This is a genomic window from Bacillus sp. CH140a_4T (genome assembly GCF_008923725.1).
Lineage (GTDB): Bacteria > Bacillota > Bacilli > Bacillales > Bacillaceae_G > Bacillus_A.
In genome coordinates this window covers 1-115,343 of record NZ_WBPF01000005.1, presented here as the reverse complement: position 1 = coordinate 115,343, position 115,343 = coordinate 1, and the positions used below count along the sequence as shown (strand labels likewise).

At 32.8% G+C, this 115,343-nt stretch carries 115 protein-coding genes, 11 pseudogenes, 1 riboswitch and 1 other annotated feature (1 of these 128 running past the window's edge); of the genes and pseudogenes, 38 read left to right on the top strand and 88 right to left on the bottom strand.

The genetic code is table 11. The features are described 5' to 3' along the window. From F8162_RS01570 to F8162_RS01555, 4 genes are all read right to left on the bottom strand, one after another. Positions 1 to 10: the 5' portion of a hypothetical protein gene (locus F8162_RS01570; protein ID WP_000273229.1), read on the bottom strand. Its footprint begins 173 nt before the window's first position; only the first 10 of its 183 coding nucleotides appear in the window; the start codon lies at positions 8 to 10; its stop codon lies beyond the left edge, outside the window. Between the two features lie 184 nt (positions 11 to 194). Continuing rightward, complete coding sequence (locus F8162_RS01565; RefSeq protein WP_151582896.1) at positions 195 to 731, bottom strand: DinB family protein; 537 nt, start codon at positions 729 to 731, stop codon at positions 195 to 197. A 327-nt stretch (positions 732 to 1,058) separates the two neighbouring features. Continuing rightward, positions 1,059 to 2,531, bottom strand: coding sequence for a sensor histidine kinase (locus tag F8162_RS01560; RefSeq protein WP_151582894.1), 1,473 nt, complete (start codon positions 2,529 to 2,531; stop codon positions 1,059 to 1,061). Beyond that, positions 2,524 to 3,189, bottom strand: a complete 666-nt coding sequence (locus F8162_RS01555; RefSeq protein WP_151582892.1) for a response regulator transcription factor — start codon at positions 3,187 to 3,189, stop codon at positions 2,524 to 2,526. Before F8162_RS01555 ends, F8162_RS01560 begins: the two co-directional genes overlap by 8 nt. A gap of 441 nt (positions 3,190 to 3,630) precedes the next feature. Here F8162_RS01555 and F8162_RS01550 point away from each other — a divergent pair, with 441 nt between their 5' ends. The 8 genes from F8162_RS01550 to F8162_RS01515 all read left to right on the top strand — a co-directional run bounded on the left by F8162_RS01550 (position 3,631) and on the right by F8162_RS01515 (position 9,960). Then, positions 3,631 to 4,323 carry an HAD family hydrolase gene (locus tag F8162_RS01550; protein ID WP_151582890.1) on the top strand — a complete coding sequence of 231 codons (693 nt, stop codon included), beginning with the start codon at positions 3,631 to 3,633 and terminating at the stop codon, positions 4,321 to 4,323. A gap of 202 nt (positions 4,324 to 4,525) precedes the next feature. Next, entirely contained in the window at positions 4,526 to 4,894 is a 369-nt protein-coding gene (locus F8162_RS01545) for a DUF4180 domain-containing protein (protein WP_151582888.1), read from the top strand. 82 nt (positions 4,895 to 4,976) lie between these two features. Beyond that, entirely contained in the window at positions 4,977 to 5,501 is a 525-nt protein-coding gene (locus F8162_RS01540; protein ID WP_151582886.1) for a MepB family protein, read from the top strand. A gap of 138 nt (positions 5,502 to 5,639) precedes the next feature. After that, a complete protein-coding gene (locus tag F8162_RS01535; protein ID WP_151582884.1) occupies positions 5,640 to 6,407 on the top strand; it encodes an arylamine N-acetyltransferase family protein in 768 nt (255 codons plus the stop codon). 158 nt (positions 6,408 to 6,565) lie between these two features. Next, positions 6,566 to 7,219, top strand: coding sequence for a YdeI/OmpD-associated family protein (locus tag F8162_RS01530; protein WP_151582882.1), 654 nt, complete (start codon positions 6,566 to 6,568; stop codon positions 7,217 to 7,219). Positions 7,220 to 7,345: 126 nt separating this feature from the next. After that, positions 7,346 to 8,461 carry an NAD(P)/FAD-dependent oxidoreductase gene (locus tag F8162_RS01525; RefSeq protein WP_151582880.1) on the top strand — a complete coding sequence of 372 codons (1,116 nt, stop codon included), beginning with the start codon at positions 7,346 to 7,348 and terminating at the stop codon, positions 8,459 to 8,461. 465 nt (positions 8,462 to 8,926) lie between these two features. After that, on the top strand, positions 8,927 to 9,595 hold the full coding sequence (locus F8162_RS01520) for a DNA alkylation repair protein (protein ID WP_151582878.1): 669 nt from the start codon (positions 8,927 to 8,929) through the stop codon (positions 9,593 to 9,595). 176 nt (positions 9,596 to 9,771) lie between these two features. Beyond that, entirely contained in the window at positions 9,772 to 9,960 is a 189-nt protein-coding gene (locus F8162_RS01515) for a hypothetical protein (protein WP_151582876.1), read from the top strand. Between the two features lie 404 nt (positions 9,961 to 10,364). Here the strand turns inward: F8162_RS01515 and F8162_RS01510 are convergent, their stop codons facing one another. Continuing rightward, positions 10,365 to 10,814 (bottom strand): NUDIX hydrolase, encoded by a 450-nt coding sequence (locus F8162_RS01510; protein WP_151582874.1) that lies wholly within the window; start codon positions 10,812 to 10,814, stop codon positions 10,365 to 10,367. Between the two features lie 138 nt (positions 10,815 to 10,952). Then, positions 10,953 to 11,210 carry a hypothetical protein gene (locus F8162_RS01505; protein ID WP_151582872.1) on the bottom strand — a complete coding sequence of 86 codons (258 nt, stop codon included), beginning with the start codon at positions 11,208 to 11,210 and terminating at the stop codon, positions 10,953 to 10,955. A 136-nt stretch (positions 11,211 to 11,346) separates the two neighbouring features. Between F8162_RS01505 and F8162_RS01500 the strand changes: the two genes are divergently transcribed. The 4 genes from F8162_RS01500 (at position 11,347) to F8162_RS01485 (ending at position 14,485) form a co-directional block, all read left to right on the top strand. Continuing rightward, a complete protein-coding gene (locus F8162_RS01500) occupies positions 11,347 to 12,777 on the top strand; it encodes a PQQ-dependent sugar dehydrogenase (protein ID WP_151582870.1) in 1,431 nt (476 codons plus the stop codon). Positions 12,778 to 12,851: 74 nt separating this feature from the next. After that, positions 12,852 to 13,424 (top strand): hypothetical protein, encoded by a 573-nt coding sequence (locus F8162_RS01495; protein ID WP_151582868.1) that lies wholly within the window; start codon positions 12,852 to 12,854, stop codon positions 13,422 to 13,424. Between the two features lie 39 nt (positions 13,425 to 13,463). Then, on the top strand, positions 13,464 to 14,027 hold the full coding sequence (locus F8162_RS01490) for a GNAT family N-acetyltransferase (protein ID WP_151582866.1): 564 nt from the start codon (positions 13,464 to 13,466) through the stop codon (positions 14,025 to 14,027). 77 nt (positions 14,028 to 14,104) lie between these two features. Continuing rightward, positions 14,105 to 14,485 (top strand): nucleotide excision repair endonuclease, encoded by a 381-nt coding sequence (locus F8162_RS01485; RefSeq protein ID WP_076538045.1) that lies wholly within the window; start codon positions 14,105 to 14,107, stop codon positions 14,483 to 14,485. Positions 14,486 to 14,536: 51 nt separating this feature from the next. Here the strand turns inward: F8162_RS01485 and F8162_RS01480 are convergent, their stop codons facing one another. Further along, the gene (locus F8162_RS01480; RefSeq protein ID WP_151582864.1) at positions 14,537 to 14,743 is read right to left on the bottom strand and encodes a hypothetical protein; all 207 of its coding nucleotides are present in this window, start codon (positions 14,741 to 14,743) and stop codon (positions 14,537 to 14,539) included. Positions 14,744 to 14,875: 132 nt separating this feature from the next. Here F8162_RS01480 and F8162_RS01475 point away from each other — a divergent pair, with 132 nt between their 5' ends. The 5 genes and pseudogenes from F8162_RS01475 to F8162_RS01455 form a co-directional block, all read left to right on the top strand. After that, positions 14,876 to 15,655, top strand: a complete 780-nt coding sequence (locus F8162_RS01475) for an undecaprenyl-diphosphate phosphatase (RefSeq protein WP_151582862.1) — start codon at positions 14,876 to 14,878, stop codon at positions 15,653 to 15,655. A gap of 62 nt (positions 15,656 to 15,717) precedes the next feature. Then, a complete protein-coding gene (locus tag F8162_RS01470; protein WP_151582860.1) occupies positions 15,718 to 17,040 on the top strand; it encodes an FAD-dependent oxidoreductase in 1,323 nt (440 codons plus the stop codon). Between the two features lie 62 nt (positions 17,041 to 17,102). Beyond that, positions 17,103 to 17,630, top strand: a complete 528-nt coding sequence (locus tag F8162_RS01465) for a GNAT family N-acetyltransferase (protein WP_151582858.1) — start codon at positions 17,103 to 17,105, stop codon at positions 17,628 to 17,630. Positions 17,631 to 17,646: 16 nt separating this feature from the next. Continuing rightward, positions 17,647 to 18,168 carry a YfiT family bacillithiol transferase gene (locus F8162_RS01460; protein ID WP_151582856.1) on the top strand — a complete coding sequence of 174 codons (522 nt, stop codon included), beginning with the start codon at positions 17,647 to 17,649 and terminating at the stop codon, positions 18,166 to 18,168. A gap of 1 nt (position 18,169) precedes the next feature. Next, positions 18,170 to 18,643 (top strand): annotated as a pseudogene (locus tag F8162_RS01455) (GNAT family N-acetyltransferase); the annotation flags it as partial. 121 nt (positions 18,644 to 18,764) lie between these two features. Here the strand turns inward: F8162_RS01455 and F8162_RS01450 are convergent. Beyond that, positions 18,765 to 19,142 (bottom strand): PH domain-containing protein, encoded by a 378-nt coding sequence (locus tag F8162_RS01450; protein WP_000522465.1) that lies wholly within the window; start codon positions 19,140 to 19,142, stop codon positions 18,765 to 18,767. 179 nt (positions 19,143 to 19,321) lie between these two features. On the opposite strand from F8162_RS01450, the gene F8162_RS01445 reads away from it, so the two are divergent. The 5 genes and pseudogenes from F8162_RS01445 to F8162_RS01420 all read left to right on the top strand — a co-directional run bounded on the left by F8162_RS01445 (position 19,322) and on the right by F8162_RS01420 (position 23,416). Then, entirely contained in the window at positions 19,322 to 20,173 is an 852-nt protein-coding gene (locus F8162_RS01445; RefSeq protein ID WP_151582852.1) for a patatin family protein, read from the top strand. Between the two features lie 12 nt (positions 20,174 to 20,185). Then, positions 20,186 to 20,557: a YxiJ-like family protein gene (locus F8162_RS01440; protein WP_151582850.1), complete on the top strand. Its 372-nt coding sequence runs from the start codon at positions 20,186 to 20,188 to the stop codon at positions 20,555 to 20,557. A 249-nt stretch (positions 20,558 to 20,806) separates the two neighbouring features. Beyond that, positions 20,807 to 21,172 carry a hypothetical protein gene (locus F8162_RS01435; RefSeq protein WP_151582848.1) on the top strand — a complete coding sequence of 122 codons (366 nt, stop codon included), beginning with the start codon at positions 20,807 to 20,809 and terminating at the stop codon, positions 21,170 to 21,172. Between the two features lie 79 nt (positions 21,173 to 21,251). Next, positions 21,252 to 22,388, top strand: a pseudogene (locus tag F8162_RS01430) (alpha/beta hydrolase). Between the two features lie 212 nt (positions 22,389 to 22,600). Then, positions 22,601 to 23,416 carry a YwqG family protein gene (locus F8162_RS01420; RefSeq protein WP_151582846.1) on the top strand — a complete coding sequence of 272 codons (816 nt, stop codon included), beginning with the start codon at positions 22,601 to 22,603 and terminating at the stop codon, positions 23,414 to 23,416. Positions 23,417 to 24,136: 720 nt separating this feature from the next. On the opposite strand, the gene F8162_RS01415 is transcribed toward F8162_RS01420, so the two are convergent. The 4 genes and pseudogenes from F8162_RS01415 to F8162_RS01400 form a co-directional block, all read right to left on the bottom strand. Continuing rightward, positions 24,137 to 24,475 (bottom strand): RidA family protein, encoded by a 339-nt coding sequence (locus tag F8162_RS01415; protein ID WP_151582844.1) that lies wholly within the window; start codon positions 24,473 to 24,475, stop codon positions 24,137 to 24,139. 44 nt (positions 24,476 to 24,519) lie between these two features. Beyond that, positions 24,520 to 25,013: pseudogene (locus tag F8162_RS01410) on the bottom strand (histidine phosphatase family protein). A gap of 50 nt (positions 25,014 to 25,063) precedes the next feature. Next, positions 25,064 to 26,043 (bottom strand): annotated as a pseudogene (locus tag F8162_RS01405) (hypothetical protein). A gap of 153 nt (positions 26,044 to 26,196) precedes the next feature. Then, positions 26,197 to 27,031, bottom strand: a pseudogene (locus F8162_RS01400) (LAGLIDADG family homing endonuclease). 296 nt (positions 27,032 to 27,327) lie between these two features. Here F8162_RS01400 and F8162_RS01395 point away from each other — a divergent pair. Then, complete coding sequence (locus F8162_RS01395) at positions 27,328 to 28,290, top strand: MBL fold metallo-hydrolase (RefSeq protein WP_151582842.1); 963 nt, start codon at positions 27,328 to 27,330, stop codon at positions 28,288 to 28,290. 125 nt (positions 28,291 to 28,415) lie between these two features. Here the strand turns inward: F8162_RS01395 and F8162_RS01390 are convergent, their stop codons facing one another. The 10 genes and pseudogenes from F8162_RS01390 to F8162_RS01350 form a co-directional block, all read right to left on the bottom strand. Then, positions 28,416 to 28,928 carry an NUDIX hydrolase gene (locus F8162_RS01390; protein ID WP_151582840.1) on the bottom strand — a complete coding sequence of 171 codons (513 nt, stop codon included), beginning with the start codon at positions 28,926 to 28,928 and terminating at the stop codon, positions 28,416 to 28,418. Positions 28,929 to 28,950: 22 nt separating this feature from the next. After that, positions 28,951 to 30,081 carry a DNA polymerase III subunit beta gene (dnaN, locus tag F8162_RS01385; RefSeq protein WP_151582838.1) on the bottom strand — a complete coding sequence of 377 codons (1,131 nt, stop codon included), beginning with the start codon at positions 30,079 to 30,081 and terminating at the stop codon, positions 28,951 to 28,953. 30 nt (positions 30,082 to 30,111) lie between these two features. Then, a complete protein-coding gene (locus tag F8162_RS01380) occupies positions 30,112 to 30,555 on the bottom strand; it encodes an NUDIX hydrolase (protein WP_151582836.1) in 444 nt (147 codons plus the stop codon). A gap of 177 nt (positions 30,556 to 30,732) precedes the next feature. After that, positions 30,733 to 31,941 carry an OFA family MFS transporter gene (locus F8162_RS01375; RefSeq protein WP_151582834.1) on the bottom strand — a complete coding sequence of 403 codons (1,209 nt, stop codon included), beginning with the start codon at positions 31,939 to 31,941 and terminating at the stop codon, positions 30,733 to 30,735. A 289-nt stretch (positions 31,942 to 32,230) separates the two neighbouring features. Next, entirely contained in the window at positions 32,231 to 32,374 is a 144-nt protein-coding gene (locus F8162_RS28600) for a hypothetical protein (RefSeq protein ID WP_000653324.1), read from the bottom strand. 31 nt (positions 32,375 to 32,405) lie between these two features. Then, positions 32,406 to 32,934 (bottom strand): annotated as a pseudogene (locus F8162_RS01370) (serine hydrolase). A gap of 102 nt (positions 32,935 to 33,036) precedes the next feature. Then, on the bottom strand, positions 33,037 to 33,309 hold the full coding sequence (locus F8162_RS01365) for a heterocycloanthracin/sonorensin family bacteriocin (protein ID WP_151582831.1): 273 nt from the start codon (positions 33,307 to 33,309) through the stop codon (positions 33,037 to 33,039). A 198-nt stretch (positions 33,310 to 33,507) separates the two neighbouring features. Further along, positions 33,508 to 33,954 (bottom strand): NUDIX domain-containing protein, encoded by a 447-nt coding sequence (locus F8162_RS01360; protein WP_151582829.1) that lies wholly within the window; start codon positions 33,952 to 33,954, stop codon positions 33,508 to 33,510. Positions 33,955 to 33,979: 25 nt separating this feature from the next. Continuing rightward, positions 33,980 to 34,447 (bottom strand): GNAT family N-acetyltransferase, encoded by a 468-nt coding sequence (locus F8162_RS01355; protein ID WP_151582827.1) that lies wholly within the window; start codon positions 34,445 to 34,447, stop codon positions 33,980 to 33,982. A 133-nt stretch (positions 34,448 to 34,580) separates the two neighbouring features. Beyond that, positions 34,581 to 35,436, bottom strand: a pseudogene (locus tag F8162_RS01350) (DMT family transporter). A 151-nt stretch (positions 35,437 to 35,587) separates the two neighbouring features. Here F8162_RS01350 and F8162_RS01345 point away from each other — a divergent pair. Next, positions 35,588 to 37,021, top strand: a complete 1,434-nt coding sequence (locus F8162_RS01345) for a PLP-dependent aminotransferase family protein (protein WP_151582825.1) — start codon at positions 35,588 to 35,590, stop codon at positions 37,019 to 37,021. Between the two features lie 45 nt (positions 37,022 to 37,066). Here F8162_RS01345 and F8162_RS01340 read toward each other — a convergent pair whose 3' ends face one another. Next, positions 37,067 to 37,597, bottom strand: coding sequence for a DUF4269 domain-containing protein (locus F8162_RS01340; protein WP_151582823.1), 531 nt, complete (start codon positions 37,595 to 37,597; stop codon positions 37,067 to 37,069). Between the two features lie 174 nt (positions 37,598 to 37,771). Here F8162_RS01340 and F8162_RS01335 point away from each other — a divergent pair, with 174 nt between their 5' ends. Next, positions 37,772 to 38,233 (top strand): DUF2306 domain-containing protein, encoded by a 462-nt coding sequence (locus tag F8162_RS01335; protein ID WP_151582821.1) that lies wholly within the window; start codon positions 37,772 to 37,774, stop codon positions 38,231 to 38,233. A gap of 264 nt (positions 38,234 to 38,497) precedes the next feature. On the opposite strand, the pseudogene F8162_RS01330 reads toward F8162_RS01335, so the two are convergent. Both F8162_RS01330 and F8162_RS01325 read right to left on the bottom strand, forming a co-directional pair. Continuing rightward, positions 38,498 to 39,360 (bottom strand): annotated as a pseudogene (locus F8162_RS01330) (glycerophosphodiester phosphodiesterase). A gap of 45 nt (positions 39,361 to 39,405) precedes the next feature. After that, entirely contained in the window at positions 39,406 to 40,206 is an 801-nt protein-coding gene (locus F8162_RS01325) for a GNAT family N-acetyltransferase (protein ID WP_151582819.1), read from the bottom strand. 508 nt (positions 40,207 to 40,714) lie between these two features. Here F8162_RS01325 and F8162_RS01320 point away from each other — a divergent pair. Then, positions 40,715 to 41,413 (top strand): hypothetical protein, encoded by a 699-nt coding sequence (locus F8162_RS01320; protein WP_151582817.1) that lies wholly within the window; start codon positions 40,715 to 40,717, stop codon positions 41,411 to 41,413. A gap of 40 nt (positions 41,414 to 41,453) precedes the next feature. Here the strand turns inward: F8162_RS01320 and F8162_RS01315 are convergent, their stop codons facing one another. Further along, a complete protein-coding gene (locus F8162_RS01315) occupies positions 41,454 to 42,758 on the bottom strand; it encodes an MFS transporter (protein WP_151582815.1) in 1,305 nt (434 codons plus the stop codon). A 112-nt stretch (positions 42,759 to 42,870) separates the two neighbouring features. Beyond that, positions 42,871 to 44,082: a methyltransferase domain-containing protein gene (locus F8162_RS01310; protein ID WP_151582813.1), complete on the bottom strand. Its 1,212-nt coding sequence runs from the start codon at positions 44,080 to 44,082 to the stop codon at positions 42,871 to 42,873. A 512-nt stretch (positions 44,083 to 44,594) separates the two neighbouring features. Between F8162_RS01310 and F8162_RS01305 the strand changes: the two genes are divergently transcribed. Beyond that, positions 44,595 to 46,397 (top strand): ABC transporter ATP-binding protein, encoded by a 1,803-nt coding sequence (locus F8162_RS01305; RefSeq protein ID WP_151582812.1) that lies wholly within the window; start codon positions 44,595 to 44,597, stop codon positions 46,395 to 46,397. After that, complete coding sequence (locus tag F8162_RS01300) at positions 46,390 to 48,138, top strand: ABC transporter ATP-binding protein (RefSeq protein ID WP_151582810.1); 1,749 nt, start codon at positions 46,390 to 46,392, stop codon at positions 48,136 to 48,138. The genes F8162_RS01305 and F8162_RS01300 overlap by 8 nt, the downstream gene beginning before the upstream one ends. 87 nt (positions 48,139 to 48,225) lie before the next feature. On the opposite strand, the gene F8162_RS01295 is transcribed toward F8162_RS01300, so the two are convergent. From F8162_RS01295 to F8162_RS01250, 10 genes are all read right to left on the bottom strand, one after another. Next, positions 48,226 to 48,639: a DUF6892 domain-containing protein gene (locus tag F8162_RS01295; protein ID WP_151582808.1), complete on the bottom strand. Its 414-nt coding sequence runs from the start codon at positions 48,637 to 48,639 to the stop codon at positions 48,226 to 48,228. A 300-nt stretch (positions 48,640 to 48,939) separates the two neighbouring features. Then, positions 48,940 to 49,746, bottom strand: a complete 807-nt coding sequence (locus F8162_RS01290) for a DegV family protein (protein WP_151582806.1) — start codon at positions 49,744 to 49,746, stop codon at positions 48,940 to 48,942. A gap of 200 nt (positions 49,747 to 49,946) precedes the next feature. Next, positions 49,947 to 50,453: a DUF3189 family protein gene (locus tag F8162_RS01285; protein WP_151582804.1), complete on the bottom strand. Its 507-nt coding sequence runs from the start codon at positions 50,451 to 50,453 to the stop codon at positions 49,947 to 49,949. Between the two features lie 79 nt (positions 50,454 to 50,532). Continuing rightward, positions 50,533 to 51,000, bottom strand: coding sequence for a DUF1453 family protein (locus F8162_RS01280; RefSeq protein WP_151582802.1), 468 nt, complete (start codon positions 50,998 to 51,000; stop codon positions 50,533 to 50,535). 206 nt (positions 51,001 to 51,206) lie between these two features. Continuing rightward, on the bottom strand, positions 51,207 to 52,232 hold the full coding sequence (locus F8162_RS01275; RefSeq protein ID WP_151582800.1) for a serine hydrolase domain-containing protein: 1,026 nt from the start codon (positions 52,230 to 52,232) through the stop codon (positions 51,207 to 51,209). Positions 52,233 to 52,337: 105 nt separating this feature from the next. Further along, complete coding sequence (locus tag F8162_RS01270; protein WP_151582798.1) at positions 52,338 to 53,576, bottom strand: MFS transporter; 1,239 nt, start codon at positions 53,574 to 53,576, stop codon at positions 52,338 to 52,340. Between the two features lie 65 nt (positions 53,577 to 53,641). Beyond that, positions 53,642 to 53,900 (bottom strand) — a binding site (T-box leader). 177 nt (positions 53,901 to 54,077) lie between these two features. After that, the gene (locus tag F8162_RS01265; RefSeq protein ID WP_151582796.1) at positions 54,078 to 56,216 is read right to left on the bottom strand and encodes a penicillin-binding protein; all 2,139 of its coding nucleotides are present in this window, start codon (positions 56,214 to 56,216) and stop codon (positions 54,078 to 54,080) included. 294 nt (positions 56,217 to 56,510) lie between these two features. Continuing rightward, positions 56,511 to 57,110, bottom strand: a complete 600-nt coding sequence (locus tag F8162_RS01260; RefSeq protein ID WP_151582794.1) for an undecaprenyl-diphosphatase — start codon at positions 57,108 to 57,110, stop codon at positions 56,511 to 56,513. Positions 57,111 to 57,371: 261 nt separating this feature from the next. Next, a complete protein-coding gene (locus F8162_RS01255; protein ID WP_151582792.1) occupies positions 57,372 to 58,361 on the bottom strand; it encodes a zinc-binding dehydrogenase in 990 nt (329 codons plus the stop codon). Between the two features lie 171 nt (positions 58,362 to 58,532). Continuing rightward, positions 58,533 to 59,045: a GrpB family protein gene (locus tag F8162_RS01250; RefSeq protein WP_151582790.1), complete on the bottom strand. Its 513-nt coding sequence runs from the start codon at positions 59,043 to 59,045 to the stop codon at positions 58,533 to 58,535. Positions 59,046 to 59,172: 127 nt separating this feature from the next. Between F8162_RS01250 and F8162_RS01245 the strand changes: the two genes are divergently transcribed. Together F8162_RS01245 and F8162_RS01240 are read left to right on the top strand one after the other, a co-directional pair. Then, positions 59,173 to 60,054: a protein kinase domain-containing protein gene (locus tag F8162_RS01245; RefSeq protein ID WP_151582788.1), complete on the top strand. Its 882-nt coding sequence runs from the start codon at positions 59,173 to 59,175 to the stop codon at positions 60,052 to 60,054. An 86-nt stretch (positions 60,055 to 60,140) separates the two neighbouring features. Further along, positions 60,141 to 61,409 (top strand): sensor histidine kinase, encoded by a 1,269-nt coding sequence (locus F8162_RS01240; protein WP_151635383.1) that lies wholly within the window; start codon positions 60,141 to 60,143, stop codon positions 61,407 to 61,409. Positions 61,410 to 61,502: 93 nt separating this feature from the next. On the opposite strand, the gene F8162_RS01235 is transcribed toward F8162_RS01240, so the two are convergent. From F8162_RS01235 to F8162_RS01220, 4 genes are all read right to left on the bottom strand, one after another. Beyond that, on the bottom strand, positions 61,503 to 61,610 hold the full coding sequence (locus tag F8162_RS01235; RefSeq protein WP_000120182.1) for a YjcZ family sporulation protein: 108 nt from the start codon (positions 61,608 to 61,610) through the stop codon (positions 61,503 to 61,505). 135 nt (positions 61,611 to 61,745) lie between these two features. Further along, positions 61,746 to 62,546: an energy-coupling factor transporter transmembrane component T family protein gene (locus F8162_RS01230; protein WP_151582786.1), complete on the bottom strand. Its 801-nt coding sequence runs from the start codon at positions 62,544 to 62,546 to the stop codon at positions 61,746 to 61,748. Beyond that, a complete protein-coding gene (locus F8162_RS01225) occupies positions 62,539 to 64,239 on the bottom strand; it encodes an ABC transporter ATP-binding protein (protein ID WP_151582784.1) in 1,701 nt (566 codons plus the stop codon). The genes F8162_RS01230 and F8162_RS01225 overlap by 8 nt, the downstream gene beginning before the upstream one ends. Positions 64,240 to 64,249: 10 nt before the next feature. Next, complete coding sequence (locus tag F8162_RS01220) at positions 64,250 to 64,798, bottom strand: ECF-type riboflavin transporter substrate-binding protein (protein ID WP_151582782.1); 549 nt, start codon at positions 64,796 to 64,798, stop codon at positions 64,250 to 64,252. 139 nt (positions 64,799 to 64,937) lie between these two features. Continuing rightward, a riboswitch (SAM riboswitch) is annotated at positions 64,938 to 65,053 on the bottom strand. Positions 65,054 to 65,206: 153 nt separating this feature from the next. On the opposite strand from F8162_RS01220, the gene F8162_RS01215 reads away from it, so the two are divergent. Continuing rightward, positions 65,207 to 65,887: an aspartate/glutamate racemase family protein gene (locus F8162_RS01215; protein WP_151582780.1), complete on the top strand. Its 681-nt coding sequence runs from the start codon at positions 65,207 to 65,209 to the stop codon at positions 65,885 to 65,887. Between the two features lie 49 nt (positions 65,888 to 65,936). Here the strand turns inward: F8162_RS01215 and F8162_RS01210 are convergent. From F8162_RS01210 to F8162_RS01180, 7 genes and pseudogenes are all read right to left on the bottom strand, one after another. Continuing rightward, positions 65,937 to 67,117: pseudogene (locus F8162_RS01210) on the bottom strand (macrolide family glycosyltransferase). Positions 67,118 to 67,454: 337 nt separating this feature from the next. After that, positions 67,455 to 69,581, bottom strand: a complete 2,127-nt coding sequence (locus tag F8162_RS01205; RefSeq protein ID WP_151582778.1) for a peptidoglycan D,D-transpeptidase FtsI family protein — start codon at positions 69,579 to 69,581, stop codon at positions 67,455 to 67,457. A gap of 222 nt (positions 69,582 to 69,803) precedes the next feature. Beyond that, positions 69,804 to 71,591: a PAS domain-containing sensor histidine kinase gene (locus F8162_RS01200; RefSeq protein WP_151582776.1), complete on the bottom strand. Its 1,788-nt coding sequence runs from the start codon at positions 71,589 to 71,591 to the stop codon at positions 69,804 to 69,806. Between the two features lie 456 nt (positions 71,592 to 72,047). After that, complete coding sequence (locus F8162_RS01195) at positions 72,048 to 72,899, bottom strand: Cof-type HAD-IIB family hydrolase (RefSeq protein WP_151582774.1); 852 nt, start codon at positions 72,897 to 72,899, stop codon at positions 72,048 to 72,050. 177 nt (positions 72,900 to 73,076) lie between these two features. Further along, positions 73,077 to 73,655, bottom strand: a complete 579-nt coding sequence (locus tag F8162_RS01190) for a cysteine dioxygenase family protein (protein ID WP_098274306.1) — start codon at positions 73,653 to 73,655, stop codon at positions 73,077 to 73,079. 113 nt (positions 73,656 to 73,768) lie between these two features. Beyond that, positions 73,769 to 74,635, bottom strand: a pseudogene (locus F8162_RS01185) (cytochrome P450); the annotation flags it as partial. Between the two features lie 93 nt (positions 74,636 to 74,728). After that, the gene (locus F8162_RS01180) at positions 74,729 to 75,031 is read right to left on the bottom strand and encodes a hypothetical protein (protein ID WP_000717614.1); all 303 of its coding nucleotides are present in this window, start codon (positions 75,029 to 75,031) and stop codon (positions 74,729 to 74,731) included. Positions 75,032 to 75,288: 257 nt separating this feature from the next. Here F8162_RS01180 and F8162_RS01175 point away from each other — a divergent pair, with 257 nt between their 5' ends. Further along, positions 75,289 to 75,810, top strand: a complete 522-nt coding sequence (locus F8162_RS01175) for a DinB family protein (protein ID WP_000568385.1) — start codon at positions 75,289 to 75,291, stop codon at positions 75,808 to 75,810. 218 nt (positions 75,811 to 76,028) lie between these two features. Continuing rightward, entirely contained in the window at positions 76,029 to 76,433 is a 405-nt protein-coding gene (locus F8162_RS01170; protein WP_151582772.1) for a PadR family transcriptional regulator, read from the top strand. A gap of 103 nt (positions 76,434 to 76,536) precedes the next feature. Here F8162_RS01170 and F8162_RS01165 read toward each other — a convergent pair whose 3' ends face one another. From F8162_RS01165 to F8162_RS01135, 6 genes are all read right to left on the bottom strand, one after another. Beyond that, a complete protein-coding gene (locus F8162_RS01165) occupies positions 76,537 to 76,692 on the bottom strand; it encodes a DUF1540 domain-containing protein (RefSeq protein ID WP_000046094.1) in 156 nt (51 codons plus the stop codon). Between the two features lie 73 nt (positions 76,693 to 76,765). Next, positions 76,766 to 77,395, bottom strand: coding sequence for a Vat family streptogramin A O-acetyltransferase (locus F8162_RS01160; RefSeq protein WP_151582770.1), 630 nt, complete (start codon positions 77,393 to 77,395; stop codon positions 76,766 to 76,768). Next, positions 77,385 to 78,668 (bottom strand): MFS transporter, encoded by a 1,284-nt coding sequence (locus tag F8162_RS01155; protein WP_151582768.1) that lies wholly within the window; start codon positions 78,666 to 78,668, stop codon positions 77,385 to 77,387. The genes F8162_RS01160 and F8162_RS01155 overlap by 11 nt, the downstream gene beginning before the upstream one ends. 267 nt (positions 78,669 to 78,935) lie before the next feature. After that, on the bottom strand, positions 78,936 to 80,171 hold the full coding sequence (gene cypA / locus F8162_RS01145) for a cytochrome P450 (protein WP_151582766.1): 1,236 nt from the start codon (positions 80,169 to 80,171) through the stop codon (positions 78,936 to 78,938). Positions 80,172 to 80,329: 158 nt separating this feature from the next. Continuing rightward, entirely contained in the window at positions 80,330 to 80,734 is a 405-nt protein-coding gene (locus F8162_RS01140) for a hypothetical protein (RefSeq protein WP_151582764.1), read from the bottom strand. Between the two features lie 149 nt (positions 80,735 to 80,883). Next, positions 80,884 to 81,888 carry a DUF1835 domain-containing protein gene (locus F8162_RS01135; protein ID WP_151582762.1) on the bottom strand — a complete coding sequence of 335 codons (1,005 nt, stop codon included), beginning with the start codon at positions 81,886 to 81,888 and terminating at the stop codon, positions 80,884 to 80,886. Positions 81,889 to 82,097: 209 nt separating this feature from the next. Between F8162_RS01135 and F8162_RS01130 the strand changes: the two genes are divergently transcribed. Next, a complete protein-coding gene (locus F8162_RS01130) occupies positions 82,098 to 82,310 on the top strand; it encodes a hypothetical protein (RefSeq protein ID WP_151582760.1) in 213 nt (70 codons plus the stop codon). Positions 82,311 to 82,539: 229 nt separating this feature from the next. Here the strand turns inward: F8162_RS01130 and F8162_RS01125 are convergent, their stop codons facing one another. From F8162_RS01125 to F8162_RS01095, 7 genes and pseudogenes are all read right to left on the bottom strand, one after another. After that, positions 82,540 to 82,743, bottom strand: coding sequence for a hypothetical protein (locus F8162_RS01125; RefSeq protein ID WP_151582758.1), 204 nt, complete (start codon positions 82,741 to 82,743; stop codon positions 82,540 to 82,542). A gap of 141 nt (positions 82,744 to 82,884) precedes the next feature. Continuing rightward, a complete protein-coding gene (locus F8162_RS01120) occupies positions 82,885 to 83,301 on the bottom strand; it encodes a DUF3995 domain-containing protein (RefSeq protein WP_151582756.1) in 417 nt (138 codons plus the stop codon). A gap of 142 nt (positions 83,302 to 83,443) precedes the next feature. Next, the gene (locus F8162_RS01115) at positions 83,444 to 84,214 is read right to left on the bottom strand and encodes a DUF3959 family protein (protein ID WP_151582754.1); all 771 of its coding nucleotides are present in this window, start codon (positions 84,212 to 84,214) and stop codon (positions 83,444 to 83,446) included. A gap of 209 nt (positions 84,215 to 84,423) precedes the next feature. After that, positions 84,424 to 86,166: pseudogene (locus F8162_RS01110) on the bottom strand (RNaseH domain-containing protein); the annotation flags it as partial. A 201-nt stretch (positions 86,167 to 86,367) separates the two neighbouring features. Further along, positions 86,368 to 87,159 carry a sulfotransferase family 2 domain-containing protein gene (locus F8162_RS01105; RefSeq protein WP_151582752.1) on the bottom strand — a complete coding sequence of 264 codons (792 nt, stop codon included), beginning with the start codon at positions 87,157 to 87,159 and terminating at the stop codon, positions 86,368 to 86,370. Positions 87,160 to 87,200: 41 nt separating this feature from the next. After that, complete coding sequence (locus tag F8162_RS01100; protein WP_151582750.1) at positions 87,201 to 87,974, bottom strand: sulfite exporter TauE/SafE family protein; 774 nt, start codon at positions 87,972 to 87,974, stop codon at positions 87,201 to 87,203. Between the two features lie 86 nt (positions 87,975 to 88,060). Next, positions 88,061 to 88,849 (bottom strand): sulfotransferase family 2 domain-containing protein, encoded by a 789-nt coding sequence (locus F8162_RS01095; RefSeq protein WP_151582748.1) that lies wholly within the window; start codon positions 88,847 to 88,849, stop codon positions 88,061 to 88,063. A 297-nt stretch (positions 88,850 to 89,146) separates the two neighbouring features. On the opposite strand from F8162_RS01095, the gene F8162_RS01090 reads away from it, so the two are divergent. Further along, positions 89,147 to 89,455 carry a YolD-like family protein gene (locus F8162_RS01090; protein ID WP_225990130.1) on the top strand — a complete coding sequence of 103 codons (309 nt, stop codon included), beginning with the start codon at positions 89,147 to 89,149 and terminating at the stop codon, positions 89,453 to 89,455. 28 nt (positions 89,456 to 89,483) lie between these two features. On the opposite strand, the gene F8162_RS01085 is transcribed toward F8162_RS01090, so the two are convergent. From F8162_RS01085 to F8162_RS00970, 27 genes are all read right to left on the bottom strand, one after another. Beyond that, positions 89,484 to 90,548 carry an N-acetylmuramoyl-L-alanine amidase gene (locus F8162_RS01085; protein ID WP_151582744.1) on the bottom strand — a complete coding sequence of 355 codons (1,065 nt, stop codon included), beginning with the start codon at positions 90,546 to 90,548 and terminating at the stop codon, positions 89,484 to 89,486. Beyond that, positions 90,545 to 90,784 carry a holin gene (locus F8162_RS01080; RefSeq protein WP_151582742.1) on the bottom strand — a complete coding sequence of 80 codons (240 nt, stop codon included), beginning with the start codon at positions 90,782 to 90,784 and terminating at the stop codon, positions 90,545 to 90,547. Before F8162_RS01080 ends, F8162_RS01085 begins: the two co-directional genes overlap by 4 nt. Beyond that, positions 90,784 to 91,020 carry a hemolysin XhlA family protein gene (locus F8162_RS01075; RefSeq protein WP_060748893.1) on the bottom strand — a complete coding sequence of 79 codons (237 nt, stop codon included), beginning with the start codon at positions 91,018 to 91,020 and terminating at the stop codon, positions 90,784 to 90,786. The genes F8162_RS01080 and F8162_RS01075 overlap by 1 nt, the downstream gene beginning before the upstream one ends. A gap of 93 nt (positions 91,021 to 91,113) precedes the next feature. Further along, positions 91,114 to 95,508: a phage tail spike protein gene (locus F8162_RS01070; RefSeq protein ID WP_151582740.1), complete on the bottom strand. Its 4,395-nt coding sequence runs from the start codon at positions 95,506 to 95,508 to the stop codon at positions 91,114 to 91,116. After that, on the bottom strand, positions 95,505 to 96,995 hold the full coding sequence (locus F8162_RS01065) for a distal tail protein Dit (RefSeq protein ID WP_151582738.1): 1,491 nt from the start codon (positions 96,993 to 96,995) through the stop codon (positions 95,505 to 95,507). The genes F8162_RS01070 and F8162_RS01065 overlap by 4 nt, the downstream gene beginning before the upstream one ends. Positions 96,996 to 97,009: 14 nt before the next feature. After that, positions 97,010 to 100,861, bottom strand: a complete 3,852-nt coding sequence (locus F8162_RS01060) for a phage tail tape measure protein (protein ID WP_151582736.1) — start codon at positions 100,859 to 100,861, stop codon at positions 97,010 to 97,012. Between the two features lie 15 nt (positions 100,862 to 100,876). Further along, positions 100,877 to 101,053 (bottom strand): hypothetical protein, encoded by a 177-nt coding sequence (locus F8162_RS28595; protein ID WP_192797586.1) that lies wholly within the window; start codon positions 101,051 to 101,053, stop codon positions 100,877 to 100,879. A gap of 29 nt (positions 101,054 to 101,082) precedes the next feature. Further along, positions 101,083 to 101,400 (bottom strand): phage tail assembly chaperone G, encoded by a 318-nt coding sequence (gene gpG / locus F8162_RS01055; RefSeq protein WP_078206881.1) that lies wholly within the window; start codon positions 101,398 to 101,400, stop codon positions 101,083 to 101,085. A 50-nt stretch (positions 101,401 to 101,450) separates the two neighbouring features. Next, the gene (locus tag F8162_RS01050) at positions 101,451 to 102,059 is read right to left on the bottom strand and encodes a major tail protein (RefSeq protein ID WP_060749513.1); all 609 of its coding nucleotides are present in this window, start codon (positions 102,057 to 102,059) and stop codon (positions 101,451 to 101,453) included. Further along, a complete protein-coding gene (locus F8162_RS01045; RefSeq protein ID WP_147740089.1) occupies positions 102,060 to 102,419 on the bottom strand; it encodes a DUF3168 domain-containing protein in 360 nt (119 codons plus the stop codon). After that, positions 102,416 to 102,850, bottom strand: coding sequence for an HK97-gp10 family putative phage morphogenesis protein (locus F8162_RS01040; protein WP_078206878.1), 435 nt, complete (start codon positions 102,848 to 102,850; stop codon positions 102,416 to 102,418). Before F8162_RS01040 ends, F8162_RS01045 begins: the two co-directional genes overlap by 4 nt. Further along, entirely contained in the window at positions 102,843 to 103,166 is a 324-nt protein-coding gene (locus F8162_RS01035; protein ID WP_151582734.1) for a phage head closure protein, read from the bottom strand. The genes F8162_RS01040 and F8162_RS01035 overlap by 8 nt, the downstream gene beginning before the upstream one ends. Then, positions 103,163 to 103,441, bottom strand: coding sequence for a head-tail connector protein (locus F8162_RS01030; RefSeq protein ID WP_078206876.1), 279 nt, complete (start codon positions 103,439 to 103,441; stop codon positions 103,163 to 103,165). The genes F8162_RS01035 and F8162_RS01030 overlap by 4 nt, the downstream gene beginning before the upstream one ends. 20 nt (positions 103,442 to 103,461) lie before the next feature. Beyond that, positions 103,462 to 104,634, bottom strand: coding sequence for a phage major capsid protein (locus F8162_RS01025; RefSeq protein ID WP_078206875.1), 1,173 nt, complete (start codon positions 104,632 to 104,634; stop codon positions 103,462 to 103,464). A 38-nt stretch (positions 104,635 to 104,672) separates the two neighbouring features. Next, the gene (locus tag F8162_RS01020) at positions 104,673 to 105,374 is read right to left on the bottom strand and encodes a head maturation protease, ClpP-related (RefSeq protein WP_151582732.1); all 702 of its coding nucleotides are present in this window, start codon (positions 105,372 to 105,374) and stop codon (positions 104,673 to 104,675) included. Continuing rightward, positions 105,361 to 106,614 (bottom strand): phage portal protein, encoded by a 1,254-nt coding sequence (locus F8162_RS01015; protein ID WP_151582730.1) that lies wholly within the window; start codon positions 106,612 to 106,614, stop codon positions 105,361 to 105,363. Before F8162_RS01015 ends, F8162_RS01020 begins: the two co-directional genes overlap by 14 nt. 188 nt (positions 106,615 to 106,802) lie before the next feature. Continuing rightward, positions 106,803 to 108,497 carry a terminase large subunit gene (locus tag F8162_RS01010; protein WP_151582728.1) on the bottom strand — a complete coding sequence of 565 codons (1,695 nt, stop codon included), beginning with the start codon at positions 108,495 to 108,497 and terminating at the stop codon, positions 106,803 to 106,805. A gap of 1 nt (position 108,498) precedes the next feature. After that, positions 108,499 to 109,002: a phage terminase small subunit P27 family gene (locus tag F8162_RS01005; RefSeq protein ID WP_061675010.1), complete on the bottom strand. Its 504-nt coding sequence runs from the start codon at positions 109,000 to 109,002 to the stop codon at positions 108,499 to 108,501. A 129-nt stretch (positions 109,003 to 109,131) separates the two neighbouring features. Next, positions 109,132 to 109,509, bottom strand: coding sequence for an HNH endonuclease (locus tag F8162_RS01000; RefSeq protein WP_151582726.1), 378 nt, complete (start codon positions 109,507 to 109,509; stop codon positions 109,132 to 109,134). Beyond that, a complete protein-coding gene (locus tag F8162_RS00995; RefSeq protein ID WP_151582724.1) occupies positions 109,499 to 109,753 on the bottom strand; it encodes a hypothetical protein in 255 nt (84 codons plus the stop codon). The genes F8162_RS01000 and F8162_RS00995 overlap by 11 nt, the downstream gene beginning before the upstream one ends. A 134-nt stretch (positions 109,754 to 109,887) precedes the next feature. Further along, entirely contained in the window at positions 109,888 to 110,100 is a 213-nt protein-coding gene (locus F8162_RS00990; RefSeq protein WP_151582722.1) for a hypothetical protein, read from the bottom strand. A 23-nt stretch (positions 110,101 to 110,123) separates the two neighbouring features. Then, positions 110,124 to 110,378, bottom strand: coding sequence for a hypothetical protein (locus tag F8162_RS00985; RefSeq protein WP_151582720.1), 255 nt, complete (start codon positions 110,376 to 110,378; stop codon positions 110,124 to 110,126). Continuing rightward, positions 110,371 to 110,532: a hypothetical protein gene (locus tag F8162_RS28590; protein ID WP_225990129.1), complete on the bottom strand. Its 162-nt coding sequence runs from the start codon at positions 110,530 to 110,532 to the stop codon at positions 110,371 to 110,373. Before F8162_RS28590 ends, F8162_RS00985 begins: the two co-directional genes overlap by 8 nt. A 574-nt stretch (positions 110,533 to 111,106) precedes the next feature. After that, on the bottom strand, positions 111,107 to 111,649 hold the full coding sequence (locus F8162_RS00980; RefSeq protein ID WP_151582719.1) for a site-specific integrase: 543 nt from the start codon (positions 111,647 to 111,649) through the stop codon (positions 111,107 to 111,109). Next, positions 111,649 to 112,131 carry an ArpU family phage packaging/lysis transcriptional regulator gene (locus F8162_RS00975; RefSeq protein ID WP_151582717.1) on the bottom strand — a complete coding sequence of 161 codons (483 nt, stop codon included), beginning with the start codon at positions 112,129 to 112,131 and terminating at the stop codon, positions 111,649 to 111,651. Before F8162_RS00975 ends, F8162_RS00980 begins: the two co-directional genes overlap by 1 nt. 27 nt (positions 112,132 to 112,158) lie before the next feature. After that, positions 112,159 to 112,329: a hypothetical protein gene (locus tag F8162_RS28585; protein ID WP_016109818.1), complete on the bottom strand. Its 171-nt coding sequence runs from the start codon at positions 112,327 to 112,329 to the stop codon at positions 112,159 to 112,161. 116 nt (positions 112,330 to 112,445) lie between these two features. After that, positions 112,446 to 112,568, bottom strand: a complete 123-nt coding sequence (locus F8162_RS00970; protein WP_076875652.1) for a DUF3983 domain-containing protein — start codon at positions 112,566 to 112,568, stop codon at positions 112,446 to 112,448. 46 nt (positions 112,569 to 112,614) lie between these two features. Here F8162_RS00970 and F8162_RS00965 point away from each other — a divergent pair, with 46 nt between their 5' ends. The 3 genes from F8162_RS00965 to F8162_RS00955 form a co-directional block, all read left to right on the top strand. Then, positions 112,615 to 112,917 carry a hypothetical protein gene (locus F8162_RS00965; protein ID WP_098849978.1) on the top strand — a complete coding sequence of 101 codons (303 nt, stop codon included), beginning with the start codon at positions 112,615 to 112,617 and terminating at the stop codon, positions 112,915 to 112,917. A gap of 1,333 nt (positions 112,918 to 114,250) precedes the next feature. Continuing rightward, on the top strand, positions 114,251 to 114,718 hold the full coding sequence (locus F8162_RS00960) for an epimerase (RefSeq protein WP_151582715.1): 468 nt from the start codon (positions 114,251 to 114,253) through the stop codon (positions 114,716 to 114,718). 422 nt (positions 114,719 to 115,140) lie between these two features. Continuing rightward, positions 115,141 to 115,343, top strand: a 203-nt coding sequence (locus tag F8162_RS00955; protein ID WP_413226570.1) for an exosporium leader peptide-containing protein, incomplete at its 3' end; no start/stop codon positions are given.

Here is a 115,343-nt window from a genome sequence, read left to right as displayed (position 1 = left end):
GTTCATACATAATATCATCACCTTTCCAGAACTATTGTGTTTATAGTATATCAGCCTGAAGAAAATTATGTACTGATAAAGGGGGTAACTTAAATATTCTGTGGTGAATTTTAATTGTCCATGGCTTTAAGTGCTAATTCTTTATATATACTGAAAAAGAGTCCTATATAAATAGGATTCTTTTTCTTCAAATATTAACTTGCTGGATATGCATCAGAACCAAGGTAACGTTCTTTTATAATTTGAAGATGATGAAGCTCATGACCAGCAATGATGTATGCTAATGCACGAACTGTAACTTCAGAATTATTCGCATTTCCTCTTTGTGACCAAGCTTCTTTATCTAAGCTCCTAAGTAAATACAGGGTAGATTGGCGAACAACTATTAAATTCTCAAGAAGATCTTGCATAGATTGCTTATCAAAAGCAGCTCTAAGAACATACATATCATCATTATAGCCTGGAAGTTCTGCTGTCTCGCCTCGAGCGATAGATAGCAATCGATACGCCATAATACGTTCTGTATCTGCTATATGACCGATTACTTCTTTTATGCTCCATTTAGTAGGAGCATACCGGAAAAGTCCCTCACTATCAGAAATTCTCTTTAATAATAGATTCGTTTCCTTCATTTGTTGTTCTAGAATATGTATGATATTTCCGTCTGATACCAATTTGGTATACGTTGCATAATAGGGGTTATATTCACTTATCTTTGGTCTTATTTGCATACGAATCATCCTTTATGTTTTATGTTTAATCTTTACATATAGCTTATCATAAAAGAATTCCAAATTAATCTGAAAAATGGAGGCAAATATGCATTTTTCATCTTCCTTTTCAGTTTCATAGATGAAATGCATCTCAAATAAGAGAATCTAATTTGTTGCTAAGCGGAATTTCCTTTTTTTGCTGTTATAGTAGAAGGTGAATATTTAAGTTGAATACAGTTTGTCACTACTTATGACAATCGTAATTTAAGAAGTAGCATATATCATTAAATGAAAAGCCTGTTAATCAGTTTATACTTACTACAAAAACAAACAAACTCGTCCTATTTAAAGGAGAGTTTGTTTGTTTTTGTATTTAGATAATGGAATACTCATGCTAAATTGCACACTATGTTCCATATTTTTTATAGAATACTTTATATCTATTCTTTCAAGAATTTGTTTAACAATATATAGCCCCAAACCACTTCCTCCGGTATTTCGATTCCTAGATTTTTCAATTCGATAAAATGGTTTGAAAATTTGTTGTATATCATCATCTTTAATATTGATACCTGTATTTATAATTTGCATTTTAATTTGACCTTGTTTAGGATCCTTACTTAACTTTATATAGACTTTTTCATTATGTGGTGAATACATAACTGCATTATGGATAATATTTTTACATGCTTTTTCAAAAAGGACACGATCTGTATAAACAGAAAGGTCAGAGTCAATTTCTTTTATTATTTGGATGTTTTTTTGAGAAGCGAAAAATTCGAGATCTTTTGTGATTGTACCTATTAACTTTGAAAGATTAACTTCTTCTATTTTTAGTTTAAAAGTGTGTTGTTCTAACTTTGACATACTTAAAATTTCACGAACTAGTTGTTCCATACTTTCAATAATTTGATGATTTTTCTTTAAATATTGATCACGATTTTGATAAGGGCCAATATTGTATATCATCCCTTCTAAGTATCCTTTCATTACAGTAAGAGGGGACTTTAATTCATGTGCTACAATGGCAAAAAACTCTCTGCGTTTTGTTTCTATTTCTCTTTCTTTTTCAATATCATTTTTTAATTGTTCATTTGCTTTTTTCAAATCAAACATAGCTTGTTGTAAGTTAATAGACATGTCATTCAAACTATTAGATAATTCTCCTAACTCATCTGTAGAGCGAACCTCAATTTTTTCGGAGAAATCTAAATTTGCCATCTTTTGTGCACCCTCATTAATATAAATAAGTGGCTTTGTAATAAATCTGGAATAGAAATAAGCACTCCCTATACCAATTACGAGCACGATGATACTAATATAGGGGAGAAAGCGCACTAATACCTGCGAAGCTTCATCAATCGGTTGAAATGTTGCGAACACCACAAGCGTTAAACTACCATCTTGGAATTGAATTGGTTCCGTAACATTATATGAATTGCTAATGGTACCTGCATTCTCAAATCGTGTGGCTTTAGTAACTACTGTTGTTTGTGTACCACTTTGAATAAAAGAAAATGAAGGCGAGTAAATAATTACTCCTTCTTTATTTTGAAGCGAAAGCATCGCGTTATTTTTTTTTGCGTATTCATCAAAAAGTGGTATCGCATCTTGAAACGTAAGATCTTTGGACTTATCAATTATATCTTTTATCCCTGTTTGCAGTTGATCTGTTTTGTATTGCTCATAAAACGTAGGGAGAAAGAAATATAAAGTCAAATAAATTAACACTGCAAAGGATAACAAAATGAGAGATGTAGTCATAAAGAGTTTATAAGTAATTTGCTTCATCTTCATGACTTTTAAAATTTTATTCATCAACTTTATAACCAATACCCTTAATTGTTTTAATATAGGGGATAGCTAGTTTTTTACGTAGGTTTTTAATATGTGTATCTATTATTCGTGTTTCCCCAAAATAATCGTATCCCCAAACTTTTTCTACGATATTTTCTCTTGTCAGTACTTTTCTCTCATTTTGAAATAGTAGTTGTAGAATTTCGAACTCTTTTGTCGTTAACAAAATTTCAACATCATTTACATATACTCTATATGCATCAACATCAATGCGCACTTCTTTAAATACCAAATGATTATTTACATTTTTATCATAACTTCTTCTAAGTACAGCTTCGACTCGTCTAATTAAAACATGAAACGAAAAGGGTTTTGTTATATAATCATCAATCCCAAGATCGAACCCTTTCATTTGATCTTCCTCTTCTTCTAACGCAGTTAGCATAATAATTGGTATGTTTGACTGATTTCGAATCATTTTAGCAACTTCAAATCCATTAAGATTGGGCATCATTACATCTAGAAGAACTAAATCAAAGGATTGCTTATTAAATTGTGTCATACCCTCTAGTCCATCTGAAGCAACTACCACTGTATATTGTTGTGTCATTAAAAATTGTTTAATTAATTCCTGAATTTCTTGATCGTCCTCAACCACGAGGATATGATAGTTTTTCATAATATCACCTCTGGTAGTCATTATAGCCGTACTATCTGTAGTTTATGTGGAGATACAGTAGGAAACTTCATAGGACGTTTAACGTATTAACTCGATTTTTAAGATTTTGTATTCTCCATAAAAAAGTACTATTACCCATATTCCTTTTTTATGGAGAAATATTTGTGTGCTTGAAAAAACTTATCATATAAAATGCTGAACGATTAATATTTACGAAAAAATAATGTATAATAATGTAAAATGTGTGAATTTTTTTAATTTTTTCCGAAAATACACTTTCGAAATTTTAATAGAAGGGAGATGAATTTAAATATAAAAGAAGCCAGCGAAATTCTAGAGCGTACGCCACAAACTTTGGAGTTTTTTTGCTAATTTACTAAAGGCCTAAGGTGCGAACTACGGATTATTTAAATCATGTGAGAAAGGTTGTGAAATTATTTGATGGGTTATAAAGCGATGCTGTTTGATTTAGATGATACGTTACTTGATAGAGATAAGGCAGTAGATAATCTGTTTTTATTAGTTTTAGAAAAGTGTTATGAGGATGTTAGTGATACAGTCAAAAACAATATGTTACAGAAATTCAAAGAATATGATAAAAGAGAATACGGCATTAGTGATAAAACAATAGTTATAGAATCTTTATTTGATGAATTCGCGCCGAAATATAGATTGCCACGCAATTATATCCAAGATTTTTGGAATGAACATTTCCCTAAATGTTTTTCAATAGACCAAAATACTATTCATTTCTTAAATCATATAAAGAGGCACATTAAAGTTGGAATTATTACAAATGGCTCAACTCAAAGGCAAAAGGCTAAAATAATTAATACGAATTTAAACAATTACTTTGATACAATCATTATTTCTGAAGAAGTGGGATTGAGTAAACCTGATAACCGTATATTCGAACTAGCATTAAATAAGCTAAATGTACAGCCGGAAAATACCTTATTTGTTGGGGATGATTTAGAAAAGGATATTGCTGGTCCTCAAAACGCAAATATAAAAGGCGTGTGGTTTAACCCTCAGAAAATCAAGAATACTACCAAAATACAACCATATGCCGAGATTCATACTTTGGATAGTTTGTTAAGTTATGTTACACCACAATATTTTTATAACAAGTAAAAGTAATTTCATATATATATTCGAAAATATAAAAAAGAGAAACTATCATTAATTTCATTGACCGTATTAGTAATAAAAAATATATATTTACAATAAAAAATAGAGGCGATTTTAATAGCTGCGGCTAATTTAATCTATGATTAATACGAAGTTTTGTAAAACAATTTTACTCATACTGTGTAAATTATAAAGGGGTGGGACTATGGAAATAAAGAAAGTAGTAATCGATGGAATCAATATTGCGGTCATAAGAAATGAGAAGGTACTAATATCCGATGTTCAAACGGCATTGGATATTATGGCAACAGTTCAATATGAGGTGGATGCGAAACATATTATTATTGACAAATCATTAATAAGCGAAAGTTTTTTTGATCTAAAAACATGCCTTGCTGGTGATATTCTTCAAAAGTTTATAAACTACAAGGTAAAGATTGCTATCATTGGAGATTTCTCTATGTATACTAGTAAAAGCTTACAGGATTTTATTTATGAGTGCAATAAAGGGAAAGACATTTTTTACTTAGCAACTGAACAACAAGCAATTGAAAAACTAAGTACATTAAAGTAATAATCTCAGTAAAATATCCCTCTTTTTCACATAGCAAATTATTTACAACATATAAGAACTAATGTTTGTGGTAAACTAAGAAATGAATAAAGGGGGAGTTTTCTTGTACAATTTTAATGATACAATCCGAAATTTAAACAATTTAGTTTACAAACCTAACAATTTAATAATCACGAATCTAAAAGAAGAACAGCAAAACGCAGAATATGCGGGTTGTTTATTTCACTTAAATAACAAAACTATCCGTTTTAGAGTATCAAAAATGACCCCTAATAAAATTGGGCAATTTGTTTCTTTTTGGGAGAAAGATGACAATATGCAAAATCAAGCATTTTCTTATGACGCTGCTCCTGACTTATTAGTTATCACTTGTATTGATGATAATAAACTAGGACAATTTATTTTTCCTAAAGGAATTCTACTTAAAGAAAAAATATTGAAAACGCAAAGTCAAAAAGGAAAGATGGCTATGAGAATTTATCCAATTTGGGATACCCCTGTTAGCAACCAAGCTAAAAAGAGCCAAATGTGGCAACTTCAATATTTTGTTGATTTAAGCGATCATAATCATTTACCGATAGATAAACTATTAAATTTGTATTCGTAGCTTCTTTTCTTATGTAATCTTGTGAGTTAGACTTTTTGTACCGGTACAGTTAAACGAAATGTACATTGTTTCAGTACTCCATCAAATTTACAATCAACATATACTATTTTAACTTATACATGTTAAGGGGTGCTGACTATGACAAGTTTACAACATAAGCTTTTTACAAGATTGAATATTGCAAACCGTACTGAAGTTAAGTTTGAAGAATTAAATACAATTCTCTTTGCATTTGCACACACTATACCATTTGAGAATTTAGATGTTATAGCACGTAATACGAATACAATTACTATGGAAAATTTACAGAATAAAATTTTAAATACATCCCGCGGCGGACTTTGTTATGAATTAAATACTCTTTTTTACTACTTTTTACAAGATTGTGGTTATGATGTACAACTTGCACTTGGTACCGTATATAAAAATGATATAAACGCATGGGCACTTGAGGATGGACATATAACAATTATTTTAAATCATGATAACGTACGTTACTTAATGGATGTAGGTATTGCTTCCTTAGTACCTCTAGTCCCTGTACCTTTTACTGGTGAGTCTGTCTCCTCTAAAAACGGTACGTATCGAGTGAGACGAAAAGATACGAGTAAAGGAAATTTCGTTCTAGAAAGAAAAGATGCGAACGGAGAGTGGAAAGTTTGTCATGCATTTTATAATTGTATCATTAATGAGGCAGTAGTGAATGATGTTCAAAAAAGAGTAATAGAAGATGAGAAATCTATTTTCAATAAAGGACCAATTGCAGTTAAATTGTCGGACGCTGGCCATGTCTCTTTAACGAATACGAGTTTAACTGAAATGATACACGAGAAAAAAATGAAACGAGCAATTACAGAAGATCAATATAGAGAGCTATTAAATACTTTATTTGCTATTGAGTTGTGATGAAACAAATAGCTAGCCGATTCTTATGTAGAATCGGCTATTTTATTAACTTTAATTTGAAACTAACTATTAAAGTTTGATTTTCTAATTAGATATAATACACTAGAACAGTATGAAAAATTATAAGCAATGAATTTTGAATGTAAAGGAAGATTTTTATGTCAATTATTGATAAATTGAAACTTAATAAGTATACAAATATGGTAGTAATTCATGAACCTAGTGATTATGACATTTTTACAGGGAAAGAAACTGCATTTTCAAAAGAACACGATGCTATTTTTGTTTTTGTAGAAACACTTGATGAAATGGTGAAACAAACGAATTATATTATTAGTAATGAAGAATTACTAATTGAAAAAGGCTATATATTCTTCGCGTATCCGAAAAAAGGTAATTCTCGTTACAGTACGTTTATTCACCGTGATGAAATGTTTCCAGCATTAAACGTTGGCGAAGATGGGTATGTAGGACAGAGTGATATTAAGTTTGCACGAATGGTAAGTATGGACGATGTCTTTACTGTTGTAGGCTTAAAGCGTGAAAAGAAAAAAGAGAATAAAACGCCTGCTATGAGTCAATGTGTTGCTGATTATGCAGATCGTATTAAAGATGTAGAAGCATTATTGGCTAATCATCCAAATGAACTTACGTTTTATCAAAGTTTAACACCTGGATATCAAAAAGATTGGGCACGTAATTTATTTTCTGTAAAACAAGAAAAAACACGTGATAAACGTCTTGAGAAAATGATTGAAATCCTTTCGCAAGGCTATAAAACAATTGAATTATTCCGTAAGAAGAAAAGATAATGGTTAGGAAAGTCACAATGATGCAACAATTAATTACACTTAGCACATTGAAAAAACGATTCCTTTCAGTATACTAAAGTATGTTCTTATATTTAAATAATTAGCAAAAGAGAAAAGGTGTTTGAAATGAAATCGTATATTGTAGTTGGATCTGGAATTTTAGGGGCGTCTACTGCTTATCATCTTGCTAAAGCAGGTGCGAATGTTACTATCGTGGATCGCCAACAATTAGGTCAAGCAACTGATGCAGCAGCAGGTATTGTCTGTCCTTGGCTTTCACAGCGTCGTAATAAAGCGTGGTATAAAATCGTTAAAGGCGGTGCACGTTACTATTCTTCGTTAATTCAACAATTAGAAGAAGACGGTGAATCGGATACAGGTTACAACCGTGTAGGTGCAATTAGTTTACATACTGACGAGAAAAAACTAGATCAAATGGAAGAGCGAGCTTATAAACGACGTGAAGATGCACCAGAGATTGGTGAAATTACGCGTTTATCAGCTGAAGAAACGAAAAAGTTGTTCCCAGCATTATCAGAAGAATACAGTTCTGTTCATATTAGTGGCGCTGCACGAGTAAATGGAAGATCATTACGTAACGCATTAATAAGTGCTGCGAAAAAACATGGTGCTATTTTTATAAAAGGAGATGCTGTATTAGTTCGTGAAGGTAATTGTATTACTGGAGTTACAGTAAACGATGAAACAATTTTAGCAGAAAAGGTAATTATAACAGCAGGCGCATGGGCAAATGAAATCTTGAATCCGTTAGGAATTAAATTCTTAGTTACATTCCAAAAAGGACAAATTGTTCATTTGCAAATTAAAAATACAGCAACAGAAAATATGCCAGTTGTTATGCCGCCAAACGATCAATATATTTTAACATTTGACAATGGTCACGTCGTAATTGGTGCAACACATGAGAATGACACTGGTTTCGATCACCGTGTAACAGCAGGTGGTTTACATGAAGTATTCCATAAAGCATTAGCAGTTGCGCCTGGTTTAGAAGATAGTACTATGCTTGAAACGAGAGTTGGGTTTAGACCATTTACACCAGGATTCTTACCTGTTATTGGGCCACTACCTAACTTTGAAGGTATTCTCGTTGCAAACGGATTAGGCGCTTCTGGTTTAACTGCTGGCCCATATTTAGGATCAGAATTAGCTAAACTAGCACTCGGCCAAACAATAGAATTAGATTTAAACGATTATGACGTTGCGGGTGCAATTGAATAATAAAAAAGATTAGGATTCGCTCCTAATCTTTTTTATTTTGGGTAGCACGACATACCCATCAAGTTAATATTTTTAATTACTCCCATAAAAAATATGCATCGTTGACTACAGATAAGATGGTTATGTTAATTGAAGACAATTGATTTAAATCACGAAATTTATATAAAATAGATAAAACGGAAGAGTGTTTGAAATATTTAGATGAAAAGGTGGGCGAGATAATATAATTGGGGTACAGCCGAGATACGTGTAAAAATAAGTCATAGACTTATTTTTATTTCCATCTATAAAATCAGCTTTTTCTTAATTATTAGGGGTCACCATACATCGCAATCAAGTTAAGGAGACGAATTTCCCTCAAAATGAAAAAACGTTTGCAATAAGACTTATAATGAAATTAAGTTCATGATATATCCCATCAAGGATATACCATGAAACAGTGCTTTAATAAAGGAGTTGTATAAAATGAATGAAAAAAAAGATACAGAAATAAAACGCTCTTCAAAAGCAGAAAACATTCTATCTCAGATCAATGGTAAAACAAAGCTAGGCGACTTACGAAAAATCGCGAAGGACATTAAAAAAGATCACGAACTAGCTATGGAACTTTGGTCAACCGAAGAGTTTTTGCCCAGCCTATTAGCAATCTTAATTATGGACAAAAAACTTCTTTCACAAGATGTGCTAAATAAGCTTGATAAGGATATGCAGACCCACACTTTTGATGAGCGAAATAACTTAATGGATTGGTTAATGGCTAATCAGCTCACCAAAGATAAGAAGAAAATTGCATTGATGGAGTCATGGGAAAATAGTCCTTCGGCTCTTCAAAGGCGAGCTTTTTGGTATTATCAAGGGCGATTGAGATGGACTGGACAAACACCGCCTGATAACACCGCAGACTTGCTATCTGCAATAGAAGCTAATATTGCGCAGGAAGAACCGGAAGTTCAATGGGCTATGAACTTCGCCGCAGGCTGGATAGGCGTTTATGATAAAAAGAATCGTGCACGTTGTATTAAACTTGGTGAGAAAACGGGTCTTTACAAAGATGAAAAAGTAGCAAAAGGATGTACTCCCAGCTATTTGCCGGAGTTCATTACGATTGAAGTTAACAAACGACATAATGATTAAGTTACCTTTAAATAATTTATTAGGGTTTAATGCAAAAAATAAAGGAATTTAATGCCTCAATAATTGTATTATTTCTATAATACTATGCATCTCAATAATGTATAGTATTATAGAAATAAGTAATATAAAAAGAGATTAAATGACACATATTAATTACTAAGAAAGGGACGATTACAATGACGAAAGTATCTTATAGTGGTTTAAAATATGGGAAAAGTGATGTAGAAATAAAATTATTGGTGGATATACAAAATGATTGGTTTGAGGTAACACATACCAAGGAAGTGTCTCAAGTAATGAATAAATCAACAGGTAAATATATTATAGTAAATCGAAATAGCTTGAAATGTGAGTTTGTTTCATAATACAAATAAACTGTGAAATAACTAAATTTTATACAACTGACTATATCAGTCTCTTTATAGTCTGATCAGATAACAATATTCTATATGAAAATAGCGAAATTAAAAGAATATAAATAAAACCCTTGATTTAAAAAACGTCTTAGAATATAGCCTTCGCAAAATACTGGTAAGGTGATTTTTATGCATATTAGAGTAAGGGGAACTGTCATACAATGTAGATAGCATATTAAATTACAGAGGGGATGAAAATGAAAAAATTTATAGTTAGTTATTTAGTATGTCTCATATTTTTTTCTATACTTACACCTAATTGGGAATTAGAAAAATTAAAAACCTTGCTGCTTATGAAGCGTAGCAAAGTTTTTGAAGTTGTTTAATTCTTATTTCACTAACGGCTTTGTTAGCTAATACTGTAATTGTTTTAATAGCCTCTTGTTTAATTCCCACAAAGCGGTTTTGTTACTATCCCATTTCAAAAGCGTTACTGCTTCCTCAAAGCATAACCATTTATAATTGCAGTGTTCTTTGGATAATGAAATATTTTTTGTAGGAACTTTAACTCCAAAAGAAAATTCTTTTATTACATAAACATCTTCTCCCCAAAGAAATTCTCCAACTACATCCTCTACTGGTAGTGAAGAAACAGAATCTAATTTTATATAGGGATTTTCTCTTAAAATACCAGCCTCTTCAAACGCTTCCCGTTTTGCTGATTCAGTAGGTGTCTCACCATCTTCTCCACCACCAGCTATTCCTTGCCAATAACCATAATCACTTCGGTTAAAAATAGCATATTGAATAGAATTATCAGTTATTATATAAGGAAATATCAATACTTGATATGGCGCTCTCATTGCATGACCTCCCGAAAATATGTATTAAATAAATATGAATAATTAATTGTTCATAAACATGTTTAATCATAACGAGGAAAAACAACTTTTTTCTTGTCGAGATTTGCTTAGCGTGATTTTTCTCCGAAATGCTAACGATCAATTACTATATGGAGTGGGGGTTCTTTTGAATAAAAACACAACTGATAAAATAAAGATTACAGCCTTCAAACTTCCCCAATATGGATAAACAGCATGATCTGTTAAACTAGCATATTGAAAAATATTCTCTACACCGAAAATTCCTATCATGACCGCTAAAATAAATGCAGCTTTTCCTATAGTCGTATTACGATAGAGGGTAAATAAATATAGTGCAAATACAAGTGGTAAGATGATTTGTAGTAAAGGTGTCATAAGTAGTCCCCCTAGTTTATTTATAATTATATTATATACAAAATTGTAATAAAAAGGAATGCGAGTTATTTAATACTAATATGTCTTCTCTAATCATATTCTTCTAAAAAAAGAATACAAAGGGGTGTAAAGATAATTGACAAAAGTGAAGGTTAGTTTACGACCAATTGTGCACAACATAAATCTACCAACTGTAATAAAAACAGCTATACTTCCAGGTGAATCAACCGAAAGACTATTTATTGCAACCCAATTAGGAGAGGTCTTTTACATAGGAGACGGAGTTATAAAGACATTTTTAAATATTCGTCCGCAAATTATCAAATTAGGCACATTTGAAGAAGGTGTTTCTAGTAGCGGTTATGATGAACGCGGATTACTAGGGCTTGCGTTCCATCCACAATTTAATGATAACGGATTATTTTATCTTCATTATTCAGTAGCCGGTACTCAAGGACCAGGTACGCTTTCGGAACAATTTAAACCAAATTCTTGTGACCCGAAAACATTAAATTTAAAGTGGACAAATAGAGATACTCAATACGATCATATAGATACAATTGAAGAATGGATTTTACAATCAAACAGGCAACCTCAAAAGCGACGAACAATACTTAATATAAAACGCCCATTTTTTAATCATAACGGCGTAAATACTTTAAACTTTTCACCAGAGACTGGAAAACTTGTTTTTACAAATGGAGACGGTGGATCGGGTTATGATCCGTTTAATTTAAGCCAGGATGATTTAGAAATAGCGGGTAAAATATTTGAAATCGATGTAAGTAAAAATACGTCCATAAATAATCCTCCAGTAGTTACACGTTTTAATGAACTTCCTCTATCTATTCAAGAAATTCTTACATTAGTTGCAAAAGGCGTACGCAATATAACCGGTATTTCATTTCAAAGATTTTATAATCAATATATCAAATATGTCGGGCAGGTCGGACAGGATATAGTAGAGTCTATTTTTTCTTTTGTTCAATACAAACCAATACCAGTTACCGAACTTGTTCAAGCCCATTTAATGAGAGATACTCCTAATCAATATGGATTTATTAATTTTGGCTGGAGAGGATGGGAAGGAGAATTACCTACTTCTTTTATAAGGCATTGTTCTGAGAATCCTACTTTAGATGAGAGAATAATGGCTTATTATAATGAAACTATAGAAACTTCAGTGAAACGCATACAGCCTCTAATTAATTATTATCATAAAGGTTCCAGACCAGATAAATTTGAAGGAACTTCCCTTACTGGAGTTCAACCGTATATGGGAACTGCCATTCCTAGTTTGACTGGTAGCATTGTGTTTACTGATCTTGCTAAGAAAGAAAAATCGCAGTCTTCAGTAAAAGGTGCGTTAGCTTTTTCTAGAGCTGGTACGCATGGTAAACATACTGACTTTCATGTTATTGAAACCTATTATGATTTCGGTGAACAAGCAGCTTATTTTATGAGTTTAGGAACAAACTTAGATCAAACTAGATTATATTTAGGAGTTTACGGTTCTATGAAAGTAACTGATTTGAACAAAGGTACTATTTTTGAAATCGTTCCTTAATATGATAGACACTCTCGGAATTATTCATTATACAATCGTCCACTGCATAATTAGATATCTTTAGGGGGATTTTAATGAATCACTTCAGAAATTATTGGTATCAACCGATGAATGCGAATGAAACGAATTTGGTTCAGAAAAGAAAGATGACGCCCGCAAAGAGGTTAGTCATTACAGCATTACTCGGTTCACTTGCTGCTATTTTTCAATCTGCAGGGAACTTAATCCCTGGTATTGGGTTATTTATTAGTCCATTTGCGACGCTGCCAATCTTTCTAGCTATTTGTTATTCTATCCGGGAGGGAATATTCTCTTATATTTTAACTATTTTCCTCTTATTTATTATTGAGCCAAGTGAACTCATTGTCTTTCCCTTTACTACTGGTTTATTGGGTATAGCGTTAGGAGTATCCTTTATACAATTCAAGAGGAGGATTTTGGTGGTTGCCTTTTCAGCGATCTGTCTACTTATAGGTAATATGATCGTTCTTGATATTTTTCGCTTTCCTGTATTAGGTCCTACCGTTCATACAACTTTGGATATAAAAATTATATTATCGATATTTATAATGAGCTTTCTATATTGTTGGGTCTATGCAGGCCTTTGTAGAATAATGTTGAATAGAGTATATAAAGTTTGGTCTTAAAAATTCCTTTTATATTATAAAAGAATGGAGATTTAGGTCGTGTATAACATTGAAATTAGAAGACCCAATTCGGATGATGTAGATGAATTAAATTTGTTTTTTCGTCTTGTTATTACTGATACGTTTAAAAATGAAGGGTTATCACAATTATTGGATGACATAGAAAATGAAATACATACGAAAAAGCAGTATTTGAAAAATGATTTGGAGAGTAATGGAGAAAGGCGTTACTTTTTATTAGCAATTAATACAAGTAACGATAAAATCATTGGAACAATTGAAATCGGTCCAGCAAGTACTTTGATTCATAGTTGTACAGGTGGTGTTCTTAAAGATTTATATGAAATAGGAACAGTATTTGTATTACCTGAATATCAACGAAATGGTATAGGTAATTTATTACTAAACGCCATGTATATTACGTTACTTAGCAGAGGGATAACGGAATACTGTTTAGATAGTGGATACAAAACGGCGCAAAGTATATGGGCGAAGAAGTTTGGAGAACCTAGTTATGTACTGAAGGTTTATTGGGGCGAATCAAGTGATCATATGATTTGGAAGAAGAGTTTACATGATACACCTATAATATTTGAATTATAAAATGAAATATGCCTCTGAACGTAGCTTTTCTTACATATGTATGCTATTATTTATCTTTATAATAAAAGAGGACGTGAATGAACTTGATTAAAATTAATATTCCTGAAACTGATGTTTCAATTACTGAACGTAAACAAGTTATTAAAGGAGACGAGCCAATAATCACTCCAATTAATGGTTTTATCGATTTCCACTTGTTCCCTAGAGATAAAGGCGGCATTTTTATGTTTTACAATATTAATGACGAACTTCTTTTCGTAGGTAAAGCTCGTAAAATTAGACAACGTATTAAGAAGCATTTTGAAGACAATGTTTCACCAATTAAAAATCACCGTGATGAAGTATACCGTATTGATGCATGTATCGTAGAAGATCCGACAGAAAGAGAAATTTACGAAACATATATCATTAATGAATATAAAGCAAAATATAACGTTGATAAAGTGTTCTATAAATAAGTAATAAAAAAACAATCCTAGCATTTATACTGGGATTGTTTTTTTATTGTTTCATTCTTCATTTCTTTCTCCTTTTTTAAAATGATTAGCAGCAATTAAACAGAAAAGCCCTATAAATAATATTATAATTCCAAGTATTTTATGTTTCCCTTCAAAAAAAGGAATATCTGAAATAACATTTGTCATACACAACCCTATAAACACAAAGATAGGTCCTGCCCAAAGTAATACATTGCCGAATTTTGTATGTTGCCACATAGTAACCCTCCTTACCTCTTTTTACATATATATCCATAAAAGAAAAGTAAATTCATAGAGAAAAATAGTTTTTTTCATATCGAAAATTTAACCTTCATATATTGGTACAAGCAAACATGAAAGGGGACCATCATGAATTGGTTAGAAGCTTTTATATTAGGGATCATACAAGGTTTAACAGAGTTTTTACCGATAAGTAGTACAGGTCATCTTTATTTAGGAAGACATTTGTTTCAATTAGATGAAGCGGGATTGTTTTTAGATACGATGCTGCATATTGGAACTTTACTTGCGGTGTTTATTTATTACAAAAAAGAATTTATATATTTAATTAAAAATCCATTTTCAAAACTCATGCTACTACTTATTGTCGGGACGATACCCGCAGTTGTAATCGGATTGTTATTTAAAGACTTCTTTGAGGATATTTCAAAAACAGGTATCACGATTGGTTGGGAGTTTTTAGTGACAGGATTCTTTCTCTACATGGCCGACAAACAAAAGAATGGTCGTAAAAAAATGGATGACATTACATATAAAGATGCATTTATCATCGGTTCATTTCAAGCTGTAGCTATTTTCCCTGCAATTTCTCGATCTGGTATGACAATTGTCGCTGCATTATGGAGAAAGTTAGACCGTGAAACTGCTGCTTACTTTTCTTTCTTATTATCAACTCCAGCCATTGTCGGAGCTATCATTTTGCAATTAGCAGATGTTTATCAAGGGAAAGCAGAATCTATTTCTAGTACATCTTTAATTGTCGGCACATTATCAGCAGCGTTTTTTGGTTACATAGCTGTTTCATGGATGATTCAATATTTAAAACGTCACTCATTAAAAGTATTCGCGTATTACGTATGGGGATTAGGTATTTTAATTTTAACGTTGCAATATACTCATGTGTTTTAATTTAGTAACAGATCCTGTTTCATTCATACAAGGCAGGGTCTTTTTTCATTAAGGGGGCAAATATGTTTAATAAGGCTATTGTTATAGGAGGAAGTATAGCAGGAAAACTCGCAGCAAAAGCATTATCAACTACTTTTAAAGAAGTAATTATCTTAGAAGCTGGTGAAAGATGGGATGGAAAGTCTTCGAGAAAAAGAGTTCCGCAAAGTAATCATCCTCATGTGTTATTAAAAGGTGGAGAAAAAGCTATTGAGGAATTGTTTCCTACTATCACTAATGAATTAATTGAAGCGGGTAGTATCGTAAATAACTTTACTCGTGACTTAAAATGGCATCAATTCGGTTTATGGAAACAGCCATTCATAGGAGAAGTACATATGATTCAACAAAGTAGATTTTTGCTTGAATGGCATATACAGAAACGAATAAATCAAACTCCAAATATTACCACTAAATTTGGAATATTAGTTGAAGGTTTATTAGTAGATGGGAAGTTTAACAAAGTATATGGAGTAAAAGCTAAATGTTTAGAGACTGGTACGCAAGAAGAAATTAAAGCAGATATTGTTGTTGATGCAAGTGGATTTGGTTCAAAAAGTATAGCTTGGTTACGTGAATACAATTTCGAAGTGCAAGAAGAGAAAGTGCGTATTGATTTATTTTACGCAACTAGAATGTTTAAACTTAAAGAAAATGAGAACTTAGAATGCTGTAATATGCTTATGTCTCCAAGCTTCCCTGACAATCCGTATGGCGTTCTTATTCAAACGATTGAGGATAATCGATATTTTGTTACTTTCAGCGGATATGCAAATGAGAAAGCACCACAAACTGATGATGAATTTTATACCTTCGCTGAAAATCTATCAATCACTAATGTGACGGATTTTCTAAACAAAGCTGAGGCAATTTCAAATATCAAAACTTACAAAATTCCGTATCAAGTACACCGGCGATTTGATTTAGTGAATAATTTACCCGAAAGATTGTTAGTAGTCGGGGATGCACATTGTCGTTTTGATCCTGTTTTTGGTCAAGGTGTTTCAGTTGCTGCTATGGAAGCCCACCAATTGCAGTTACTTTTACAAAGGAGACAAAAGATTGATAAAGCATTTACACAGCAGTTTTATAAAAAGACTGCTCATATCATACAAACTCCTTGGGAAATGACTACAACAGAAATATCACGTCATCCTCAGCTAAAAAGAGAATTAACGATGAAGCAAAAATTTCAGCAATGGTATACGAAACAAATATATCAACTATCTGCAACTGATTCTGACGTTTATATTCGATTGGTAAGAGTAATGAATTTAATGCGTAGTCCATTTCACCTATTTCATCCGAAAGTGCTACTTGCAGTGTTATTGAAGCAAAAGAAATAGCAGGAAAATAATCGATTAAAAAGAATATATAACAGTTAGTATATATAGAAGGGGTAAGCGAGATGAAAATATACATAGAACAATTAAAGAAACACGATGCGAAAGATTTATTTACGTTTGAACTTACGAATAAATCTTTTTTTGAAACAATGGTACCAAATCGTGGCTCGCAATATTTTGATTTTGAATATTTTCAAAAACTACTAGATGATTTATTAATAGAACAAGCGGATGGAGATTCTTATTTCTATTTAATTCGTAATGAAGAAAAAGAAATTGTAGGACGAATAAATTTAGTAGATATAGATGCGGAAAATCGAAGCAGTTCGTTAGGTTATCGAGTCGGAGAAAAGTTTACTAAAAAAGGAGTTGCAACAGCAGCTGTAAAATTAGTTTTAGACGTAGCACAAATGAATGAAATTAATGAAGTTCATGCTAAAACAACTTCTAATAATTTCGCATCACAAGTTGTACTAGAAAAAAGTGGATTTTCTTCTTATCATAACGAAGCAGATACAACATCTGTAGAATTAAACGGGGAACATGTGAAGTTTGTACATTATATATGGAGAAATACTTCGCGCTTATAATAAGGGGGACTTATACATGAATGATTTACGTTATCCAATTGGGCAATTTACATACAAACGTCCTATAACTGAAGAAATGATTGATACATGGATTCAAGAAATTGAAGATTTACCTAATGAACTAACAAAGGCAATTAAAGATTTAGATCAGAAGCAGTTAGACACACCGTATCGAGTTGGTGGATGGACAGTTCGTCAAGTTGTACATCACGTTGTTGATAGCCATATGAACAGCTACATACGCTTTAAATTAGCACTAACAGAAAAGAACCCAACTATTAAACCGTATAAAGAAGAGAAGTGGGCAGAATTACCTGATTCTAAATTACCAGTAGATGTTTCACTAGTAATGTTAGAGTCATTGCACAAAAGATGGGTTAACCTTTTATATTCTCTAGAACTTGAAGATCTAGAAAAAACATTTAATCATCCAGATACTGGTGAAACAAAACTTGCTGCTGCAATTGGACTATATGCATGGCATGGACGTCATCATACAGCTCATATAACTTCATTAAGAAATCGACTAAATTGGTAACATGGAGATTACTTTAGAGAAGGCGACAGAAAATGATGCAGCAACTTTGTTTCAAATGCAAATAGACTCATTTACCCCTTTATTAAATAAATATAAAGACTATGAAACAAATCCAGCAAATGAATCTATTGAAAAAACTATTTTAAGGATAAATAATACTAGCAGTAACTATTATAAGATGATAATAGAATCTAACCTTGTTGGAGCGATTTGTATATCCCAAAAAGAAATACCTTATAAATTTTGGATCAGTCCTATGTTTATTCATCCAAACTATCAAGGGAAAAGAATCGCTCAGAGGGTACTTATTTTAATTGAAGAGATGTTTCCAAAAGCACAAACTTTTGAACTTGCTACAATTTTAGAAGAAGGAAGAAATTGTTTTCTATACGAAAAAATGGGGTATAAAAGAACAGAAGTAATAAAGAAATTAAATGATAAAACTACACTAATTTATTATAAAAAAGAAAGGTAAAGCATTTGGAATACGCTTTACCTTTTTATGTTAATTAAGATTAAATATACAAAAATGATGCATTTTCTTCCAAATTACTCGGGTTAGTAATTTTAAAAATGAATAAAGATGCAAAAAGTCGTTATTTCGTCGTATATGTTACTAACGCTTTTTGAATGCTTAAAACACTATCGTCACCTTTAAATTCCTTCGTAATTGGCGTACTCAAACTAGATACCCAAATTTTAAGCTCAGCATCTAAATCAAAATGTCCAGCTGTTTCAATACTAAATTGTGTAATGCTTTTATAAGGAATAGAATGATACTCTGTTTTTTTACCAGATATCCCTTGTTTATCTACTAAAATAAGTCGACGATTTGTAAATACGATTAAATCACGAATTAATTTATAAGCATGCTCAACTTTCTCATCGTCTAGCATAATCTTTTCTAAATCACGTTCTACACTTTCTGTACTAGCATTTGATGCATTTCCTAAAATACCGCTAAATAAACCCATCGGAAATTCCTCCTCCGTTATTTGTGGATTGTGTTACTTATATTGTACCATGCAATTTACTAAGAGGTTATGAGATTACTTTAGTAGTTTCTGGTTATCTTTGCAATTATTTTATATAACCTCATCTTAAAATCTTGTGCTAACATGTAAGTAAGAAAAAAGAAGCAGAGGGATAAAACATGAATAATATCGGTTTAGTATTAGAGGGCGGAGGAATGAAAGGGTTATATACTGCTGGAGTACTCGAATATTTTATGGAAAAGAACTTATTCTTTCCGTATGTAGTCGGCGTATCCGCTGGGGCATGTATGGGAGCCACTTATTTATCGCGCCAAAAAGGAAGAAATAAAAAAGTAAATACAGAGTTAGTATCAGATCACCGATATATATCTTATCGAAATTTGATTCGAAAACGTGAATTATTTGGAATGGACTTTTTATTTGATGAGGTTCCTAATAATATTGTTCCATTTGATTTTCAAACTTTCTTAAACTCAAGTGAACAGTTTGTTATAGGAACGACTGATTGTGATTCAGGCAAAGCAGTCTATTACAATAAAATAGAACACGGAAATGATATTTTAAAAATCATTCGTGCATCAAGCTCTGTCCCGTTTATAGCGCCTGCTGTAGAATATGATAATCGAAAATTGCTTGATGGAGGAATTATCGATCCTATACCGGTTTTAAAAGCGCAAACTGATGGTTATCAAAAGAACGTTGTTATTATGACAAAGCCAGAAGGATATGAGAAGCAGCGAAATAAATTTTCTGGACTAGCTAAAATTTTATATAGAAAATATCCGAATATTGCAGAATCATTAGTAGAACATTATCGTTTTTATAATGAGACGATATCTTATATGAATCAAATAGGACAAAAAGATAATTTTTATGTTATTCAGCCTAGCGTGCAACTTCCTATAAGCGGAATAGAAAGAAATAAAGAAAAACTCGTTAATTTATATAATCTTGGCTATACAGATGCTCATTATCATTATGAAAAATTATTAAGTTGGATAGAGAAATAAAGGGGTGGAAACTTGCTATTAGGTAAAAAGGTTATTTTTAATGAATTGCAGGAAATGCATAGTCTGTTGCTTAAACCATTTCCGAATTGTGACCTTCGAAAAATACGAAAAGATTTTAATAATATGTTTACTGAAGATGATTGCATAAGCGTTGATTTAAATTATTATTGGATGCATACAGCAGGTACTCTAAGTTACATACTTAATAATAATGAAAAGGAGATTGTGTTTGATCAAATAAAGTGGCTAAAGAAATCCTTCTTTGAATGGTTTCCACAATATCACTTTCTAGAAATAGAAATTGTGAAGTATCCCATTTTGAATAGAGATTTCATGAATTTTGAGAAGACCAGGAAACTATTACTATACTACCTTACTGAATAAAAATAAAAACGTACAAGTTATGATGCTTGTGCGTTTTTTTGTTCATAAAAAAGACAATATTTTATACCTTCTTTAAATAGGGATTTTAATGTGCAGAAAGAAGTACTTATAGAATGAAGTAAGGGAGGAGAGGCGTTTAGCGATTGTTTTCCTTTAATGCATTGTCCAACTCGAATATCGTTAGTTATTTATGTTAAAATATTTCGAGTGAAATCAAGTGCTTATTAAGCGAGAAGGGACAACAATAACATGGAAAACGTATCAAATATAGATAAATTGGAATCAATAAAATCTTTACAATCAACAATTCGTAAACTTGAAAATGCACTATCGCAGATGACTCAAAAAGGTGCAAATACTACATTAGTGAAAAAACGACTTAAAGCAGTTTGCGTAGGATTAGCAGCACTAGAAAACGTTTGGAATCAAGAAAATCACCAGTATAGTCAAGAAGAGTTAGTAGAAGCTCGTAATGTCCTTGCTGGTTTGCTTCCATCAATAGAGAGGGCCTATGATAAGTCTAAAGCTGGAAGTCCTCAAAGAACACTTTTAACAAGACGGATAAAAGCATTAGAACTTTCTATTCAGGCAATTGATAAACTTTCTAATAAATAACTCATCTAAATACATAACATCCTAATCCTAAATTTTATAAAAGCAATCTAGTGAAAAGAAATACAAAGGAGAAAGGTGGGTGAATTCAATAATTAGTCCTAAGTTAGAGGAGCTTAATAATCAATTAAAGAATGGAAATGAACAAGCTTTTTATACTTTTTTACATGAAATAAAGTCGAATAGTACGCCATTAATAGAACAATGTCCTGTAGATAGTCAGTATAGGCTTATAACGTATATTTGGTTAGGGGACAGAAAAACCGAAAACGTTTATGTATTCGGCAGTTTTCCTGGTTGGGATCTGTCTGTAAATCAATTAAAACGATTGTTACAGACAGATATTTGGTATGAAACGTTTAGGACGGATAAGAGTTTTATTTCGACGTACTATTTTTCAGTAAACGATGGTTTCGAAAATGATTGGATAAAGCGTAGTGAGCAGTATCAACAAGACCAATTTAATGGAAATACATTTGGAGAAGATGCCAATAAAGCGTCTGTATTAAACATAGGAATGGAAGTGCAGTATAGTAGTCGTTTTCCTTCAAACCATTATCCATCTGGCAGAATTGAAACATATTCTTTTCATAGTTTGATTTTAAATAACAAACGTAAAATTCATATTTATACGCCTCATGATTATTCTCACACTTCACATCTTCAAGAACTTCTCATTGTATTTGATGGGAATTCATTCATTAATAACCTTTCAATTGCAAAAACACTCAATTATTTAATTTACGAAAAAGAAATTCCATCGTGTATTGCTGTTGCTATAGATCCAGTTAATCGGCTAGAAGAGCTAACTTATAACGATAAAATGAATGCATTTTTAACCGAGGAATTACTTTCGTGGATTCAGGCGAAGTATCGTGTGCATCAATAAGTAAAACATACAACAATTGCCGGTTTCAGTCTTGGTGGCTTAGCAGCTTGTTATGCATCGCTTCAAAATCCACATATTTTCGGGAACGTGTTGTCAATGTCTGGATCTGTACATTGGAAAAAGGATGGGTATGAAAATCAAATTCCTTGGTTTGAAAATCAAATTTCATCTATATATTCTAATAGGACTCAACCCAATTTTTATATTGCAGCAGGAGAGCTTGAAAACAAACCTCTTTTAACGGCTAATAGACGCCTGTATAAAGCTTTAAAAGAAAAAGAACACCAAATTACTTATGAAGAGTTCCAAGGCGGTCATGACGGTATTTGATGGCGAGAAAAGTTGTTTGACGGGTTGAGAGCATTGGAATTTACAAAAAACACACTATTAATAAAAAGGTATTAGAACATAATTTACTTTGTCCACCAAGTGCGCAAAAAATGAGGGTGAAAACGGATTTTTAACGATTTTCAATGAAGCTATCTTTTGCTATATAATTAAGTAAGGCATTTTCAATTCATTATTAAAGGGAGGCAAATATAATGAAGAATACGTATCAACTTCAAATTCCGAAAAAACTAGAGCAATATCGTACTATTTTAGAAGAAAGTGTGAAACCATATATTAACGTGTCTGGAACATTAGCAGAGACAACGCTTTTTGAGAGTAAGTTTGGTGGTTATCCGTATTTACCTATAGATCAAGAGCATCCTAAAGATTCAAATGGACAACCTATGATGTTACTTGCGCAGCTAAACTTTGAAGAAATACCGCATGTTGAATATATGCCTCAAGAGGGAATGTTACAGTTTTTTGTAAGTGCTGATGATGAGCTTTACGGAGCAGATTTTGACCATCTAACAACCCAAAAAGACTTTCGAATTATTTATCATTCTACAATTATAGAAGATTTAAATAAGGTTATTACTGATTTTAGTTATTTAAACACTTTAGAATTAGAGGACTTTATCATACCTGAAGCAGCGAAATTGAAATTTGAATTAGCTTATCAACCAGTAACATCAAGTGACTATCGATTTGAAAAGATGTTTAGTGAGGAAGTTGATTGGGAAGAAATTGTTGATGAAGAAAATAGTACAGAATTAGGCGAACTGTATGATGATATATATGTAAGTCAAGGGCATAAAATAGGCGGTTATCCATTTTTCACACAGACAGATCCAAGGGAATGGGAAGTAAAATATGAGCATCATGACATATTATTGCTACAAATCGATACAGACGATTCATTAAATATTATGTGGGGAGATTCTGGTGTTGCTAATTTCTTTATAAAGAAAGACGATTTATTAAATCTAGATTTCTCCAATGTTATTTACAATTGGGATTGTTATTAAAAACTTATAAATGAAATACTAGCAAGCTAAAAAATCTTCCTGAAGGTGAGGGAGATTTTTTTATGTTAAAAATAAACGTTATGTTAACTAGAATGAAGAACAATGAGTGAAATGAAAGTCAAGCCTAAATAACAGAAATAACAACAAATAATGTAAAGTTGTAAAACGTGTGCAAATAGCAATAAATTCATAAAGTAACACATAAAATAAAAATATAAATTTATATTGTGTATAGAAATAATTTTTCTGTATAAAAATTTCTTGCCGATGAAAAATGTTTTTGATTCGTTAAATCTTAAGTGATTATTGATTAAGATTTGCTGTGATGAATTTATAACAAATAAAAACGATAAAAACTGTAGAAATTCGTTTAGATACGATTTTGTGTGAATCTCACTAAAAATCTCCGTTTCGTCTCATTAAGTATAGTTTACTTGGTTTTTGATACCTGATATCGCTTTGTTTCTATAACTGCCTATAATATATATTATGTTAACTGTAAAAAATAATTAACTTATTAATTGTTAGTTATAGTTATTATTATCCCCTTTTCCACCGAATTAGTAATGTGTGACTGATTGTGTAGTTACTCGTTTTATACGCTATTGATAATAATATTTTCGGAGATAAATTAGATTTTAATTAATAAAAAATACAATTCGTTTAAAATGAACGCAGTAAACGAATTGTATTGATATGATTACAAATAAGTTTTTAAAATTAGTTTGCTACAGCTGAACTTGCTGGTGGATTTTTAGTATCTATGTATTGATCTCGTATATCTCTAACAATGGCCATTTGAGGAATATCTGTTAAGAAAAATGTTAATTTTACTACATCATTAAATTGTAATTCCAAAGTTTCTAATGCACTTTTAATATTTTCGAATACTTGTTGCATTTGTGTAGCTAAATCACCAACACCAACTATTTGACCATTAGTATTTATTGCTACTTGCCCAGATATGTAAATTGTTCGTTTTGCGTTACTAATTTCGACTACATGCGAGTATCCAAAAGTTGGTGGCAACGTTTCTGGATTGATAAATTTCTTTTGCAAGATCCTTCTCTCCTTTTATATCGTTTTTTCCATATATCTATCTTCTATTCATTATTTGTTTGTAAATAATCAATTTTGTTATATTCACGTATTTTCCATTGTTCTTGATCATAATAAATGCTACTTATACAGGCAGTACTATCTGAGTGTTTTTTCAGGAATATATTTAAACCGGTTATAATTCTTGCTTTTAGTAGTTCTCTTGGTCTTGATTAAAATAATTACGATTTGGAAACATTTTCATCCGCTCTTCTCTCATTAATCCTGAAGCTATACCATAATCACGTTCTATAAAATTCTCCATTTCAATAATTTTTATTGGTGTTATCATGTGCTTATTTATGATTTCAGCTGTTTGTTTTGCTCTTGATAAAGGACTAGAAATAAGTACATCCCATTGTTTTTCACGCAAATATAAATCACATTTTTCAGCTTGTTGTTTACCATTTTTATTTAGATCAATATTCTCACGGCCTTGAAGCTTCCCTATTGCATTCCATTCAGTTTCACCGTGTCTCACTAAGCATAAAACAGTCATATACATATCCTCCTGTTACTTATATGAAGGTTTAATTCTATACGTTTAGTTTAATAAATTATATATGTCTGGTTCATTTTGGAACTGATCCTGATTACGCCCTGTTTTATTAATTATTCAGTTACTTTTGTATAGAAAAAATGATACCACCAGATAAAAAACTCTTCATAAGTTATTTCTTGTGAGTATTTGCTGCTTGCAAAGTATTCTTAATTGATTGTGACTTTTTACTTAAGCCTAATTGCTCGTATAATACATTTAAACTTAAGTCTACTTGCTTATCTGCTGCTACAAAATTTTTAACCAATTGTTTTTTCGCATAATTAATATCAGTTATAACATCATGAAAATATTCTTCAAATACTTCTTTATTTGCAGTTATTAAATTTAAATTTGTATATCGAGTATTTCCATAAAGTCCAATTTGATATTCACTTAAATCCAAATACGTATTACCATATATTCCAAAGGCCTCTTTATCTGTGTATTCTTGTTCTTGAATCGAATAATAATATCTTTTATTGTTTCTAAAAGGTCGAATCGTTTTTAAATAGTTTTCTTCAATGTTATTTATTTGTTCAAAATCTAATAACACACCGCTATAAAGTAAAAGACTATACGATTCTTTAGATAAATGATTAAATGTCTCTATTCTTTTAGAAATAGCATCAATTTGATTTGAATAATTTTCAATGATTTTGAGTGTAGGTTTAATTAAAGGCTCACATAGGTTATACAACTCTTTTCCTTCATTAGCTGTTATAACCATACAGGTTGGATAGTAACTCCCTCCTATCTTTTTCAATAGACCTTCTAGTTCTAATGCATGTATTTGTTTTTCGAATTCTTCGTTCGTCCAATTTAGTTTCGTTTTTATTGTCTTTGACTCAATTCCAAGATGAAGCATTACAAGTAAGTATTGAAGGTTTGTCCCACTTATTTTTATAGTTGGATAATTGTCACCTGACGAAATCATTTTTGCCTCATAAGATGTTTGAAATATTTTCTCTGAAGTATAATTGGCGAACATTATATAGTCCCTCCTTCTTTAATAAAGTAATTGTAAAATCTATGTATTTACTATGTTCCATAAATAAAAGTAAGGATCCTTTTATGATTTCAAAATAAAAACCTTAGTATGGCCATGTTAATACCTATACTAAGGTCATCTAGAAATTTATATTTAGTTATTGGTAGTTGGATTTGTCAAATTAATCTTTTCATACTCTTTTTTAAATTGATTATCATTTTTTAACCAACTTTTAAAAGTTGGTTCCTTTATTTCTATATTGGAACAAGTTTTAGTGATACATTTATTTTTCATATATTCCTTAAGGAAATTTTGTTTTCTCTGCTTAACAGCAGCTTGAGTTCTTTTTAGTTTTCTATCTTGTAATTTATCTAGATTTAGACTTTCTTTCTGAAATTCTTCATATTTTCTATGCAAATAAATATCTTTGTCTTTATAAATCCAATTTGAAAATAGTTGTATTGATTTTCTCCCGGTTAAAATGACGCGATAATGTTTAGTTTGATTTAGTAAATCGGCTGATAAATTGTGATTTTGTAGTACCTGATTTAAAGAATTCATAAACCTATATGATCCTCCTACAAAACTTACTGTATAAGTTTCATAATTGACGTAACCATCCCCATCAAAATACCCACGAACAAAGTGATGTAAATATTCTTCTGGTACAAAAGGAAATTCAATGTTAAAAGATTTACATGGCTTAATTCCGTGTACGTTCATAAGGTCGTCTTTTATTGTTTTACTATTAATGTTTAGCATAATTTGACCACGTTTTAAAATAATCTTCTGCTATGTCATACTTTCTCTTCCAACTCCCTATAGCACGCCTTGGGACGTTATTGTCTGATAAAACCATACGAATATACCTAGCAGACACATTAGCAAGTATAGCGATTTCTGAGGTACTCTTCCCTTCTGCATATAGCTGCGTTATTTCAGATTTTGATAGTTTACATTTTGATTTCTTTTTTCTCTCTATTTGCACTTACACCCTCTCCTTCCAACTCTTAATTAGAGACATACTTTCTTCTATAACATACAACGAAACATATGTTCTTTGTTGCGCATAAGAAAGGATTTACTAAATTAAAACAATTTACATTTACTTAATATTGATTTTAGCTGCTTCTGATTAAACCCCGTTTTATATATAAAAATAATGAATTTGACAAATTTATGAAATGTAATGCGTTTAAGATGAAAGATTAAATAATTTCGTTTAAACTACAAATAGCTACAATAACAACATACGTGTATTGTTAAACGTAAAAAGGAGAACGAATGAAAAAGAAATATATAAATCAAATTCATACTGATGTAACTTTTAAGCCGAAAGATATTATAGGTTTAATGACTGATTACTTTAAAATGAAAACTAAGCTGCGTCCTATAAAAAAATTACCTATAGTTTTATCAGATAAAAATAATGAGTCTTTAGAGAGCGTGACATGGTTTGGACATTCTGCTTCTCTTTTAAAAATAGAAGGTAAAACATTGTTATTAGACCCGATGTTTGGAGATGCCTCTTCCCCATTTCCTCTGTTTAATAGTAAACGTTATAGTGGTGCTTTTTCTTTAGAGCGTGAAGACCTTCAAGAAATTGATGCGATTATCATTTCTCATAATCATTATGACCATTTAAATTACAAGAGTATTATGCAGTTAAAAGATCGTGCAAAGCACTTTTATGTTCCAACTGGAGTAGCACAATATTTAATTAAATGGGGCGTTTCACCTAGTAAAATTAGCGAACATAATTGGTGGGATGAAATTATGTTTGATAATATTAAGTTGGTATGTGCTCCCGCAAGGCATTTCTCAGGACGAAGTATGACAGATAGAGATTGTTCGTTGTGGTGTTCATGGCTTATTCTTGGTCAAGAAACTAAAATTTTCTTTAGTGGTGATAGCGGTTATGCCCCTCACTTTAAGGAAATTGGTAATAAATACGGCCCATTTGATCTTACTTTAATGGAGTGCGGGCAATATGATCCTAGATGGTCTGCTATTCATATGTTACCTGAAGAGACGGTACAAGCTCATATTGACGTGAAAGGAGAACTGCTTCTTCCGATTCATTGGGGTGCTTTTACATTGGCGTTACATGAATGGAGTGATCCTATTGAACGTGTGACAAAAGAAGCGAATCGTTTAGGGGTTAATATTGCAACGCCACAAATCGGTGAATCTATTACGTTGAAATCTACAGACTATCCTTCATCAGCCTGGTGGAGAGAAATTTAATTATAAATAAAAAAAAGAGCGCACCTTTCTATAAGTGATTCGCTCTTTTTTCTGTATTTAAATGTATTTCACTATGTTTGCCTTCTTGCTATTTGAAACTCTACTTTGGGATAAATTTATTCTTATTACAATTGAACTATATTATCTATAGAACTGTCCTGCTTAGCTAATTCTTCATTCCAATAATCTATTAATTTATGATTAGATAAAACAAAGTTGTGCTCTAATATTAATTCATTGTGGAGTAGTGCATATAAAAATTTTGGTATCATCTCTCCTACGCCGTAATTATAGTCACTTAGAATCCAAGAAATCTCTTTCCAATCTAAAATTCCTTCTGATACTTTTTTTGGAGTGTGATATGTAAATTCATTAAGTAACTCTACTAGATAAACATACATACCGCCAGAATATGAAGAGTCCTCCCATTTAATAATACCTTTAAACCGAATTTGGTCATGCTTAACTTCTATATTAGTCTCTTCTTTTATTTCACGAATCGCATTGTCTAAAGGTGTTTCTCCCTTTTCTATCTTTCCCCCTACCCCGTTCCATAATCCTTTTACAGGGTCATATTCTCTATTTAACATAAGTATTTCTTCATTTCTCTTTATAAAACATAAAGTATGCTTGTACATAATGTGATTCCTTCCTATGTTTTTAATAAGCTCTTACTGGTGATATAAGATGTACTGCTGCAGATTGCGTCCCTGCTTCAATTAATATGGGTCTCATAGAACCACTGAAACTTAAAGTAACCGTTTCTTCTTTTATCGCCCTTAAAGCATCCAACATAAATCGTCCATCGAAAGATATATTTAATTGTTTTTCACCTTGAATCGTATCTATCTGTTGTGTCTCGGATATTTTTCCAATCTGAGAAGCGTTAGAAGAAATTTTAATTGTGGATTCGTTTATGATTTCTAAGTTGACATTGTTATTTGCCCATTCACTTGCTAATAAGCTTGATCGATCTACACCTTGTAAAATCCTTTTTCTATCTATGTTAATGACTGTTTGAAAATCATTTGGAATTAAACTAGATATATTAGGATATTTCCCTTCAATTAGCCTTGAATATAACGTAGTGGTACCGAATGTAAAAATAATGTGACTTTCTGAAAGGTAGATGTATACAAATTTTGAATTACTGCTCATTAATTTTAGCAGTTCACTAATAGTTGCACTTGGTACGATACAATTTGCTTTCACATCTGAAGAAATTATCATTTCACGTATAGCAAGTCTATGTGAATCAGTTGCAGCACAAATTAATTTGTTGTGGTCTAACTCGATATGTACTCCGGTTAGAACGGGTCTAGATTCATTTTTAGCTACCGCAAAGGCAGTTTGTTTAAACACTTCAATCAATTGTTCTGTTTTAACTTGTACTTTTGCATGATCATCTATAAGTGGTACATTCGGAAACTCATATGCTGGAAGTCCATTTAAGTTTAATGTAATTTCTTCTGATTGTATCGTAATGATTTGCTCATTCGTACTTTTTATTGATACATCGCTAGGCATTTTCTTTATAATTTCAATGAAATATTTTGCAGGTACGACAATAGTTCCTGCTTTTACTATAGTTGTAATTTGGTCGTCTTCGTTGGAATTAGGGATGAATTTTTCGATGAAAATATTTGAATTACTTGCGATTAAAGTAATTCCAGATTGATCTGCAATTATTTTTATGCCGGATAGTATAGGGATTATAGCTTTAGTAGATATAGCTTTACTTACTTCTGAAAGTGCCTGAGTGAAATGTTTATGATTAACGATAAACTCCATTTTTTCCCCGCCTTACATGAAATGATAATGTTATGAAGATTGATGAATGATTGTTCCGTTAAAAAAGTAAGGTACTGTTTCTTTTCTTTGTAATGTATTTAATAAGTGTTCTGGTATACGTAAATGCGGTGCTGCTCTATGTAATTCCATCCAAGTAATCTCTTCAATTTCTTTTGGCCTTGTTATATTTGTCTCCCCGCCAATTATTTCACCTAAAAAATTAAAGAAAATTGCATGATGTCCTCTCTCTTCGAAAAAAGCTTCGCTAATGTAACAGATACCGTTTACATTTATATGTAGCCCGGTTTCTTCTTTCACTTCCCGGATTACTGCCTCTTCTAAGGTTTCCCCAAATTTAACTGCGCCACCTGGTAGCGTGTAATAAGAACCTTTCTTCCCTTTGTTTTTTACCATTAAGACCTTTTCATTTGTTTTATCGTATAAAAGTGCATATGTAACATTTACTTTTTTCATCTAAGTCCACCTCTAATAACAGGAATTTTCTGTCTTTGTTACATTCTACCATTTAATCGTTTTAAAATATAAAAAAGTTAATAGAGTATTTCATTTATCTTCTCTTAGCAAAATTAATAATCAATAACCTTTCATTACTATATAAAAAAGAGCCCTATATTAGGACCCTTTTCAGTATTAGGCTACTTTCCGATGTAAATGTTTTATTTCCTTTTTCTTCTCTGCTTTTGGAGGACGAATTAAAATTGAAATAACGAAAGAGATAACAGATAGAAAACCAATTATAATAAAGGTCGGTTGAAATCCACCAAGTAGTGCTCCGATGAATGATCCTGCAAGCGCACCAAATCCGAAACCTTGGTAAACAATTCCGTAATTTGTACTATGATTTTTTAAGCCGAAGAAATCTCCGACAATGGCCGGGAATATTGTAATGTTACCACCAAAGCAAAAGGCAACACTTGCTACACAAGCGAAATAAATACCGTAATTTAGTGGGATGAAACTTAAAGTAAAGACTGACAATCCAATAATAATAAACGTTGCAGAGACAATTTTCATTCGGCCAATTTTATCTGATAATGTTCCAAGAATGATTCTACCTACTGTATTAAAGATTGCAATCATTGCGACGGCGTTAGCGGCGGTTGCTGCGCTAAGTCCAACGAGCTGTACTCCGATATCTTTTACCATACCGATTAAATATAGACCACCCATACATGATGTGAATAACATGAAAAACAAGAGATATACTTGTTTCGTTCGCATCATTTCACGAGACGTATAGTCACTGTGTAATGTCTCAGTTACGGTGTTACTTACAACTGCTTCACGTAAGAAGAACGATCCGGTTAATACTAAAAGTAGGACGATAATCCCCCAATATAAAAATGCTTGTGATACCCCAAGACTATCGATAAGACTACCGTTTATATATCTAAAGATTAAGCTGCCCATTCCATATGCAGAAACAGATATACCAGAAATAAGTCCTTTCCGATTTGGAAACCATTTAATTAAATTAGATAGTGATGTAATATAAGCAGTTCCATCTGCATAACCAACAACGACACCAGCTAATAAATATAGTAATGGTAAGGAAGAAACTTGTGAACTAAGTATTAAACCGAGTCCCAAAACAATCCCTGCAGTAGCGATGAGTTTACGAAGTCCTAATTTTTGCTGCAGCTTACCTGCGAATAAGGTTGAAAATGATAAAGAAAAGCTTGTTATGGAGAAAGTTATCGCAACGGCATTGAGGTTCCATCCAAACTTACTTACAAGGGGTTGATTAAATAAACTCCATGTATAAATTGTTCCAAGGCCAATTTGAACAATGATTGTACCTAAAACAATTAGTAATGGATTTATAGAAGTTTGTTTCATACTAACTGTCCCCTTCTTTTATCTTGACATGAATTTTCACAGTTAGTATAACCATCATAAAATACAAGATACTATGCGGAAAATGGAAATTAAGTTCATACACACAAAAAGACACTCCATTATGAAGTGTCTTTTTGCAGGTTATATTAGATTTACTAAAAGAAAGCTTAGTTTTGTTAAGATAAGACATTTTCAAATGCTTATGTATATATGATACCAAAAGATTTCTTTCATGTGATGGGACTTAAGATGTATTTTTCATTCATTATATAGTCGGATGAAGAAAAAATTAGTATTCAATTTCATCAAAATCCTTCGGCTGCGGTACCGTTTGCATATTAGCTGCATCTTTTGGATCGCTATAAATTGCATTTTGTTCTGTATTTACATCTTTAATATTTTGCTTTTTGTTTTTATTTATTTTATCTTTCATTTTCTTTCACTCCTTTTCATTATAGGAGTAATTATGCCCTATTACTGTTATGAAATGTATCAACGACTAAATTGCTAAATTTACGTAAATAATATAAGTAATTATCACCACCGTAGTTATATCTTTTATTGTACATTTTCGCAACAACTCCTTTATATTCAGGTATTACTAAAATGGTTGGTCCAGTAATTCCTAATTTGTCCCGTCATTCGTTTCTCCTAAACCGTGCGAATGAGTTACTAAATGTCTTATCGTTATTTTACCGAGTAATACAGGGTCGAAGTCTTTAAAATATTTTTTCGCTTCATCATCAATTGAGTTTATTTTTCCCTCGTAAAGCGCATATGCTACCATTAATCCTAAATAACTTTTTCTCGCAGAAGCAACATTGAATTGTGAAGGTGCTGTTACTTTGTTATTTGTAGATGTATTTGAATGATAGCCACTATAATGCTCTAGTCGATTTTATTATCTTTTATAATACACAGTGCAGTTGCAGAACTATGATTTTCTTCTTTTATATTCTCGACCCAAGAAATCAATTTATCGTATGTATACAAATAAATCCCCCTTAACACGAATAAAAAATCACAACATGAAAGAAACGTATAAAATAGTATTTACACCTTTCTTTCATGTAAGATATTATTGATGTTCTATACTTAAATGATCCACCAGTTCCAGCAATTAAAGCAACTGAAACAACCAGCGCAACCTATACATCCGCCGCAACGTCCTGCACAACCTCCGCATCTTCCGCCGCCACATCCACCACAGCGTCCGCCGCAACCACCGCATCCGCCGCAACGACGTGCATCATCTTGAATGTAATAGTATGGATATTGATTTTGTTGCAGTTGATCCCAATACACAACATTACCGGATTGATAATCATTAAGGTTTAATGATTGAAGTTCTTGTTGAAACTGATTCATTACGAAACCCTCCATTTATAAAAATAAATTCCGTCCAAATGTTACAGTTTATATATTTTTGCAAACAAAGTAGAAAAAGGCTATAGACTAAATGCGTACATCAACAAAATATGAACTTACACTAGGTGATGTACCTTGTTTTTTAGCCTATTTTCTTAATCTCCTTTCAGTAGACGAATTTATTTTTAATAGAGGTATTTAAAAATTACTAATCCAACAGTTTAGTAGTTCATCGCTTAATTTTCTTTCTAGTAACTCTTTCACTGAAGGTGCTGGCATGATTTTATAAGTATTTAAAGCTTCTTGATTATAATCTATCCAGTGAAATGCTAAATGAGACTCTTTAGAGTTTGGTGTGAAATCAATATGTAACTCTTGTGAATCTATTTCAAACATGTGATTAATTTCATGATGAAGAACTTCTCGGTCTTCCCATTGGTTTTCTATGACGCCTAAAAATTGTTTTATACTACAGTTAACTCCGAGTTCTTCTTGCAGTTCTCTTATTAATGCATTCTCAGCTGATTCCCCAACTTCAACATGACCACCTGGTAAAAAATAATGATGGCCAATATATTCAGCCACTAACAATTTTTTATCTTTAATCATAACAGCTCGTACAATGTGATGAAATTTAGTTTTCAATTGCTTTTCCTCTCAATCCTTTACTTTATATTTGATTAACGAATAAACGATAGACTTGCTCACCATCATATTCATGTCCCAATGATTGAAAACCGTAACGTTCATACAGTTTCTTTGCAGAGATATTATCTTTATGTACGGTTAATCTAATTTCTTTACACGCCTTACATGTATTTTTTATTAAATAGATGTTTTTCTGTAATGCCGCTTTTCCATAACCATTACCTTGCTGCTTTTTATCGATAATAAAACCGTTTATCCAATACATATTAGTTGTCTCTCTTACAACAGCATGCATAATAAAACCAACTATTAGATCGCCGTCGTATATCGCAAATGGTATGTACTCTACATTATCACCATCTGGTTTTATATATACTTTAGCAAGTGAAACTGCTACAGATGGAACAAATTTCATCTGGTTTTCTTTAACTTGTAACTTTAATGCATCTTCCCAATTCTCTCTCGTAACAACCTTTAACTGGACATTCAATAATTTTAGCTCCTTTATTAAGAGAATGTATTTATATATTCAACGCAGTAAAATAATTCCCTGTTTCAATTTCAAAAGTTACGTGGTTACATGTCATTAATAGATATATTGAATTATTACCTCTAAACAAAAGCTACTTTGTTGTATTGCAGTACTCCTCACTATGCATTTCTTTCTTTAATGATATATGTGCAATTAAAACCCCTAATATAGTAATTCCTCCACCAATTATCGAAACAAAAGACGGTATTTCACCTAACCATATCCAAGCAATAAAACATGCAGTTACTGGGGTTAAATATAGAGAGCTTGTTGCTTCAGTAGCACCAGAATGAGATATGATATAAGCTAATGCGATATATGGGAGTACTGTTGGAAATAAACCTAAATATAAAACACTCATATTCACCTCAAGAGGAGCTGCTAGTATTTCTGTATACATTCCCGGTAAGAAAATAAGCATACATACAGTACTAGATAAAATTGTATATATAGTAAATGGCAAGAAGCCGTATTTTTTCAAGTAAGAAGTTTGGAAAACGAAAAATAGGCTTTCTGCAATCGCTGCTAATAATATAAATAATCCTCCACTATTCAATTGAATAGCATCTCCTTGACTAAATGATATGAAAGCAATTCCTATAAAACTAATTACACCACCGATCCAACCATTTAATTTCATTTTTTCGTTCAAAAAAATAGAAGCAAAAATTGCCGTTACTATAGGTGTGACTGAAACAATTAAACTTGCAGATCCAGCATTTACTGTTTTTTCGCCGTAATTTAATGCAATGTGATAAATAGTAAACCCTAAAGCACCAAATATAAAAATTGCTGGGATATCCTTTAAATTTGGTAGCCGTAACTTATATATAAAAGAAAACAAAAGTAGTATAAATGAAGCAATTAATAAACGTAGTAAAGTAAGATGCTCTGGTGTATAAGATGTGAGCACATATGATGCGTAAATCCCATTTTTTATTATGCATGTTATCTCTCCCTTCCTAATAAACCAACCACTTTAAAATTACCAATTATTTCTTTTCATCATATTTAATAGTTGATACAATGTCTTCAACCAGTCATTTATCGTAAAAACCAACCACTTGGCATTTTTAAAGTAAACGAGGGAGTTTTTTTATGACAACTAATAAAAAACTGCCTAAATATCGGCAGATAATAGATTATATGAAAGAAAAAATCGAAAACGGAGAATGGCCTATTGGTAGTAAGATCCCTAGTCAACGGCAGTTAGCCAAATTATTTCATGTAAATCGAAGTACTGTAATAACTGCACTAGATGAACTTATGGCAGACGGATTGATTCAAGGAAAAATTGGAGCAGGAACAATTGTGACAAATAATACATGGTCATTATTAGCGACGAATCCCCCGCCTGATTGGAGTGAATATGTAAAGGCTGGTATTCATAAACCTAGCAAGTTAATGGTACGAGAAATAAATGAAGCAGAAGCAAATAAAGAACTTATCCACCTTAGTAAAGGCGAACTTGCGCCTCAAGTTTTCCCACTAGAAACTATGCAGTCAATTATGAAAAGCATATGTGAGGAATTAGATTATTTTGGATATGAAGAACAAAAAGGGTTTTTACCGTTACGTGAAGCAATTAGTAAATACGTAAAATCATTTGGAATACATGCATCAGCTAGTTCTATATTAATCGTTTCTGGTGCGTTACAAGCATTGCAATTAATATCAATTGGTCTATTGCATAGAGAATCAACCGTTTTACTTGAGCAACCTTCTTACTTATATTCACTTCATGTATTTCAATCAGCAAATATAAATCTAGCTGGTATATGTATGGATCATCACGGTATTTTACCTAACGAGTTATTAAAGCGAATCAAATATAGTCAAAAGAAAAATATTTTATATTCTATCCCTTGTTTTCAAAATCCAACAGGGATATTAATGTCTCTAGAGCGAAGAAAAGAAATATTAAAAATATGTGAAAAGGAACAGTTACCTATTATTGAAGATGATATTTACCGCGAATTATGGATTGATGAACTACCTCCAGCTCCTTTAAAGTCGATAGATAAACATGGACATGTATTATATGTTGGTAGTCTCTCTAAAACACTTACTCCTGGACTTAGAATTGGATGGATTATTGGACCAGAACCTGTAATTGATAGATTGTCAGATATAAAAATGCAAACAGACTATGGATCGAGCTCTTTATCACAAAGAGTTGCTGCTGAATGGATAAATAAAGGATTTTATGAGGAACATGTTGCAAACATAAGAATTCAACTCAAAGAACGAAGACAAATAATGATACGTGCTTTAAATAAGTATTGTGCAGATATTGCCACCTGGGATATTCCTAGTGGTGGATTTTTTATATGGCTAAAGGTTGTACCTAGCATTCCGATGAAGAAATTATTTTCAGAGGCACTATCCAAAGGAATTCTTTTAAACCCAGGACGTATCTATGAAGAAGAATCAGATCAGTACATTCGTTTATCATATGGATATGCTTCTCCAGAGCAAATGACTAACGGGATTGAATTGTTAGGCGAATTAATCCGTAAGTTAATGACATAACAAAAACTCCTCTTTTATTTATAGAGGAGTTTTTATGTATCTTATTTACCACAATCTCATTTCTTGTCCCAATAAAATAAGTTCTTCATAAGGATCCCCTTTAATGTCTAATACTTGAGCAAAAGCAGGTTCTGTTTTTAAACCGTTCTCTTTTAAGTGAAGAATTTCTTTCCTTAGATGGGGATGCTGCATTAATAACATGTGCTCTACTATCATATGTCTATATGCATTTTGGTTACGTACTGGCTTAGGCTGAGCAAATAATTCAAAATCAAAACCTTCAAATTCAAAATTTACCTTTATCGATTCGGTATTTTTAATTTTTTTCTTTTTTATTTTGAATCCTTTATAAGAACCGTATAAAGATCTCATTTCCTGTTCAAAAACATCAAAGTTATGTACTTCCATTACTATATCTAAGTCAGATTGAAGAGTATCAATTCTTATAGGGATTGTCCCGCAAAGAACGGGACTATACAAAGCTAAATCCTCCATTATGTTTAGTTTATTCAAAACATCATATACCTTTTGTTGCTTGTCATTCCCTGATTGTAAATATGTAATAGATGTAAACATGGAAGTCTCTCCTTCATTTCACGTAATACGTATCTCACTAAATACAAGAAAAATTTGTCCGTTTAAACTTGTTCTTGGAGTACCTTTATTTCAATATATTAAAGTGAATAAACAATATGTTTCAACTTTTCTCCTATACTGCAATACTATAACAATAAAAAGGGAGGAATTATTATGAGCATTTTCAACATTCTTTTAACCATCCACATATTATTTGGAACGATATGTTTAACCACTGGGATAATAGCGATGGTTGCTCAAAAGAAGAAAGGAAAACATACGGAATGGGGTGAAATATATCATGCATCCTACGTTGTCATCACCCTTACTGCAATTATATTATCCATTATAAACTGGGATAAAATCGCATATTTATTTTATGTGGCAATTTTCTCTTATTCATTTGCGATCTATGGATACCTCGCACGAAAAAAACGGTGGAAAAATTGGCTTCACCACCATATTATAGGTATGTTAGGCTCTTATATCGGTGCTGTTACCGCACTTTTGGTAAACATCGGTATTCATATTCCCTTAATTAATTTACTGCCACCTATATGGTTTTGGTTTTTACCTACATTAATCGGTATTCCTCTCGTAGCCAGTGTATCAAAAAAATATAAAAAGCGTAGTTAAAATTCATTACATTTTCGTTACTTTCTGATGATTATTATGAAAAATCATACTCAATGTAATATTTTATTAATAAATTCAAAATCGTATTGCTTTAAGTTAATCACTTAGAGCTAAATAAAAAGAATCCAATAAAAGTATTGGATTCTTTTTCGGATTTCATTTCAATATTGGATCTATGTATTCAATGATGTTACCATTTGAACCATGAACTATCTTTGTATACTTGTGGGTACTTGTTTTATTGGTTCAGTGATAATTACACTATTATAGTTTAACTAACGAATGTAAACGATCCGGGTAATTCGTAAACATCCCGTCAACGCCCCATAAAATTAGCTTTTTCATGTCTGTTTCATTATCTACAGTAAATGGATGAACTTCTAATCCATGTTTCTTTATTCTCTTTACATAAGCTGAATCAACATATTTATAGTTCATCCCAAGACCGATGCAGTATGTTTTATACTTTTTATCTCTAATTCATTTAATTGAATTGCCTTTTTGTAAGGTAGTAATTGTACTAGCGGTATATTAACATCTAAACTATGAATTTTTTGCAGACTTTCTTCACTAAATGATTGAATAATAACTTTATCACTTATTTCGTAGTGTTTTATAATTTCTAATAGTTTTTCTTCCATACCAGCATATTCATCTGGTGATTTTGTTTCAATATAATAGTTAGCATTCTGCCCGAACGTTTCAATAATTTCTTCTAGTGTTGGGACTGTAGCATCTTCATATTCTTTCTTTGCTAAATTTGGATGCTTTTCATTGAAAAAAGAACCTGCATTTAGTTGCTTTATTTCTTTTAATGTATGTTCCTTAACTAGCCCCGTACCATTTGTAGTGCGATTTACTGTTTCATCATGCATAGCTATTAAATGTCCGTCTTTTGTCATTTGAAGATCAATTTCTATATAATCTCCTTTTAATTGTTGTCCTAATGTATAAGCTGGTATTGTATGTTCCGGCGCATATGCAGAAGCACCTCTATGTGCAATGTTTTTTATATGATTTGATTGTTTAATAGCTTTCGTGTACTTAAGTTCCTTTGCTTTATGAAAAACAAAAGTACCTATTACTATAAAGGTGCAAATGATTGTAACGATATATATTTTTTTCATAATGATGTATTAACTCCTACATGAAAGCAATTTAGCTCGGATGATTTATTCAATTAAATGTCGATTTTCAAATACTGTCATTTGTCCAACAGGTTGAAAACCAGCCTTTTTATAAATATTAATCCCATCAGGTGAAGCTTGTAATACGCATTGGGCAACTTTTAATTCTTTTGCTTCTTGCAACAAATAATGAAACATAGTAGAGCCAAATCCTTTCCCTCTCATTTCTTCTTTAGTTGCTATATCATAAATACCAATACTATCTTTTGTACATACTAATGAACCAACAGATACGACTTCATTTTTAAAAATCCCTAAGTATAGTTTCATATGTTCACTATTCCATAAATCGAAAGAAACAGTTTCATTGTAAAATGCTTGTACATGTATACCTTCCTCTGATGTACCAAATAGATTAGCTAACGTTTCTCCAAAATTTTTAATTTGTCCTGACAAAGATGCTTTTTCTATCGTAAAACCTACTGGCATGTTTAGTATTGGATGAATTGTTTTTAAGTCTGCTACCATTGCGATATTTTGTTCTGCTTCTTTTAAACCAATTTTAATTAATTCGCTTTTTATATCCCGCTCTTGCTCCGCATCCCATAGCCATACACTCATTGGAAATTTCTTTTGATTATAGCATTCTACTTCCTTATATAATTTCTCGACCCCTTCCGTTACATTACTATTGAGTAGCGTAATGATATTAAATGTATCTGCCGGTAAACCACAGTCGACAGCAATATAATCCTTCGTTTCTTTTACATTCATTCCATGTACCTGTCGCGCAATATATGAAGTTTTATATGTGAAGTTATCTATTAATAACTGTTTATAATTCATTCATTTTTCTCCTTTCATAAAGATTCGTATTCGAATCTTTCAGTATTAAATATAACATATATGAAATGTGCCTATTTCTATAAAAATAGCTCTATACATCACTCTCTTTGCTCTAAAAGAATTAAAAACGATATAACGTTGTCGGAATGAAAAAAGTGGTATATAATAAATACTAACATTACTAGTAATTATTTTAGGTATTCCTAGAATAAAGGAGCGATACATATGAAAATTACTATTTATTTCGGAAGTCATGAAGATCAAGATGTTCGTACTATGGATTGTCATTTAGATGTAGAAGATACAGAAGAGATTGTTTCTGTATCATAATATAAATTGTATGGATGAACCCTCTTCCCTACAGCGTTTAAGACACCTTTTACAGGTGTCTTTTTTGTTGTTTTTTTCGTCAAAAACCCTTTACTTTAGAGCGTTTTAATAGTAAAATATAAATATACGAACAAATGTTCTTTTTATTTTAATTGTACATGAAGGGATGATTTTTACAATGGCTCAAGCAAAGCGCAGAGGAAGAAAAAAGCAAACACCTATCATTTCAAATACAGGCTTTATCGGCTCTGTCTTTATTGATACATTGGAGTTACAAAAGAAATCCTATTATTTCGCTCGTAAAAAACTTCAAATCGTTCATCACGTACTTGATGGTCTCTCTGGGGCAACAAGTTCTCTATTTAAAGAACATAACATTTCAGCATACATGTCATGTGTGTATTTACATAAACAAAAGAAAATCGGCTTTGTTCTCTCAACGAAACCATTTGAACAAAGTGATGGTGTAGCTTACTTTATAAATTATTTAATAGAAAAGAATTTTTACGGTAACGAAGAAGTAGATTATCAAGAAGTATTTAATACAGGTTTTATCGGTGTAGTATTCGCTGATTTATGTAGTATAGATCGCTTTAATTTCGAGTTTGAATTGGGTATGTTAACGAAATTAATGAAAGATATGATTATTCCGGTTAAAGAACTCTTTTTACGCCACAATGTACCGGCCTATATCTCCACTTCTCATTTAGAGGAACAAAACAAATTAGGTTTCGTTCTATCTGTAAAACCGTATGATGAACGTGCAGAAGCAGATTTATATTTTGAGGCGTATTTAAAAGAACGCGGTTTATTTATCGGTGATGAAGAAGATGATATTGATAAGATTGTTATTAGAAAAACAGCTGAATTACAATAGGTAAGCGCAGGATGATGATCCTGCGCTATTTCGATATTATTTAATTACGTTCAACACGATACCCTTTTGAATGGATTTCTAAATTCAATTTATTTGAGTAAGCCTGATTCAAAATAAGAAATACAATCCCTCCTCCAATTGGAAGCGTGTAGGCTGGAATATGATTTAATAATAGACCTGATAATGCCAGTGCTATCGGCTGCATCATTTTACCTAAACTTAATCCAATACTAAGTACTCTGCCTCTGTATTCATCTGGAATCTCTTTTTGCATAAAATAAATTAAAGGGATGTCGATTAATGCTATCGTTAGCCCTACGAAGAACATAATAGCGCAATACATAGTAACAAATACAATATTATTTACTTCAATAATTTTGAATAAAACAGGGATACCTGAAACTATCATAAAAATCGCCAGCATAAAACTTATTTTTTTCAATAAATAGGAATAAGAAAAACGATCAGTTATCTTTTTTACTAATATTGCACCAACTATCATACCTATCGGAAAAGTCCCTTGAATCACACCGAATTGTTTAGAGCTAAGATTGAGAACCGTGTTAATAATGTATGGCAATGGAACAGTTACAGCAAATCCTAAGAAGAAATTAAGTGAAATTAAAATACGAAACGTATTCTTTAAGCTTTCCTTTTCAAGTAAGTAAGAAAATCCCTCTTTTATATCTTTAATAAAATGAATTCCGCTATTTGAACTTTCCTCATTTACATTACACTCAAACAGTTTAAAGTGAATAAACAGTATGGATGTGCCTGATAGAATAAATGAAATACCGTTAATAATAATAAAAGTTTTAATATCAAAGACTGCAAAAATAATGCCCCCTAACATAGGACCTAGAATTAAAGATATGGAATCAATAATTTTACTTATAGAGTTAATACTCAATAGCCTCTCTTTAGAGACGATATTTGGTTTTGCTGCTTCTAATCCTATTCCAAAAAATGTTGTAAATACAGTCATAAGAAAGGTAGTAATATAAATGATGAATAAGTTTAATCCATAATAGCTGCTTAATATATAAACAGCTATTAATAAGCATCCACTTAGTAAATCCATACAAACAACCAGTTTCTTTTTATCAATTTTATCAGCAATTACACCAGCAAATGGATTCATAACAATCATTGGAATCGTTCCTAAAATGAGCGTAATGGCGAAATTTAACGCTGATCCAGTTATTTGTAAAACATATAATCCTAATGCGAAACTATAAATAGAGCTGCCGGATATTGATACTATTTTTGCAATTGAATATAAACAAATATTTCTTAGTTCGTGTTTGTTTTTTTTATTTTCTATATGTAATCGTAAACTTTCCATCATTTTTCCCCCTGTCTAATTTTGTGTTACGTACATTGTAAGTTCTTGGGTCAACCCAATAGCAATATGTACTATTTGAAAAGTTTTCAGGGGAAATAAATAAAAGATGGGGTTAACCCCATCTTTTTCCGAAAAATGAATATGTATAAATTTCTTCTCCTTGAACAAAGAAATCCTCGTATTTCCCGCCCCGTTCCAAATAATTTGATGTTCTCTCATCAATGGATTGAAACTGTAGATTATGAATTTCTTTCGTCACTTTTGACAGTGTAAAATTCTCCCGAAACCTAGTTGTAATTTGGCTATTTATGTTGAAATTATTAAATAAAATAAATGAGCTTAATAAATAACAATCGTGTTTAAACAGGGAGTTTAATTCGTGTAATAAAAAATCCTCATGTTCAAAACTATAATTACTTGTACCGGACTGATCAATTGCAATATCAACAGAATATTTTTGAATAGGTATGTTTAAAAAATCAGCACAGATAAATAAAATGTTTCTTTTAGGATTTCTTTTTTCAATTACATTTTTTAAAAATAGAAGTTTATTCAAATCTCGATCAACAGCAATATATAAACAATCTTCTGGTAGTTCTTCATAAATATTTCGTAAAAAGAACCCAAGACCCGAACCTAAATCAAGTACCACCTTATTATTTAAATCTAGCTGCAGTAGTTTCTTTTTCGCCCATTCTCCTCCCCTTTGTATATTCTCCAAAAAAGCACTATCAGTTTCATGAATATAATCCTCAACTAAAGTCCTTTCATACGATTCAAATGATTTTCCAGCTATTAAAATCCCTGAAGTAATCTTGTATTCTTCACCACAATTACAAATCAACTTTCCCTCAACAATTTGATTCTTATTGATAATGCCATCTTCGAGACTTAAATTTCCGTTACACTTAAAACATTTAAATAAATGAAGTACTTTTAAATCTATCCCTAAAATTGAATTCGAAATTTCAGTTGCTTTAGATAAATTATTTAACGCTTCCTTTAATTTATCTTTTCGTTCCTCTAAAATTTTTATTTCTTGTTCAAGCCTTTCATATTTCACTTTAAATAAAGATTGATAAAAATTATCCTTTTCGTAATTTATAGATTTCGCTAAATTTTTATAAAGAAAAAATTCTTTAATTTCATTCAAACTAAACCCTAGCCATTTGTACTCTAATATAAGCTCTATATCTTTTTGACAATACTCATCAAAAAAATAGTGCCCTCCCTTTTTTTCAGGAATAATGAGGCCGAGATCCATATAATGTCTAATTGTATCTATACTTACATTATTTACTTCTGCAAACTTACTGATTTTCATAATATCACTACCATTTATATATTTGTTTATATATACTTCTTTTTTATTTTTTAAAATCCTTTCATCTCTCTATACAAAATTAATTATTGTATGAATTAGAATTGCCGATTAAGTATCAGGACCATAAATAATAACTCAATCTTCAGAGTTACTTGTGTAACTAGTATACATTTCACTTAATATCCTAGGTTATGCCCCCTCTATTCTCTAACTTTTGCGCTAGAAGCCTTACTATCCCTGCTAAAGAGAGCTACACGGGCCCCTTCTTTTAAGAACTATCAATAGCTCCGACTTTCATAGTCCAAGAGTACTATACTTATAATTCCATTCCACATCCATATATCGACACTGATAATCATTCTCGATAAAATATACAATGTAGAATATTCAAAATATATTAATTAGATTTTCATAAGGACCTCAAAACAGAAAGGAGTTTCATTATAATGACAAAAATAAATTAACTGTACAAGATTTTATAACAACATTTACATCATAAAGGACGTGAAAATATGGAACATTCTACACCCCCCATCAAAAAGGAACATTGGATTCACTCGATTTTACAATTTGTAGTTCCCTCTAGACACTTAATGATCATTTCTATTTTCTTAGCTATTGTTAGCGTTATTGGTGGACTCGTTCCTTATGTAGCCATCTATTATATTCTTAAATTATTAATAGACGGTATCCAAACGATAAATAGTATTAGCTATTGGATTTTCATTGCTATCTGTGGCTATTTCGTACAGACAGTATTTCATGCACTCTCAAGTTATTATTCACATCAAGTTGCTTTTAGCATTTTAGAGAATATTCGTTTGCAATTAGCTGAGCGTCTCCTGCGTGCACCACTTGGATATATTATCAATCGACCCATTGGTAATATGAAAAATATCATCGTTGATCGTGTTGAAACATTAGAACTTCCTCTTGCCCATATTATCCCTGAAGGGCTATCCAATATTTTATTAACAATTGGTATTTTTATTTACTTATTAACAATCGATTATCGAATGGCGTTAGCTACACTCATTACAGTACCAATCGCACTAATAATTTATATGATCATGATGCACAACTTTAATTCTCAATACAAAAATTACATGGAGTCTAGCAACCACGTTAACAGTGTAATTGTTGAATATGTAGAAGGAATTGAAGTCATTAAAACATTTAATCAAACAAACAAATCTTACAAAAAGTTCTCTCATGCTATTACATTATTTAAGGATTTCACATTAAATTGGTTCCGTAGCACATGGCCTTTAATGACTCTCGGGAATGCAATTCTCCCTTCAACACTCGTTGGAACGCTTCCAGTTGGATTGCTTCTTTATCAAAATGGTACTATTGAACCAGCAGAACTTATTATCTCATTAACTTTATCAATGGGATTAATTCATCCACTCATGCAAATTACAACCTTCGTTAATGATTTTAAATCTATTGAATATGCAGTGAATGACACAAAGGACTACTTACATTTAGAAGCATTACCGATTGCCCCTACTCACAATCTAGTACCAAATCACTTTCAAATTGAGATGAAACACGTTTCATTTGGTTACAACGAAAAACATACAGTTATCCGCGATCTATCACTAACTATTCCTGAGCGTAACTATACCGCACTTATCGGTCCTTCTGGTAGTGGTAAATCCACTATCGCTCGGCTCATCACACGCTTTTGGGATGTATCTGATGGAAGTATAAACATTGGTGGCATCAATATTAAAGATATTCATCCAAACGATTTCAGTAAGATAATTAGCTATGTTGCACAAGATAATTTCCTTTTCCGTACAAGCGTATTAGAGAATATTCGTATGGGGAATCCGAATGCTTCAGATGATGAAGTTTTCCATGCAGCTCGCCTTGCTCGTTGCGATGAATTTATTAAAGCATTACCAAATGGCTATCAAACGGACTCTGGTGAAGCTGGAAAAAAACTATCGGGCGGTGAAAAGCAGCGTCTTGCGATCGCTCGTGCTATTTTAAAGGATGCACCAATTATTATATTAGATGAAGCAACAGCGTTCACAGATCCTGAAAATGAAGCTGAAATTCAAAAAGCATTTAATGAGTTAGCTTCAAATAAAACACTAATTGTTATCGCCCACCGATTATCAACGATTAAACATGCTGATCAAATAGTCGTCTTGCAAAATGGCGATGTTCATACTATAGGTACCCATGACCAGCTCTTACAAAATAATGATTTGTATCAAAAACTATGGCAAGCACATATTGGTACAAGAAAAAAAGATATTCAACTAGACAATGTAATTAAGGAGGGACATTCCAATGTTTAAGATTTTAAAACGAATTCTGATTTGGACTGGTCCTTATAAAAAACGCGTATATCTTGGGTTCGTCTTCTCATTTTTCCAATCAATTTGTATTACTTTACCTATTGTCATCTCTGCTAAAGGACTGCAATATATGCTGGATGACTATCATGGTACAAAAGAATTAACTTCAGAAACAATTTGGTTACTTCTTTTATTTATTTTGATAGCGATTTTAGGACGATTCCTCTTTTCTTATTTAAAAGCTGTTTATCAAGAGAGTATTGGTTATGAACTCGTTGCATCACATCGCATTCAACTTGGGAACACATTAAAAGGAGTTTCACTCGGTTTTTTCAATAAGTACCGTACAGGTGATATTAATAGTATTGTAACTACTGATTTATCATTTGTGGAACTGATGGCAATGAAAATGATTGATATTGTTGTAAATGGTTATATCATGACATTTACGATGATTTTATTCTTATTGTTCTATAATCCCATTATGGCACTTATTGCTATTGCTGGCGTTATACTATCTATGCTCTTTTTACGCCTACTACAAAAACATAGCCGTAAAAATGCACCAGTGCATCAACAAAGTCAACATGAACTCGTTAACAATACATTAGAATACTTACGTGGTATGTCTGTTGTAAAAAGCTTCAATCAAGAAGGTGTAGCATCCCGAAATATTAACGAGGCCTTTAAAAATAGTAAAAATGTCAACATTCAAATTCAAAAGTCATTCGGTATTTATAATGTCGGCCACCGTATGGGACTGAAACTTGCATCAGTATTACTCGTTCTCGTTGCTTCGTCACTTATTTTATCCGGTGATATGCAGCTTGCTGACCTCTTCTTAATCACACTCTTTTCTTTTGTTATGTTTGATAGTATTGAGCCCATTAGTGATGCCACACACGTTCTTGAAACAATTGATAATATGCTAGATAAGCTGGGTGCTATTGAACAATCAGAACTTGTCGATACGAAAGGAAAAGATATTCATTTAAAACAGTTTGATATTACGTTCGATCATGTTTCATTTAGCTATAGTAATCGCCCAATTATTCAAGATGTATCACTTCATATAAAAGAAGGAACAACAACTGCTATTGTCGGTCCATCTGGTTCTGGAAAAACGACACTATGTAACTTAATCGCTCGTTTTTATCATGTAGATAAGGGTGCTATTACAATTAACGATATAAATATTAATGAATTAAGTATTCATACATTAATGTCATCGATCAGCATGGTATTCCAAAATGTTTATTTATTCAACGATTCTATTTATAACAATATACATTTCGGTAATCCTGAGGCAACGAAAGAGCAAGTTATTGAGGCGGCAAAAAAAGCGCAATGTCACGACTTTATCATGTCACTTGAAGATGGGTATAGCACGGTGTTAACGGATGGTGGCTCTTCTCTATCTGGCGGTGAAAAACAACGGATTTCCATCGCCCGTGCTATATTAAAAAATGCGTCAATTATTATTTTAGATGAAGCAACCTCAAGCCTTGATCCTGAAAATGAATCTCTCATTCAATGTGCACTTGATGAGCTGACTAAAGGGAAAACTACGCTCATTATCGCTCATCGACTCGCAACAATTCAAAACGCCCATCAAATCGCTGTACTTGAAAACGGAAAAATTGTTCAAAAAGGAACACACGATGAACTAATCCAACGCAAAGGTACATATCGTCGTTTCATTCGTATTCGTCAGGAAGCAGAAAACTGGGTTTTAAAATAATTTCTCTTATTTAAAAGAAAAAACGAGTATAAACCTAAATTCGGTTATACTCGTTTTTTCTTCTTATAGTATATGACTCTCTCTTCATCAATCCTCAATTTCAATTCCAGCTTTGTTAAATGGCTCTAACACTGTTGGATAACACATTAAAATATATTCTACTGTTTTTAAATTTTTTAGAATTTGAAATCCTTCAACAGACAATACATCAAATAAACTGTCTTCACCATCCCAATCTGGCTTTAGAATCTGATAAATTTCATTCCCCCCATCAAAGCAAAGAGATTCAATCTTTTCTAAATCACTCATTTCTAAATTCAAATTTTCTAAGTAATCCTTGATTTCAACAATTGGTCCAACTCCAGAATACCATTCAAAACTATTTGTATACTTATTGATTAAGTCTGTTAATTCCTTTAGAAATAATGGCTCTTTATCTAATAACGCTTCAATTACCACTAGTTTAAAATTGAAACCTTTAAACACCTCACTCTTGCCCATGCTAACTACCTCCAATATTATCTTTGTCCTAGCCTTTTAATCTAAACTACACTAAAAAGGAGAGTCTTCTTTAAAATATCTAATACAGCGGTTACTATCATTTCAATTAAGTATCTTAATAAATATTAAAAACAAAAAAACATTTAGAAAAGTATGTTATCCTTCACAAACACTTACAATTTAACACTAGCAAATTATTACAATTAATACGAGTATTTTTTAGCTTGAAAGCGATATAGTGGGGCCTCATTTTCAATTTAATAAAATAAAAAACCCGTGAATGATTCACGGGCTTCCCTCTTAATAACTAATTGCGATTGTACCTTCACCTGCATGAACCGCAAATGAAATTGGTAATGGATATAGTTTAAAGTCCATTTCAGGGAATGCTTGTCTAATATCTGAAATCCATTCTTCAGCTCCATCTTTATCGTTAGCATGGAACATATGAAGTACTTTTGGCAATTCTTTTTCAAGCTCATTTTTAATGTATTCTCGACATTTTTGGATTTTGCGAACTTTCTTTTCAAGTAAAAGCTCTCCACCTTTTACTTCTAATATTAAGTTGACACTTAATAAACTTCCAAGTAAAAATTGAACTCCTTTTACACGCCCACTTGCATATAGACCTTTTAAACTTTTTGGGAATACATAATAAGGTCTTCTTTCTTCATCTACTAATGTTTTGTGTATATCTTGTAACGTCATACCATCATTGTATAACGATTTCGCTTTTCTAATTAGTTCATCCATTGGATAACTTGTTGTTTCACTATCCAATACCGTTAATGGGAAACCTGCCATGTCTGCAGCTAACTTCATGTTTTGATAAGTTCCACTTACTTTTCCGCTAATAGCAACTGCAAATCCCTCTTCATATTCTTCTTTGCATTTCGAAAATAATTCTACCATTTCCCCTATGTTAGGTTGTGATGTAGTGACAGTTTTACCTTCGTTTAACGCATTATAGACGCGCTCACGCACACCTTCTTCACAATCTTTGTACGACACACCATCAATAATAACTTCAATCGGGATAACAAAGTTATCTCCTTCTGTTGTAAAACTCGCAGTTGTACTATCAGTAATCCAAGCAACACGCTTCATGTTGTTCCTCCCTTAATTCAATTCCTCTTTTCTGACTTTTCTATATATTTATGTTACGAAAAGAGAATATCCCTGTAATAGTAACAGGACTTTATTGTTTTGGCTATAGTAGATGAATATTAAATGTGAATAATTTTTGTCATTTTCACCAAAAAAAGAAGAAAACCGAAGTATTTCCCCAATTTTCTTCTTATCCTATATTATTTAAAAGTTTCATTATCTAAAATTACAACATAATCATTCGTCAATCGGCCAGCTTCTTTCGTATAACTAACAAGTCTTTGTACGTTATCACAGCAAAGTTTCGCTCCCCATACGAGTAACGGTACGCCGATAAAATCAATGTGGAACCTTCTAGAAAACAGGCCACCAAAAGTCATTGGTATAGGCACTGTTGGTGATGTATTAGAAAAAACAATCTTTTCATGACTTTGATAATGTTTTTGCAGAATTTCTCCTAAATGTTTCATCGCGGGTACAACGACTTTTGATGCACCGCATCCAATTGTATACACCGGATTACCATTTTCGTCTATTCCATGAAAAATAATTTTCCCCATATCCTCTGTTTTCAATTTATTAAAGTAATCTACATTCAAAATTTCTTCTTTCGTTAACTTACGATCCGTTGGTAATTTATTTAAATGATAAGCTGCAGCAAGTGAAGTTGAATGTGTTCCGCCAAAATCTGTGTAAATGAATATCATATTATCATCCCTTGTTGTAAAAGTTCAATGTTATTTAGTATCACCGTTCACGGCGCTGTTAAACAATGGATGAATACTTTCATGTTTTTTGTATTAATTCATTATATTTTTTCCAAATATAATATCGTTTACTAATTACAGTACCTAATGTGATACATAAAAAGGTATTTGTTACAACCATTAATGTATAGTGAGTACTGCTAGAAAACATACTTTGTTTAATCAAAACCTTCGTACCTAGAATGGCAAGTAGAATAATTGTACTTAACCAATTTCCTTTTCGTAATACATGACCTGTTTCACTATCTAATCGAAATGTTAAAACTTTTCCCCTAACCATTCCAAGGCCCAATCCAATCCCCAGCATTACAACGAATAGTAATACTTTCAATATAGTTAATTGTCCCATATGAATAATAGACTGGATTGTCGCAAAGCACAGCAAAGTCGGAATGAACCAAATACGATTAATATTCACTTTATATTCTTTACCTTGCATTAATATCATTATAAAAACAACAAGTAGAATAACAAATAGAATATCCATTTAGAGTCCTCCTATTTACTTGTTTACATTTGAAAATTATATTGGCTTCTTTTCATTCCATAATTTAAATAAACTAGCTAATAAAAATTATAAAATATAGAATGTGATTTCCCATCAGTTTTAAACATTGTTTATGCAAAAAAGACGTACAAATCAATAGTACGTCTTTTTTGCATTTATTAATGCGTTCATAAACTCTTTTAACCTTATGAAAAAGAGTTTTCTAATTCTTTCATTATCTTTTCAGGACCCGCTCCTTTATTTGACGGAATAACTACTGTAATTCCTAAGTCTGGATATACGGCCGAACGAAAACTGACGCCTGGATCATATCCCATTACATGATATTTGAATATCTTGTTTTCTCTTGTTTCAATCCATATTCCATATCCGTAAGACTGATTTTTATTTACTTGAATGTGAGAAGTTAAAAGTATGTTTGTATATTCATGGCTTATGATTTCATAGTTAAATAACGCTTCCCAGAACTTCAGCATGTCTGGCGCAGTAATAAAAGCTCCACCATCAGAACCTCCTATTATTGGTATAGAGTAGGCGTTTGTTCTCCAATTTTGGTTTATTTCATCTTTTATATATCCGAGAGCCGTGTATCTTGGTAATTTATCTAAAGAAAAATAGCCCGAATCATTCATACCAATGGGATTAAATATACTTTTTTCTATATACTCCGTAAATTTAAGTCCTGTCTGTTCTTCTATAATTAATCCAAGTATGATAAATCCAGCATTGTTGTAGTGAAACTTACTTCCTGGTGCAAACATCATATTTCTGTTTTGGAATAATGGTAAAAAGTCTTTTAAATTTTTTAATAGATACATAGGAGTTTGTTTCCAAAGATCTTCGAAGTTATCCATAATACTTTCATCAAAATAATCTGGAATACCCGAACTATGCGTCAAAAGGTGATGTATTGTAATATCTTCATTGAAGTTTGGAAATTTAATACTTAAACACTCTTTTAACTTTGTTTGAAAATTAATTACCCCTTTTTCAACAAGTTGACAGATACCGATAGCAGTGAATATTTTACAACCGGAGGCAATTCCGAACCTTGTTTGTGGCGTATTGTTTATACATTCATTGCGATTTGCGTAACCAAACGCCTCTTCATAGACTAAGCCTTTTTCTTCTTTTACTAAAATTACCCCAGAGAAATCTATATGCCGATGCATTTCTTTTACAATGCTGTCTATTTGATCTTTTGTTTTCATTACAAAAACCACCCTCGTTTATCAATAATTGTTCACCCTTCTTATATTTCCATATATAGGAGGGTGAACCCTCCTATTGAATACCGTAAATCAAAACCAAGAGAACTATTTTGAATTGATTGACTCAGAGGAATACACCTTAGACTGTGATGGCAATAAAGTAAACACACATAATATGATAGTTATAAGTAGCATTACGAATGATCCTACGATAACGACAAGTTGTATAGAAATAAATTGAGTTGCAACTCCAAACAATATCGTAATTAAAATGGTGATGCCCGCAATCACAAGCCCATATATACTTCCAATCCGTCCCATGATATGGACAGGGACATTATTTTGATAAAAGGTATTAAATCCTGTATTTGCATACGCCATAGAGAAAGATAAAATAAAGAATCCGATAGTAGCAATTAAAAACTCATTTGAAAAAGCATAAATTAAATAACCGATTGAGATGAATAATGATCCTATTCCAATTAAAAATGAAGGTGTTAATTTTTTTGATAAAATTGTATTTGTTATGGCTCCTAAAATAAACCCGGCTCCAGCGATACTAACTAAAAAGCCATATTCACTATCTGTTAACAATAAAACTTCTTTCGCAAATGATAATTCAAGTGAATCATTTGCGGCGACTAAAACCATCATCCCTTCAAATAAGAAGTACACAAAAACGATATACATTGATTTTTTACTGAAATTTAAAACAATGTTCCAGTCTTTTTTTAGTACAGCTAAAGATAACTTGTCATTTGACGTATGAATATCGGATTTTTTATCAAGATTAGGTAACAGCAATGTAATTACTCCTGATAAGAGAAATGCTATAGCATTCATATATATAGCAAACTCCGATGTACTTGCTATTAACAATACTCCCGCAATCGCTGGACCAATTAAAGATGCACCTGATCCTATTAAACTACGTAATGAATTAAAACGTTGTCTTTGCTCTACTGGAACTAATTTCGTCATATATGTCATAGCAGTTGGCTCATAAATTGCACTGGCCATACTTATAAAGAATACGAATACATACACAATCCAAAGTGATGGAAGTAAAGGTAAAATAGCGATAAATACCGCACGATATATATCGAGGTGAATCATTAACTTCCGTTTATTTAAACGATCAATCATACTTCCTGACCAAGCGTTTGTAAATAAAGCGGCTAATGGTTGAATTACATATAAAGTAGCAACAGCTAAGGCTGAGCCTCCCATATTATAGACAAGTACATTCAGTGCTATTAAGTAAATCCATGCCCCTAAATTCGCAATACCAACTCCGGACAGTAGTAATAAAGGGTATTTCCAATTTTTGAGTAAGTTTTTCATTTTAGGCCCCCGCTTTCCAAATTGTTTTAAAACAATAAAAAAATCCCACCCCCAAGACTTATAGTCTTAGGGACGAGATTTATCATCGCGGTGCCACCCTAGTTTGTTAATATGTTGCCATATTAACCTTATCAGGTACTGCATTGTAATTCATGCTTATACCATAGCTCTATAACGGGAGCTCCCGTCACACCATCCCCTAATAATAGGTTCCGATGCGCTGCTCAGAGGCTTGGTTCAATAAAGAATTTTTGCTCCTTTTCAGCTAAGTGGAGCTCTCTGTGAAAAATTCATTTTATTTACTCTTCTCTTCACTGCATTTGATTTTTTCCATGTTATCACAATTTTATTTAACTGTAAATATAAAATAATCAGATATTTAATAACGTATTACTGTTAATTCCTCTATTTATTATTTTTTCTGGAAATTACGGTGCGTGAAATTACTTAAATCTATAAAAAAAAGAGCCTATTGTATATAGACCCTTCACTTTGTCCGAATTAATTTGCATTCGCTTCTGCTAATGGGTGTAACGGTGGTTCTAAGTCTAATTGTAATGTATCGCCTTCTTGTATAGCTTGTCCCTTTTCAATGCTTTGACTCGTTACATAGCCCGTCCCTGTAGTTTTTAAATCTAATTTTACTAATTTAGAGAAATACATAACATCACGCATGGACCAACCTTGTAAATTTGGCATTTTTGCGTTACTTCCTAATAAAAACATACGATCTCCTTGACTCATTACTTCGCCAGACTGCGGATATTGTTTTTTTATTTTTCCTTCTCCTAAAATTATCGGTTGGAGTTTCTCTTTTTCTACACTATTCTCTACTGTATCCATCGATCGGTTGACATAATTTTGTACTTTTAATTGGGATCGTTTCGTTGCATCTGCCATTTGTTTTTCTGTATATGGTTTCACCTTTAAATATTCAAGGCTGTTTTTCATAACTGGTTTAAATATTTCTGCAAGCGGCTGAGCTCCATACTCGTCTCCCTTTAACTTTGGCTGCTTAATAGCTAAGTAAACAATTAACTCTGGGTCATCAATTGGAGCCATTCCTAAAAATGAAAAAATATAATTTTCTTTCCCTTCCATATATCGTCCATTTTCAGGATTCGGAATTTGCGCTGTTCCTGTCTTGCCTCCTATTGGATAACCATCCACTTTATACATTGTACCAGTACCTTTTGATGACGTAATAACACGCTCCATTAAGTTCCTTACCTTGTCCGCTGTCTCCTTTTTTATCGGATTCCCAATTTCTTTCGGTTGATTTTCCATAATAACTTGTTTGTTTGTTGGATTTACAACTTTGTCAATGATATATGGTTGCATCATTTTCCCGTCATTCGCTATAGCAGTAGCTGCTTGGATTAATTGAATAGGTGTTACTGTAGAACCTTGTCCAAAAGAAGTTGTGACTTGTTGAATTTGTGTATTTAATAATAAAGTATTTTTACTTTCACCAGGTAAATCTATTCCGGTTTTTTGGTTGAATCCAAATTTATTCATATATTGCTTAAATTTATCCGGTTTCAATAACTGATCTTCTAAAATAGAAAAAGCTACGTTGGATGATCTTTCAAAGCCTTCATCAAATGTAATAGATCCCCATCCAAATCCACCATTATGATCTTTAATATCAGATGAACCAACGGAATATTTTCCAGATTGGAAATATTCTTTTCCGTTATATACACCTTCATTAATTGCAGCAGCTAGCGTAAATATTTTCATTGTTGAACCAGGTTCGTATGCATTTGCGATTGGATCATTTAAAAAATATTCGATATCGCCTTTATTAGGATTAAAACTAGGTTTACTAGACATTGCTAAAACTTTACCTGTCTTTGGATCCGCTATGATTCCTACTAACATAGAAGGATCATAGTGCTCTTGTGCCTTATTCATCGCTTCTTCTAAAAAACTATTAATTTGTTTATCAAGCGTAAGATATACGTTATTTCCACTTTTAGCGGGTTCTATTTTCCCAATATCATTTGTAAGCGGGATACCTCTTTGCGTCCCCACATATTCTACTTTTCCATTTATAGAGCGCAAATATTTATCCAGACTTTTTTCAAGTCCAAATTTCCCTTCTGTATTTCCTTTATCATCAGGTCTAGCAAAACCAAGTATATAAGAAGCAAAATCTTCATTTGGATACACTCTTGCCTTTTCTGGCATAAAGGATACACCTGGAATTTTTAATTTTTCGATTTGTTCTTTTACTTCTCTAGATAAATTCCGACCAACTTTTCCGATTTCAACTTGTGTACGCCCCTCATGAAAATTCTTTAATACATCCTCTTTATCAATTTCAAGCGCGGCAGCTAATTGCTCTGCGGTTTCATCTTTATTTTTCACGTTTTTTTTTCCTTTTAAATTCACAACAACACGATACGTTGTGGAATCTTGGACTAGCACCTTTCCATTTTGATCATATATTGTGCCACGATTCGCTTCCAAAACACCATTTTTATTATGTTGTTCATTTGCTAGATCTTTTACATTCACATTATGCAGGACTCCTACTGCCTGAATATAAAAAAAACGCAAAAGAATAATAAGAAACAAAACAATAAAAGCAACCATAAAATACCGCGCACCTTTATTCGTTTGAAGTTTATTCATTTTTTTCTCCTTTCTTTTTATTTGCTACATGCAAAGATGCGTTTTAAAATATGTAATTTTTGCTTTCGATACTATATGTTTCGAAGTTTTCTTATTAATTCCTTTAAAACAATGCAAAACTAGTTGTTGTTATTGTAAGTTTATTTACATACTTAAAATACGGTACGTGAAATTAAAGAATATTCACTCTTTTTTCGTCACAAGCAATCTATTCACTTGTATACAACAAAAAATCCCCCTCTGAATTTCCAAAGGGGGATTTTTTGCTAATCTATAAAAGGCTAGTTATGATATTTAAGCTACATGGTTATATTTCTCTAAAAAAGGAATTCTTTTCGCTACGAGTGCATACATCTTGAAAACAAGTTTTGCCATTGGTTCAAATGTATGTTTTTTCTGCAACAATAAACTGCTTGTTATTATCGTTATTACAGCTGCTCCAATTACATCTAAAGGAAAATGAACACCTACATACAAACGCGATATACAAACTAAAACCGCCCATAAAAGTGCAATATATCTTAATTTTTCTCCTCTAAGAATAAAAATGAACGCAATCGATAATACAAGTACAGAATGATCACTAACAAAGGACGAGTTTTCTGCATGAGGTACTAATTGATTCACATCATATGCTACAAAAGGACGTGGATGATAATATACTACATGAATAAAAACATTTACTAGTAATACAATTATTACTGAAAGTGTCGTATACAACGCTGTATATTGTTTTCTTATCGCATTCTCTTTCTTTCCGTTATGAAACCATAAGATAAACATGAATAGAATAGCCACATATGCAGCGCTATTCGTAATAGCAATCATTACCTTATCTAAGAGCGCAGATGTACCTGCTAAATTGTTTACCCATTGAAATACTGTGTAATTCACGTTACTCTCTCCTTATAATTTCTTATATTACTTGAAATAAAGATACAAGTTGACTTGATTTACACAGTATACAACATTTACACATATTTAGATTTTTACTTTATTCATTTTACTATTTTTCATTTGACAATTATGTAACTATTTACATGAATTAAAGATATATAGGGTTGAAAAACCTTTTAAGTCAAATGATTCACAAACTATAAGTGTATATATTACATAACATATCCATATAAAAACATAGGTTATTAAATCATATTTTTATTCCATACGTAGAGCGATATTACCGAACTGTTCTCCCTGTTCCATACGTTTTAATGCTTGAATGGCTTCTTCTAACGAATATACTTTATCAATAATCGGTTTAATCTTATATTTCTCTATAAACTTAATCATTTCATGAAATTCCTCACGGCTACCCATAGATGTCCCCATAATATCGATTTGGTTATAAAATAATGCACGTAATGGCAATTCAATTTTATCTCCTGAGCTTGCACCAAAATTAACAATTCTCCCATTTGGTTTTAATACATCAAAGTATTTTAAGAATGTCGCTGGACCTATACTATCGATTATTAAATCTACTTTCTCTCCGCGTAAACTCTCTTCCCAATTTCCAGAACTATTAAAAGAAAAGTCTGCGCCATATGTTTCGGCAAACTTTCTTTTACTCTCTACCCTTGAAGTAACACTTACTTTTGCACCAATTGCTTTTGCAAATAACATGGCAAATGTCGCTACACCGCCGCCTATCCCCGGAACTAAAACATGTTCTCCACACTTTAATCTACCCTTTGTAAAAAGCGCTCTATATGCAGTTAATGCCGATAAAGATAAAACCCCTGACTCTTCCCAAGTAAGATATGACGGTTTTGCCACTACATTTTCAGCTGGCACAATAACATATTCAGCAAATGTTCCATTTTTCGGTCCACCTAACACCTCTGGTAACTCAGGTATTTCAGCAATATTATCCCATCCAATACTAGGATTAATAATAACCTCGGTTTGCAATAAATTATTTGAAACACCTTCTCCGATTTCTGTAACAATTCCTGAACCATCTGATCCTATTACTAACGGCAGCTCCATTTCTTTTCTATTGTTTATAATAAATAAATCCCTATGATTTAATCCTGCAGCTTTTAACTTTACTTTTACTTCACCGGCATTAGGATTTGTTTCAGATGAAAATTTATATTCTAATCCTTCTACCCCTTTTTTATATTGATGTACAATAGCTTTCATTGTTTAATTCCCCCTTAATATTTTCAATGTACTAGAAATATCGAAATAAATAAAATAATCCGTCTCTAATAATTGGAAATAATGTATATCGTTATGACAAAAGAAAAAATCCCTCCCTATAAATAACGTAGAAAGTGGTTTTTAAAATTTTTTAGATAAGAATCTGTAATTTTAATTTTTTTGAGTTTTGGCCAATTCTAAAATTCTTTGAATAAACGGTGCCTTTTCCTTTGTATATGAAACACGATCAAAAGGATATGTAGCTGCAAGTTTCTCTTTTAATTCTCTATATTCTTTACGTGCCCATTCATGTTTTATTAGAAAGTCTCGAAATAAAAGATTGTTTTTCCATTCGTCACTATTATAAATATAAACATGCAAATGATGGGTACCAGCTCTCCATTTTCCCTTTCTAAAAAAACGTCGATTAGGTGTTTCTTTTGGAACATACTCATATCCAATTTTTAATAAATCTTCAATCCTCTTTTCAGTAATTTGTAAATCCATTACGCCAATCATCATATCAATTAGAGGTTTCGCTCCTAATCCTTGTACAGATGTGCTCCCTATGTGTTCAATAGCAATACATTCTCCTCCAAATAATGAAATAAATTTCTCTTTTTCTATTACATACTCTTCATGCCAGTCTTTTTGATATGGTTTAATAACGATTTGTTGTTCCATTTTATTCACCTACTTATAATTATTTATTATTATATTTATAAAATTTTATGTGATTAACATAGGATTTTCACAAAATATGTCGAATACTGAAATATACAACTTAATTATAATAAATGTGAGGTATATTATGAAAGCTAATCCAGTTGAAATTCAGTTGAATCAAATAACATTCCAATTAAAAGAACATCATAATTTTGATTGGCTTACGAAATTAGGAACCGTATTTGCGGTTTTTGACCAGCAAGATTCAGGAAATCTATCTTTTGGTGTAGAAAAAGATGGTCATAAGAAATTTATTAAATATGCAGGAGCAAATACAATTGCATATAACGGCAAGATCAGTGATGCTATTGAAAAATTAAAAAATTCAGTTTCCCTATACGAGGAATTAAAGCATGACTCACTTATAAAACTAATTGAACACTTTCCAGTTCACACTGGATATGTATTAATTTTCGATTGGTTTGATGGTGAATGTCTTCATTCGCATTGGAGTTTCCCGCCTCCTGAAAAATATAAAAATCCAAATTCTCCATTTTATAAATTTAAGCATTTATCAGTTATGGAACGAATTCAATCCTTAAATTCTATTTTTTCTTTCCATACCTATGTCGAAAAGAAAAAATATGTAGCAATAGATTTTTATGACGGTAGTATTTTATATGATTTTCATACAAACGAGACGAAGATTTGTGATATTGATTTATATTCTAAAAAACCATACGTCAATAAAATGGGAAGATTATGGGGTTCCTCTCGTTTTATGTCTCCTGAAGAATTCGAGCTAAATGCAATGATTGACGCAAGAACAAATGTATTTAATATGGGGGCAATGGCTTTTGCTCTCTTGGGCGGTGGAAAAGATCGCTCCTTTACAAAATGGGAAGCAAGTAAAGATTTATATGAAATAGCGTATCGTGCTGTAAATGAAAACCGAATTGAACGATATACGTCGGTTGAAACATTTTATAAAGAGTGGCTAAACGAGGCTAATGCTAAAAAGATATAAACTTATATTATTAAATGCAAAAAGTTTCTACTATAATCATGTATAATATATTTGAAATGGAAATTCAAAATAACGAGGCACATACTATGAACTTTGTTTATATTAATCAAAACGTATTAAATAATCTTCTTTACATTCTAATTAGTATATTTATTTTCTATTTTATATATGATAGCGGGCACTATTTAAAGAAATATAAAAAACTACTTATTATACTTTGTACGAGTGTACCTCTTATTTTATGTATGCGCTATCCTATCTATATGGATGAAAATTGTATTCATGATTTAAGACAAATACCAGTTATAATAGGTACGCTTTATGGTGGATTCCCTGTTGGTATAATATTGTTTACTATTTTATTAGTTACAAGGTTTTCATTTTATGGATTTAGTATGTTAACCATACTAGTTTATGGCACAATGTTTATCATTACAGCGTTCGCATCCGCAAAATTTAATAAGTATAATAGAAAAAATAAAGTAGCTTATGGAATGTTTTTAACATTTTTTCTAGCGATATTTACAACTGTAATTGTATTAACTTTATCAGATTTTGAAGTGAATAATTTATACATTATTTATTTTATAATATTACCAACTATTTTAATGTTGTTTGTCATTTATTTTAATGAAGTTTTAAAAGATGCAGTATGTATGCGATCGAAGTTAATTAAAATGGAAAAAATGGAAATAGTTAGCCAACTCGCTGCTAGTATATCGCACGAGGTTAGAAATCCCTTAACTGTCGTAAAAGGATTTACGCAACTTTTAAAAACACCAAATTTAACTCCAGAATCAAGAGACGAGTATATTGAACATATACTTGAAGAGTTACATCGTGCCCAAGGAATTATTGATGATTATTTAACGTTTGCTAAACCTGCTTCAGAAAAATTAGATCATATTTCAATAGAACATGAGTTAAATCGAGTTATTAATATGATTTTACCGTTATGTAATATGAACACAATACATATTACAAAAGATTTCTCTACGGCAACAATTGTTGGTAATAAACAGCACTTTCAACAATGTTTTTTAAACTTAATAAAAAATAGTATTGAAGCAATGCCTAATGGTGGTACTTTAAATATTTCCTCATCTATTAGTAATAATAAAGTTATCATACGAATTGAGGATAGTGGAATTGGTATGTCACAAGAGCAAATAAATCGATTTGGCGAACCGTATTTTAGTACAAAAACGAAGGGTACAGGTTTAGGTACAATGGTTGCTGTTAAGATTATTGAAACGATGCAAGGTAGTTTAAAAATCCGAAGTATCGTTAATAAAGGTACAACTTTGACAATTACATTGCCGAAATGTAATATGAACTCATCTGAAAACAAATAAAAAAGGAGCATAATTGCTCCTTTTTTATTTGTTTCGATACATAAGTATCTTCTATGTTTTTTAAGTTTACATTTGTGGAGACTAATTTAGAAATTAGTACCCTCCGCCCCAGCAGCTGCATCCAACGATAATTAATAAAATAAATAACACAACTAATAAAGCGAAACCTCCACCAAAACCACAAGAACCACCGTAACTCATATTTTTTCCTCCTTTTGGTTTGAAAACTAATAGGTAGTTGATCATTTTAACTGGTTCGTATTATACATTATGTAAATATCCCTTTTTTGAGCATGTCCACATAAAAATAAGTAAAAGCACTCATTTGAGAGTGCTTTAAAATGGATACCAAAAGTTTTGAAATACATGTAACTTTAAATACACTGCAACAATTAAAATAAAAACACCTACAAATAAAGCAATGAAATCCCCGCTTTTCGCTTTATTTCTATAAAACCAAGTTCGTGTATTCTTCTTTCCAAATCCTCTTAAATCCATTGCATTTGAAACAGTATCGATTCTATCTAGTGAATGAATAATTAAAGGCCAAAAAATTAAGACACGGTTTTTCATACGGATCAATAAACTTGCTTCTCCTTTTTCAAAAGCTACTCCTCTCGCCTCTTGCGCATGTTTAATAACTTTATATTCGGACTGAATATCAGGTATGTAACGTAATGCAATATTTATTGCATATGTAATCTTATAATGAATTCGAAATTTACTTAAGCTACTCACAAATTTGCTTGGATCAGTCGTATATATAAAAATAAGTGTAAATGGTAATAACGTAAAATATTTTAATGAAAGTGTAGCTGCATAAAATAATGTTTCATATGTAATTGTTGCATATCCAATATGTAAAAACGAAGTATATGATTTGGTTAATTCAGATCCATGAGTTGGTGTAATAAATAAAATCATGACAGAATTTAATAAACTAAATGTAAATATAACAGTAAAAACAATGCAAATTTTACGAAATGGAATTTTAGCAATAAATAGTCCGATACATCCAATCATAAATATAACTAGCAATATACGAAAATCGAAAAACAAAAAAGTAAGTGTCATACAAAAAATAAATAACAACAATTTCACTGCTCCATCCATGCGATGAAAATATGTACTATACACCTTCCTCCCTCCTATTAACATTAAAATAAAGTTCCATAAACCTTTCAGGATATGAAATCCCACTAAATTTAACTAGTTTGAATAAAGAACTTTCCCTTAGATTCCCTCTTTGTAACGTTGCTGGATCCCCTAATACCATAGACGCGGAATTATTCGCAATAATTTCCCCTTTACAGAGAACAATCGCTCTGTCAGTATATTCTAAAGCGAGATTCATGTCGTGTGTGATAAAAATAAAAGATATTCCCTTTGAAGCTAGTTTTCTAATAAACGACATAAACTGTTTATAATGATAATAATCTTGTCCCGCTGTCGGTTCATCTAAAATGATAAGTTTCGGATTTGTTGTTAGTGCAGATGCTATTGTTACTCTCTTTTTTTGTCCATAACTTAATGCCTGAATTGGCCAATTTCGAAATGGATACAAACCACAAATTTTTAACGCTTCTTCCGCTCTAAGTTTAATCTCTTTCTTTGAAATTTTTTTTAATTTTAATGAAAATGAAACTTCTTCTATAACAGTAGGTTGTGTAATCATATGATTTGGATTTTGCATCACATAACATATAACCTCACCCCGTTTACGAATAGACCAAGAATTGATATTTACTCCATCAATTAAAATCCTATTATTATTTGTTTTATTTATCCCTATAAGACTATGAGCTAATGTTGATTTACCCGCTCCATTATGGCCCAAAAGTGCTACAATTTCCCCTTCATATATGGAGAAATTTACATTGTCTAATACTTTTTGTTTATTAGGATATGAGAATGATAAATTCTCTACTTTCAATAACTCTTTTATTATAGGAGTGTCTTTACAAAAAGCTTGCTTCTCCATCCACTCATTTATTACGCTACTAACACTTTCCCTTTGAAGATTTTTAATGGGGTATATTACGTCATTATTACTATCAAACTGTAATCTCTTTAATACTTCTATGTACATGGGCTCTCTTAAGCCGATAGATGGTAATATACTTGACGTTAAAATCTCTTCTGGAGTGCCTATCGCAACAATTTCCCCTGCTTCCATTAAAATGATTTTATCTAAATCTAGATTTAACAGTTCTTCTATTCGATGTTCAATAATTACGATTGTTTTATTATATTGTTTATGTATATCTTTAATAAGTTCTATTGTATGTAAGCTACTTACAGGATCTAAATTTGCTAAAGGTTCATCGAACAATAATATATCAGCATTCGTTGTTAACAAACCTGCTAAAGAAACAGTTTGTTTTTGTCCTCCAGATAATTCATGCGGACTTTGTTTATGAAAAGTATGCATCTTTACCTTTTTTAATGAGTCCGAAACAATCTTTTTCATATTATCCTGATTTACACATTCATTTTCTAAATAAAAAGCTACATCTTCTTCCACTGTAAGACCAATAAATTGAGCATCTTGATCTTGCAAAATTGTTCCTACTTGTTTACTCTGTTCAAAAACACTCTCTTTCCTCGGATCTTTTCCAGCAATCAAAATATTACCAGTACTAATTCCTTCATAAGAAAACGGGATAAGCCCATTGATACAATGAGCTAACGTTGATTTCCCTGAACCACTTCGTCCAGCAACTAGCACTTTTTCTCCAGGAAATATATGAAATGTAATGTCTTTTACAGTAGACTGCGCCGCACGCTCATATTGAAAGCTAAATTGTTCAAAAGAAATAATTGGTTGCATGTTAACATCCCTACTTTTCAATTTTTAAATGTGTATGTTTCTTATTTGATTTAGCTAGACCTATTGTAATTGGCAATCCAAGAACTAAAAATACAATAACATCAGCAATTGTAGCTCCTAATACTTGTATAACAATTTTGTTAAACGGTTCTCCCATTACAATAATATCGAATGCCCCAGCAAATATAATTGCAATGACGATACCAATTAACCCAATAATGGATAAATAAGAAATATCTCCCTTATTATATGTCCCGTTTTTCACACTAAAGCCCACTCTTTTTTGAATGAGCCCCATTGCAAAGCCGATAATGCCTGAACTGATTACCCACCCCCACCAAATACCCCAACCAGCGATTGTATCCGTTACGGTATGACCGATAAGTCCTATTAACAGTCCTGCTACTGGGCCAAATAACGCTCCAAAAACAGTTAAAATAGCTAATGCAGGTTTAATAAATGTATTTGGTGCAATAGAAAATCCCCAAAGTCCTAATATCCCGTATAATGCTGCTCCAATTCCGATTGCCACTACTAACTTCGTTGATAATTTGTTCATTACAATTCCCCTCTCATACTAGTCAACTTTTATTACTCTATATTTATTTTGGAAATGAATTATGCATCAACACTCCCTTTCTATACAACAAAAAATGACCTCTTATATAAGAGGTCATTTTCTTTCACGTTCAAGAATCCTCTTATCTTTCAAAAAACACATCGTGTCTTCTGCGGAATTAGCACCTTCCTATAAATATACATAGGGGTTGCTGAGGTTTCATAGGGCCGTTCCCTTCACCTCTCTGGATAAGTATTAATTTGTAATTCGTATTATGGCACTAAGAAGAATAAAATTCAACACTTTTCTAATTATTTTTATTTTTTATTTAACGGTACATTTAAATCATTGTATTCTTATCGGGATTACGAAATAATAAATTCAAAATAGTTACGGGAGGAATGTACGATGAAAGTAATCGGTTTAATTGGTGGACTAAGTTGGGAATCTACATCGTTATACTATAAACATATTAATACACTTACACTCTCTCAATATGATCAAAATGCAAAACTTGTTTTATATAGCATGGACTTTGGTGAAGTAACTACTTTATTACAAAATCATCAATACGAAGAAGTGAAAAACGAACTAATCACAGTTGCAAAAAAGGTTGAAAAATCCGGAGCTGATTGTTTATTAATGTGTTCCAATACGGTCCATTTATTTGCTGAGGAAGTAGAAAATGCAATATCAATACCACTTCTTCACATTGGTGATGTAAGTGCTAAAGAAATGGTAGAACAGAATATACAGCGTATCGGACTATTGGGTACGAAACAAACGATGGAACAAGACTTCTATAAATCACGTCTAGCAACTTTTAATATTGAGACAATCATCCCAAATGAAGAGGAAAGAAATTTTATTCATCATGTTATTTTAAATGAATTAAGTAAAGGAATTATTTCAGAAACATCAAAAGAAAAACTTTTACAAATTACAAAATCATTAATTCAAAACGGCGCAGAAGGTATATTGCTAGGATGCACTGAAATACCATTGCTCATTTCCCAAAACGACCTTACTGTACCTGTTTTTGATACCGCGTTTTTACATGCAAATACTGCTGTGCAGTTTGCAGTATAATAATATAAAAGCATAAAGGTAGAGCCTCTATGCTTTTATATTGTCCACACTATTTATTTAAAAGAGATTTTATAACTGCAATTGCTTCTTTAGTACCACCACATTCTAAAAAACTATCATTCAGTTTTCGTATACCATGTTTATACTTTTCATTTGAAAGAACGTCTGTTACCGCTTCATTTAAAGTTTGCACATTAACATGTTCTTTCAATAATCAATGTGCTGCTTCAAGTTCAGTTAATCTTTGAGCTATCATTGGCTGGTCTTTATCATGCGGAATTATAACAAATGGGACATTAAAATAAATAGCATCGTGTACGCTGTTCATGCCACCATGTGTAATAAAAACATCTGCTTCACTTAATATTTCTGATTGGGGTACGTATGAAGCAATTATAAAATTGTCTGGCGCTTTCTTAATTTTAGAACGATCATTTCTATCACCAATTGCCATTACAACTATTCCATCAAAATCCGAGAAAGTATCAATGCACGTATTAAAGAATGGTTCGAGCCCCTCAAGCAGTGTTCCCATTGAAATATATATAACTTTCTTACCTTTAAGCAATTCAAGTGGGAACTCTACATTTGTTTTACGCTTTGAAATACTAGGACCAATAAAAATGTTATTTCTTCCAAACAAATCGCTATTAGGTTGAAAATAGCGACTTGTGTACACAAGAGTAATATCTCCCTTATTATGCATAAATTGAAGATTATTTTTAAGCTTTACTCCAAATTCATGTTCCATTTGACGTAGTAAATTTCCAGAAAATTCATCGGTTCGGAATTGTATTTCTGCATTTGGATGAAAAGGTAAAGTCTCCAAAAATTCTGGAGGAATTAAAAATATAGGAGAAGAAAGTACGCCTGGAATTTGTAAATACTCCTTTACTAACTCTCCAGCACCAAATATATCGTAAATTACGAAATCAAAATTGATACTCTCACATAGTTGTTTCGTAATTTCTAATATATATATAAAGAAGTTTGAACATGTACATGAAAGAAAGAATTCAGCCCATGTGAGGTTTCAGTATCAATAGAAATCTCCTTTAATAAATCTGGATGAGTATATACAGTTGCTCCCAAATCTTCAATTCTGCTTTTAAAGTGTTCTGTTGTAATATAATGTACGTGATCACCCCGTTCAGTAAAGGCTTGGACTAAACGTAATGTAGGATTTACATGTCCCTCTGCTGGAAAATTAACCACTAAAATATTTAGCACTTATTTCTCACTCCTTACATTTCAATACTCTTATTAATCATACTGTAATTATTACCGTCAATCTTCCCCTAATAGTCCTAATATACTTACTACTTTAGATTGATAAATAATTGTCAGTTAATAAATTAAAAAAGGCATCTACATAAGTAGATGCCTAACCGTGATAAGGAGTGTTCTGTGAGGTTAGAATAAGCTTTTCAGCTTGTCCTATGCTATCAATATATGATTTATTTTATAAAGTGTGCATAGTTGATAGAAGATTTTATCCTTCTCTATCATCCATTTTGAATCTATTCCTAAATAAGACGACTCTAGTTTCTATAACATTTCATATGTTTTAACCTTCTTGAGAGCTATCTATTTTTGTAGTTCCTCCAGTCAATCGCTTATTTTTTAATTCAAAATAAGCATCTAAAACTTCTTTTCCAATATCAGAGTTAATACCAGATTTATCATTAATAACCCACGGCACAACTACAGAGAATGCTACTTCAGGATTATCATACGGCGCATATCCTGCTAACGTTAAATTATAGCATTCTCTTCGCTCACCTTTTTCATTTCTTCCAATATCACTTTCTCCGCCGTATACTGTCTGTGCTGTCCCTGTTTTACCTGCTGGCTTATAAGATGTTTTTTGGAACGCCCTTACTCCTGTTCCATCACCTTCTTGGAATACCCTTCTAAATCCTTCTTTTACTTGATTTATATATTCCTCTTTCATATCTATCTTATTTAAAACGATTGGTTCTACTGAATGCACCACTTTACCAATCTCATCTTTTTTCGACGTTTGCTCTCTTACCTCTTGAACAATTTGTGGCTTCATTCGATATCCACCGTTTGCGATTGTTGAAATATACTGTACAAGCTGAAGTGGCGTATAGGTGTCATACTGACCAATTGAGTAGTCTAGTAAGAAACCAGGTTGATTATCTTTTTTACCAATTTGTCCAGCTGTTTCATTCGGTAAATCAATACCCGTTGGAACACCTAATCCAAATTGTCTGAAATAATACCTCATTTTATCAAAGTACTCCTGTTTAATATCTAATGAACTATTTTTCACATAATCCACACCTGCAATTTTTAATGCTGTATGAAACATATAAACGTTTGAAGAGACTTGTAACGCCCTTAAATCATCAATATTTCCAAACTCTTTCCAAGACTTTTTTTCCTTAGTTCCTTTAAACTTCATAGGTGCATCATAAAAATAAGTACCTGGTGTTATAGCGTTCGTTTCAAATCCAGTTAAAACTGTCGCACCTTTAACTGTTGATCCAAGCTCATAAGAACTAGTCATTGTGCCTAATGCATAGTCTTCAACTTCTGTTTTTCCGTCTTTTTCTACAAGTCTTTTCCCGGCCATGGATAATACTTGTCCGTTTTTTGGATTCATCATCACAACGAAAGCACGGTCCAACATGGATTCTGACCCTTTATATGCCTTTAATATTTTTTCAATACTTTCTTCTACTTTCTTCTGCAATTCCATATCTATTGTTAAAGTTAAATTCTTACCGCTCTTTCCCTCAGAAACTGTTTCCGTTCTAATTGTATTACCTTGTTTATCTGCAACGCTTCTTACTTCTTTTTTTGTACCATGAAGTACATCTTCATATTGCTGCTCGATATAACTTTTTCCAACCCTATCATTTCGGCTATAATCACGTACCAAGTAGTAATCTAATCGTTCACTTGGTAATCCTTCATCGGAATTAGAAACATTTCCAAGAACAGATCGGAATAATCCATCATTTACATACACTCTCTCCCAATCCACCGATACGTCTACACCTGGGAGATTCGCTAAACCTTCACTAATTATAGTAAATTCCTTTTCACTAACATCTTTTTTAATAATTTGAGGAGCCATTTGATAACCAGAAGTCATCTTACTTTTAATAGCTAACACTTTTATATCTTTCTCTGTTAATTCCTGAAGATTTTTATCTGTAACCCGTTTTCTTTTTAACTCTTCTATTTTTTCATCTAGCTTCTTGCCGCTAATATCCTTTTCTCTAAATGTATCTATTTCTTTTTTCGATACTAGATTTTCAGCCAGTTTCGGATTTAATTGCATCCAAAAATCTTTCTTATCTGTCTCATTTAACTTATCTATATCTTCTTGCGGCATTTCAATTATGTCTACAAGTTGTCTTGCAGTTTTTAATATATCTTCTGATTTTACACCTTTCATCTTTGTGTACGTGATCGTTCGTAAAGATGTATTATCAACAACTGGATTCCCTTCTCGATCAAATATTTTTCCACGTGGGACAGATAGGCTCACAGTTGCATTTTCTCTCTTTTCTACTTCATTTTTATAAGTCTCTCCATCGAAAATTTGCACTTTACCTAACTGTATAATCATTGCAGAAAACAATAAAAATACACAAAGAAATAAAATGTTTAACCGCGTCGGTATTGCTTTACCACTTTTTTTCTCATACTTTTTCACTTTGTCATAATCTCCTCCTTACAGAATTTCTAATAATAATTAAATCTATATATTAAAAGTAATGCACATTTTCTATACAGTACTTTGCACAAATATTAATATACTGATAAAAACTTAATAGAAATTAAAACAAAGGTTAAGAAAAGGTAAAGTTTACTAAATTAAATATAAAAATCCCCAATAACCAAAAGTTAAGCTTTCGGTTATTGGGGATTTAGTAATTTAAGAGTTAATAATTGGATGTATGGATTCGAATCTATCATCATAATTTGACAAAGATTTTTCACTCTGAGCTTTCGGCAAGTAAATCGTTACTGTTGTCCCGACTCCAACTTCACTCATAATACTTATATTCCCTTGATGACTTTCAATGATTTTATAACTTAACATTAATCCGATCCCGGTACCTTTTTCTTTCGTACTATAAAAAGGCTCACCTAATCTCTTAATTCTATCTTCAGGTATCCCTATTCCTTCATCAATTACATGAATAATGACACCATCATCGTTTATTTCTTTTATGTGAATTGTAATCTTCCCACCATTTGGCATAGCTTCGATAGAATTTTGCAAAATATTAATAAACACTTGTTTCAATTGATTTTCTGAGCATTCAATGCTTATGTCTTTGATGTCTGCATATAGTTCCACTTGAATATTCGTCATAATTGCTTTTGTATTCATTAACGATACGACATTATTATAAATTTGATAAATATTTTTTTGTTCTGTATTTATCTCATCTGTTTTAGCAATTGATAAAAACTCTTGAAGAATCGCTTCTATTCTTTCAATTTCAGAAAGCATTAAATCAAAATATTTTTCTTGATCTTCTTTATTAATTTGAAATAACTGTATAAATCCTTTAATGACAGTTAATGGGTTCCTCACTTCATGAGCCACACCAGCTGCTAATTGACCAATTGCTGCAAGTGTATCTGATTTATTTAGCAATTCTTCTGTCTTTCTCCGTTCTGTAATATCGCGTACAATGATCATTATTTTATCATGTAATAATGGTAAGCATCTAGCTTCAAAGAAATCGATAGTCCCATTAATTGTAAGTGGATATTCAACAATTACATTTGTTCCTTTTTCCTTCACTTGATGAATTGCTTCCTGAAACTGCTGTGCTACTGGAGATGGTAATACTTCGAAAAACTTTTTTCCCATAAAAGCTTGTGCCGGTACGTAAAATTTCGAAGGGGATCCTGCTTTATAATCTATAATTGTGCCATCATCTTCTGTTAAGAAACATAAATCTGGTAAAGCCTTAAAAATTAATTCCAATTCAGACGTTTGTTGTTTTAACTGCTCTTCTATCGCTTTTAAATGTGTAATATCTACTCCGACAGCCCAGTAGCTATATCCTGTTACAGGAAACTGTTCTGATATATTGGACCACATGATTGTTTTGATTTCACCATTTTTACATGTTAACTGCATTTCCCAATCCCTGAAATTTTTTCCACAAGTCAAAAATTTCGTTTGTATTTGGTGACGATAATTATGATCTGGGTACAATAATTGTAGGGCATTTGGATTCCCTATTATTTCTTCAGCGGTATAACCTGTTACAATTTCACACTCCCGATTCCACAAAACAAAATCTCCATTATAATCAAGCGCATCAACCATAACAGGCATGTTTTGTAAAATCGTATGTAGTTCCTCCTCTTTTCGAGAAAGCAACGTTGTATTTTTACTTTGAAATACCTTTGTTGCTCCATCTATAATTAGATTTGAAAGCATTTCAAAGTATTTTTGACAATTGAAAATGTCACTTTTGTTTGACCATACTACAAAAGATCCTAAATGTTGATTGTATAAAAAAATGGGGATTTCAATTTTGGGAAGTTTACATATTTTAATCTCATTTATTCCAAAAGAAAATATACATTCTTTTTCAGCATCAAGAAATTGATGTGATATGTTGGTTAATTTATAAAACTGTTCTGCCATGGTTTCTATTGTACTCACATCAATAAGTTCCATTAGCCGCGCATTCATTCCTTTTTCACCTCAATATGTAAAATTAATACAAATTCAAAATTTATACTTCTCCATTATACGAAGAATGTGCGTATAGGTATATAGCTGTAGAATAATTATTCGAACAAATTTTATTTTTCAATTAAAAATGAGAAAAATTTACGTATAAAATGAAACTTTCATCATTATGTATTCCATCAAACACCAATTTTAATTTGACAAACAACCGAAAGCGCGCCTTCATGCACACATTTAACTATGACATTAGCCTTATTCACATCACTTGTAGCAGTATAAAAATACAAAAAATATAAAGTTCATAAAATTTTCACAATTATTATGAAAAATATAAACATTTATTCCAATATATTCTATATAATAAAATGTAATAAGGCTTCTATGAATCTCATAGAATACCTTACCCCTAATAAAAAGAAAAAAAGAATCTATTTGGATTCTTTTTTTCTTTTTATATTACATTACATATTTATATAAAGCGTGTGCAACACCGTGTTCTTCATTTGATAAGGTTTCATATTGACACATCGCTTTTATTTCTTCGACTGCGTTCCCCATTGCAATTGATATGTTTGCTTTTTCCATCATGGATACATCGTTTAGCCCATCACCTATCGCTACAGTATTTTCAACCGGAATATTTAAATGTTCTGCTAAAGTATATAATCCATTTCCTTTTTGAGCATCTCGATGGTTAATCTCTAAGTTATGCCAATATGAAGATGTAATTGCTAAATCCGTATTATGCAGAAACGTTTCTTTTAATTTTTTTAATTTTTCTATGTCGTAAGAAAATGGTAAAAGCTTATGCACATGTATATCGGTTTCTACAATTGGTTTACAACTTTCTGCACTAAGAAATGCTGTATGTTCAAGGTATAATGCTGCGATCGTTTCTAATTCTTTCAAGTCGAAATTTTCTTTTGAATTCTTCACATATTCTATTTCATTACGTACACTTTCTACTCCATAATCCGGTACGTACACACCTTTATCAGTATAAAGTTGATAATATAAGCCATTCTCTTCAAGATAGTTCACAATCTCAAGTGCCTGCATATTTTGAATTGGATATCTCTTCATCATTTTTTTATCTTTATATATAAGGGCACCGTTTTCCGCGATAATTGGACACTCTAAATTAACTTCTAACAATAATCGTTCAATGTCGACGATAGAACGTCCTGTACAAATTGCTACAACATGACCCGCTTCCTGACATTTTCGAATTGCTTCTGCATTCTCTTTACTAATCATTTTATTCCCCGAAAGAAGAGTTCCATCTAAATCAATTGCAATTAATTTCATTATTTCTTCACCACTTTCTATATATACACGAATTTATATTGAACGAAAGGTATCGTTTTCATACTGATTTCGTGAAGTACTCCTTATTTATAATTTATGAAAAGCGTTTCAGGTCAAGAAATAATTAAAAATAAAATCAAAAGCTTTTCTTTTTAAAGAAAAGCTTTTGATTTTAAACTATGAACTATAACTAATATATTTTGTCTCACACATGTACACATTCTTTTCTTCAGTTGGGACATATATTTTAAACTTTTCTAAACGCTTTCCGTAAACATGAATAGTGACAACGCTTTCACTTTCGGCTATTTCAAGAATATGACAATCAGCTGGTGGAATGACTTTATCTGTTTCTCCTTCTCCCAAATAAAGATTTCCTGTATGTGTTAAATAAACAAGTGAATCTTCACGCTGCTTAATTTGTATAAAGTTCTGCACCATTATCCTTCCTTTAAAAACGCCTTCTACTCCCCATGTACCATCATGATCATGTAAAGGTGTAGATTGCCCATCTTTCCATACAAGAGCTAATACTTCAAAACGATTAAAAGGATCCTCATATAACAAGTGTCGTGCGTATTGAGCCGAATTCGCCTTCTGTTTTTCTAACGGAAGCCATGTTTTCTTTTCTAAAAGTTCTTCAAGTAATTTTTCAATCGCACAAACAATTTGATCTTCTAATAAATTACTATCCATTAATTCTGTTACAGCTTTAATAAATGTTTGAAACGTTTTACTTCCATTACACGTTAACATAAGCGTCCTCCTCCATTCTTTTTCACACACCTCCATACTAAATAACCAACCAAAAATTTACAATTGAGAAATAAAAAAGCAAGATACAGTAAATTCGTACCTTGCTGAGCGATTTACCTAGTTTTCAAAAGAATAGGTAAGTAATTTAACGTTTGTTCATTTTCCAATATATATTTTTCTAAATTGAACGATGGAGATAACTCTATTTTTTCAAAGGCATTTATGAAAGTTCTTAATGCAATCTCAGCTTCAAGTCGTGCAAGTGGTGCCCCTAAGCAAAAGTGAGGACCTTTACCAAAGGTTAAATGCTTTTCATTTCCAATTCGGTGTAAATTAAACTCAGAAGCTTGTAAGAATTTTTTCTCATCTAAATTTGCTGCACTTACCCATGCAACAATCATTTGATCCTTTTTCATAAAAGGTCCAAATATATTTGTGTCCTCTGTAATCCGCCTAGCTAATGTAACGGGAAAGCGATAGCGTAATACTTCCTCAATCGCTTTTGAAATTAATGTAGGTTCTTTTCTTAACTCTTCATATATTCCAGGTGAATCCACTAAAAAGCAATAAAAGCTATTAATAATTAAATTTGTAGTTGTTTCATTACCTGCCGCTAATAAGCCTAAAGAAAAAGTAACTATTTCTTCATCAGTTAATCTTTCGCCTTCATATTCAGCTCGTATTAAATCTGAAATAATATCGTCGGTTAAATGATATCTTTTCTCTTGAACAATTGGAAGCAGGTACGTTTTAAATTCATTTAACGCAATTCCTTTTTCTACATCCAAATCGTTAAATTTTTCTTTACTATATGGCATAAATAAAATATCAGACCATTCTTTAATTTTTTTACGGTCAGTTGTTGGCACTCCTAATAAATCGGATATGACGGTAACAGGTAAAGGTGCAGCAAACTCTTCAACGATATTAACCTCACTATATTTCCCGATATGTTGTACAAGTTCATTTGCGATAGACTGATATGTAAATATAATAAAAAACGAATGATTAATAGAAATATTCTACGCCACTCGTTTTTTATCGGACTTCTTTTTACTGTACTTTTATTTTCTTTATGAGTTATTAGAAAAATAATTGTCTATATAAGTCTTTATTTTTTCAAAATCCTTTTCCATAAATAAGATTGCTGGTACTTCAATTATTGGAAGATTATTTTCATTATCAAAAGGTGGACACGGTTTGGGAACTACCAAATAGTCAACTGAGTTTTTATCCCTAATATAATTAATTGAAACATCATAATACTTAGAAAAATATTCCTTCAAATCATCCTGATTCCTTAAAAATGGTAGAGAAAATATTGAACCATAATTTATACCAGCGTCGACAATTAATACAAAGCATATTTTTTTCATGATACACCCTCCTCGTATAATAAGTTTTAAGTTAATAACTGTTCCTTGAAAATTAAATAGTTTTTATCTTCAAGAGCTACATCAAAAAAATGATGTATGGGTAAAATTTAGTCTTGGATAAGGTAACACTGATAAAAACAGGTTTCCTTTTTCTTTATATTCAATTAAATTATATCATTATTTTACATGAATTTTCAGACTTTGTTTTTTTTATTTTATTGGTAAACTTATGCTTAGCATGAATTGGAGGGATATATATGATAGATTATAGAATAATTTCAAGAGAAAACTATTCAAATAAGATTGGAGAGCTTGTAACAATGCTTGAACATACAAGAGATGTTACATTGAGCGAAATCTCTAATTTAAACCAAAGTGATTTAGATTTCTTACCAAACGGTAGTTCAAACACTATTGGTTCCCTCTTATCACATATTGCAGCGATGGAGTTTGTTCATCAAGTTATCTCGTTTGAAAAAAGAGATTTAACTGAAAGTGAATATCTAAAGTGGCGAATTTCTTTAGAACTTGGAGACAAAGCAAGGGAAGGAATAAAAAAGCAATCTTTAGATTATTATTTGAATGAATTATCACAAGTTAGAGAAAATACACTAACATATCTGAAATCAAAACAAGATAGCTGGTTATTCGAGGAAAACAAGTGGGATAATGGTGTGCCTTATAATAATTACTACTTGTGGTTTCACGTTATGGAAGACGAAATTAATCATCGTGGACAAATAAGAACAATTAAGCGATTGATGGGAATGAATAAATAAATCTTATTCAACCCAAGGGTGCTTTACTTGAGAAAGTCACTAGAAGAGTCAAATGATAACTATGAACTGCCCCCCATTGCTAGGTTTTGTTTAACAATTGGGGGCAGTTCATTTATAGCGCATAGGTAATCAGCTTTTTGTTAATCATGAGGTAGATATTTTTAACTAAAAAACTAATAATGGAAATATATTACAGCTTATGACCCGTTTTTACACGTATCTCGGCTGAACCCCATAATACACTGTATCCCGCTCTTCGGCGCTTCGAAAATATGGGGGCTATAATTAAACAAATACATAAACAAGTCGGAAAGCCGAATCGAAATATGTACGACATAACTGAAACAGGAGGAGAAATTTTTTATGAAATGTTAAGAGAGTTTCCCGAAAAGATTGCGACAAATAACGCTGAATTCCTTGTGCGTATCGCGCTATTTGAAAAACTTGATTACGAAGCTAGAAAAGAAATTTTAACAATACGCCAAGACGTACTACATAAACAGCTTACTGCTATTCAATCTTTACATGTTAGCTCATCTCTTATTACAGAATTCATTGAATTTAGTAAATCGCGTATTGAACATGAATTGCTCTGGATTACATCACTTATGAAGAAAATATGAAAAAATAACAAGAAAAGTTAAAAACAATGAATGAAAATGAGATTTATTATCAATACTATAATTAATAAAAGGGCAACCACGATTTGGCTACCCTTCAAAAATTTTATAGTTCTGGATCAAAAGTTTTGCAATCTGTTTCTTCCGTAGTTGATGCCTGTTTCCCTTTATTACTTACTACATAAATTGCATCTGCACTACATTTATTGCCGTTAGCCCAGAATTTACAGTTGTTTACTTCACATAAAACGTCTTGTGCCATAGTATCACACCTCCTTGTTCTATTATCATTAACAAAATTCGGAGGTATGATACTCTTTATCATGCATTTTTTATTACCTTTTTAGCTTTCTTAATGCTTCAATATCTCCTTGTACAATCGTATCTATATTTTCAGTTATTTTTTCAATGTCAAAATGCCACCATTGAATTTGCAATAATTCCTCTATTATTGCATTTGTAAATCGTTCCTTTATTTTATTTGCTGGGTTTCCGCCAACAATTGTATACGGTGCGACGTCTCTAGTCACAACAGATTTAGCTGCAATGATTGCACCATCCCCTATTTTTATTCCAGGCATAATCGTTGTATCCATGCCAATCCATACGTCATTTCCTATAACTGTATCCCCTTTGTAAGGTAAATCAGACAAATTAGGTGTATACTTCTCCCACCCATTCCCAAATATATTAAATGGATATGCCGAAAATCCATCCATCCGATGATTCGCTCCGTTCATAATAAAGGTAACTCCATTTGCAATGCAACAAAACTTTCCAATAATAAGATGATCTCCAAGAAATTCATAATGATGTAATACTCGATCTTCAAATGTTTCTCCGTCTTTCGCATCATAATATGAATAGTCTCCAACGAGTATATTCGCTTTCGTTATTGTATTTTTTATAAAATGGACATTTTGATTTCCTTCAATAGGATATTTAACATTTGGATTAGGATTCATGTTGTACAGCACTTCCTTTACCATTTATTTCACTTTCTACCGCTATTACTGGCTTTAAATTGTATATAGGTAAAATAAATAATAATCCAATTATAAATAGTAAAGCTGTGCCCTCATACATCATACTTAATGAAAACGTCTCTTTTAATGAGCCAGCAATACTCATCGTTACTACCATTGATCCTGTAAATAATGGGCTTAAAATGCCGTTTACCCTTCCAATAAAATCAGTATCGCTATTTTGAATAATGAGCGTATTAATACCTATTTGGATACACGGAAGAGCTAACCCACTAAAAAGTTGTGCTGTGAGTGTTACCCATAAATTCGTCGAATAACCTATAATACCAATGCCAATCGCCTGACCGAGCATCCCTACAATTAACATCTTTTGCGGAGCTACGTTTTTCGCAAATACCATCGCTAAAGCGCCGCCAACAATCATACCCGCGCCATTTACTGTTAGTAACCATTGCAAACTCTCTTTTGATAATCCTAACTGCTCAGTCACAATAAATATACCTAATGGCTGAATCAATCCTATACCTAATCCTGCTGCCATAAAACAAAGCCCAAGCAAAGTTAATGCTTTTTTCTTTTTCACATATTTAATACCATCCAGCATCTCCTGTAATAGCGTGATTTCTTTCTTCTCATTATCATTCTCAAGATCTTTCGGAAGAAATAACAACACAGCTGCTGCCAGTAAAAAAGCAATACCTGTTATGATAATTGAAATATATATTCCAAAACTATGAAAAACAAATGTTCCAAGAATCGGTCCTAACACCATAAAAATCGCAAATATTGTTTGATATATAGACATCGCTAATTGGATTTGTTCCGTTGATAAATGCTGTTTAAACAATTTCATCCCTGATGGTTGAGAAAACTGCGAAAGGATTGCAGAAATAAGCGTGACAAAAAACACAATTTTCCATGTTCCAAACATAAGTGTAATTAATACCGCAAATACCGAAATAGAACTTAACGTTTCACACCATATCATTGTCCTCTTCGGCTTCCACCTATCAGCAAACGTTCCGCCAATAAAGGAAAAGATGAAAATTGGGGCGAATTCAGCAACTGAAATCATTGAAATGGCAAAAGCATCACCTTTTGTCATTTCCATTACATATAGTAATACCGCAAAGTTCCGAACCCATATTCCAATTTGTAAAAATAATGCTGAGGCAAGAATTGCTTGCACAAACCGATTTTTTAATACTTGTGATACCCCATTGTTTTGTTTCGTTACTACATTTGTCGACATAAAAAAGCCCCCTATTTCATGTTCTGAACAGGAAGCAGCACAAATCATATAAAAAGACTATATATTCGCAGAGCGAAATACATCCCTTTTCTATAAATGCACAGACTAACCCTATTCAGAAGAATATTTCGTTTTTTAACGAAGATCTCTTACAAATAGAATTAGTTGATCATTGGGATGTTTTCACCCTTCCGTTTCGAATTTAAATAACACATACATACTCTATGTAAATCATTTTCGATGTATGCATGTCTCCTTTTAACTATTCTAGAACTTTAAAGGCAATTCCTCTAAAGAACGCATTAAATAATTACCTTGCCATTTCATTTCTTCACGATTCCCTTTTATTTGTAGTTCAGGCATTCGCTTAAACAAAGTAGTAATAGCAATCTTTGCTTCTAACCTAGCAAGCGGGGCACCAAGGCAGAAATGGCTACCGTGACCAAAAGCAACATGACGATTATTCTCCCGAGTAATATCGAATACTTCTGGGTTTTCAAATACTGTTTCATCGCGGTTTGCCGAAGCTAATGCAATGACAACCATATCTCCTTTTTGGATTGTTTGGTCATGGATTTGAAAAGGCTCAGCCGCCCATCTTGAAGTTGTAACCTCAACTGGAGAATAATATCGTAACCCTTCCTCAATAGCTGCATCAATTAATTTCGGATTTTCTTTTAATAACTGTAATTGATTCGGATTTTCAAGAAGTGCTAACACCGTATTTGTTATTAAATTCACAGTTGTCTCATGGCCAGCAACGATTAATAACATTATCATCGAATATAGTTCAGGAGCACTTAGTTTATGGCCTTCACTTTCTGCAAGTATTAAAGCACTCACCAAGTCTTCTTTTGGCTCTTGTCGTTTTTTATCAACTAAGTATTGAAGATATGTAATAAATTCAGAGAGTTGCTTTTCAGTTTCACTTATTTCTTCTGGTGTTTCTGGGTATGCAATAACAGCATGCGACCAAATTCTAAATTTCGCTTGATCCTCTTTTGGAATGCCAAGCATCTCACTAATCACAATGATTGGTAATGGGAATGAATAATCATCCACAAGATTTAATGTACCCTTTCGCTGGGCATCACTTAATAAATCATCTGCAATATCCTGAATCCTTCCTTCCAATTGGGTAATCATCTTCGGTGTAAAAACTTTTTGTACGAGTGATCGTAAACGATTGTGGTTAGGCGGATCTGAATTTAACATATGTGTAGTTAAATGATCACTATTGTCAACAGTAAGAAACACATTCAATGTATCTTGAGAAAATACATTGGCCGGATCTTTTTTTAAGCGATTATCTTTTAAAAGAGGTAGCGCATCTTCATATCTTGTAATAAGCCACTCTGCACCTAATTCCGTTTTATTCACAAATAAGATAGGTTGCACTTTTCTAGATTCTTTATAAATTTCATACGCATCTTCTTTAAACTGAGCTGACGCTAAATTAATGCCATCTTCTATTCTTAGCCCAACTTTGTTTTTCATTGACATTGTATTCCCTCACTCTCATTTGTTTTTGAAAACCAACCAACATATGCATTATACTCTAATAAAAACGCAAAAATTGTAAATTTTCATTCAAAATCTTACTTCGTATATTGAAAAATAAAAAGCGAGAGAGTAAAATCCTTCTACTCCCTCACTCTTCTTTACGCAAAACACATGAAATTACTAATTTGTTGATAGCGATAACTTACTTTACGACGGCGACCACCTTGCCAAGTGTAACCTGAAACCCCATTTCTCCTCACTTCAGTCGGGAAGAACCATAAGTCTCTTCCGAAAGGTCCAGGACGATGCAAACGTAAATAGCCCCATCTTCCTAGACAGTTACACATCCATGATTTCATATTCCCTGCTTGAGCTGGTGAAGCAAATGTAGACGGTAACGACGGCGCTTGTGACGGTGGTGGTGACGTTGGAGCATCTTCCGCATCATCTGGTCTATAATCTTCTTGTTCCACATCTCTCACTTCATTTGTAGATTCATACCCGTAGTTTTGTGGATTATAATACATTCCTTGATCATATGGATAATTTTGTTGGTTATACATATTAACAAACCACCTTTTTTTCATTCGGTACCTTTAACATTCATATGTAATGTGCCCTCTAAAGGAAGCTTATGTATAGCCTAAATTCAAATAAAAAATAAAGCACGTATTTTTTAAATACGTGCTTTTTCATAAAAGGAATCGATGTATTATTTTTTAAATTTCACACTATAAAAGCGCATTTCTTCTAACGAACCTTCAAATTCAAATACTTCTTTTTTTATTAGTTCCTTTAAGCGATATTCTAAAAACGTATCGCCAACTAACTGCTCTACAAGACCAAGTGCTTCACCAATTACTCTAGGGGCTTTTAGGAACTCTCGATCAGCACCTAAACTTTTCGCGCATTCAATAATAAATTGATCAAAATAATCTTCTTGTACAGAACACACTTCATTTTCTGTCCAAACTCTTAAAAATTCCGTACTTTTCGATAAACTATCCCACTCATGTTCAAACTGCATACGTTTCTCTTCAGTTACATACGGTAATTCTACAAAACTTTTTTGAATTAGAGCTAAACTTTCAGGTGCTAACTCTCCAGTTCCACGAATAGCATACTCTTTTTTTAATATTTCTTTACTTGCTTCAGATGTATTCATAACGCGAATGTTTTTCTTATCTTTTAATTGTGCCATTACAAAACATAGACCTACATGTTCATGAGCATTATTAGCTTTCCAAATTGTAATAGGCGTTTCAATAGGAATAGTATGTAGTTCTTCCATAGTTTCTAAAAAACTTGATAAATACTCTTCTTCAAAATAATTTTCATAAGTGGTTAAGTTGTTTACTAACCATTTCTGTCTTGCTAATTGCCCCTCATTCATATGTAACTTGTATATCGGCCCAATTGAAAAGAATTCAGAAAAAGCAACAACCATCTCTTCCAATCGCTCTTCTTGACCCAGCATATGCTTTAAACTTCCAGCTGTTGAATCATCAAAAGCAATATGTACGTGTGAGCTTTCTTTTACATTTCTTTTATAAGATGTATTACTCGTTAATTGCTTAGGAATATCCATTAAATTTTTAATTGTATCTTCACTATAGTTTTCTTCTAATACATTTAACTGAATTAGAATACTTTGAAGTAAATGTTTTGCTTCATCTTCGTACATATCTTCTACAACATTTTTGATTTTATCTATCATATAAATCCCTCTATTCATTTCAAAAATAACGTAGATTATAGTGTATCACTTAAGTTCCACTCTTTAAAAGTTTTTTAATCAAATCATGTATTAGAAAGATTACTACAGCTATATAAGGTTTCAACAAAAACTTTCACTACAACATTTTGTAAATCCCTTTATTTAAATGTATAATTATATAGAAAATAAAAAATATAGGAGCTATATGTATGGAGAAAGTGTTTACTACTTATAAACATTATTTAAAAAATTGGAGATTTATATTTATTTGTATATTACCTACTATCGCATTATTATATGTTTTCGATGTCATCTTTGAACTACTGTTTCATCAAGATTTCTATTTATCTAACTTAATTTTTGCTATTATATTATTTTTAATATTTATTAACATCAAAGATATGTTTAAAATTGAAAGTTAAATAACGGGATAAAAAAAGAGCACCCTGCAATTGGATGCTCTCATGTGATAGAGGTTTTTCTGAGTATTAAGTAGGACACGAAGGTCTTGTCCCACTATCTAATATATGCTTGTACTTATTTTTTGTGCATGTACGAAGTATCACATTAAATTCTCCTCATAAATTCATTGTACAATTAACATATTTATACAAAAAAACATCCTCCGTGGATGTTTTTTTGTACCGATTTTTAAACTTCCATAAACTTTGCTGGTACACCAATTTTTTCAACTACAGAAGATATATTAGTAGGATTAATCATTACATTTTCAATACTAACTAATTTATTTTCTAATAGCCCATTCTCTGTAGTAATAAGTTCTTCAAACCGATCTAAAGTCATTGAGAATTTATGTTCACTTCCGCCGTTCATACTGACTTTTACATACTTCATCGTGCACCCGCCTTTCATAATAATCTATAATTCGATAAAAAGGCGCTTACATCCTTTTTATTTACTACTAGATTTTTCACTTTTACACTTGCCAGTTTACGTTTATATTTAATATGAAAAAAGCAGCTACTATTTTTTTATTCACATTATAATTGCGAGTAAAAATGATAAAGATAGAAATGCACAAAGCGGTATAAATAAAACAGTATCCATCCTAGCAAAATACGTATCTTTTTCGCGTTTAAAAATACCAAAATAATGAAACTCACCAATTACTCTTATGAAAAACACAATCATACAAACCCAGGACCCCATTTGAACAATAATATTAGGAAATGCAAAATGAACAATATTTGTTTGTTGTAATAAAATTATCGCTGCCATACTTAGTAATAGCGCAATGAACAATGTCATCCCTATACCTGGTGTAAACGCCTTTTCTCCAGCTTTTGTTGGAATGACACTATTTGTCGCCCACTTACCTCCGAAAGCCCAGTAAACATGTAAAAAGCTAACTAAAAATAATATACAGACCGAAATGTATGTAATAATAAGCATTTTGTCCTCCTATTATTTTATTTAAGTCTTCACCTTTACATTATGCTATAAATTCCACCTTAGCAATCTATATTTAATAACATAATAACCCCTTAATGATTTTTCATAAAATTGATTAATCATTAAGGGGTTTTTCACTTTATCACGCATTATACCTATTTCTACGACGTTCCATCCTCGTTTGTCCTTGAGCAGTACCTTCTTCATATTGATCTATTTGCTCTCTCATTTCATATGTTGCAGCTGGAGCTGGTTCTTCGTAATTATGCTCACGTATTTTTTCTGGCGTTTTTCGTTTTGATACTTTTCCACCAAACTTAAATAATTTTATCTTTAATTTCGGTAATCTTGGAAGTGGAAACTTAAATGATAGCTTTTTTCGTTTCTTTTTTTGTTGAAATAGATTTATATTTTCTTTATTATTTTCCTCTTTACGGTGTAATAACATGGCGATTAATCCACCTAATATAAGCCCGCCAACTAAAAGCATGAGGTATTTAAAATTGCTTATCATTAAACTCGACATACGTTCAAGTATGACTAACGACTGTACTTCTTTTATATCCCAAAGTAAAGCGCCCCATAATGAGACTAAACCGAAAGTAAGTCCATATGTACGAAAACGGAATAGACACGGAATTAAAGCGACACATGCGGCAATTTTCGCATTCGTTATTATTGAATTTATTGAAATATCTTGATGCCAAATGACTAACAGGAGTGTTATAAATGGTGCATATGCTATCCAACTACATATACGTGAATATATTTTTTTCGCAAAATAACTACCGAAACTAGTAAAAAATAAAAGGCCTCCAATATATAAAGATTGTTCTAGTGGGATTTGCTTCATCATTCCTGCAACTGGAAAGAGGCCGCTCAATAGCATTAATAGCACATCTAATTTCTTCACAATTCCTCATTCCTTTCAAATTACTTTTGAATCAATTCATATAGCTTTCTTAAATGATGCAGTTTTTTATTTCTAAAAAACATCTTAATCCTGTACGCAAATAAAGTAAATACATAAAAGAGAAGATACATGACAAAGGATATCCTTATTTACATGAAAAAATGACAAATCCTGACCGATATAATGAGCAGGATTTGTCTATTATTTATTTACAGCAGAATAATTGAATCTTTCTTTTCTATCTTTATTATATCTACATCCAGTTCATCATCAAACTCTTTAAACTCTCTTACATCTATATCCGTCATATAGCCTTTTATTACTTTCGCCATATGCATGGAATACGGCATGTGTACATCCTTTTCCAAAAGCATACTTGTATTACAGCACATATAATGTATCATTTTGGCAATATAATTCCTTTCTGCAACTTTTACACCTAACGGTAATATTTCAAGTATGTACCGATGCAATGTTTCACTATCATTAAATGAATACTCACCAGTGCTATAATACATTCCTTTTTGATCTATATATAAACCCGTACTATCCAGTACGTCATCAGATTCTATCACACCGTATTTTGGTACATCAAAAGCTGTATTTATTCTTATAATATTTAAGTTTGGAACCTTTAGCATATCTGGAACAATCTCCGGAAAAGTATCTACATCAATTTTTTTATTTACTAACTCTTTTATCCAATGTTTTCTTACATTCGCATCTATAATGAAATATACTTGCTCATTTTGTTCTTTTGCATGTTGTAAAATTCCTGTTAATGTTTCAGAAACAAATTGTTTAAATTGAATTCCCATATCATTTCTTTTTGAAGGCTGTGGTAAAAAGGTATTATGTTTATTTACATGTAATATTAAACGATCAATCGTTTGCCAATCTGTATTCCCATATAATTTATATGAAATTTCTTTTCCTTTTATTTGTGAAAAAATAGGTAAGAAATCAAATTTCGAGATTCGTTCAATTGATAAATTAACATATGTACAAGGTAAATTTATCTTATTCCAATTACGTTTTAAAAATCCTTTTTGTTCTAATAAACTAAAAATACAATTTATAATTGTTTTACGAGATACACTTTGGCCTATAAATAAATTAATAAATGCTGAAATACGGTTTGTTCGTGCAAACCCTTCTCTAACAATTTGCTTCGGATCAATTTTTTCACGGCCATCACAATTTTTCATTGCGATTAACGCTAATGTTGCATCATTGCGCTCACCTGCAGTAGCATAAACCGCTTTCATAACATCCTCTACTAAATTTGTTTTATATTTCTGGCAATATTGCATTTTATATGGATTTTGCAATACTTTTTCAATATTATATCTTACTATTTTTAACAATACTGGAGAATCTGCATTTAATACATATAATGACTCACCGATTTGAGCTAACACAATTTCCCTTTCAAATAACGCTTGTTCAACTTCCAACGATATTTTTTCAGACCATATTTCTAACGTTATAGTCTCTAATCCTTTTGGTGCAATTAAAGGGAATAATTCATTTTCATTATTTGTGACTACCTTTTTACATTCCGGTAGTAATCTGAAATAAGAGAATTTTTGCTGAAACCCTTTAAATAAATACGCTCTTTCCTTTACTTTTATACCAGGTTTTATTTTAGTACCTTGAACTTTATATATTCTCTCGTTATATGGAAGTAACACCCTAAGATTTTCTCCCAGCATATAATCTTTCGGATATTGAAGAATATGCTCCAAATCAACTTCTCCACCTATATGAAAATCATCTTTTAAATTTCTAAATATCTTAATCCACTTTATACCGTTTGTTGCTTGTTGCACTTTTAGCTTTACAAACCGAGTTTTTTTATTATTTGATGCAAATTCTGGAGTAGAAATTAAAATCATGCCTCGTTTTCGTCTTAAAAGCAAAGGAATATCTGGATGGTTATATTCTTGATATTAAGACTATTTTTATGAGCATTTCGTATAAGTGTCATTTAACTGATTAAAGCTATTTTCAAAGACGTCATATCAGCGATAAATTATGTCTATTTTGTATATGTGTTAGCAAGTTCGTTTGCAAACTTGTTAGCACTTTTTTATTTTATCTATTTTAACAAAACACACTTAATAGAATCAGAGGCGTGGCACACTTTTATTTTAAGAAAAAGAATTTAAATCATAATGATACATCTTAAAATCCTTTTCAAATACCTCTTGAACCAACTGAATAGTTTCTGCGTCATAAAAACTATCATAAATAGGTAATCGTGGAAAAAGAGGCTTGGTAATATCAGCTTCTGCATAAACCCCTTTGTAAATCATCTTACTACCTTGATAATGCCAAGATTTTGATAATAGATCTAATGGTGATTTTTTCAATTTATATTCCTCTTCTAGTTTTGAAATCTCTGTGTTGAAATTTTCTAGATAAATATAGTTTGTAACAAATTCCTCTTCCCCTTGTATGTATTGTTGGGTAAAGTGAGGATCTATTTGATCTAATTGGGTCATTTGTGCTTTTAAATAATATAGAAATAACTTAAATGAAATCGGCTTATTGCAGGTTTCGTCACCATACAGGAATAATCGAATGGGCTTCCATGCAGGATTCTCAACATTTGGTGGTGGAATCAGAGCAATAAAAGAACTTACTGCTCTTCTATAAGGATTTCTTACTAGTTTGTACGTATTTTGCTCCTTAGTTTGTAATCCATTAGCTAATCGGATTAAATAATGTGTAGAGTTCTTATATACTTCTTGCTCATAGTTATGAATGAATGAGTTGTATTTTATTGCTTCTTTAAATAAATTAATTTGATAAAAAAACCAGTGCGCTAGTGAGGTACAACCACTTTTTTGACTCCAAAATAAGATTAGGGGAAAATCTTTATGAAAATGAGGTACACGCCCTTGCTTGATTATAAAATTATATAGTTCTGTATGATTCATTTTGAACCTCCATTCTTATATCGCAAAAACATAAAATATTTTTAATAAGTGATGACTAACTTTAGTCCGCTAACACCAATAATGATAGCTAAAAATATTTGAAGAGGTTTAACGGGGATCTTAGTGGAGAATTTACTACCAAGTATGACACCTGGGATAGAACCAATGATAAGGTGAATTAATAAGAGATAATCTACGTTTCCTAAATTCATATTTAGTATGCTTGCAACCGTAACTAATAAAAACGCATGTGTAATATCCGTGCCTACTAATTCGGATGGTTTCAGTCGATATAAATATATCATTGCAATAGCGAATAAAGAGCCTGAGCCAACAGAAGTAAGTCCCACGATAAAACCGAGTATTGCACCAATAATAATTGTTAGGCTCTTTTTTTGTGTCATAGTCTGTTTTTGAAAATAATTTTGTGTAGATCCATTATAGAAGAATGTTTTTATTAAAATAGAAATTGCTGCAAGGATTAAAACATATCCTAATATATACTTTATAATTCCCTCTCGGCTATAGTAAAAAATCGGTAAGAAATGAAGTGTTACTACTGCGATAATTGCACTGGGTATACTTCCAATAGCTAGATATTTTACTAATCTAAAATTGATAGTCTTCTGTTTCAAATGTTGGGATATTCCAAACATTTTAGTAATAGAGTTATATACTAAATCAGTTCCAACAGCTACAGAAGGACTTATACCTAGTGTTAGAAGAAGTGGAGTCAGTAATGCGGCCCCACCTATCCCTGTTACTCCAACCAATCCCCCTATGATGAAACCCATCATTATAATAGAAATACTCATTATAATTCCCCTTCCATACCACTGGCTTTTAATAGTGGTTGTCGTTTTAAAGAGACTCAATGCATAGTCGGGTATAGGTACATCAGTTAAAAATTAATTTCATTCTTCTTATATCCATATGCTTCAAAATCGTCAGTAAATATTTTTGAAACAAGGTTTAGAGCTTCTTCATCATAAAAACTTCGATAGGTTGATAATGAAGGAAAGTGTGGGTTTGTAATATCATCATCTACATAGTTTCCTTTATAAATCATTTGATGTGCCCTATGGTGATTGGAGTTTGTAAGGAGTGATATATCAGAAGAAAGTAACCTATATTCTTTCTCCAACTTAGGAATTATTGTATTGAAATTCTCTAGTTTTATATTTTGTTTGATGATCTTTTCTTCCCCCTCAATGTATTGCTGTGAAAAATGTTGATCTAACTGACTGGACTTAGGACCCATATCTTTTACATAATTTAAAAATTGCTTAAATGAAATTCCTTTTGAATCATTTTTATCATTATAAAAATATTCTCTAATATGTTCCCATTGTTTCGAGGCGTAAGGGTTGTCATAAAGTACTAAAAATGAGCTTACAGCTCTTTTATAAGGGTTGCGTACAAGTTTTATCGTATCCTTACTTAGTTTCAAGAGTTGCATTTCTAAATCTTTGTAGTAATCAATTTTATTTTTGTATATTTCAGATTCATAGTAATGAATGAACGGTGCATATTTCATCGCTTCCTCATATAACCCAATTTGGAAGAAAAACCAATTCGCTAGGGAAGTGCAACCGCTTCTGTGACTCCAAAATAATATTATGGGGAAATCTTTATGAAAATGTGGAATACGTTCGCCATATTCAATCAATTCTTTAATATTTCCCTTCATTAGCCAAACCTCCTTGGTTATTATGATATTTCATACTAGCAGTGATATTTAAATACAATGGTAACTACTCATACCATTGTATTTAAATATCACTGTAAAGGTACTTAAGTTTGCATATAAAATCCCAGTATATTAAAAATAACTTACTTATGTATCTATATTTTTCGAGAATGCCGAAACATAATAAACACTTATCAAATTTTAAAAAATAGAAATCTATTATAAGGAGGATTATGTATGAAGATATATGTACAAAGATAGAGATATTAATATCGCTGCAATAATTTTAAAAATGTCTTGATAAAATGGAGACCATTCGCTTCACTCCCCGAACAGTTCATAGGAATTAATGAAATGCTTAACGATTTAAATAAAGTTCCTAAACCAATTGTGACTGAGGACTTGCAAGAACAACTACAAATCGGCCTTGTACAATCATTACAAAATAAAGAGGAGGTATTGATTTCTTATTACCGTGATGGCTTAATTCATGACATGTACATTAATGTCTTACATATCGAGCCGATGACGAGAACGGTGTATTGTACCGATGCATTTGGACTAAATATGGAATTTAAATTTGATGAATTAGTTAATATAAACTAAAAAAGCCACCCATAGGACGGCTTTTTTCTTACTTCACATACACATAGGCTTCATTTGCAGTTACATAGTATGTTTTCCCCTTGCTATTGTGTACTTTAAATTGCGGGGATCCATTGACGTGTATTTTTGTATCAATTGTGAAACCTAATCCTACATCTACAGAACCCGCAACATCTTTATCCTGCCAAGATGGAGCATTGTAGAATCGTAGATTGTTAACTTTTGAACCAACACGCTTCCCTACAATAGAAGAATCCACCGTGCTTTTCTTACTAAACTTCACATAAGATGGATCATTTTTAATCCATTGCTCACCGCCAAGGTTTAGCCAGCCATCCTTTTCAGCCCATACAACATAAGATTCTGGTTTATTTAGCTGACGAATCTTAGTATAGCTTGTACCTGGTCCTTTACGTAAATTAACTTTATAGCCTTCAATATAAGCAATTCCGTCTGTTACAGCTGTTGGAACTTCTGCTGGTTTAGATGGCTTCTCAGGGACAGAAACATCTGCACTAGAATTATTGTATGCTCGTTGTACATCTGCTCTAAATTGAGCTTCTGAAACGCCATGACTACGTAAGTAATCAAGTGGATCTTCATGATCTGTACTACCAAGATACTTTGTAACATCATAGTGAGTCCATAATCCTTTTTCTACAGATAATCCACGGTCACGAAGAATTTTAGCTAATAACTTAATGTATTTATCATAGCTGCGTTTGAATTTCTCATAATCCTTTGTTTCGCATAATTCTACATGAACAAATCGTTTATTTGCCCCTGGTCCAGCACCATAAGCAATGTATTTCGTATCAGCAATTTGGATTGTTTCATTCCAATCAACTGCATAATGTATGAACGCTGAACGCCATGTACGAGACTCATATTTTTGAATATTGATAGCTGGCGCTTCTGGAGTTGCTGTAGAATGTGCTACAACGCCCTCATAAGCACCTACACCATTACGGTATGGTTGTTTAGGTAAATCAGGAATAATAAGTGTTCTATCAGCAAAAGCACTTGTAGCAAAAGAACTAGTAAGCACTAGAATCATAAGAAACGAGGTAATATGTTTCAATGTCTTTTTCATTTAGCATCAACATCCTTTTTTATAATTTTTGTGTGGTCGAATAATCCACTTGCTGACAATCCAATGATGATTCCTTGAAATACATTTGTTTTGATGTCCCCGTCCAAAAATAAAACGCCTAGCACAATGCCAAGCGTTAAATTTAATAACGGAACATATTTTGTTTGTAATCCGATTGTTTTGGCGATTTGCGAAAGACCAACAACAATTCCAATCATTACGGCTAAACTAATCATTACATACCACCTCCTTTCAAAAAGAAGGTGAGTGCTGCCCCAATAATTCCACCAACAATAAGACGTAAAATCCAAGTAGTATTCGCGCTGATTTTATCTAGTTGTTTGTTGATATTATCAATATCTTTCTCGTTTCCTGTTGTACGCATTTCCAAACTTTTAATTTCAAGCCTTATTTCTTTGATTTCTTGCTTCATTTCTTGTACATCATTTCTTACATCTTGTAACCCTTCCACTTTGACCACCTCATTTCAAAATAAAAAAGAGAGACAGTTATTTGTCCCTCTTTTTTTATAAAAGCCGTATTTTGTGAAAAATAAAAAAACAGCTTATAACTGCTGCTCTGGTTTCTTATCAATTAATTGTTGTAGTAATAATTCTTCTAATCGAGCTATCCGATCTTCTTGACTAGCTACTTGTGATTTTAGATTTGATATTTCTACCTCCTGCTCCTGTACCGTTGCATCAACTTCCTGTAAAGCTTTGATTGTAAGTGACGAATATGAGTATAAGTGAATTCCTTTACCACTTTCATCAATAAATGATTCATCACATTCATCTACAATTGCCCCGTAGTATGTTTTAATATCTTCTGTGGTCAATGGTGGCTCATTAGGATCCCTCTCTTCTCTCATTTTATAAAGCTCGTTTACTGCATTCTTATAGTTGAATTGTCTCACTCGTACATTCCTGATTTTTTCTAGGGCGGAAAAAGAAACATCACGAATGTTAGATTTATATTCCCGTAATGAAGGGCTCATGAAATTCCCTTGAACAGAACCCCATCCATTCTGAGTAACAGGTGACTTGACTTGAATGATACCTGTATATCCTGCTGCACGGCTGTTACGTAAAGTGATATTAGGTAACCTTAAATCAGAATCTGTACTATTATCTTCAACGACTAACGAAGTTTGATATAATCCAGTTTTTCCTCGTCTGAAATACCAACTTCCATTCCCAGCATAAAACACATGGTAATCATTAGCGTTTAGAACACTTAGTCCGTTTCTTTGCAACTCCCAATACACAGACTTTTGGACGGCACCATCAACTATGCTATCGCTAATACCAATGCTCGCATAAGCCCCTGACCATCCTGCGCCTGCTTGAGACATAAATAAAGCGCCTGCTGGAGCACTAGTCTTTTCATCTGTTCCTAAAATAAAAGTTGGTTGTACTGAGCCATCTGTTCTTCTGTAATGTCCTAGAAATGATCTAGCAACCCCTTTTTCATAGAGACGTATAAATTGGTCATCTAAGCTTACGTAGTTATCTGTATTTGATGTTCTAATTTGGCAACCACTTAGCATTCCCGCTTTAATCCACTCAGCATTAACTTTACCAATTAAATCTATTCGTGCTGCATTTAACTTAATGTTTTCTTTACTCATGTTAATGGCTGCGATTACATCATTTTCTTTTACAGAGATACTAACACCTTTTTCTGTTAGTTGAAGTCGTGATTCCATATCTCTTACATAAGAATCTGAAGCAAATTGTCCATCCGCTTGCGTCTTCGTATATACCTCTGTCTTTTTTGCTGCTGCATTAATCCCCTGTTCATTGATAGTGAAGCGGTTATCAATTTGAGTCATTTTCTGATTGTATGGCTCAGTTGCTACTCTATTAGCGATATCATCCATTAACTGATCATAGTCGGTTACGTCTTTAGGATGTAACCAAAATTCTGTAGCTACTTTACCGCGTTGTAACATAGGCATAGTGGCACGTAAACGACCGTTTTTTTCAACATAATAACGCCATCTCATGGACTCTTCATTCGCTTGAACTTTAGCTACTAAAGTCACTCTATTCCAATCGCCTTGTTTTGCCCAAGTTATTTCTACACGTTGTGTTCTTACGCGAATTTGACTAGCGTTAAAGAACTCAACTTCCAACCAAGCTTTGCTATCAAGTGAAGCTATGTTATCAGTCGCGAAATAACCACTTGCCACTAAATCCTCACCCTTTGTAACTTTGACAAATCCTGACATAACGCCTTGCCATTTAGATTCTGTATTTCCTGAATAGTCACTCCAAAAAGTAGGATAACCCCTGTAAATAGCATTAGTTTGAAGTACAGTTCCCGCCGCTAATCCCCAAAAATTCATTTTCTTAGGATCAAGACCCGCGTTTCTAATCTCGTTAATAGATCCAAGACCGCCAACATAATCCTCAACATCTTTCTTTTTCATTGTTAGATTCAGTGCCTCAGAATGTTGCTCTAACGTTGTAGTAGCTTGAGTTAATGTTTTCCCTTGCTGCATTTGTGTCTCTTGTAATTTAGAAACATTTTGAGTGATTCCATTTGCTGTCTTCTCTACCTCGGTAACACGTTTATCAAATGATGTCTGATTGTTTTCCACCTTTGTTATGTTATCTGTTATGCCGTTGACACTTTGCTCCAACTCATAAGTTGACTTACTGAAGTCGGTGGGAATTGACCCTTTTTCAAGCTTGGCTTTTTTAAATCTGAACCTTTTACCAATGGGGTTTGTATTTCTTGCAAACCTTAAGCGCATACCCCAACCCGTAGCGCGTCCGTCTATCTGGAATGTAAATGTCCTTCTCGACCAATCGCCAGCAGGGAATCCAACTTGAAGATTTTCAGACCATCCACCATTGATAAATTGGAATACAAGAAAATCAACTTGTACGTCATTCTGAAGATCGATACTGAAAGTCATATCTTTCCCTTTTTCATAGTCCCCCATTTTCGTATTATCTAAATGGAGTTGATAAAAAGAGTCGGTTTGATCTGTACACTCTACAATTAAATAATCCTCACTAAACGAACTAGCAGCTTTATTAACCAAGGCACCGCCATTCATGCCAATTGTTTTAGGTCTTTGATTCTTTCCAGTGTCAATAATCCAGTTTTCACCGCCTACATTACGAGCACCAACTTGTTCTAACTTTGTCGAGATTTTCCCAGCTTCTTCTTTAATTTCAGTAGTTGTTTTCTTAAGTGAATTTGTATCAGACTGTATATCAGAAATCGTCTTCTTGGTGCCTTCCACAGTTGATTCAACCGTATTTAATTTATTACTAATTTCAGTATCTTTTTTTGTTAACGATTCAATCGAAGTTTTAAATCCATTAGAATCTTGCTCAAACTGAGTTACTTTCTTATCGATTTCACCTTGTTTATTTTGCACATTAGAAATTGTACGGCTGACACCTTGTAAACCTTCCTGTACTTTGTTAAATTGTCCTGTAGCTTGATTCTGTGCCTCTTGAACCTTTTGATTTAACTCTGTTTTTGTGGTTTCAATATCTTTATTAACCTGATCTAATGTTTCTTTTTTTACAGATTCAACATCAGGTACAACCGATTCCCACGCTGTACCTGTCCATATTTTTAAAATACCAGGCTTTCCGTTACTAATATCACGCCAAAGTGTCTTAAAACGTTTAAGACCTGTTGTTGGTGGATTCTTGGATTCTATAATTTCAACGGTATTATTTTTAATATTCTCTTGTACTTTTTCAGCTAGTGTTTTTGCTGCTTCTGACTCCCTCTTTGCATTACTAGCGGTTTCGTTAGCTTCGTTCACTAGTTTATCTAGCTGGTCTATCATTTCTTGTTTATTGCCAAGGGAACTAAGAATACGATTGTAAATTTTTCTTAATTCCTCATTTTGATTAGCTATCTCACGATAATCTCCGAATTCATATTTATCTTGTGTTGGATCTGTAAAAGATTCATCTCCAGCTATTACTCGCGCTTCAAGATATAATGCTGGTGTAAACCCTGTATCTTTAATTTTGATCGTGTCGCCTTCGTTAATCAATTCATGTTCTAGGCCGAAAATACGACCAATCGATTGTGCTTCCACTTCATAAGAAATTGAAGAATTGACACGCTTTTTCAATTCTATTTCCATAAGCGTCAGTAAACGTTTTGGAGTCATGTCTAATTCTTCTGTTTCTGGTGTATAAAAACCAAATTTATGTTGTCCGTGTTCATTCCATCTTTGAAACGCATCTGCATCTACGATATAGGGTAGACCTTTATTAATGCTTTCAATAGTGATTACTTTGTCACCTTCACCTTTTACAAATCCAACTAAAGCAGAGCAAATATTACGTGTATGTTCAATTCGCGTAACACCGACTAAATCTTTTCCTAATTCTATTTCTTTGCCTGTATCATGACCACGTTTTTGAATCATATCTACATACCAACCGATGATTCTTGAACCTTTAATCTCAACACGATATCGAATCTCCAGTTTAAATAAAGATGCAATCTTCTTTAAAAAGGTGAGTGGGTCAATATATTCATCGATGGTCATTGTATGAAATCCAGCATATTCAGTAATTCCGCGTTGCCACTTCATACCTAAGAGTGCTAAATCAATAAACTCATTAACCGTCTTACTCTCTATCCGGTGTGGTTTTATAATCCCTGATTTCGCAATTTGAATCCAAGCTCCTGAAGCATATGTGGTAATAGATCGTGTATCGGAATTTTTTTCAGTCTCTGTAATAACATATGGTACGATTCTTCCATCGCGAACTTCTTTCAAAACAAGATTCTGTTGTTGTAACGTAACTGCATGGTCCGTTCCATCAAAAGCGGTGAAATCCAACATGTCAACATTATTTTTAAGTTCCCAATGCCGTTTGTCATCCCAATAGTCCTCTGGCTGGATAGCTGCGACGATTTGATCCGTTTTAAAATCCACAACATGCAAAATCCCGCTTGGTGTTCTCATCTATATCTCTCCCTATAACTGATTGTTGCATCTACATCAGGTGGCATTATATCGATACGATTTTCACCACGTATTACGATGGGGAAATTACTAAAGATTTCTTTTATATTGATTGCGTTCTCTCCGTTGATTGTAACAAGGCTTTTCTCAGTATCAATAACAATTTTATCTCCAGTATCGAAAATATATGGTTTTGTATTAGATGGGACTTTGTTTACCTTCCAAATTTTTAAATCATCAATTTGTATTTCGTTAACAGGCTGGTGATTATCCCACTTACAAATTGCGATCATAACTTGTGCAATTTTACGTTCTGTCATCGGATTTCCTGTTTCATCAATCCAACGTTCTACAAGCGAAGCGCCATCTTTTTCTGTACCATCTATAAACTTAGCCACATATACAGACCACACCTTACCCCGCCTAGCGATACGCAAACGCCCTCGGAATTGATTAAATGTAGTTGAATAATATCCACTTGTATCAACTAATTTCCGAAAACTATTGGGTGTTCCGCTATTCCCAATTTTCATATGTGCCCTTGTAATTTCAGCAGTTGCATATAGATCATTCATATTGATGCGAGTTACCAGATTACCCGTCTCATCTAAAAGGAGAACTTCAACTCGTCCCATTTCACCTATGTTTTTGGACTTTAAAGTCATCCATGCCTCCATTTCAAAGTCTTGTAATGGTCCGCCTGGAATGTTTTTCTTGGCTATAGCACCGTAGAACCCTACCTCTTTTCCGTAATCTTCGCAATATAGTGCATAACCACCCCTCGACTTAAAACTACCTGTCCCTTTCATATCATCGAATTGTCCTGTAACAGGTGTCCATCCTATAGGAGTAGACATTTCATCCCACATGACTCTTTCTCGTTCTTGTACCGTAGTTTCTTCCACAGTCAGAGGATAGCCTATTCTGAAATAATCACGATTATGCGGATACTCTCCAAACCATACATCTAAAAAGGTACTTGGTTTTTCCACTGTCATTTCAATTAGTGCTGGAGCTTCTACGCTTCCTTTATTCGTCAAATAAGAAGTTGTTTCTGTAGACCACTCTTGTGTAAATTTGTGAGTATTTGTTTTCCCTAATTTATAAGGCATAGGACAAACAAAAGTAATAATACCCCTACCCCTATTGACTATTTCGTCCAAATCGACAGAGCCATCAATTAATGCTAAATAAGTCCTGTCTAACTCATCATCAAAAATAAGTTCAGCGGGTTGCTCTGTATATAACCAATCCGCTAAATCTTCTTTTAACTTTTGTAAATCTGCCATATCTTTTTTCGCTTTAATAACAAGAGGAACGTCAATACGACGTTCCTCCGTTTCTGTATTAAGTAAAAGAGCCCCTGCTCGATGAGGGACTCTTACTAATCTTCTTTTTACTGGAGCCCATGAAGGACGTTTTCTTCCAACTAGCATTTGAATATAATCTTTTCTAATATTATTAAAAGTGAAACTGAGTTTCCCCAACGTGCTCACCACCCTTAAAATTCTTCTCTTCTTTTTTGTTCACGATCTTGAAGCTTTGTAGTATAGGTGTAACTTCCATTTGCAAGCTCTTTTCCATCTAAAACATTGGTCATGTTTACGGTTAAATTCAGTTCTTGTTCTCCACCCGGTCTATTGGGGAATATTGTTTTTGCCATAGATGGATTGCTATTAGATAATTGCGGTTGCGCATATCCGTTGAAGTCGCTAAATGTATTACGTGGGATACTATATTGATTCGTTTGGAATCCGAAATCAAAAACAGACGGCATGTTCCCCATTTGTTTCTTAACGGTTCCAACTACATTTTTGGCTGCATCGACAACAAACCGTTTCCCTTTATCCATACCAACGCCAACACCTTCTGGAACCGCACTACCAACTGGAATCATCACTTTAGATGGACTGTTAATCTCTAGCGCTCCGGAAATAGTCTTTTTAATCTCTCCTGCAATTTCTTTCGCTTTACTATACAAGCCTCCCGTTGCACTATCTAATCCTGTTTCAAGGCCTTCTATAATTGATTTACCGATGGAACTTAGATTTATAGAACTGAAAAATTTTTCAACTGTATTCCATTTTTCCTCAATACCATTCTTTATTTCTTGCATTTTATCTGTAACAGCTTTTTTCTTTTCTTCAAATTTCCTTGAAACTGTATTTTTTATTTCCTCTACCTTATTGCTTGCAGAGGTTTTCATATCTTCATATTTATTGGTAACATCTGACCACATTTCTTTCATTTTTCGGACAACATCGTCTTTCATAACTTGATATTTAGATTTTACTTGTCCAGTCTCCCAATCTACTTGATTTGCATGTTCACCAGCTTGCGCTTTTGCTTCACTTACAATTTCTTGATGTTTATCTTTTGCAGTAGAAACTGTACTATCATACTGGCGTTTTGCCTCTGCAATGATTGCGTTCGCTTCATCAGCAGTAATGGTTTTATTTTCATCGCGCTGACGAATTGCCTCTGCAATTTTTTCATCACGAGTCTTTTTCGCATCTTCAATAACTTTATCCCTTGCTTTGGCGCTATTCTCTACAACTTCCGCTGCCTGTCTAGCTGAAATTTCACTAGCTTGCACTCGCATATTTTCAAGAATAACCTTTTGTTCCATTTGATTTTTAGACATATGCTCTACAGCAACTCTGTCCATTTCATCCTGTAATGCCTGTAAAGAAATACGTTCGGATGTTGTTAATTCTCTATTTTCCCTAGCTGCCGTTTGTAGGATTTCTTTAATTTTATTTTCTTTTTCTTGGGTTTTTAATTTTTCTTGTTCGTAATGTTGATTCATTTGTTCAATCCGCTTATTTTCTTCTTCCGCGGTTAATACATAAGAATCCGCAAAGAACTTTTTAAGTCCTTCAATTTCCTTTTGTTGTCTTGCATTTGTTTTTTCGATAATGTTGTTAGCTAATTTGTCATACTGCCCAATTAGCTTTTGCGACTGTTCTTCTGTTATTACTTGATGGTTTAGTCTAATTTCAGTTAACTTTTGTCTAATACCATCAGATAGCTTGAAATACTCACTAAGAACTTTCTTTGTGGAGGAACTAACTTTTCCTTCTGTATTCGTAGCAAAGCGATCTACTGAAGCGATACTATCTTCAGTTGCTTTTTGATATGCTTTATATGCAACAACTCCAGTTCCGATAAGAGCAGCTGCTATCAATCCGACCGGACCAAGTAATAAACTTATTGCACCACCTAAGAATCCAACTGCAGCACTAGCAAGACCTGCAGCACCACCAACAATTCCTAATGATGTTGCTAATGCTCCAATCCCTGACATGATCATTCCAACCGCTGCTAAAACTACACCTATTGCTGTAGCCACCGCTGTTAATACAAGAACAATACCAGCGGTAATTGAAATAGCTTTTTGTACCGGACCTGGCAATGCGTTAAATCCATCCACAAGCTTTTGCAATCCCGCAACAAAAGCACTAATCACAGGGGCAAGCGCGTCACCAATTGTCTTTTTCATTGTATCGAATGCTCCACTCAATTGTTCAATACGACCTTTCAAAGTGTTCATTTTCGTATTAGCGGTTTCTAAAGCAGTTACTTTAGACATCTCACTATACATCTTATTTACACCTTGTGCGCTTTCATTAAACAAAATTGTCGCACCGCGAACTGCATCCGAACCAAATAACGTTTCTAAAGCCATGCTTCGTTGTTGATCTGTTAAATCTTTCATGGATTCATGAAGAATTCCTGATATATTCTCTAAACTTTGGATTTTCCCTTGTTGATCGTAAAATTTTGATGATAAGAAAGCTGAACTCGTAGCTAATTCACGGAATGTAGTTTCACATTTATCATTCCACTTCTTAACTCCTTCTGTTTTCATTACATATTTTTCTAAAGCAACTTCTATATCCCCTACATTTCTGGAGGCTGGTTGGATGCCGTTTTTAACCAAGAAATCAAAACCAGCTTGTGCATTGTATGTGATTAAACCCAAATCTTTCATTTTGTTATACGCTTCCTTAGTTGATGGATTTAACCTCATAAGCATAGTTTTCAACGAAGTACCTGCATCCGAACCTTTTAAACCATTTTGAGCGAATACCGCTAAAGCTGTTGATGTATCTTTAAATGTCATACCTGCTCCTGCTGCAACTGCTGCAACTGCTGATAAACCGTATTTCAGTTCATGTACATCAGTCGCTGATGCGTTAGCTGCACCTGCAAGTAAGTTAGCTGCATCCGTAACGCTTAAACCATCCTTTTTAAATGCATTTAAGGCGGTTGAAGCGATTTCTGCTGCTTCTCCTAACTCTAGTTCTCCAGCAGCCGCTAAGTTTAGAGCTCCCTCTAATCCGCCATTAATGATATCCGTTAAGCCAACACCAGCTTTTATTAATTCTTCAATTCCTTTTCCGGCTTCTACAGAAGAATATTTCGTATCTTCCCCATATTTAACAGCTAATTCGGAGAGCTTACTCATTTCTTGTCCTGTCGCACCAGATACCGCTTTTATGTTAGCCATCTGTTGTTCAAAGTTCATAGATTCTTCCACAGCTGATTTTAAACCTCGACCAATTGCATAAGTCATACCACCAAATACCATGCCGATCTGCATTCCGGCATTTTGCAAATGATTACCTAATGTCTCCATACGATTACCGAAGTTCAATAGACGATTGCCTTGCTGTTCTAATTCACGATTTGACTGCTGTAATCCAGTTTCAAATCGATTAAGTTCAGCTGTTGCCCGATGAATTTGTTCAGCGTATCTTTGTGCTGATTGACTCGCTTCGCCTTCTTCTGTTTTAGCGCGATTATAGGCTTGTTGAAGTTCCCTAATCTTCTCTTTTTGTTTATCTACCGTACGAGATAAAACATCAACTTTAGCTCTTGTTTGTTCAGTCGCATTAGAAAAACCGCCCATGCCTGCTGTAATAGACTGAAATTCAGCCTGTAGGGATTTTAAAGAATTATTTAATTTATCCATCCCTTTTTGTTCAGCCTGCTTATTTACTTGCTTTAATTCATTTTCAAATCTATTTAAATCAGCAACAGCTTTATTAACTTGTGAAGCGTATCGCTGAGTTGCTGCATCATTCTCACCTAATTTAGCCTTATTTTGATCATATGCTTGCCGTAACGCTTTAACTTTCTCTTTTTGTGCGTCAATGAGCCTACTTAGAGTATCCATTTTCGCTTGTGTTTGTTGGCTAGCACTAGCGAAACCGCCCATCCCTGTACTTACAGATTTCAATTCGCTCTGTAGTGTCCTTACCGCACGTCCTGAATTTGCTATACCTTGACGGAAATTCACATTATCAAGGGAAAGCTTAACTACTAAATTATCCATTTCATTTGCCAATGTCTCACCCCCTCGTTAGATAATGTTTTCAGCTGGAACTTCTATTTCATTTGAATTTTGATTTTCACTATTTGAATTACCTTGTTCACGATACTTTCCATTTAGCCTTAAATAATGCCAAATATCCATTTCGTTATCGATATGATGATGTTTATATCCTTGACGTAATAAAGAGAGGTAGAGCTCGTCCATAAACTCACTGAACGTTATCCCTCCCCCCTCTACGCGTTTGGGTTTTCTTCTTCTCCAGTTCCAGGTGTACCACTAGCTGCTTCCACAGTTTCATTGATAACAGTGTTAATTACCTCTGAAGTTGTCGATAAAAACTTACGAGCATCCACACCATCCCAATATTGATCTAATGTAAATTGTTCATCGAAAACATTCACTACAAATTGAACCATTTTATCCATATCCTCTGGACCAGGATTATTTGGAATATCAGCAAGCTCAGGTGCTTGACGGATTAAACGAGCTGGAATGAACCCCGGTAAATTAAAAGTTTTCTTTTCCTTATTGATTCGTAATGTTAGTTTCATAGTTTATTCCTCCTTAGTTAATAAAAAAAAGAGAGAGCTTTTGCTCCCTCTTATTGACCTGATGGTGGTTGATTAACTGCTTTTTCGTATACCTTTTTAAACCAATTATCTCCGATAGCTTTTGTAAATGTAGGTTCATCAGCATCAGCCGTGAATTTTGGTCTATCATCAAAATCACGCTCAATGAATGATCCTTTAAGTTTTGTTGTTTGGAAGTTAGGCTTGTCTTTTTTCGTTTCAGCTTCTTCTTCCTCTTGTGAAAGTTTTCCTTTAAGTAACCAAACATAACGATACTTACCGTTAGCCTTTAAAAAACGGTATCCAATCGCTAAATATGGTTTTTCCCCCTCTCGTTTCTCGTCTAATACACCATCCTTAACTTCTGGATATCCTTCAATATCTGCTTTCGTGGATAGTGAAAGTCCTCGAACTTCAATTTCAACCTCGACTTCACCGTCAGACTCAGCGATTTCTGATTTCTTGTTATCGCTCCACATAATCTCAGAAGCTACCTTTTTAGATGTTTTAACCTTTACGGCACCTTCCATTTTCTTCACGTCTGAATACGAAACTCCTGTCGCATCATCTTTTAATATTTTTGAATATACAAGACTATCTACACCGACAGTCGAACTAATTGTAACAATCTCTCCAGCCATCTATAACTCCACTCCTTTCGCGAATCGCATCGCGTAATGATAAATTTGTGTATCATCTTCATATAGATCAGCAACCGCATAACGTGAGAAACCAATACTTTTCATGACTTCATTCACTTTTTTATGGATTGCTGTTGTACTACCTTTTGACCAAATATCGATTTGGAATAAGATTTCACTTTCAATTTCTTCATTATCCGCAAAGCCATCTGGCCTATTGTCTAATTCAAAAAATGTAATCCGTGGAAACTCTTCTGCATTTTTGGCTTTACGATAATAAACACGCTTGCCACCCAATAAAGAAACAAGCTCCTGATTATTCTCAAGAACTTGTAAAATATCCGGGCGTAAATTTATCACAGGTTTAGCCTCATTTCATTTTTTAAAATATCTGTCATAGCACGAACTGCGGCTTCCTTTGAAGAATTGAAGCCAGGTTCTATAAATGGTTCAGCTGGCATTTTTGACGTCCCCCATTCATGAAACTTTAAATAGAACCATGGGGAACGATCTGCTTTATCGATTCCGATTTTAACTGTTTTAATACCACCTTCAAGTTTAGCTTTCGTAACTTTTATATGATCAGCACCATGTTGGCCAGTACGCCACGGTTCACTTTTAGACGGTTTCTTAGGACTATCACTTCTTGGTGCTCGTTCGGCAATCGCTTTTCGAATAGGTTCGCCACCTGCTGCAAGAGCTTTATCTTCAATCTTTTCTCCACGTAATCCCATTTGTTCTAATTCGGAGACTAAACGATCAAATCCTAAGAAATCAACACCATTAGCCATTCATTCCACCACACTTCCACATGATTGATAACGTGTGTTTTTCAGTTGGAATAACTGAAACAATGTCATAAATCGTGGTCTTATATTTGATTTTCATATCTGCATTCATACCGCCACGGTATCGAATTTCTGTTTCACCTTGCACTTCACTGTTGGCTGCGGCTGCTTCAAAGTACTTTCTTCCCTTTAAAAAAATGAAGGAGCCCCATACAGTGAAAGAGTCTTTATAACCATCTATTGGTTCACCATCCGGGCCCTTCGCATCCTCATCTTTTATTTGAAATACAAGACGTTTATCTAATTTACCTGGATTCATGTGGAATCACCTACGCAATATTGCAATTGAACTAATATTGACTGCAAACTAAATGCTAATTGTTCAGCTTTCCCAACTGCTTCACGGTTTTCATACCAATGAGCAATTAAAATACGAGCCGCTAATTTAGCAAGCTCGCTCTTTAAATCTACATTTTTACTTGTTGCATTCTTAATATATATTTCAGCTGCTGTTATAAAGGATGAAATGAGGGAGTCCTCCTCATCGCCATCCACACGAAGATACTCTTTAGCTTCCTCTAATTTCAGTACCAAGAAGGACACCTCCTATATCATTAAGCTCCAGGTTTCGCCACAACTGTAATTTGTCCATACACAACCGCTTCTGAATCCCAAAGCGTAACGTCTTCACGTTCGATTGCTCGGAACTCAGAAGTATTTGATCTCCATGCGTTTCCACCTTCTTTAGTCATATCGATAGATAATTGTTTTCTATCCCAAAGAACAATCGCTTCTTTCAAATCCCCAACAATGAATGGTGCTTTTCCGTCTTTATCTGTAGCAATTGTCTTATTGGATAAAACAATAACTGGTTTTCCTGACAATAACTTACGAGTTGGATTTGTTGGGTCTGGTTGAAGTAGCGGACGGCCATCCTTATCTTCTATTTGATCTAAGTAATTGAATCCATCTTGGTTTGTAAAAATGTTTGCTACAGCCGAAAAAGCTGGATCTAATGTGACATTTAATGCGGTTTTAATTCCTTTATAATCCTTAAAATCAACCTTTGTTAACTTGTTAACTTCTTGCAAAATTAAATAGTTACGAGTTGCAATGGATTTTTTCGCGATCCATTGACGTAAATAACTTTCTAAAGCTTGATCTGTATCATCTAACAAGTCATTTGGTACTGGTAAGAATCCAGCGTAATCTTCAATAGCATAAGATAAACGATCAAATTGTGGTGAAGCAATTTCCTGCATCGCATTTGGATTTCCATACTCAGATAGTGGAGCAAAAGGTGTAGATGCTGCACGTTTTTCTAATGTACGAGATCCTTTATTTGTTGAAACAGGTTGTACACTTACATATTGCTCTAAGCTATCAACCGTTTGTTTTAGCTGATTAATTGTTGTAGTAATATCCTCAGGGACGATATAACCGCCATCCTTGCCCGTATTCTCTGATAAGGATGCTTTATATTCCTGCATAACACTTATTTCATCATGGCTTAATGCTTGGCCACGTAAAGCTTTCATAAATACTTCTTTATACGATGTATCTTCATTTTGAACTGATGCTGGAGGTAACACTCCAGTTTGTGCATTCACAGGATCAGGCACTTGGATTTGCTTCATTGCTAGATAATTATCTAGTTCATTTTTTGCGTTTTTCGCTTCCTCAATTTTCGCTTTTGCATCTTCATATTTACCGCTATTGTTAAACTCTTCTGCTTTTGCTTTTAAATCAGCGACTTTCTGACGTAATTCTTGTTCATGTTTATCCATTCGGTATTTCCTCCTTATTTTTGGCACAAAAAATAGACCTATAGTTCTAACAGGTCTAGTGCATTTTGAATTTTTAATTGTTCATTCTTCGGAAAAGAAGGCGCTTTTGCTACTATTTTACTTGGTGTTTTTTGATATTTATCAAAGTAATCACTCATACATGCTGCGACTTCTTTTGCTTCCACAACTTCGATGTTGAAGTATTTTTCAGCTTGTTCACCACTTAACCAGGTCTCTGCATCTACTAATTGCTGTATTTCTTCAATTTCAATACCTTCTTTTAAGTTTTCCTTATATACATTCATAATTCCAGACTCAATGTTATCCAGGTCTTCTGCTGCTTTTCGGAAATCTATTGCATTTCCAGCTGCATATGTCCAAGGCTTATGAATCATTAAGAAAGCATTAGAAGGGACAACAACACGATCACCTGCCAGGGCGATTACTGAAGCGATGGAAGCTGCAACGCCATCTACATAAACAGTTTTTTGGGCCTTATTGCGCTTTAACATATTATAAATAGCTAAACCAGCGAACACTGAACCCCCACCGCTATTTACATAAATATTAAGGTTACTTTTATCATCCAATTGACCCAAAATGTTTTTTACATCATCAGGCATAATGTCAGAATCATCCCATTTCCAACCTGTATTATTTATGATGTCACCATAGATAAATAGGTCCGCTGAAGAATCCGTTTGATTTTTAATAGTAAACACGTCTTTAATTGCCCTCACCTCCTTTCAGCGACGAACCTCCACTAGCTTTCGCTAATTGGTATTCATCCGCAATCTCAATAGATACATGATTTAAATCGACTCGGCTCTTATCACCTAGTTCACCAATACCATCCATATCTTCAAGTTCTAAAACTTTATTAATAGAAAATACACCTCTATCTAACATAATGTTATAGAACTCGGCTCTTGATTTTTGATCTGCTCTTAATAAGCTTGCTAAATTAAATTTTAGATAGTAACGCTTTTGCTCATTAAATGAGAATGTTTTATAAGAAAACTCTTCTTCATACTGAATAAGTATCGGACTCAATGTATTTTGAATAAAATCCAATGCCTGTTGCTCAATGTTTGAGAATGTAGCACGATCTAACTCATTAATCATGTGCAATGGAATATTAAAGATGTTTGCAATCTCAGCTTTATCGAACTTCATACCTTCAATAAATTGAGCATCTTTCAATGGCATTCCCACCTTCTCAAATTCTAAACCAGCATCTAAAATTGCAATTCTTTGAGCATTATTTAAACCTGTATTTGCTTCTTCCCAAGAATCACGAAGTACATCTTTCGCTTCTTTACCAAGTGCTTGTTGAGTTTTTAATATTCCACTATGAGCTGCACCGTTTGTAAAAAACTTACCTTTAAACTTTTGTGCCGCCTGTGAGCTACCTATAGACTCTCTTGCAATTTGAATAGGCGGTTTTCCTTTTAGCCCATCAGTGGACAATGTAGTAAGATGAATGATATCATCATCAGGTATTTTTACAGGTGTACCGTCCGGTAAACTAGTGAAATACCATAATTTATTTGTCTTTAAGTCCACAGTTGGAGTTGTGACAGCTGGATTCAATGCCCATAATTCTTTTGGTCTGCCATCCACACCCCAATGGATATTGATATAAGCATTTCCCCATGTATTACGATGCGTTTCGATTAAATGTTTGAATTTAAACGGACTTTGATACGGATTTGGACGTTTTTCTAAAACAATCGACACTTGATGCAGCTTATCTCGTTCTCTTCCCTTTGATGTTTTTCTAAAAACCTGAAAAGGAAGCATTGCAACACTATTTGCAAGGATGTTAATGCATCGATACACTGTCGGAACGCCTAAAGATGACTCAACCGTTACCTTTTCACCGCTTGCGGCCTGATAACCAAATATACTTTTAAACCAAGGTGATGGATTTTTTAAATCTGTCATATCTTGATTCTTAAATAACTGTCGAAAAATCAAAAGTTTCACCTCCTTTCTATCTTCTTATCATTACCACCCCCAACATTGTGAGAATAAGTCCTAATAGATACCAGCCGTAAATTGGATTAATAAAAAAAGTCGTCCCAACAATGATGGACAACCCCGAAATAAGTAAAATATCTTCTAAAATACTAATAAAAAACAATAAAAAACGCATGTAATTCCTCCTAAAATGAGAAATCTTGACTTAAGATATATGAATTTAAGTCCATCTCACCAGAATTGAGGATACAACGAACATGTGAGTTTATTACAGCCGCAATCGGATCAATTCTTTCTGTTGCTTTTGACTTGTCTAACATAATGTTTTCATTAGCATCCTGCCTCGTTATAGCATTACTAGTTGCCCAATTTAATACAGGGTTGTTATTGTGGATGACTTTCTTTAGATACACTTGTTCTCTAAAATCTTTTGTAGGGCCTGATAAAGTCGCCATTCCTTGGCGTATCTCTATCATCGTATATCCTTCAGCTTCCATATCTTGCATAAACTGTGTTGCATTCCATGGATCAGCACATATTTCTTTAATTTTGAACTTATTCTTTTTCTCCATGTTTCTAATATGTGTTTTGATAAATTCATAATCAACTACTGCACCAGGCGTTGTCGTGATCCATTTTTGTTGTACCCACAGATCATAAGGAACTTTATCCGTTTGTCTCTTCTCAGTTAACGTATCTTCCGGCATAAAGCTATGACTTAAAACAATATACTTATCATCCTTCTTGAACTCAAATGAAATGCTCGTTAAGTCGATTTTGGCGGATAAGTCGACTCCTACTGTACATTCCAAACCTTTTAATTCAGATAATTCAACAGTTCCATCGCAATCTTTCCACTTTTTCATATCCATGTAGCCGTTTTCCTTCATATCAACCCATCGATTCATATTTTTAGTAAGGAAATTCCGCATTTTCTCTGGCACATCTAATGCTGATTGTAACTCTCCTTTTAAAAAAGAGCACCCTTCTTCATAACTACATAAAATAGGATTTGCCTTCTCCCATACATTTTGGTTTGTAATTTCATCATCCTTATCTAATTCATTGACCATTACAAAGTATTCTTCATTTTCAATATCAATATTTGAATCTAGAATCTTAGAAACATATTGATATTCCACACGATAGCAAGGGTTACTCAAATTAAATCCTGCTGTCGTAATAATCATCATTAATGGATTAGGACGAGCTCCCGAACCAGATACAAGAACATCATATATTTCAGAAGTAGGATGTGCATGGTATTCATCGATAATACCGCACTGAACATTCAATCCATCACCAGATTTACCAGCATCTTTTGAAAGTGCGGAAATAAAAGAATTTGTCTTTAAGTGTTCAATTTTCCCATAAGCAATATTAAATTTATCTTTTAGATCGTCACATCCATTCATTTGGGCCTTAATCTCATTCCAAACAATTTTACTTTGCTCTGTTTTTGTGGCACCAACATATACTTCAGACATATTCTCACCAAGGGCCATTGCTTCATATGAGCCAACGCACGCTAAAGATTGTGACTTTGCATTTTTACGTCCTACTTGCCAATACGCTTTTTTGAATCTTCTTAAGCCTGTATTTCGGTGAACCCATCCATAAATATTACTAAAAACAAAGATTTGTATAGAATGCGGTTCAATTCTTTGTCCAGCCAGTTTCCCTTTTGTATGTTTAAATAAAGACATCCATTTTAAAAAACGAAGTGCCTTTTCTTCATTGAAAACATAAGGGAAATCTTCAGAACCTTCACGCTCAATATCTCTTAAAAATCGTTTGCACGCTTGTTTATGTTTCTGACAGGCAATGACCTCACCACTTAGTACATCATCACAATAGTCCAACATCCATTGTCTAATCATGTTATACGTCAAACTCCTTTTCTACGTTAGTTTTCGGACCTTGTTTTATATTTGGAATTACAATTTTTGCTCTTGCACTTGGTGTAAGACCAAACTCAACAGCCAAAGCCTTCATTTGCTCATGTAATTGCTTCTTCTTTGTAAGTAATGGATGTGGCACTTTATTGGTTTCAGCCGCTTTATTGGTATACTCAACAAGTAGTCCTTCTTCTCGAATAATCTTGGTGCATTCAACATAGTCAGAAAAAGCATCACAATAAGTTGCTAGTGCATTCACATCTATGTTTGTAATGACATCCAACTCTAATAATTCACCTGCAATTCGTTTGAACTCTCTCTTAGCAACTGAATCTAACCATGTGGGTGGTTTTACTTTATCCTTTTTTGCTTGTAACTTTTTTTCAGCCGCTAACCTTTGATCGATTTCTTCTTTTGTTAGTCGACTTGTATTTCCTTCTAATAAATGTAGATGAATCGGTTTAGCTTTTCTTCCTATGAGAACCACCTCCTTCAGCCGAACCCCCTTTTATGGAATAAAACGAAATTTTTGCACAGAAAGCTAGGCGGCGGTCTCCAGGGATTCGCCTTTTGCTTTTTTAAGGTGGGGGGTTGTTTATGAAGTTTTTCTTTCGAATTATTTTTTGTTTTTCTTTTCATCTTCTTTTGTTTTCTTATTATGGCAAGCATGACAAAGTGTTTGTAAATTATATGGTTCTAATCGTTTTGACCAATCAACACGAATAGGTATGATGTGATCGACTACATCACCTATCTTAATGATGTCCTTGCTTCTACATTGAACACATAGACCATGATCTCTACGATAAATAAGCTCACGCATATCCTTCCACAGTCTTGAGTTGTAGAATGAACGTGAGCTTTTGTTTCGAATATGTTTGTCATAATATCTTACGGTTTCTTTTTCCTTTTCGATATGCTTAGCGCAATACTTATCCCGTGTTAGTTCGTTGCAACCTAACGACTTGCACGGCTTAAATGGTTTACTTGGCACCTTCCATTCTCTTTCTTAACCGTTTCATTTCATCCTCGATAGCAAGGTTCTTCTTGTTAATACGCTCATGACACTTTGCAATGTCAGCTTGATGCTTACGAATCTTATCGTTCACATATGCTGCAACATGTTCATGGCCGCAATGATGACAAATAAAGAAACACTTCTCAATACGATTAGGAAGTTGTGTTACTTGTGGTTGCATGTCGTAATCTTTATTACAGTTCGAACAATAGACTTGCACCTACCCTCACTCCTTTAGAAAGAATATTCTGATTATATATTTACAAATAAATACAAGTTGTTATAATGAAATTAACATTGCCATCTGGAAAAGTAATTCGCCCCCCAAGCGAGTTCCTTTTCCTTTTTTTATGGCTACTTTTCCAAGAATTCATCTACCGTTTTACCAAGCAAACTAATCATAGCTTCTCTCTTTTGCTTTGGTGTTGTATTATCTTGCATCTCGTCAAATATAGGAATTGCATTTTCTAATTTCTTTTTATCGATACGCTCATTTACAAGATCTGTTCCTAACATTGAAATGAATGTTCCAATCACAATGGCTTGTTCTTGTTTAGTTAGTTTCATTAGCTATCTCCCCCTGCATTTCCTTAACATGTTCTTGAAGCTATTTCCCTTTCTGTTTCCGTAATTCTCGTAACACCTTCAGCTATTTTCCTTCCGTTTATTAGAACAGGAACATCTATTCTAATCACATCATTCTTTTTAGTGAATTTTCCCATAACCTTTTCTAGCTTCTCTAATGCTTCCGCGCATTCATTTGCAGCTTCTGTTACTTCCTTAATCTCTTCCAATGCTTCATTTGTATCAGCAGTTACTTCAATAATTAATTTGTTATTAGCCATTTTGTTTTTCCCCCTTTTGAAAAGCTAACTCTCTAGATAATCTTCTCGTTTCTTCTACATCTATAGATTTGCATTTCAGACAAGCTACATAAATGCCATCATCACCTGGAATACGAATATTAGTCCACTCGTGCTCACATTGATTATCCATCATTCATCCTCCTCCAAAATAAAAAGCACCCGAATGGATGCTTTAAGAACAATTATTTATTTACAATCAAATTACGGTATGTGAAGTTTTATTCTTCTCTCAGCCAACAACCACGACAGACACCATCGGAAAACTTATCAGGTTCTCCTAATTCTGTCTACCTAGGATGTTGTTAGCTCAAAGAAGAGCAAAAGCTCTCCTTTATATTAACGGTACATTCAATCTTTACCATCTGCTGGTTTCGGATTTTAGCTTGCCGCCAATATGGGTCGTTTAGAAATTTTGAAACAACATAGTGAGTTGTGTTTTCCGCCACTTCTCACAATACAAATATATCACGTGAACTCCAAAACAACCGGCACATTTCCTGCCAAAAAGCGGTCACGACTCTGCCACTTATTTTTATATCCTTCTCTCATGTATTTTCTCTTAATGACTTACCCATATCTTATATTGTGTGTAACTGACCTCTTTGCTGAATCCCTTGGTATCATTGATTTTATTTCACTTTCTCTTTTGAGTTACACAGTACGAAATTTATGAGTAACTGTATAGAATTAAAAAGAAAAAGCAATGCTTAGATTTTAAACCTAGTCATTGCTTTATCCATTGCATCTTGGTTTACACCTATATAACGTAACGTGACCTTCTCTGACGAGTGATTGAATATCTCCATGAGTAATGCTATGTTTTTCGTTTGCATGTACATATGATAGCCGTACGTCTTTCTCAACGTATGTGTTCCTATTTCGTCTAGTCCAAACACTGCCGCTGCTCCACTTAATATCTTATATGCCATGCTACGACCAATTGGACGATTCCCACCTTGTCTACTTTGTAATAAATACTCATTGTCTTCTCTTTCTTCAATAAACCATTTAAGTTCTCTTTTAAGAGATGCAGTAATTTGTATTCGTTTCTGCTTCCCTGTTTTCTTTTCCCTCATAGATATATGACTGCCCTTAACATCTCCTACCTTCAGTTTCAAAATATCTGAGATTCTAAGACCTGTATTAATGCCCATAATGAAGAGAATGTAGTTACGTAAGCTCTTTCCCTTAAAATACTCTTTAAGCTGCTGTATTTGCTCTGGATCACGTATCGGTTGAACAAAGTTCATTATTCATTACCTCCCATTTCTTCTGTCTCGTAAACTTCTAATCCAAGCGCAAAAGCGAGTTTATAAAATGCTTTAGATTTCCAACGTCTATAAGTACGCTCTGACATCCCTATCTCGTTATAGACCATGTAATCACACACGTCCTCATCTTCTAAATAACGTTTATAAATGATGTCTCTCTGAATAGTTCCTGTCCGTCCGTTCCCTAATCGATTTAAAAACTGATCAATACGTACTGACATTCTTTCAAGCCACTCTTCTCGTTTACTTTGTTGAATATTTGCTATAGCAACATCTTCTAATGGTTTTCCAACTGTATGTGTAGGACCGTGCTCACGTATTTCATAAGAAGGAGTGACTTTCATTTCTTTACGCATCATCCCAAATTGTCTATGTATACGTACGCTTTCCAACACACCTTCTAATTCCTCCTGTGTTGCTGTTCTATCGATTTTTGGTAAGAAAGATAATTGTTTAGTCATGTAAGACCACTCCTTTTTATTTTCAAATTACTTTTGTCTTAAAGCTCCGCGTCTACGTTCATAACGTGGGCCATGAATTCCCATTAAACCTTCAATGTCACGAGTACTTAACTTCTCTTTTCGCTTTTTCTTAGTTTTCTTTTTCGTTTGATTCGATTGTTTTTTCCACTCGCGTAATTGGTCCTTTAGTGCCTTCATATTTCCCCATCTCCCTTTTCAAAATAAAAAGGACACCTATTCCTAAAACAGCTTTAATTGCTGTTCTAAAAATTGGTGTCCTCTAGTTTTCTAGCCGGACGACATTCAATTTTCATTTATTTGATAATACCTGCTTGTACAAAAATGTTTCTCCAAGCTTTATTAACTTGGTACTTCTCTACATCTTTCGCACGACGAGTAATAGCTTTTCTAATTTTTCTTTTCTTCAAAGCTTTCATTCTCCCGACCTCACTTTATTAACCCCAAAGAAATGAGGTGGTTTTTATGAAAAGCATGAATAAATGGGTACTAGCTATTAGCTACTTTTTTGTTTTAACACTCGTTCTCCATTTATCGTTTAAAATGTTGATTTTAACTGCTATGGATCCTACTGGCTTTCCAACTTCACGATTTCTCATTGGACTGTTAACTTTAGTATGCGGCGGTTGTTTATTAGGTTTTGGAGCTAGAAAATATATTTTTTCCTCTTCAAATATTAAAAGTGAACAATGGAAAGTTGCAGCAAAGTTTACCTTGTTGACGACTCTCTCTTGTTTTACTGCAATGCTTATTTTTTATTGGGTTTAACCTTGAATTTTTTCACAATATATATCTGCCTCTGAATAAAACTCAATATTTCGTCAATAATGTAACTACAGTTTCTGATTTTCCTTCATACCCGAGGGCTTAGCGGCTAACTTTTGTTAGCTGCATTTTTTATGTTTTATACGAATAGAATTCTAAATATTTTCCGATACTATGAAAGAATTTAAAAAGTAGTTTTAAATTCTTCCCACTCTTGCTCTCTTGGTCGAGAGTCTGAGCAGTTAGCTTTTGCTAGCTGCTCTTTTAGTTATTAGTAATTTATAAGTAATTCAACTTTTCATTTTCTCGAATAAATTCCAATATTACGGCAACACTAAGTACAACCTACTTTTTCCCCAAAGTAGTCCATTTTTTGCGGTGTTTGTGAGAGCAGTTATCAGTACCAACTGCTCTTTTTTAAGTTTTATTACATAAACTTGAAATTTCCATACATACTATAATCAACCATGTAATTTTGTACTCCTAAATTCATGGGTGTAATTTCTCATTGCAGTTAGCTCTTGCTAGCTGCTCTTTATTTGTACAAGGTACTCAATTGACTGGCGCACATATAATATTCTGAGTTCCTTTCTTTATAAAATAGTCGTTATAAAATGAGGCTCGTCACGAGAGCACTTTACTAAGTGCTCTTTTTATATTCCAACTTAATACAAAATGAAATTTTTATTAAGCTTTCCTCGCATAACATTTTCAATTTTGCTTATACTATAACTGTAACTTCTAAGTTACAAAGCATTGTGGTGATGCTCTTGTTGGACAACAAAGCAGTTAGCTTTTGCTAGCTGCTCTGTATTTGTAAAAAGCACTCAATTAACTGGACTCACATATAATATTCTGAGTTCCTTTCTATATAAAATAGTCGCTATAAAATAGGTCTCGTCACGAGAGCACTTTACTAAGTGCTCTTTTTATGTTCCGAATTAATGCAAAATGAAGTTTTTATAATCATTATTAGTTAAAATTCACATATACTTTAATGAGACTGGGTATTTATTAGCGACTGGGAGCGCCCTAATAAGGCACTCCTTTTTTTCGCATTAGCAAAATAGTGTTTTTATTAAGCACATAAATTTTTCAACATTCAACATATAGAAAAAACAAGTAATATCTTGTATTATATGGGTAGCCTCAACGCAATTTTTCCATTAGCTTTTTCTAAAAAGAGCCTACCCTCACACAACAGGCTCTTTTTAGTTTGTTTACTAATAAAATAGCGTTTTTGTTTAAATCCACCTTTTTTTAACTGTGGCTTTGCTAATACTTTTGTGCTAAAATCCACTAGGATATTTATTTTAAAATTATTTTTGGAGGCTTTATGAATAATCAAAACAATAATGAAACAAACAACAGCAATAGACTATTGGCAATTTTTCTAATAGTATCGCCATTATTAATACCCATCGTGCTCCCTACAGCCATCATTGTAGGAATGAAACAATGGATGCCTGATGACGTTGAATACCCAAGTATAATGTCACTATTGACCTTATGTATTGGATTTTTCATAGTTGGGATCATCTTCTCTTTCGTATTACGTGTATTTAAATTATCTGAGGAAAAGCTAAAAGAATTAGGTTTCTTAGGATTTACAATTTCAATTGTTAGTACCTTCCTGACAATGTATGTCGGATATTTTTGGCTAGCAAAACTTAATTTCACAGCAGTGCAATTATCACCACATGCTGTATTAATCTTTGCGATTTTATCTACAATTCTTTTAGAAGCAATCTTTAAATTGATTGATAAATTTGATACACCTGATGCAAAAGAAACACTTGAATAGATATTAAAATGATTAGCTTAGAGCACATATCAACATGTGTTCTTTTTTCTTTTAATCAAATAACGATTTTATTTAAACTCGCACATACAGTAAAAACGTACATACAATGTAATGCAGTCACCTATTTTCAACACTAGCCTTGGCCGTAGAGCGCTTTTAAAAGCGCTCTTTTTATTTTAAATAAGGATTTTGTTAATAAATTTATAAAATTATCACCATTAGGCAAAAGTCACATATATTATTATGGATTGTTATTCATAGTAATTGGCGGAGCACCCTGGTCAGGTGCTCTTTTTTATTTATTAATCAAATAACGCTTTTGTTCAATTTTAATTTTCATAATGTATAATCAATTACTTATTTTCATAACCAATTAACTTTCTGCATCTATTAGTAAAGAGCTGCAATCTTGGAGGTGAACCATGTCAAAAGAAAATGAATTAAATTCCCGAGATATTTTACAAGGAGCTGCGATAGATCCAAGTTCTATTGGGCCAACATTATCACCTACTCCTCCATTTATAATTCCTACCGGCGCTACTGGACCTACCGGGAATACTGGGCCCACTGGTGACACTGGACCTACCGGGAATACTGGACCCACTGGTGACACTGGACCTACCGG

Excerpts from the sequence above, each read along its gene's own strand:
- F8162_RS01565 (WP_151582896.1), bottom strand. The coding sequence starts at position 731 with ATGCAAATAAGACCAAAGATAAGTGAATATAACCCCTATTATGCAACG.
- F8162_RS01560 (WP_151582894.1), bottom strand. The coding sequence starts at position 2,531 with ATGAATAAAATTTTAAAAGTCATGAAGATGAAGCAAATTACTTATAAA.
- F8162_RS01555 (WP_151582892.1), bottom strand. The coding sequence starts at position 3,189 with ATGAAAAACTATCATATCCTCGTGGTTGAGGACGATCAAGAAATTCAG.
- F8162_RS01550 (WP_151582890.1), top strand. The coding sequence starts at position 3,631 with ATGGGTTATAAAGCGATGCTGTTTGATTTAGATGATACGTTACTTGAT.
- F8162_RS01545 (WP_151582888.1), top strand. The coding sequence starts at position 4,526 with ATGGAAATAAAGAAAGTAGTAATCGATGGAATCAATATTGCGGTCATA.
- F8162_RS01540 (WP_151582886.1), top strand. The coding sequence starts at position 4,977 with ATGAATAAAGGGGGAGTTTTCTTGTACAATTTTAATGATACAATCCGA.
- F8162_RS01535 (WP_151582884.1), top strand. The coding sequence starts at position 5,640 with ATGACAAGTTTACAACATAAGCTTTTTACAAGATTGAATATTGCAAAC.
- F8162_RS01530 (WP_151582882.1), top strand. The coding sequence starts at position 6,566 with ATGTCAATTATTGATAAATTGAAACTTAATAAGTATACAAATATGGTA.
- F8162_RS01525 (WP_151582880.1), top strand. The coding sequence starts at position 7,346 with ATGAAATCGTATATTGTAGTTGGATCTGGAATTTTAGGGGCGTCTACT.
- F8162_RS01520 (WP_151582878.1), top strand. The coding sequence starts at position 8,927 with ATGAATGAAAAAAAAGATACAGAAATAAAACGCTCTTCAAAAGCAGAA.
- F8162_RS01515 (WP_151582876.1), top strand. The coding sequence starts at position 9,772 with ATGACGAAAGTATCTTATAGTGGTTTAAAATATGGGAAAAGTGATGTA.
- F8162_RS01510 (WP_151582874.1), bottom strand. The coding sequence starts at position 10,814 with ATGAGAGCGCCATATCAAGTATTGATATTTCCTTATATAATAACTGAT.
- F8162_RS01505 (WP_151582872.1), bottom strand. The coding sequence starts at position 11,210 with ATGACACCTTTACTACAAATCATCTTACCACTTGTATTTGCACTATAT.
- F8162_RS01495 (WP_151582868.1), top strand. The coding sequence starts at position 12,852 with ATGAATCACTTCAGAAATTATTGGTATCAACCGATGAATGCGAATGAA.
- F8162_RS01485 (WP_076538045.1), top strand. The coding sequence starts at position 14,105 with ATGAACTTGATTAAAATTAATATTCCTGAAACTGATGTTTCAATTACT.
- F8162_RS01480 (WP_151582864.1), bottom strand. The coding sequence starts at position 14,743 with ATGTGGCAACATACAAAATTCGGCAATGTATTACTTTGGGCAGGACCT.
- F8162_RS01475 (WP_151582862.1), top strand. The coding sequence starts at position 14,876 with ATGAATTGGTTAGAAGCTTTTATATTAGGGATCATACAAGGTTTAACA.
- F8162_RS01470 (WP_151582860.1), top strand. The coding sequence starts at position 15,718 with ATGTTTAATAAGGCTATTGTTATAGGAGGAAGTATAGCAGGAAAACTC.
- F8162_RS01465 (WP_151582858.1), top strand. The coding sequence starts at position 17,103 with ATGAAAATATACATAGAACAATTAAAGAAACACGATGCGAAAGATTTA.
- F8162_RS01460 (WP_151582856.1), top strand. The coding sequence starts at position 17,647 with ATGAATGATTTACGTTATCCAATTGGGCAATTTACATACAAACGTCCT.
- F8162_RS01450 (WP_000522465.1), bottom strand. The coding sequence starts at position 19,142 with ATGGGTTTATTTAGCGGTATTTTAGGAAATGCATCAAATGCTAGTACA.
- F8162_RS01445 (WP_151582852.1), top strand. The coding sequence starts at position 19,322 with ATGAATAATATCGGTTTAGTATTAGAGGGCGGAGGAATGAAAGGGTTA.
- F8162_RS01435 (WP_151582848.1), top strand. The coding sequence starts at position 20,807 with ATGGAAAACGTATCAAATATAGATAAATTGGAATCAATAAAATCTTTA.
- F8162_RS01420 (WP_151582846.1), top strand. The coding sequence starts at position 22,601 with ATGAAGAATACGTATCAACTTCAAATTCCGAAAAAACTAGAGCAATAT.
- F8162_RS01395 (WP_151582842.1), top strand. The coding sequence starts at position 27,328 with ATGAAAAAGAAATATATAAATCAAATTCATACTGATGTAACTTTTAAG.
- F8162_RS01390 (WP_151582840.1), bottom strand. The coding sequence starts at position 28,928 with ATGTACAAGCATACTTTATGTTTTATAAAGAGAAATGAAGAAATACTT.
- dnaN (WP_151582838.1), bottom strand. The coding sequence starts at position 30,081 with ATGGAGTTTATCGTTAATCATAAACATTTCACTCAGGCACTTTCAGAA.
- F8162_RS01380 (WP_151582836.1), bottom strand. The coding sequence starts at position 30,555 with ATGAAAAAAGTAAATGTTACATATGCACTTTTATACGATAAAACAAAT.
- F8162_RS01375 (WP_151582834.1), bottom strand. The coding sequence starts at position 31,941 with ATGAAACAAACTTCTATAAATCCATTACTAATTGTTTTAGGTACAATC.
- F8162_RS28600 (WP_000653324.1), bottom strand. The coding sequence starts at position 32,374 with ATGAAAGATAAAATAAATAAAAACAAAAAGCAAAATATTAAAGATGTA.
- F8162_RS01365 (WP_151582831.1), bottom strand. The coding sequence starts at position 33,309 with ATGAATCAGTTTCAACAAGAACTTCAATCATTAAACCTTAATGATTAT.
- F8162_RS01345 (WP_151582825.1), top strand. The coding sequence starts at position 35,588 with ATGACAACTAATAAAAAACTGCCTAAATATCGGCAGATAATAGATTAT.
- F8162_RS01340 (WP_151582823.1), bottom strand. The coding sequence starts at position 37,597 with ATGTTTACATCTATTACATATTTACAATCAGGGAATGACAAGCAACAA.
- F8162_RS01335 (WP_151582821.1), top strand. The coding sequence starts at position 37,772 with ATGAGCATTTTCAACATTCTTTTAACCATCCACATATTATTTGGAACG.
- F8162_RS01325 (WP_151582819.1), bottom strand. The coding sequence starts at position 40,206 with ATGAATTATAAACAGTTATTAATAGATAACTTCACATATAAAACTTCA.
- F8162_RS01320 (WP_151582817.1), top strand. The coding sequence starts at position 40,715 with ATGGCTCAAGCAAAGCGCAGAGGAAGAAAAAAGCAAACACCTATCATT.
- F8162_RS01315 (WP_151582815.1), bottom strand. The coding sequence starts at position 42,758 with ATGGAAAGTTTACGATTACATATAGAAAATAAAAAAAACAAACACGAA.
- F8162_RS01310 (WP_151582813.1), bottom strand. The coding sequence starts at position 44,082 with ATGAAAATCAGTAAGTTTGCAGAAGTAAATAATGTAAGTATAGATACA.
- F8162_RS01305 (WP_151582812.1), top strand. The coding sequence starts at position 44,595 with ATGGAACATTCTACACCCCCCATCAAAAAGGAACATTGGATTCACTCG.
- F8162_RS01300 (WP_151582810.1), top strand. The coding sequence starts at position 46,390 with ATGTTTAAGATTTTAAAACGAATTCTGATTTGGACTGGTCCTTATAAA.
- F8162_RS01295 (WP_151582808.1), bottom strand. The coding sequence starts at position 48,639 with ATGGGCAAGAGTGAGGTGTTTAAAGGTTTCAATTTTAAACTAGTGGTA.
- F8162_RS01290 (WP_151582806.1), bottom strand. The coding sequence starts at position 49,746 with ATGAAGCGTGTTGCTTGGATTACTGATAGTACAACTGCGAGTTTTACA.
- F8162_RS01285 (WP_151582804.1), bottom strand. The coding sequence starts at position 50,453 with ATGATATTCATTTACACAGATTTTGGCGGAACACATTCAACTTCACTT.
- F8162_RS01280 (WP_151582802.1), bottom strand. The coding sequence starts at position 51,000 with ATGGATATTCTATTTGTTATTCTACTTGTTGTTTTTATAATGATATTA.
- F8162_RS01275 (WP_151582800.1), bottom strand. The coding sequence starts at position 52,232 with ATGAAAACAAAAGATCAAATAGACAGCATTGTAAAAGAAATGCATCGG.
- F8162_RS01270 (WP_151582798.1), bottom strand. The coding sequence starts at position 53,576 with ATGAAAAACTTACTCAAAAATTGGAAATACCCTTTATTACTACTGTCC.
- F8162_RS01265 (WP_151582796.1), bottom strand. The coding sequence starts at position 56,216 with ATGAATAAACTTCAAACGAATAAAGGTGCGCGGTATTTTATGGTTGCT.
- F8162_RS01255 (WP_151582792.1), bottom strand. The coding sequence starts at position 58,361 with ATGAAAGCTATTGTACATCAATATAAAAAAGGGGTAGAAGGATTAGAA.
- F8162_RS01250 (WP_151582790.1), bottom strand. The coding sequence starts at position 59,045 with ATGGAACAACAAATCGTTATTAAACCATATCAAAAAGACTGGCATGAA.
- F8162_RS01245 (WP_151582788.1), top strand. The coding sequence starts at position 59,173 with ATGAAAGCTAATCCAGTTGAAATTCAGTTGAATCAAATAACATTCCAA.
- F8162_RS01240 (WP_151635383.1), top strand. The coding sequence starts at position 60,141 with ATGAACTTTGTTTATATTAATCAAAACGTATTAAATAATCTTCTTTAC.
- F8162_RS01235 (WP_000120182.1), bottom strand. The coding sequence starts at position 61,610 with ATGAGTTACGGTGGTTCTTGTGGTTTTGGTGGAGGTTTCGCTTTATTA.
- F8162_RS01225 (WP_151582784.1), bottom strand. The coding sequence starts at position 64,239 with ATGCAACCAATTATTTCTTTTGAACAATTTAGCTTTCAATATGAGCGT.
- F8162_RS01220 (WP_151582782.1), bottom strand. The coding sequence starts at position 64,798 with ATGAACAAATTATCAACGAAGTTAGTAGTGGCAATCGGAATTGGAGCA.
- F8162_RS01215 (WP_151582780.1), top strand. The coding sequence starts at position 65,207 with ATGAAAGTAATCGGTTTAATTGGTGGACTAAGTTGGGAATCTACATCG.
- F8162_RS01200 (WP_151582776.1), bottom strand. The coding sequence starts at position 71,591 with ATGAATGCGCGGCTAATGGAACTTATTGATGTGAGTACAATAGAAACC.
- F8162_RS01195 (WP_151582774.1), bottom strand. The coding sequence starts at position 72,899 with ATGAAATTAATTGCAATTGATTTAGATGGAACTCTTCTTTCGGGGAAT.
- F8162_RS01190 (WP_098274306.1), bottom strand. The coding sequence starts at position 73,655 with ATGTTAACGTGTAATGGAAGTAAAACGTTTCAAACATTTATTAAAGCT.
- F8162_RS01180 (WP_000717614.1), bottom strand. The coding sequence starts at position 75,031 with ATGAAAAAAATATGCTTTGTATTAATTGTCGACGCTGGTATAAATTAT.
- F8162_RS01175 (WP_000568385.1), top strand. The coding sequence starts at position 75,289 with ATGATAGATTATAGAATAATTTCAAGAGAAAACTATTCAAATAAGATT.
- F8162_RS01165 (WP_000046094.1), bottom strand. The coding sequence starts at position 76,692 with ATGGCACAAGACGTTTTATGTGAAGTAAACAACTGTAAATTCTGGGCT.
- F8162_RS01160 (WP_151582770.1), bottom strand. The coding sequence starts at position 77,395 with ATGAATCCTAATCCAAATGTTAAATATCCTATTGAAGGAAATCAAAAT.
- F8162_RS01155 (WP_151582768.1), bottom strand. The coding sequence starts at position 78,668 with ATGTCGACAAATGTAGTAACGAAACAAAACAATGGGGTATCACAAGTA.
- cypA (WP_151582766.1), bottom strand. The coding sequence starts at position 80,171 with ATGTCAATGAAAAACAAAGTTGGGCTAAGAATAGAAGATGGCATTAAT.
- F8162_RS01140 (WP_151582764.1), bottom strand. The coding sequence starts at position 80,734 with ATGTATAACCAACAAAATTATCCATATGATCAAGGAATGTATTATAAT.
- F8162_RS01135 (WP_151582762.1), bottom strand. The coding sequence starts at position 81,888 with ATGATAGATAAAATCAAAAATGTTGTAGAAGATATGTACGAAGATGAA.
- F8162_RS01130 (WP_151582760.1), top strand. The coding sequence starts at position 82,098 with ATGGAGAAAGTGTTTACTACTTATAAACATTATTTAAAAAATTGGAGA.
- F8162_RS01125 (WP_151582758.1), bottom strand. The coding sequence starts at position 82,743 with ATGAAGTATGTAAAAGTCAGTATGAACGGCGGAAGTGAACATAAATTC.
- F8162_RS01120 (WP_151582756.1), bottom strand. The coding sequence starts at position 83,301 with ATGCTTATTATTACATACATTTCGGTCTGTATATTATTTTTAGTTAGC.
- F8162_RS01105 (WP_151582752.1), bottom strand. The coding sequence starts at position 87,159 with ATGAATCATACAGAACTATATAATTTTATAATCAAGCAAGGGCGTGTA.
- F8162_RS01100 (WP_151582750.1), bottom strand. The coding sequence starts at position 87,974 with ATGAGTATTTCTATTATAATGATGGGTTTCATCATAGGGGGATTGGTT.
- F8162_RS01095 (WP_151582748.1), bottom strand. The coding sequence starts at position 88,849 with ATGAAGGGAAATATTAAAGAATTGATTGAATATGGCGAACGTATTCCA.
- F8162_RS01085 (WP_151582744.1), bottom strand. The coding sequence starts at position 90,548 with ATGAAAAAGACATTGAAACATATTACCTCGTTTCTTATGATTCTAGTG.
- F8162_RS01080 (WP_151582742.1), bottom strand. The coding sequence starts at position 90,784 with ATGATTAGTTTAGCCGTAATGATTGGAATTGTTGTTGGTCTTTCGCAA.
- F8162_RS01070 (WP_151582740.1), bottom strand. The coding sequence starts at position 95,508 with ATGAGAACACCAAGCGGGATTTTGCATGTTGTGGATTTTAAAACGGAT.
- F8162_RS28595 (WP_192797586.1), bottom strand. The coding sequence starts at position 101,053 with ATGGACGAGCTCTACCTCTCTTTATTACGTCAAGGATATAAACATCAT.
- gpG (WP_078206881.1), bottom strand. The coding sequence starts at position 101,400 with ATGAAACTAACATTACGAATCAATAAGGAAAAGAAAACTTTTAATTTA.
- F8162_RS01050 (WP_060749513.1), bottom strand. The coding sequence starts at position 102,059 with ATGGCTGGAGAGATTGTTACAATTAGTTCGACTGTCGGTGTAGATAGT.
- F8162_RS01040 (WP_078206878.1), bottom strand. The coding sequence starts at position 102,850 with ATGGCTAATGGTGTTGATTTCTTAGGATTTGATCGTTTAGTCTCCGAA.
- F8162_RS01035 (WP_151582734.1), bottom strand. The coding sequence starts at position 103,166 with ATGAATCCAGGTAAATTAGATAAACGTCTTGTATTTCAAATAAAAGAT.
- F8162_RS01025 (WP_078206875.1), bottom strand. The coding sequence starts at position 104,634 with ATGGATAAACATGAACAAGAATTACGTCAGAAAGTCGCTGATTTAAAA.
- F8162_RS01010 (WP_151582728.1), bottom strand. The coding sequence starts at position 108,497 with ATGATTAGACAATGGATGTTGGACTATTGTGATGATGTACTAAGTGGT.
- F8162_RS00990 (WP_151582722.1), bottom strand. The coding sequence starts at position 110,100 with ATGAAACTAACTAAACAAGAACAAGCCATTGTGATTGGAACATTCATT.
- F8162_RS00985 (WP_151582720.1), bottom strand. The coding sequence starts at position 110,378 with ATGGCTAATAACAAATTAATTATTGAAGTAACTGCTGATACAAATGAA.
- F8162_RS28590 (WP_225990129.1), bottom strand. The coding sequence starts at position 110,532 with ATGATGGATAATCAATGTGAGCACGAGTGGACTAATATTCGTATTCCA.
- F8162_RS00980 (WP_151582719.1), bottom strand. The coding sequence starts at position 111,649 with ATGAACTTTGTTCAACCGATACGTGATCCAGAGCAAATACAGCAGCTT.
- F8162_RS00975 (WP_151582717.1), bottom strand. The coding sequence starts at position 112,131 with ATGACTAAACAATTATCTTTCTTACCAAAAATCGATAGAACAGCAACA.
- F8162_RS28585 (WP_016109818.1), bottom strand. The coding sequence starts at position 112,329 with ATGAAGGCACTAAAGGACCAATTACGCGAGTGGAAAAAACAATCGAAT.
- F8162_RS00970 (WP_076875652.1), bottom strand. The coding sequence starts at position 112,568 with ATGAAAGCTTTGAAGAAAAGAAAAATTAGAAAAGCTATTACTCGTCGT.
- F8162_RS00965 (WP_098849978.1), top strand. The coding sequence starts at position 112,615 with ATGAAAAGCATGAATAAATGGGTACTAGCTATTAGCTACTTTTTTGTT.
- F8162_RS00960 (WP_151582715.1), top strand. The coding sequence starts at position 114,251 with ATGAATAATCAAAACAATAATGAAACAAACAACAGCAATAGACTATTG.